Annotated in this window: 116 protein-coding genes, 1 tRNA gene and 3 pseudogenes (1 of these 120 only partly in view); 60 read left to right on the plus strand and 60 right to left on the minus strand. The window is 70.5% G+C overall.

Annotation, left to right across the window (positions count from 1 at the left end):
• The 5 genes from AB0I15_RS05825 to AB0I15_RS05845 form a co-directional block, all read right to left on the minus strand.
• On the minus strand, positions 1-129 hold a 129-nt coding region (locus tag AB0I15_RS05825; protein WP_358091565.1), incomplete at its 3' end, for a hypothetical protein.
• Positions 130-346: 217 nt separating this feature from the next.
• On the minus strand, positions 347-853 hold the full coding sequence (locus AB0I15_RS05830) for a hypothetical protein (protein ID WP_358090763.1): 507 nt from the start codon (positions 851-853) through the stop codon (positions 347-349).
• A gap of 117 nt (positions 854-970) precedes the next feature.
• On the minus strand, positions 971-1,105 hold the full coding sequence (locus AB0I15_RS05835; RefSeq protein ID WP_358090765.1) for a hypothetical protein: 135 nt from the start codon (positions 1,103-1,105) through the stop codon (positions 971-973).
• Between the two features lie 372 nt (positions 1,106-1,477).
• Positions 1,478-2,077, minus strand: coding sequence for a TetR/AcrR family transcriptional regulator (locus tag AB0I15_RS05840; protein WP_358090767.1), 600 nt, complete (start codon positions 2,075-2,077; stop codon positions 1,478-1,480).
• On the minus strand, positions 2,047-2,514 hold the full coding sequence (locus AB0I15_RS05845) for a hypothetical protein (RefSeq protein WP_358091567.1): 468 nt from the start codon (positions 2,512-2,514) through the stop codon (positions 2,047-2,049). The genes AB0I15_RS05840 and AB0I15_RS05845 overlap by 31 nt, the downstream gene beginning before the upstream one ends.
• On the opposite strand from AB0I15_RS05845, the gene AB0I15_RS05850 reads away from it, so the two are divergent.
• Complete coding sequence (locus AB0I15_RS05850) at positions 2,503-2,772, plus strand: hypothetical protein (RefSeq protein WP_358091592.1); 270 nt, start codon at positions 2,503-2,505, stop codon at positions 2,770-2,772. The genes AB0I15_RS05845 and AB0I15_RS05850 overlap by 12 nt on opposite strands.
• Before the next feature lie 168 nt (positions 2,773-2,940).
• Here the strand turns inward: AB0I15_RS05850 and AB0I15_RS05855 are convergent.
• Positions 2,941-3,585 (minus strand): annotated as a pseudogene (locus tag AB0I15_RS05855) (FAD-dependent monooxygenase); the annotation flags it as partial.
• Between the two features lie 108 nt (positions 3,586-3,693).
• On the opposite strand from AB0I15_RS05855, the gene AB0I15_RS05860 reads away from it, so the two are divergent.
• Positions 3,694-4,017: a hypothetical protein gene (locus AB0I15_RS05860; protein WP_358090770.1), complete on the plus strand. Its 324-nt coding sequence runs from the start codon at positions 3,694-3,696 to the stop codon at positions 4,015-4,017.
• A 137-nt stretch (positions 4,018-4,154) separates the two neighbouring features.
• On the opposite strand, the gene ppk2 is transcribed toward AB0I15_RS05860, so the two are convergent.
• The 4 genes from ppk2 to AB0I15_RS05880 all read right to left on the minus strand — a co-directional run bounded on the left by ppk2 (position 4,155) and on the right by AB0I15_RS05880 (position 7,528).
• Entirely contained in the window at positions 4,155-5,063 is a 909-nt protein-coding gene (gene ppk2 / locus AB0I15_RS05865; protein WP_358090773.1) for a polyphosphate kinase 2, read from the minus strand.
• A gap of 402 nt (positions 5,064-5,465) precedes the next feature.
• A complete protein-coding gene (locus AB0I15_RS05870; protein WP_358090776.1) occupies positions 5,466-5,849 on the minus strand; it encodes an STAS domain-containing protein in 384 nt (127 codons plus the stop codon).
• 136 nt (positions 5,850-5,985) lie between these two features.
• Entirely contained in the window at positions 5,986-6,396 is a 411-nt protein-coding gene (locus AB0I15_RS05875) for a hypothetical protein (protein WP_358090779.1), read from the minus strand.
• A 730-nt stretch (positions 6,397-7,126) separates the two neighbouring features.
• Positions 7,127-7,528 (minus strand): hypothetical protein, encoded by a 402-nt coding sequence (locus AB0I15_RS05880; RefSeq protein ID WP_358090782.1) that lies wholly within the window; start codon positions 7,526-7,528, stop codon positions 7,127-7,129.
• 489 nt (positions 7,529-8,017) lie between these two features.
• Between AB0I15_RS05880 and AB0I15_RS05885 the strand changes: the two genes are divergently transcribed.
• Together AB0I15_RS05885 and AB0I15_RS05890 are read left to right on the plus strand one after the other, a co-directional pair.
• Positions 8,018-10,810 (plus strand): AAA family ATPase, encoded by a 2,793-nt coding sequence (locus AB0I15_RS05885; protein ID WP_358090783.1) that lies wholly within the window; start codon positions 8,018-8,020, stop codon positions 10,808-10,810.
• Positions 10,811-10,994: 184 nt separating this feature from the next.
• The gene (locus tag AB0I15_RS05890) at positions 10,995-11,615 is read left to right on the plus strand and encodes a hypothetical protein (RefSeq protein ID WP_358090785.1); all 621 of its coding nucleotides are present in this window, start codon (positions 10,995-10,997) and stop codon (positions 11,613-11,615) included.
• Positions 11,616-11,675: 60 nt separating this feature from the next.
• Here the strand turns inward: AB0I15_RS05890 and AB0I15_RS05895 are convergent, their stop codons facing one another.
• Positions 11,676-12,611, minus strand: coding sequence for a helix-turn-helix domain-containing protein (locus AB0I15_RS05895; protein ID WP_358090787.1), 936 nt, complete (start codon positions 12,609-12,611; stop codon positions 11,676-11,678).
• Positions 12,612-12,796: 185 nt separating this feature from the next.
• Between AB0I15_RS05895 and AB0I15_RS05900 the strand changes: the two genes are divergently transcribed.
• The 3 genes from AB0I15_RS05900 (at position 12,797) to AB0I15_RS05910 (ending at position 15,462) form a co-directional block, all read left to right on the plus strand.
• Positions 12,797-13,486: a DJ-1/PfpI family protein gene (locus tag AB0I15_RS05900; RefSeq protein ID WP_358090789.1), complete on the plus strand. Its 690-nt coding sequence runs from the start codon at positions 12,797-12,799 to the stop codon at positions 13,484-13,486.
• Between the two features lie 30 nt (positions 13,487-13,516).
• Entirely contained in the window at positions 13,517-13,831 is a 315-nt protein-coding gene (locus AB0I15_RS05905) for a hypothetical protein (RefSeq protein ID WP_358090791.1), read from the plus strand.
• A 404-nt stretch (positions 13,832-14,235) separates the two neighbouring features.
• On the plus strand, positions 14,236-15,462 hold the full coding sequence (locus AB0I15_RS05910; protein ID WP_358090794.1) for an FAD-dependent monooxygenase: 1,227 nt from the start codon (positions 14,236-14,238) through the stop codon (positions 15,460-15,462).
• A gap of 154 nt (positions 15,463-15,616) precedes the next feature.
• On the opposite strand, the gene AB0I15_RS05915 is transcribed toward AB0I15_RS05910, so the two are convergent.
• From AB0I15_RS05915 to AB0I15_RS05925, 3 genes are all read right to left on the minus strand, one after another.
• Complete coding sequence (locus AB0I15_RS05915; protein ID WP_358090796.1) at positions 15,617-16,390, minus strand: MerR family transcriptional regulator; 774 nt, start codon at positions 16,388-16,390, stop codon at positions 15,617-15,619.
• 30 nt (positions 16,391-16,420) lie between these two features.
• Complete coding sequence (locus tag AB0I15_RS05920; protein WP_358090799.1) at positions 16,421-17,245, minus strand: CPBP family intramembrane glutamic endopeptidase; 825 nt, start codon at positions 17,243-17,245, stop codon at positions 16,421-16,423.
• A gap of 276 nt (positions 17,246-17,521) precedes the next feature.
• Positions 17,522-17,815, minus strand: coding sequence for a hypothetical protein (locus AB0I15_RS05925; protein ID WP_358090802.1), 294 nt, complete (start codon positions 17,813-17,815; stop codon positions 17,522-17,524).
• A gap of 226 nt (positions 17,816-18,041) precedes the next feature.
• On the opposite strand from AB0I15_RS05925, the gene AB0I15_RS05930 reads away from it, so the two are divergent.
• The 4 genes from AB0I15_RS05930 to AB0I15_RS05945 all read left to right on the plus strand — a co-directional run bounded on the left by AB0I15_RS05930 (position 18,042) and on the right by AB0I15_RS05945 (position 22,251).
• Positions 18,042-18,236: a hypothetical protein gene (locus AB0I15_RS05930; protein ID WP_358090805.1), complete on the plus strand. Its 195-nt coding sequence runs from the start codon at positions 18,042-18,044 to the stop codon at positions 18,234-18,236.
• 44 nt (positions 18,237-18,280) lie between these two features.
• The gene (locus tag AB0I15_RS05935; RefSeq protein ID WP_358090808.1) at positions 18,281-20,722 is read left to right on the plus strand and encodes a PEP/pyruvate-binding domain-containing protein; all 2,442 of its coding nucleotides are present in this window, start codon (positions 18,281-18,283) and stop codon (positions 20,720-20,722) included.
• A gap of 186 nt (positions 20,723-20,908) precedes the next feature.
• On the plus strand, positions 20,909-21,493 hold the full coding sequence (locus tag AB0I15_RS05940) for a TetR/AcrR family transcriptional regulator (RefSeq protein WP_358090810.1): 585 nt from the start codon (positions 20,909-20,911) through the stop codon (positions 21,491-21,493).
• Positions 21,490-22,251, plus strand: a complete 762-nt coding sequence (locus AB0I15_RS05945; RefSeq protein WP_358090813.1) for an alpha/beta hydrolase — start codon at positions 21,490-21,492, stop codon at positions 22,249-22,251. The genes AB0I15_RS05940 and AB0I15_RS05945 overlap by 4 nt, the downstream gene beginning before the upstream one ends.
• A gap of 304 nt (positions 22,252-22,555) precedes the next feature.
• Here AB0I15_RS05945 and AB0I15_RS05950 read toward each other — a convergent pair whose 3' ends face one another.
• From AB0I15_RS05950 to AB0I15_RS05960, 3 genes are all read right to left on the minus strand, one after another.
• The gene (locus AB0I15_RS05950; RefSeq protein ID WP_358090816.1) at positions 22,556-23,752 is read right to left on the minus strand and encodes a hypothetical protein; all 1,197 of its coding nucleotides are present in this window, start codon (positions 23,750-23,752) and stop codon (positions 22,556-22,558) included.
• The gene (locus AB0I15_RS05955) at positions 23,749-24,267 is read right to left on the minus strand and encodes a SigE family RNA polymerase sigma factor (RefSeq protein ID WP_358090819.1); all 519 of its coding nucleotides are present in this window, start codon (positions 24,265-24,267) and stop codon (positions 23,749-23,751) included. Before AB0I15_RS05955 ends, AB0I15_RS05950 begins: the two co-directional genes overlap by 4 nt.
• A 127-nt stretch (positions 24,268-24,394) precedes the next feature.
• Positions 24,395-24,823 carry an ATP-binding cassette domain-containing protein gene (locus tag AB0I15_RS05960; RefSeq protein ID WP_358090822.1) on the minus strand — a complete coding sequence of 143 codons (429 nt, stop codon included), beginning with the start codon at positions 24,821-24,823 and terminating at the stop codon, positions 24,395-24,397.
• A gap of 141 nt (positions 24,824-24,964) precedes the next feature.
• On the opposite strand from AB0I15_RS05960, the gene AB0I15_RS05965 reads away from it, so the two are divergent.
• Positions 24,965-26,440 carry a hypothetical protein gene (locus AB0I15_RS05965; RefSeq protein ID WP_358090825.1) on the plus strand — a complete coding sequence of 492 codons (1,476 nt, stop codon included), beginning with the start codon at positions 24,965-24,967 and terminating at the stop codon, positions 26,438-26,440.
• Positions 26,441-26,531: 91 nt separating this feature from the next.
• Here the strand turns inward: AB0I15_RS05965 and AB0I15_RS05970 are convergent, their stop codons facing one another.
• The 5 genes from AB0I15_RS05970 to AB0I15_RS05990 all read right to left on the minus strand — a co-directional run bounded on the left by AB0I15_RS05970 (position 26,532) and on the right by AB0I15_RS05990 (position 30,058).
• The gene (locus tag AB0I15_RS05970) at positions 26,532-26,930 is read right to left on the minus strand and encodes a carboxylesterase family protein (protein ID WP_358091569.1); all 399 of its coding nucleotides are present in this window, start codon (positions 26,928-26,930) and stop codon (positions 26,532-26,534) included.
• A gap of 33 nt (positions 26,931-26,963) precedes the next feature.
• Positions 26,964-27,986: a carboxylesterase family protein gene (locus AB0I15_RS05975; RefSeq protein ID WP_358090828.1), complete on the minus strand. Its 1,023-nt coding sequence runs from the start codon at positions 27,984-27,986 to the stop codon at positions 26,964-26,966.
• A gap of 43 nt (positions 27,987-28,029) precedes the next feature.
• Positions 28,030-28,848 (minus strand): GNAT family N-acetyltransferase, encoded by an 819-nt coding sequence (locus AB0I15_RS05980; RefSeq protein ID WP_358090830.1) that lies wholly within the window; start codon positions 28,846-28,848, stop codon positions 28,030-28,032.
• A 279-nt stretch (positions 28,849-29,127) separates the two neighbouring features.
• Complete coding sequence (locus tag AB0I15_RS05985; protein ID WP_358090833.1) at positions 29,128-29,394, minus strand: hypothetical protein; 267 nt, start codon at positions 29,392-29,394, stop codon at positions 29,128-29,130.
• 295 nt (positions 29,395-29,689) lie between these two features.
• Positions 29,690-30,058: a DoxX family protein gene (locus tag AB0I15_RS05990; protein WP_358090836.1), complete on the minus strand. Its 369-nt coding sequence runs from the start codon at positions 30,056-30,058 to the stop codon at positions 29,690-29,692.
• A gap of 97 nt (positions 30,059-30,155) precedes the next feature.
• Here AB0I15_RS05990 and AB0I15_RS05995 point away from each other — a divergent pair, with 97 nt between their 5' ends.
• From AB0I15_RS05995 to AB0I15_RS06005, 3 genes are all read left to right on the plus strand, one after another.
• Positions 30,156-30,770, plus strand: coding sequence for a TetR/AcrR family transcriptional regulator (locus AB0I15_RS05995; RefSeq protein ID WP_358090838.1), 615 nt, complete (start codon positions 30,156-30,158; stop codon positions 30,768-30,770).
• 76 nt (positions 30,771-30,846) lie between these two features.
• A complete protein-coding gene (locus AB0I15_RS06000; RefSeq protein WP_358090841.1) occupies positions 30,847-32,472 on the plus strand; it encodes an FAD-dependent monooxygenase in 1,626 nt (541 codons plus the stop codon).
• Between the two features lie 34 nt (positions 32,473-32,506).
• On the plus strand, positions 32,507-32,911 hold the full coding sequence (locus tag AB0I15_RS06005) for a hypothetical protein (RefSeq protein ID WP_358090844.1): 405 nt from the start codon (positions 32,507-32,509) through the stop codon (positions 32,909-32,911).
• A gap of 262 nt (positions 32,912-33,173) precedes the next feature.
• Here the strand turns inward: AB0I15_RS06005 and AB0I15_RS06010 are convergent, their stop codons facing one another.
• Positions 33,174-34,298 (minus strand): hypothetical protein, encoded by a 1,125-nt coding sequence (locus AB0I15_RS06010; RefSeq protein WP_358090847.1) that lies wholly within the window; start codon positions 34,296-34,298, stop codon positions 33,174-33,176.
• Positions 34,299-34,772: 474 nt separating this feature from the next.
• Positions 34,773-36,371 (minus strand): ATP-binding protein, encoded by a 1,599-nt coding sequence (locus AB0I15_RS06015; RefSeq protein WP_358091571.1) that lies wholly within the window; start codon positions 36,369-36,371, stop codon positions 34,773-34,775.
• A gap of 43 nt (positions 36,372-36,414) precedes the next feature.
• Between AB0I15_RS06015 and AB0I15_RS06020 the strand changes: the two genes are divergently transcribed.
• On the plus strand, positions 36,415-36,684 hold the full coding sequence (locus tag AB0I15_RS06020; RefSeq protein WP_358090850.1) for a hypothetical protein: 270 nt from the start codon (positions 36,415-36,417) through the stop codon (positions 36,682-36,684).
• A gap of 431 nt (positions 36,685-37,115) precedes the next feature.
• Positions 37,116-37,268 (plus strand): hypothetical protein, encoded by a 153-nt coding sequence (locus AB0I15_RS06025; RefSeq protein WP_358090853.1) that lies wholly within the window; start codon positions 37,116-37,118, stop codon positions 37,266-37,268.
• Positions 37,269-37,276: 8 nt separating this feature from the next.
• Here AB0I15_RS06025 and AB0I15_RS06030 read toward each other — a convergent pair whose 3' ends face one another.
• The 3 genes and pseudogenes from AB0I15_RS06030 to AB0I15_RS06040 form a co-directional block, all read right to left on the minus strand.
• Entirely contained in the window at positions 37,277-38,605 is a 1,329-nt protein-coding gene (locus tag AB0I15_RS06030; RefSeq protein WP_358090857.1) for a hypothetical protein, read from the minus strand.
• Between the two features lie 107 nt (positions 38,606-38,712).
• A pseudogene (locus AB0I15_RS06035) lies at positions 38,713-39,565 on the minus strand (IS5 family transposase).
• 87 nt (positions 39,566-39,652) lie between these two features.
• Positions 39,653-40,222: a TetR/AcrR family transcriptional regulator gene (locus tag AB0I15_RS06040; RefSeq protein WP_358090860.1), complete on the minus strand. Its 570-nt coding sequence runs from the start codon at positions 40,220-40,222 to the stop codon at positions 39,653-39,655.
• Positions 40,223-40,372: 150 nt separating this feature from the next.
• Here AB0I15_RS06040 and AB0I15_RS06045 point away from each other — a divergent pair, with 150 nt between their 5' ends.
• The 6 genes from AB0I15_RS06045 to AB0I15_RS06070 all read left to right on the plus strand — a co-directional run bounded on the left by AB0I15_RS06045 (position 40,373) and on the right by AB0I15_RS06070 (position 45,547).
• Positions 40,373-40,975 (plus strand): TIGR03086 family metal-binding protein, encoded by a 603-nt coding sequence (locus AB0I15_RS06045; RefSeq protein ID WP_358090863.1) that lies wholly within the window; start codon positions 40,373-40,375, stop codon positions 40,973-40,975.
• Complete coding sequence (locus AB0I15_RS06050; RefSeq protein WP_358090866.1) at positions 40,969-41,364, plus strand: hypothetical protein; 396 nt, start codon at positions 40,969-40,971, stop codon at positions 41,362-41,364. Before AB0I15_RS06045 ends, AB0I15_RS06050 begins: the two co-directional genes overlap by 7 nt.
• A 42-nt stretch (positions 41,365-41,406) precedes the next feature.
• Positions 41,407-42,549, plus strand: a complete 1,143-nt coding sequence (locus tag AB0I15_RS06055; RefSeq protein WP_358090869.1) for a patatin-like phospholipase family protein — start codon at positions 41,407-41,409, stop codon at positions 42,547-42,549.
• Positions 42,550-43,021: 472 nt separating this feature from the next.
• Positions 43,022-43,249 carry a hypothetical protein gene (locus AB0I15_RS06060; protein WP_358090872.1) on the plus strand — a complete coding sequence of 76 codons (228 nt, stop codon included), beginning with the start codon at positions 43,022-43,024 and terminating at the stop codon, positions 43,247-43,249.
• Positions 43,250-43,427: 178 nt separating this feature from the next.
• The gene (locus AB0I15_RS06065; RefSeq protein WP_358090874.1) at positions 43,428-44,111 is read left to right on the plus strand and encodes a response regulator transcription factor; all 684 of its coding nucleotides are present in this window, start codon (positions 43,428-43,430) and stop codon (positions 44,109-44,111) included.
• The gene (locus AB0I15_RS06070) at positions 44,108-45,547 is read left to right on the plus strand and encodes a HAMP domain-containing sensor histidine kinase (RefSeq protein WP_358090877.1); all 1,440 of its coding nucleotides are present in this window, start codon (positions 44,108-44,110) and stop codon (positions 45,545-45,547) included. Before AB0I15_RS06065 ends, AB0I15_RS06070 begins: the two co-directional genes overlap by 4 nt.
• Before the next feature lie 212 nt (positions 45,548-45,759).
• Here the strand turns inward: AB0I15_RS06070 and AB0I15_RS06075 are convergent, their stop codons facing one another.
• A complete protein-coding gene (locus AB0I15_RS06075) occupies positions 45,760-45,960 on the minus strand; it encodes a hypothetical protein (protein WP_358090879.1) in 201 nt (66 codons plus the stop codon).
• The gene (locus AB0I15_RS06080) at positions 45,957-46,232 is read right to left on the minus strand and encodes a transposase (protein ID WP_358090881.1); all 276 of its coding nucleotides are present in this window, start codon (positions 46,230-46,232) and stop codon (positions 45,957-45,959) included. Before AB0I15_RS06080 ends, AB0I15_RS06075 begins: the two co-directional genes overlap by 4 nt.
• 530 nt (positions 46,233-46,762) lie before the next feature.
• On the opposite strand from AB0I15_RS06080, the gene AB0I15_RS06085 reads away from it, so the two are divergent.
• Entirely contained in the window at positions 46,763-47,974 is a 1,212-nt protein-coding gene (locus tag AB0I15_RS06085; protein WP_358090884.1) for a monooxygenase, read from the plus strand.
• A gap of 242 nt (positions 47,975-48,216) precedes the next feature.
• On the opposite strand, the gene AB0I15_RS06090 is transcribed toward AB0I15_RS06085, so the two are convergent.
• From AB0I15_RS06090 to AB0I15_RS06100, 3 genes and pseudogenes are all read right to left on the minus strand, one after another.
• Entirely contained in the window at positions 48,217-48,882 is a 666-nt protein-coding gene (locus AB0I15_RS06090; protein ID WP_358091573.1) for a response regulator transcription factor, read from the minus strand.
• A complete protein-coding gene (locus AB0I15_RS06095) occupies positions 48,879-49,025 on the minus strand; it encodes a hypothetical protein (RefSeq protein ID WP_358091594.1) in 147 nt (48 codons plus the stop codon). The genes AB0I15_RS06090 and AB0I15_RS06095 overlap by 4 nt, the downstream gene beginning before the upstream one ends.
• A gap of 85 nt (positions 49,026-49,110) precedes the next feature.
• Positions 49,111-49,236: pseudogene (locus AB0I15_RS06100) on the minus strand (sensor histidine kinase); the annotation flags it as partial.
• A gap of 209 nt (positions 49,237-49,445) precedes the next feature.
• Here AB0I15_RS06100 and AB0I15_RS06105 point away from each other — a divergent pair.
• Together AB0I15_RS06105 and AB0I15_RS06110 are read left to right on the plus strand one after the other, a co-directional pair.
• The gene (locus AB0I15_RS06105) at positions 49,446-50,426 is read left to right on the plus strand and encodes an integrase core domain-containing protein (RefSeq protein ID WP_358090887.1); all 981 of its coding nucleotides are present in this window, start codon (positions 49,446-49,448) and stop codon (positions 50,424-50,426) included.
• Positions 50,427-50,573: 147 nt separating this feature from the next.
• Positions 50,574-51,005 carry a tyrosine-type recombinase/integrase gene (locus AB0I15_RS06110; protein WP_358090890.1) on the plus strand — a complete coding sequence of 144 codons (432 nt, stop codon included), beginning with the start codon at positions 50,574-50,576 and terminating at the stop codon, positions 51,003-51,005.
• Here AB0I15_RS06110 and AB0I15_RS06115 read toward each other — a convergent pair.
• The 3 genes from AB0I15_RS06115 to AB0I15_RS06125 form a co-directional block, all read right to left on the minus strand.
• Positions 51,003-51,076: transfer RNA gene (locus tag AB0I15_RS06115), tRNA-Ile, on the minus strand. The two genes, AB0I15_RS06110 and AB0I15_RS06115, sit on opposite strands and share 3 nt — an antisense overlap.
• A gap of 357 nt (positions 51,077-51,433) precedes the next feature.
• Positions 51,434-52,873, minus strand: a complete 1,440-nt coding sequence (locus tag AB0I15_RS06120) for a S1 family peptidase (RefSeq protein WP_358090893.1) — start codon at positions 52,871-52,873, stop codon at positions 51,434-51,436.
• A gap of 83 nt (positions 52,874-52,956) precedes the next feature.
• On the minus strand, positions 52,957-53,889 hold the full coding sequence (locus AB0I15_RS06125; RefSeq protein WP_358090896.1) for a LysR family transcriptional regulator: 933 nt from the start codon (positions 53,887-53,889) through the stop codon (positions 52,957-52,959).
• Between the two features lie 95 nt (positions 53,890-53,984).
• Between AB0I15_RS06125 and AB0I15_RS06130 the strand changes: the two genes are divergently transcribed.
• Positions 53,985-54,212 carry a DUF6158 family protein gene (locus AB0I15_RS06130; protein ID WP_358090899.1) on the plus strand — a complete coding sequence of 76 codons (228 nt, stop codon included), beginning with the start codon at positions 53,985-53,987 and terminating at the stop codon, positions 54,210-54,212.
• Positions 54,209-54,445, plus strand: a complete 237-nt coding sequence (locus tag AB0I15_RS06135; protein WP_358090902.1) for a hypothetical protein — start codon at positions 54,209-54,211, stop codon at positions 54,443-54,445. Before AB0I15_RS06130 ends, AB0I15_RS06135 begins: the two co-directional genes overlap by 4 nt.
• On the opposite strand, the gene AB0I15_RS06140 is transcribed toward AB0I15_RS06135, so the two are convergent.
• The 4 genes from AB0I15_RS06140 to AB0I15_RS06155 form a co-directional block, all read right to left on the minus strand.
• Positions 54,439-54,810, minus strand: coding sequence for a hypothetical protein (locus AB0I15_RS06140; protein WP_358090904.1), 372 nt, complete (start codon positions 54,808-54,810; stop codon positions 54,439-54,441). The genes AB0I15_RS06135 and AB0I15_RS06140 overlap by 7 nt on opposite strands.
• A gap of 343 nt (positions 54,811-55,153) precedes the next feature.
• The gene (locus AB0I15_RS06145; protein WP_358090907.1) at positions 55,154-56,410 is read right to left on the minus strand and encodes a VWA-like domain-containing protein; all 1,257 of its coding nucleotides are present in this window, start codon (positions 56,408-56,410) and stop codon (positions 55,154-55,156) included.
• Positions 56,407-57,468 (minus strand): MoxR family ATPase, encoded by a 1,062-nt coding sequence (locus AB0I15_RS06150; RefSeq protein ID WP_358090910.1) that lies wholly within the window; start codon positions 57,466-57,468, stop codon positions 56,407-56,409. The genes AB0I15_RS06145 and AB0I15_RS06150 overlap by 4 nt, the downstream gene beginning before the upstream one ends.
• A 158-nt stretch (positions 57,469-57,626) precedes the next feature.
• Positions 57,627-58,559 carry an NADP-dependent oxidoreductase gene (locus AB0I15_RS06155; protein ID WP_358090912.1) on the minus strand — a complete coding sequence of 311 codons (933 nt, stop codon included), beginning with the start codon at positions 58,557-58,559 and terminating at the stop codon, positions 57,627-57,629.
• A 67-nt stretch (positions 58,560-58,626) separates the two neighbouring features.
• On the opposite strand from AB0I15_RS06155, the gene AB0I15_RS06160 reads away from it, so the two are divergent.
• Positions 58,627-59,037 (plus strand): helix-turn-helix domain-containing protein, encoded by a 411-nt coding sequence (locus AB0I15_RS06160; protein ID WP_358090915.1) that lies wholly within the window; start codon positions 58,627-58,629, stop codon positions 59,035-59,037.
• On the opposite strand, the gene AB0I15_RS06165 is transcribed toward AB0I15_RS06160, so the two are convergent.
• Together AB0I15_RS06165 and AB0I15_RS06170 are read right to left on the minus strand one after the other, a co-directional pair.
• Positions 59,024-59,185, minus strand: a complete 162-nt coding sequence (locus tag AB0I15_RS06165; RefSeq protein ID WP_358090918.1) for a hypothetical protein — start codon at positions 59,183-59,185, stop codon at positions 59,024-59,026. The two genes, AB0I15_RS06160 and AB0I15_RS06165, sit on opposite strands and share 14 nt — an antisense overlap.
• Positions 59,182-60,813, minus strand: coding sequence for a sodium:solute symporter family protein (locus AB0I15_RS06170; RefSeq protein WP_358090920.1), 1,632 nt, complete (start codon positions 60,811-60,813; stop codon positions 59,182-59,184). The genes AB0I15_RS06165 and AB0I15_RS06170 overlap by 4 nt, the downstream gene beginning before the upstream one ends.
• Before the next feature lie 58 nt (positions 60,814-60,871).
• Here AB0I15_RS06170 and AB0I15_RS06175 point away from each other — a divergent pair, with 58 nt between their 5' ends.
• Entirely contained in the window at positions 60,872-61,651 is a 780-nt protein-coding gene (locus AB0I15_RS06175) for a putative hydro-lyase (protein WP_358090922.1), read from the plus strand.
• Here the strand turns inward: AB0I15_RS06175 and AB0I15_RS06180 are convergent.
• A complete protein-coding gene (locus tag AB0I15_RS06180) occupies positions 61,614-63,833 on the minus strand; it encodes an excinuclease ABC subunit UvrA (RefSeq protein ID WP_358090925.1) in 2,220 nt (739 codons plus the stop codon). The genes AB0I15_RS06175 and AB0I15_RS06180 overlap by 38 nt on opposite strands.
• A 51-nt stretch (positions 63,834-63,884) precedes the next feature.
• Here AB0I15_RS06180 and AB0I15_RS06185 point away from each other — a divergent pair, with 51 nt between their 5' ends.
• Entirely contained in the window at positions 63,885-64,484 is a 600-nt protein-coding gene (locus AB0I15_RS06185; protein WP_358090927.1) for a TetR/AcrR family transcriptional regulator, read from the plus strand.
• On the opposite strand, the gene AB0I15_RS06190 is transcribed toward AB0I15_RS06185, so the two are convergent.
• Positions 64,426-65,022 (minus strand): ATP-binding protein, encoded by a 597-nt coding sequence (locus AB0I15_RS06190; RefSeq protein WP_358090930.1) that lies wholly within the window; start codon positions 65,020-65,022, stop codon positions 64,426-64,428. The genes AB0I15_RS06185 and AB0I15_RS06190 overlap by 59 nt on opposite strands.
• 98 nt (positions 65,023-65,120) lie before the next feature.
• On the opposite strand from AB0I15_RS06190, the gene secY reads away from it, so the two are divergent.
• Entirely contained in the window at positions 65,121-66,410 is a 1,290-nt protein-coding gene (gene secY / locus AB0I15_RS06195; protein ID WP_358090933.1) for a preprotein translocase subunit SecY, read from the plus strand.
• Between the two features lie 37 nt (positions 66,411-66,447).
• On the opposite strand, the gene AB0I15_RS06200 is transcribed toward secY, so the two are convergent.
• The 4 genes from AB0I15_RS06200 to AB0I15_RS06215 all read right to left on the minus strand — a co-directional run bounded on the left by AB0I15_RS06200 (position 66,448) and on the right by AB0I15_RS06215 (position 69,939).
• Entirely contained in the window at positions 66,448-67,092 is a 645-nt protein-coding gene (locus AB0I15_RS06200) for a response regulator transcription factor (protein WP_358090936.1), read from the minus strand.
• Positions 67,093-67,292: 200 nt separating this feature from the next.
• On the minus strand, positions 67,293-68,561 hold the full coding sequence (locus AB0I15_RS06205) for a histidine kinase (RefSeq protein WP_358090939.1): 1,269 nt from the start codon (positions 68,559-68,561) through the stop codon (positions 67,293-67,295).
• Positions 68,562-68,606: 45 nt separating this feature from the next.
• A complete protein-coding gene (locus AB0I15_RS06210) occupies positions 68,607-68,996 on the minus strand; it encodes a PPOX class F420-dependent oxidoreductase (RefSeq protein ID WP_358090942.1) in 390 nt (129 codons plus the stop codon).
• Positions 68,997-69,030: 34 nt separating this feature from the next.
• Complete coding sequence (locus AB0I15_RS06215) at positions 69,031-69,939, minus strand: aryldialkylphosphatase (RefSeq protein ID WP_358090945.1); 909 nt, start codon at positions 69,937-69,939, stop codon at positions 69,031-69,033.
• A gap of 185 nt (positions 69,940-70,124) precedes the next feature.
• Between AB0I15_RS06215 and AB0I15_RS06220 the strand changes: the two genes are divergently transcribed.
• Both AB0I15_RS06220 and AB0I15_RS06225 read left to right on the plus strand, forming a co-directional pair.
• Positions 70,125-70,544: a TIGR02611 family protein gene (locus tag AB0I15_RS06220; RefSeq protein WP_358090948.1), complete on the plus strand. Its 420-nt coding sequence runs from the start codon at positions 70,125-70,127 to the stop codon at positions 70,542-70,544.
• A gap of 53 nt (positions 70,545-70,597) precedes the next feature.
• On the plus strand, positions 70,598-71,521 hold the full coding sequence (locus AB0I15_RS06225; RefSeq protein ID WP_358090951.1) for a hypothetical protein: 924 nt from the start codon (positions 70,598-70,600) through the stop codon (positions 71,519-71,521).
• A gap of 8 nt (positions 71,522-71,529) precedes the next feature.
• Here AB0I15_RS06225 and AB0I15_RS06230 read toward each other — a convergent pair whose 3' ends face one another.
• Entirely contained in the window at positions 71,530-71,850 is a 321-nt protein-coding gene (locus tag AB0I15_RS06230) for a co-chaperone GroES (protein WP_103957875.1), read from the minus strand.
• 60 nt (positions 71,851-71,910) lie between these two features.
• Positions 71,911-72,831: an endonuclease/exonuclease/phosphatase family protein gene (locus AB0I15_RS06235; protein WP_358090954.1), complete on the minus strand. Its 921-nt coding sequence runs from the start codon at positions 72,829-72,831 to the stop codon at positions 71,911-71,913.
• Positions 72,832-72,905: 74 nt separating this feature from the next.
• Between AB0I15_RS06235 and AB0I15_RS06240 the strand changes: the two genes are divergently transcribed.
• Positions 72,906-74,162, plus strand: a complete 1,257-nt coding sequence (locus AB0I15_RS06240; protein ID WP_358090957.1) for an ArgE/DapE family deacylase — start codon at positions 72,906-72,908, stop codon at positions 74,160-74,162.
• Here AB0I15_RS06240 and AB0I15_RS06245 read toward each other — a convergent pair.
• Positions 74,113-75,405 carry an FAD-binding monooxygenase gene (locus AB0I15_RS06245; RefSeq protein ID WP_358090959.1) on the minus strand — a complete coding sequence of 431 codons (1,293 nt, stop codon included), beginning with the start codon at positions 75,403-75,405 and terminating at the stop codon, positions 74,113-74,115. The two genes, AB0I15_RS06240 and AB0I15_RS06245, sit on opposite strands and share 50 nt — an antisense overlap.
• Positions 75,406-75,522: 117 nt before the next feature.
• Here AB0I15_RS06245 and AB0I15_RS06250 point away from each other — a divergent pair, with 117 nt between their 5' ends.
• Together AB0I15_RS06250 and AB0I15_RS06255 are read left to right on the plus strand one after the other, a co-directional pair.
• Positions 75,523-76,137, plus strand: coding sequence for a helix-turn-helix domain-containing protein (locus AB0I15_RS06250; protein ID WP_358090962.1), 615 nt, complete (start codon positions 75,523-75,525; stop codon positions 76,135-76,137).
• Positions 76,138-76,198: 61 nt separating this feature from the next.
• On the plus strand, positions 76,199-76,621 hold the full coding sequence (locus AB0I15_RS06255; protein WP_358090965.1) for a nuclear transport factor 2 family protein: 423 nt from the start codon (positions 76,199-76,201) through the stop codon (positions 76,619-76,621).
• Between the two features lie 18 nt (positions 76,622-76,639).
• Here AB0I15_RS06255 and AB0I15_RS06260 read toward each other — a convergent pair whose 3' ends face one another.
• Genes AB0I15_RS06260 through AB0I15_RS06270 form a run of 3 tightly spaced genes read right to left on the minus strand, consistent with a single transcriptional unit; the run spans position 76,640 to position 79,565 of the window.
• Positions 76,640-77,473, minus strand: a complete 834-nt coding sequence (locus AB0I15_RS06260; RefSeq protein WP_358090968.1) for an ABC transporter ATP-binding protein — start codon at positions 77,471-77,473, stop codon at positions 76,640-76,642.
• A complete protein-coding gene (locus AB0I15_RS06265) occupies positions 77,473-78,480 on the minus strand; it encodes an iron chelate uptake ABC transporter family permease subunit (RefSeq protein ID WP_358090970.1) in 1,008 nt (335 codons plus the stop codon). The genes AB0I15_RS06260 and AB0I15_RS06265 overlap by 1 nt, the downstream gene beginning before the upstream one ends.
• Positions 78,477-79,565 (minus strand): iron ABC transporter permease, encoded by a 1,089-nt coding sequence (locus AB0I15_RS06270; RefSeq protein WP_358090973.1) that lies wholly within the window; start codon positions 79,563-79,565, stop codon positions 78,477-78,479. Before AB0I15_RS06270 ends, AB0I15_RS06265 begins: the two co-directional genes overlap by 4 nt.
• Before the next feature lie 85 nt (positions 79,566-79,650).
• Here AB0I15_RS06270 and AB0I15_RS06275 point away from each other — a divergent pair, with 85 nt between their 5' ends.
• Complete coding sequence (locus AB0I15_RS06275; RefSeq protein WP_358090976.1) at positions 79,651-80,670, plus strand: ABC transporter substrate-binding protein; 1,020 nt, start codon at positions 79,651-79,653, stop codon at positions 80,668-80,670.
• A gap of 6 nt (positions 80,671-80,676) precedes the next feature.
• On the opposite strand, the gene AB0I15_RS06280 is transcribed toward AB0I15_RS06275, so the two are convergent.
• Together AB0I15_RS06280 and AB0I15_RS06285 are read right to left on the minus strand one after the other, a co-directional pair.
• The gene (locus AB0I15_RS06280) at positions 80,677-83,097 is read right to left on the minus strand and encodes a helicase-associated domain-containing protein (RefSeq protein WP_358090979.1); all 2,421 of its coding nucleotides are present in this window, start codon (positions 83,095-83,097) and stop codon (positions 80,677-80,679) included.
• Between the two features lie 78 nt (positions 83,098-83,175).
• A complete protein-coding gene (locus AB0I15_RS06285; RefSeq protein ID WP_358090982.1) occupies positions 83,176-83,679 on the minus strand; it encodes an ATP-binding protein in 504 nt (167 codons plus the stop codon).
• Positions 83,680-83,969: 290 nt separating this feature from the next.
• Between AB0I15_RS06285 and AB0I15_RS06290 the strand changes: the two genes are divergently transcribed.
• The 6 genes from AB0I15_RS06290 (at position 83,970) to AB0I15_RS06315 (ending at position 87,340) form a co-directional block, all read left to right on the plus strand.
• Entirely contained in the window at positions 83,970-84,791 is an 822-nt protein-coding gene (locus AB0I15_RS06290; RefSeq protein WP_358091574.1) for a helix-turn-helix transcriptional regulator, read from the plus strand.
• Entirely contained in the window at positions 84,792-85,028 is a 237-nt protein-coding gene (locus tag AB0I15_RS06295; protein ID WP_358090985.1) for a DUF397 domain-containing protein, read from the plus strand.
• Between the two features lie 99 nt (positions 85,029-85,127).
• Positions 85,128-85,373, plus strand: a complete 246-nt coding sequence (locus tag AB0I15_RS06300) for a hypothetical protein (protein WP_358090987.1) — start codon at positions 85,128-85,130, stop codon at positions 85,371-85,373.
• 43 nt (positions 85,374-85,416) lie between these two features.
• Positions 85,417-86,175, plus strand: coding sequence for a hypothetical protein (locus AB0I15_RS06305; protein WP_358090990.1), 759 nt, complete (start codon positions 85,417-85,419; stop codon positions 86,173-86,175).
• A 20-nt stretch (positions 86,176-86,195) separates the two neighbouring features.
• Positions 86,196-87,077 (plus strand): maleylpyruvate isomerase family mycothiol-dependent enzyme, encoded by an 882-nt coding sequence (locus tag AB0I15_RS06310; RefSeq protein WP_358090993.1) that lies wholly within the window; start codon positions 86,196-86,198, stop codon positions 87,075-87,077.
• On the plus strand, positions 87,077-87,340 hold the full coding sequence (locus tag AB0I15_RS06315; RefSeq protein ID WP_358090995.1) for a sigma factor: 264 nt from the start codon (positions 87,077-87,079) through the stop codon (positions 87,338-87,340). Before AB0I15_RS06310 ends, AB0I15_RS06315 begins: the two co-directional genes overlap by 1 nt.
• Before the next feature lie 17 nt (positions 87,341-87,357).
• On the opposite strand, the gene AB0I15_RS06320 is transcribed toward AB0I15_RS06315, so the two are convergent.
• Positions 87,358-88,011 (minus strand): histidine phosphatase family protein, encoded by a 654-nt coding sequence (locus tag AB0I15_RS06320; RefSeq protein WP_358090997.1) that lies wholly within the window; start codon positions 88,009-88,011, stop codon positions 87,358-87,360.
• 32 nt (positions 88,012-88,043) lie between these two features.
• Entirely contained in the window at positions 88,044-88,961 is a 918-nt protein-coding gene (locus tag AB0I15_RS06325; RefSeq protein ID WP_358091000.1) for a TIGR03621 family F420-dependent LLM class oxidoreductase, read from the minus strand.
• Positions 88,962-89,025: 64 nt separating this feature from the next.
• Between AB0I15_RS06325 and AB0I15_RS06330 the strand changes: the two genes are divergently transcribed.
• From AB0I15_RS06330 to AB0I15_RS06375, 10 genes are all read left to right on the plus strand, one after another.
• Positions 89,026-89,793 (plus strand): phytanoyl-CoA dioxygenase family protein, encoded by a 768-nt coding sequence (locus AB0I15_RS06330; RefSeq protein WP_358091003.1) that lies wholly within the window; start codon positions 89,026-89,028, stop codon positions 89,791-89,793.
• Positions 89,778-90,734: a phosphotriesterase-related protein gene (locus AB0I15_RS06335; RefSeq protein WP_358091006.1), complete on the plus strand. Its 957-nt coding sequence runs from the start codon at positions 89,778-89,780 to the stop codon at positions 90,732-90,734. The genes AB0I15_RS06330 and AB0I15_RS06335 overlap by 16 nt, the downstream gene beginning before the upstream one ends.
• On the plus strand, positions 90,731-91,924 hold the full coding sequence (locus tag AB0I15_RS06340; protein ID WP_358091008.1) for a cytochrome P450: 1,194 nt from the start codon (positions 90,731-90,733) through the stop codon (positions 91,922-91,924). Before AB0I15_RS06335 ends, AB0I15_RS06340 begins: the two co-directional genes overlap by 4 nt.
• Positions 91,921-92,757, plus strand: coding sequence for an SDR family oxidoreductase (locus tag AB0I15_RS06345; protein WP_358091013.1), 837 nt, complete (start codon positions 91,921-91,923; stop codon positions 92,755-92,757). Before AB0I15_RS06340 ends, AB0I15_RS06345 begins: the two co-directional genes overlap by 4 nt.
• Positions 92,758-92,788: 31 nt before the next feature.
• The gene (locus AB0I15_RS06350; protein ID WP_358091016.1) at positions 92,789-93,646 is read left to right on the plus strand and encodes a Gfo/Idh/MocA family oxidoreductase; all 858 of its coding nucleotides are present in this window, start codon (positions 92,789-92,791) and stop codon (positions 93,644-93,646) included.
• Between the two features lie 199 nt (positions 93,647-93,845).
• Positions 93,846-94,805 (plus strand): ABC transporter substrate-binding protein, encoded by a 960-nt coding sequence (locus tag AB0I15_RS06355; RefSeq protein ID WP_358091019.1) that lies wholly within the window; start codon positions 93,846-93,848, stop codon positions 94,803-94,805.
• A 2-nt stretch (positions 94,806-94,807) separates the two neighbouring features.
• Positions 94,808-95,842, plus strand: coding sequence for an iron ABC transporter permease (locus AB0I15_RS06360; RefSeq protein WP_358091021.1), 1,035 nt, complete (start codon positions 94,808-94,810; stop codon positions 95,840-95,842).
• Positions 95,839-96,612, plus strand: coding sequence for an ABC transporter ATP-binding protein (locus AB0I15_RS06365; RefSeq protein ID WP_358091023.1), 774 nt, complete (start codon positions 95,839-95,841; stop codon positions 96,610-96,612). Before AB0I15_RS06360 ends, AB0I15_RS06365 begins: the two co-directional genes overlap by 4 nt.
• Entirely contained in the window at positions 96,609-97,247 is a 639-nt protein-coding gene (locus AB0I15_RS06370; RefSeq protein WP_358091025.1) for an adenosylcobinamide amidohydrolase, read from the plus strand. The genes AB0I15_RS06365 and AB0I15_RS06370 overlap by 4 nt, the downstream gene beginning before the upstream one ends.
• Positions 97,248-97,310: 63 nt before the next feature.
• Positions 97,311-97,916 (plus strand): Uma2 family endonuclease, encoded by a 606-nt coding sequence (locus AB0I15_RS06375; RefSeq protein ID WP_358091026.1) that lies wholly within the window; start codon positions 97,311-97,313, stop codon positions 97,914-97,916.
• Here AB0I15_RS06375 and AB0I15_RS06380 read toward each other — a convergent pair.
• On the minus strand, positions 97,910-99,571 hold the full coding sequence (locus AB0I15_RS06380; protein WP_358091028.1) for a hydantoinase B/oxoprolinase family protein: 1,662 nt from the start codon (positions 99,569-99,571) through the stop codon (positions 97,910-97,912). The two genes, AB0I15_RS06375 and AB0I15_RS06380, sit on opposite strands and share 7 nt — an antisense overlap.
• Entirely contained in the window at positions 99,568-101,562 is a 1,995-nt protein-coding gene (locus tag AB0I15_RS06385; protein WP_358091030.1) for a hydantoinase/oxoprolinase family protein, read from the minus strand. Before AB0I15_RS06385 ends, AB0I15_RS06380 begins: the two co-directional genes overlap by 4 nt.
• 105 nt (positions 101,563-101,667) lie before the next feature.
• On the opposite strand from AB0I15_RS06385, the gene AB0I15_RS06390 reads away from it, so the two are divergent.
• From AB0I15_RS06390 to AB0I15_RS06415, 6 genes are all read left to right on the plus strand, one after another.
• Positions 101,668-103,146: a hypothetical protein gene (locus AB0I15_RS06390; protein ID WP_358091032.1), complete on the plus strand. Its 1,479-nt coding sequence runs from the start codon at positions 101,668-101,670 to the stop codon at positions 103,144-103,146.
• Positions 103,146-104,813 carry a protein kinase gene (locus tag AB0I15_RS06395; protein ID WP_358091034.1) on the plus strand — a complete coding sequence of 556 codons (1,668 nt, stop codon included), beginning with the start codon at positions 103,146-103,148 and terminating at the stop codon, positions 104,811-104,813. The genes AB0I15_RS06390 and AB0I15_RS06395 overlap by 1 nt, the downstream gene beginning before the upstream one ends.
• 70 nt (positions 104,814-104,883) lie before the next feature.
• Positions 104,884-105,540, plus strand: coding sequence for a response regulator transcription factor (locus tag AB0I15_RS06400; RefSeq protein WP_358091036.1), 657 nt, complete (start codon positions 104,884-104,886; stop codon positions 105,538-105,540).
• A gap of 89 nt (positions 105,541-105,629) precedes the next feature.
• Positions 105,630-107,693 carry a DUF6421 family protein gene (locus tag AB0I15_RS06405; protein WP_358091038.1) on the plus strand — a complete coding sequence of 688 codons (2,064 nt, stop codon included), beginning with the start codon at positions 105,630-105,632 and terminating at the stop codon, positions 107,691-107,693.
• On the plus strand, positions 107,690-108,319 hold the full coding sequence (locus AB0I15_RS06410; RefSeq protein WP_358091040.1) for an SDR family NAD(P)-dependent oxidoreductase: 630 nt from the start codon (positions 107,690-107,692) through the stop codon (positions 108,317-108,319). Before AB0I15_RS06405 ends, AB0I15_RS06410 begins: the two co-directional genes overlap by 4 nt.
• Positions 108,316-109,374 (plus strand): low specificity L-threonine aldolase, encoded by a 1,059-nt coding sequence (locus AB0I15_RS06415; RefSeq protein WP_358091042.1) that lies wholly within the window; start codon positions 108,316-108,318, stop codon positions 109,372-109,374. The genes AB0I15_RS06410 and AB0I15_RS06415 overlap by 4 nt, the downstream gene beginning before the upstream one ends.
• Positions 109,375-109,418: 44 nt before the next feature.
• On the opposite strand, the gene AB0I15_RS06420 is transcribed toward AB0I15_RS06415, so the two are convergent.
• Positions 109,419-109,677, minus strand: the end of a protein-coding gene (locus AB0I15_RS06420) for an NAD(P)/FAD-dependent oxidoreductase (protein WP_358091044.1). The gene runs 1,142 nt beyond the window's last position; 259 of the gene's 1,401 nt are visible here — the last part of the coding sequence; its start codon lies beyond the right edge, outside the window — the gene reads right to left on this strand; its stop codon occupies positions 109,419-109,421.

Here is a 109,677-nt window from a genome sequence, read left to right on the forward strand (position 1 = left end):
AGCGGCGGCGGTGGCGCGCGCGCCACCCGTGCCCAGCAGCGGCAGCGCCGCACCTGCGCCGGCGACCAGCCCCGCGCGCCGCAGGAACTGCCGCCGATTCTGTCCCGAGGAAGTCTCTTCTTCGTGCATGGCCGGCTCCTGAGGATCGTGGCGATTTCAGCGGCCATCTGCACGGCAATGATCTTCCCCGGCGGTCGGGGCGCAGGAAATCCCGGGCAGAGGCCCGCGTCAGGAAATCAGCTCTGCGGTTTCCTCCGCGTTACCGTCGGCCTTTGGCCGCATCGTGGAGACGGTCCATGCCACAGCGGTCTTGAGCAGGCTTGTCACCAGTACGCTGCCCGAACCGTCACGACAGGTGGAACTCCTCGCCGTCGACGGGACGGACGACGACCGCGACCGTCTCACCCGGATACCAGGTGGAGCAGCAGACACATACGCTCAGCTTGAGGCCATCGGCTGCCAGAGCGCTGCTCGCCTCGGCTACCTCGTGCGGTCCCACCTCGTGGTAGGGCTCCATGGTGAACGCGACCAACCGTCCCCGGGCGTACCAGCCGCGCATGTGGTCGGCCATGTTGCCGGCCAGGCCATAGCACAACGCCGGATCGTCACCCCAGCGGCTGCGGTGAAGCCCGCCGAGCGGATCCTTGACGTAGCACGCGCAAAACGCACCGCCTTTGACCGTGATGCCGTACGTCGCGTACAGAAGCTCAAGCCGCTGCCGGGACATGACGGCAGCGGCCACCACCCGGCAGTCTTCGGCACCGAGTTGGTCGAGGTGCTCAGCGACGCGACGCAGCCCCGACTTGCTCGGGGCGCCCAGGCCGAAGCGGCTGTCGAAGGCTTGAGGGGACACGGGCGTCACGGTAGTGGCTCGCATGCGCCCACGTCAGGCGATGGCCTGGTTGTCCCCATGTGTTCCAGGAGCGCGGCCGGGGCCGGCCCTGTTCGGCCCCGGCCGCGCTCGTGCGGGTCAGCCACGAGCGGCGAAGACCGCCGCCGCGTCGCCCGTGACGAAAACGCTTCCTGCATCAGGAGGTTTCATGAAGACACCGGCGAGACCGGCGATTGCGGCGGCGGCCGCGTCGATATTCGCCTTGCAGGCCATGGGGCGCCCATCCCGCTCGTTGGGCGTTCTACGTCTGAGTGCCGACAGGGGAGGTGGAGGCGGACTTCGCGGCACTGGCCGGAATGGCGGTCAACGTCATGGTGGCCGCCGTCGCGGCGATGAGAATGGCCAGGGTTTGTGCGGGATTGCGTACCACAACGGGTCCTCTCGTGAATGCTTTCCGGAGGCCGGCAGGAAAGGCGCCGGTTATCCTCCGCGCCGAGAACGTGACCCGGCGCGTGAATGGGCGCTCAGACGGTCGGCCGTTGGCGCATCGAAGACCCTATGGTGATCCCCGCCGCCAGATAATCGCCACACGGACGCTACAGGGCGCAAGCGAAGAAGATCGACCGCCGTTCCTGACCCAAGAGATCAAGGCTGGTATCCGATGTGGCGCAGCAGAGTCCGCAGCCGACTCTCGACCTGTGCCGCGGTCACGTCTTCCGCGTGCTGGAGAAGGACGGATCCGATCGAGCTTGCCAGGATGTCCTGGATGACGCTGGGATCGGTGTCCGGTGGGAGACGACCGGCGTCGATGGCCTGCTGCGCGATGTGCGCCAGGGCGTCCAGCCGTGGCTGCAGGTAGCGCTCGGTGTAGGCGGTCACCAGCTTCGGGTGGTCGACCGAGGCGCCGATGACGCGGGCCATCAGCGCGCGGAAGCGGGGGCGGCTGAGCAGCTCGGCGATGGACGAGACGAGTTCGTCGATCGACTGCGCGCCTGGGGCGGTGTCCATATCCGGGGCGCGGGCGTGCTCCAACGCGGCCATGAGGAGGTCGTCTTTGGCTCGCCAGCGCCGGTAGACGGTCAGTTTCGCCACGCCGGCGCGTTGGGCGACCGCTTCGATGCTGGTGCCCGCCGCGCCGCGTTCGATCAGCAGGTCCAATGCCGCGTCCAGGATGGCGGCGTCGTTTTCCGGATCGCGTGGGCGGCCGTGGCGTTCTATGCGGGCCACAGCACCTGGTTCAGCCATGCCGTCAGTTTGTCGGGTGCCGGACGGTCACGCCAACCGATGTGCCCGTCGGGGCGGATCAGCACCACATCGTGCGAGTGCGGCTCTACCGGTGTGAGTGCGAGGACCAGGTCGGCGCCCAGTTGCGCCGCGGCGGCCTCGGCGTGGCGGGCGGCGCCCCGCTGATCGCCGGCGAGCACCACCCAGCGTCCGGAGATCGCGGCGTGCAGCGTGGTCCGGCCGCCGTCGAGACGCCGGCAGTCGAGGTCGGGCATCCGGTCGCCGGGACGCGGGCCGCGCATCCACCGGTGCGGGGCGGGGGCCAGTGGTCCGCCCCGGTAGCTGATGCCGAGTTGGGAGGCGGCCAGCCAGAGTCGGCGTTGCACCGCGGGCAGGCGTACGAGCGGCAGGACGACCTTGTCGCGCAGCAGGCGTTTCCACTCCTCGTGCGGCAGCATGATGTCCACGGCGGTGCTGGTGGCGCGCAGGACCTTGCGGGCCAGCGGCCGTCGTTCGCCCTCGTAGGTGTCGAGCAGCCGCTGGTCGCCCAGCGGACCTCGCCGACCGTGTCGAGGCCGACGCCGCTGCGGCGGGAGAACTCGCTCAGCACCCGCTCGCTGATCTCGCTTTCGGACAGCCGGTCCGGCAGGTCCGGCGGTGGCTCGGTGAACACCCGCCAGGTGTCGTCGGGCAGCGCGGTGACCGACAGCATGTGACCGGCGTCCATCCAGGTCGTGCTGCCGTTCTTGTCCAGCGGCCACTGGGCCCGTACGTCGACCATGAGCAGGCGTTCGAGGAGCTTGCGGCCGGGAAAGCCGATTGCGGCGAGTTTTGCGTACGGTGCTGTGCGCGCCGTCGCAGCCGATCAGCCAGTGGGTCTCGATGTGGTGTTCGGCGCCGTCGGCCGTCTGGACGGTGGCGGCGACGCTCGTCTCGTCCTGTCGGGCCTCCACCAGCCCGGTGCCCCACTCCACGTGGCCGCCCAGTTCGGCCAGTCGTTGCCGCATCGTCCCCTCGACGTCGGCCTGCGAGATCAGCAGCGCCTGTTTCGGCTGGTCGGCGACGGCTTGGCCGATGTGGAGCCGCAGTACGGTGCGAGATCCCTCGTTGTAGGACATGTTGAGCGAGGACTGGGAACGTTGCGGCAGGTCGCCGAGCGCGCCGACGCGTTCCAGGACCTCGACGCCGCGTGGTTGCAGGCCGAGGGCTCGGGAGGTGGTGGCGGGGCCGGGAGCGGCGTCGATGACGCGGACGGGGATGTCGTGTAATGCCAGGTGAATGGCCAGGGCAGCCCGGTGGGGCCGGCGCCCGCGATGAGTACGGCGTCGTACGTTTCTTGCCCCGACACCGCCGGTCCCGTCCGGCCGCACGCCCTCGTACGGGTGCTCGGAGATCCTCACCAGCGGGTCGGTCGCCGGTGCGGCGGTGACGGGTGCTGTGGCCTGAGTATTTGCCCGTGGCTCCTTACGGCAATGGCTCAGGACGACAATGCCCGGCGAATGCCCGGCGGATGTCCTGGCTGTGTTCATTCTGGCGAGGCAGCATCGAACGGCATGGGCACCAAGAATCGCCGCAGGTGTTCCCAGTGCGAAACCACAGGATGAACCAGTGGTCCGCGCAAGATCGAGAGGAGAGAAATGATCCGCAAGGCGCTCATCACAATGTTCTTCATGACGTTACTGGCCCTTTTTGCCGGCACGCTCCCCGCCAGGGCCGGCGTCGGCGAGTCGTCCTTCGCCGGTTCTTCCCCGACAACGACGAGCACGTCGCAGAATGCTTTGCTCGCCAGTTGCTCCACGACGCCGCCGCCGTGGTGGTACAACTACAGCACGGCGTTCACCGGCACCAACAACTGCAACAAGTGCATCGAGATGGGAAAAGTCTGGAACGCTAGCGGCTACCAGTCATATTGCTGGGAAGTCTCCGACTACCGGGTCGAGCTCTGGCTCTACCATCCATAGAAACTCACCTGACCCGGCATTGCGGCAGCGCCCGGCCGTTGTGGAACTCCAGCAGCCGGCGCGCCTGCCTGGGATTCGCTTTCTGGCCGGCGGCGGCCGCGTCGTCGGGGGAGTGCGTCAACGTAGGTGGCTTGCTGTCAGTGGGAAGCTTCCGAGGCGGCCTCGGCTTCTGCCGGCCGCGCGGGCCGGGGGCGGGGGTAGGGATCGCGGTCTTCGTCCAGGACGTCGGCGGCCGTGCGGATGATGAGCGGATCGGGTACGCCGACCACCTCGTGGTCCTTGTTGTCGTAGTCGAATCGGGTCAGGACGTGCCGGATCGCCTCGATGCGGGCGCGTTTCTTGTCGTTGCTCTTGATGACCGTCCAGGGCGCGTGGTCGGTGTCGGTGTGCTGGAACATGTCCTCTTTGGCGTCGGTGTACTCGTCCCACTTCTGGCGGGAGGCCAGGTCCATCGGGGACAGCTTCCAGCGCCGTACCGGGTCGATGGTGCGGATGATGAAGCGGGTGAGCTGCTCGCTGCGCGACACCGAGAACCAGAACTTGATCAGGTGGATGCCGTCCTCGACCAGCATCTGCTCGAGCATCGGCGCCTGCCGCAGGAACTGCAGATACTCCGGTGCGGTGCAGAACCCCATCACCCGCTCGACGCCGGTCCGGTTGTACCAGGAACGGTCGAAGAAGACCATCTCGCCGGTTGCGGGAAGATGGGAGATGTAGCGCTGGAAGTACCACTGGGCGCTCTCTCGCTCACCGGGCTTGTCCAGGGCCACGACCGCCGAGCCGCGAGGGTTGAGATGTTCGCGGAAGCGTTTGATCGTCCCACCCTTGCCCGCCGCGTCGCGCCCTTCGAAGAGGATCACCAACCGAGCTCCGGTTTCCTTGATCCAATATTGCAGCTTCACCAGCTCGATCTGGAGCTGTCGCTTGGTCTGTTCGTATTCCTGCCGGTCCATCTTGGTCGCGTACGGATAGTGCTCACGCCAGGTGTCGATGGGGTGACCATGACGGTCCACCAGAACCGGGTCGTCATCGTCGTCGTCGATCACTCGGAGGTTGGGAAGATCGTTGAGGAGCTCGCTGGAGGCCACCGTGCTCTCCCCGCGCCGGTCAGTGGCCAGGAGGCGGTTTCCGAGGGTGACGCCTGTGTCGTTGCTCGCGTTGTCCACGCCGCGCGCCTACCCTGAGCCCTCCACCCGACACGCGGGAGACAAGGTCTTCCCGCACCGGTCATTACTTGCTGTGCATGGAAGACGTCGTACGGTTGCGGTCGTGGCGGCGGACATCGCGTGGGTCGGCGTGGCAGTCTTCGGCGGATGCGTCCTGGCAGGGGGCTTTCGATGCTTCTGCTCGCTCCCGGAACGCCACTCGGCCGGGGACAGTCGATCATGCTGGTGATCGCGTATGGTCTGCTGTTGCTCGTATCCATATGAGCACCAGACCGCGAGGGGTCAGTTCCGCGCGTGCTCGCCGGAGTCGTCCAAGCGGGTGAACGCCTCGGTCACGGTGGGTGCCAGGTCCAGGCCGGCTGCTGAGATGTTGAGCAGATGGTGCCCGCCCGTGACGACGAACCGGCCGCCCGCGTTGCGGGCCTGGCGGGTGGCGGAGCGCAAGATGTCGAGTCCGGCGTCGTCCATCATGGTCAGCGCGCTGACGTCCGCGACCGCCACAAGTGGGACCAGAGTGGCGAGTGTGCTGGTGACGTACGTGCGCACGATGTCGACGGGCGTGCCGACGAGGGCGCCTTCCAACTGGATCAGCAGGACGTGGCCGCGGGTGCGGATCCTGATGGAGAAGTCGTTCTCGATCGGATCGACGGGCTGGACATCGGGCATTGAGGCCGGCTTTCGGGCAGGTGCCAGGGTCGTGCCGACCAGACTTCCCGGCTCACCTGTGGCGACCCTACCGCTTGCGCGCCTTGAAGGGGTGCGAAGCCGTAACGGTCAGTGAGTCGGGAGTCGCTCCTGGCGGTCAGGCGCTTGGTTCCCTGGCCTCACGACCATGCACGATCAGGGCGTACAGGACCAGCACGTCCACCGCGATGACGGCCAGGGACCACCATGGGTTGACCCCGATCCAGGTGAGCTGGGTCATCGCGTTCAGCATGACCAGTACTGCGGCGACCACGCGCGCCCACGGCTGGCCGACGCTCACGGCGAGTCCGGTCAGGAAGAGCACCACTCCGAAGATCAGGTGCAGCCATCCCCAGGTCGACACGTCGAAGAACAGGAGCCTCAGCGGAGTGCGAACGTAGACGTCGCTGTTCATGACCGCGTACAGGCCGCCGATGATGTTGAAGACGCCTGCTATGACCATGAGCATCCCGGCGAACCAGATCCAGCCGACCCAGCCGGTGACGTGTGATGTGTGACGGTAGGTCATCGAAGAACCCTCCCCCTGAGCTGCCTCTCGTCGGGGCTTCGGTCCCCATCCGGCCTCGATCGAGACGTGGTTCTCTTGTGTTGCTATCTACCCCCAACAGGGTGCGCAAAAGCGATATATAGCATCATAATATTCGTAACTTGGACATAACTCCATGATGGGCCGGGCGCCCAGCCGATGTCGACGACGCCGAGCGCGTCTTGATCGCGAAAATCGACACCCGCGGTGGGCATTAGCGATCACCCACCAGCGCTCGCCGGCGAACGCCCGTACCCGTTGTGCCCAGCCCAACGGGGACGACCACGCGTACACCTCGATCTTCGCGGCATCGCCCAGCGCCCGCAGGAGAAAGGCCAGGCCGAGCGCCGTGGCGGCGATGGCGTTGGCGGTTCGCGCGTGCGTCGTGAGCTGGGCGGTCAGAGCCGCGACGCCGGTGAAGGCCCACGGGCACAGGCCGGTCACCATCCCCAAGCGCACCGGTTCCTCATCGAAACTCGCCGACGCCGTAGAAACGAGGAAGGCCCTGATTCCTGGAGGGATCAGGGCCTTCCTTTGTGTGAACAACCAACGACTGTGCTGATCAGGCTAGCCGATCGGCCTGGCGTGGGGTCGGCTCCGGGCCAACGGGGCGTCTCGTCCCGCGTGGATCTCGAACACGGCTAGGTGTCCGCCGCCGTTCTCGCCGACCACAGCGTTGCGCCCCCACTCGTATCCCGGAACGTGAGGACTTCTATGAAATCGGACTGTAAGTGCAAGGAAGTCCTCTGCGCGTATACGAGCCGTCAGAGTTCTTCTGGTAGGCCTCGACGCAGAAGGCGCTTCCATTGGAGTAATTGCGGCCGATATTCCTGTAGTGGATGAGGGTGTGGGAGTTGTCGCGGTCGGAAGTATTGTATGCGAAGTCGGGGCCGAAGATGCGGAAGTGGCCGTAGAAGCTGAGTACTTGCCACATGTTGGTATAGGCCTGAATTTGGTCCACCCGGCCACCGCTTCCTGTGATCTTGACACAGGCCCAGCCGTTGCAGCCACTGTTCTCGGCGGCGTAGGCCGGTGCGGCGAGCCCCAGTCCGGCCACAAGCACCGACAGACATATTGCGAGACTCGCCAGGATCCTACTCGATCGATTCTTCATCGCCATCTCCATTTCTTGCCCTAAGCGCCATTGATGTCGGTCAGGATGAGTTCGAGCAGGCGCCTCCAATCATCAGGACCATGTCTTGACGGACTGGCAGCCCAAAGTCTGCCCATGGAAACCCGCCCGACATGGCCCTTCGTCGATTCGTAGGTGTAAGTATCGATCGCGGCTGGATGCCGAACCAGGACATTGACCGGACATTAACGAACCCTGTCAATGTCCGGTCAGGCCGAGATCGGCCGATCTCTGCGTGCCTGGGACTGGCGGTCGGCTCGCGTCCAGCGGCCGCCGATCTCGTGAGCGGCGCTCGGTAGGCGTTGATCGAGCCGGCTATCGCGGCGTTCTCAGGTCTTCAAGGTCGCGACGGCACGCCTCTGCGCTGGAGGCGGAAGCCGTCCGCTGCTTGACGGGGGTGGTGCGTGGGATAGACATGGATCGTGCTCGGGGCGATCTTCCTGGGCGGGGCAGCGTCGTGGGAGGCAGCAGGTGTTCCAGACCCGGCGTCCACTGGTCGGCAGAACGGCCGAGCTGGCCCACCTGTCCGGCCTCCTGGAGGCACGCAGGCAGTGGATCTTCGTGTTGCTGACCGGCGAGCCGGGTATCGGCAAGACCCGGATGCTGGGCGCGTTCGCCGACCTCGCGCGCGAACGGGACATCATGGCCATCACCGGACGGGCCACCGAGTTCGAGCGCAGCGCCCCGTACGGGATCGTGCAGGACGCGCTCGCCGACGCCCAGCAGCATCCCGACCTCGTCGGACACCTCGATGGGTTGCGCGCGCTGCTGTCGCAGGAGACCGGAACGGGTGACCTGGCCGGATGGGACCGTCACCGTCGCTTCCGCGAGATGCGTCAGGGCGTGGAGCGGATGGGCGGGTCGAGCACGCTGCTGGTCCTGATGGACGACGTGCAGTGGGCCGACGACGCCTCGGTGGAGGTGATCGACTACCACATCAGGCACCCGCCGAACACGAGCGCCGTGGTCGTGCTCGCCTGCCGTAGCGGCGAGCTGCCGCGAGGGCTGGCCCGTTCGCTGAGCTCGGCGAACGTTGTCGATCTGCCGCTCGGCCCGCTGTCGGCCACCGAGGCCGACAGCATGCTCGCCGGGCGGCTGTCCCATCCGGCAAGGCGGCGGCTGTACGAGCGCAGCGGCGGCAACCCGCTGTTTCTGGAGATCCTGGCCACGCTGCCGGACGTCCCGACCGGCGACCTGGCGCGGATCACCGGGGCGGGCGCCATCGACCGGTTGATCGTTGCCGAACTCGCCGGGCTGGGGCCGGCCCAGCAACTGGTGGCCCAGGCGGCGGCCGTGGCCGGTGAGGACGTGGACGTGGCGTTCGCGGGGGCCGTGTCCGGGCTGGATCCCGGGGCCGTCGAGTCTGCGCTGGATGAGCTGGTGCGCCGCAGGGTGCTCGGCACGGCGGGGCGGGCGCTGGTGTTCAGGCACCCGCTGGTCCGCGCGGCCGCGTACCAGCTTGGTGGGCCCGCTTGGCGGAGGGCGGCGCATCGCCGGGCGGCGGAGCACCTGTTCGCGCGGGGCGCCTCGGACGTCGGCTGCGCGGTGCACATGGAGCACGCGATAGGCGTGGGCGACGCGGCCGGGGCCGCGCTGCTCGTCTCGGCGGCGCGAGCAGTGTCGGCCAACGCGCCCGCGACGGCGGCGCGATGGTTCCGTGCCGCACTGGAGGCGTCGCCCGCTGATGCGACGCCGGAGCTACGGATGTCGCTCGCGGTGGCGCTCGGCGTGTCGGGGCGGCTGGAGGAGGCTCGCGCGCTGCTGCACGAGCTCGTACGGGAAGGGTGCGGTAACAGAGATCAGGCGGTGGAGCTGCTGTCCGGCATGCAACGCCTGCTGGGACGGCTGGAAGAGGCCAGGGCACTGCTGAGCGGCGAGCTGGTCCGGGCGGCCGACTCCGCGGACAGGCCTCCGCTCCTGGTGGAGCTGGCAGCGATCGACCTCTTGCAGGGCCGGTGGGACTCGGCGGCCGCCAACGCCTCGCAGGCCCTGAACCAGGCAGGCCAGGCAGGCCAGGCAGACCAAGGGGTGCGGGCGGGCGCGCGGAGATCTGGCCGGCTGGGGGTATCGGCCTCGGCCGTCACGCTGCTCGCGGTCGCCGAGTTGTACCGCTGCCGCTTCCCGGACGGATATCGCCTGCTCGCCCGCGCCAAGACGCTCGTGGACACCCTGACCGACCGCGAGCTGTGCGACGACCTCGGTGTCGTGGCACCTTTGGCGTGGGGAGAGTTCATCGCCGACCACCACGGCGACGCGCTGCGGCACCTGGCCCGCGGGTTGCAGGTCGCCCGTGACCATGGCCGCAGTTATGCCGTCCCGCTGCTGCACGCGGCGCGGGCCATGGTCCGATCCGCGCTGGGCGAGATCGAGGCGGCGCTGGCCGATGCCGAGGAGGCGGAAGAGATCGCCCGCCATCTCGGCAGTGCCGAGTTGCTCGCGTTCGCGCACGTGGTCAAGGTGCGGCCGCTGCTGTGGCACGCAGGCCCCGAGGCCGCCCTGCCGCTGGTGGAGGAGGTGCTGCACGGGCCGGGAATGCGCTCGGCGTGGTGGCGGGGCATCGCCGACGACGTGGTGTCGGAGGTGCTGATGGCGGCCGGTCGTACGCAGGACTGCCGACGGTTCCTGGCCGCCCGCGTCGGCGGCGATCCGTCGGGGCTCGGGCCGGGCGCGGCGAGCGTCTTCGCCCGGCGCGCGCGGGCGGAGGCGGCCTGCGGCGACGTGGTGGCGGCCGGGCAGTGGTACGAGCGGGCCGCCGCCGTCGTGGCCCCGGGGGCGCCGCCCACCCAGTCGGCCGCCGTCGAGGTGGCCCGGGCGGTGCTGGCGATGGCCGCGAACCGTCCGCACGAGGCGGAAACGGCGGCTGGTGCGGCCGTGGCGTTCCTGACCACGGCCAGGCTGCCCGTCGGTGAAGGTTTCGCCCGGATGCTGCTGGCGCAGGTGAGCGCCGCCGCGAACGACGCCGGCACGGCGCAGGAGCAGATCGGCCAGGCCAAGGCCCTGTTCACGCGGGTCGGCGCGCCGTGGCTGGCGGCGCAGGCCGGGCACGCGCAACTCGGCGTCGCGGCCCAGGGAGCGGGCGGCCGGCTGTCGGAGCGCGAACGCGAGATCGTCGATCTGGTCGGCGAGGGCCTGACCAACCGGCAGATCGGCGAACGGCTGTACCTGAGTCCGCGCACGGTCGAGACGCACCTGGCCCGGGTCTTCCGCAAGCTCGGCGTCAACACCCGCGCGGCCCTGGTCCGCCGGTCGGCCGGCCTGGCGTGAGTTCACCCGGACATCGTGGACCGGCGCGCCAGCCCGCGGGATCCGTCGAACGACGTACCCCCTTACGGGAGCGTCCGTGACATGACGGACCTTCCCGATTACGGGTCGGAGCCCCTTCGCCGATGAATGACCACGTGGTGAGAATGCGGACGGATCAACCGATCACCACGAACGAAAGGCATCCATGGGCATCCCCAGAAGACTGCTCACCGGGCTCCTCACAGCCCTCGTCGCCTTGACCGGCCTCGTCGTCGCATCACCGCCGGCCGGCGCCGACGTACTGGTCGCCGAGGCGTCGCTGCACTCGTGGCACGCCAACAACCAGAACAAGACCATCGACACCATGGTCAAGGTCTACGCCAGCGGCAACGTCTACGGGACCTCGACGGTCGAGTCGGGCGTCTATCTCACCGGTGTCCGCCTGTGCGCCAAGGCGCTGCTCCTCAACGTCGATGGCGTGGTCATCGGCGAGGCCGGCGGCGACTGCTGGGGCGTCAACGGCACCGCCTTCGGCTACTCCAAGCGCACGGAGAACTGGACCGGACAGGTCTCCCCGGCCATCGCCCAGCAGACGTACGCGGTGTCGATCGTGCACTGGAACAACGGCATCAACTGGAGCCAGGTTCTCGGCTTCGCCACCTTCATCTGGAACGTGTACAAGACGCTCAAGAGCGACGGCTCCGACGCCTCGGCCAACACCATCGTCCTGCCCGCGTACCAGCCCATCGAGTTCAGCGGCAACAACGGCGGCGGGGGCGGCGGGGGCGGCGGCAGCCCGCACAACCCCAAGCCGAACGATCCCTGACCGGACCATGACCCCTGGGTGGCGCGACGGCACGCTCGCGCCACCCCTCGGGTCGAGGAGTCAGCTGAAGGAGCGGCGGTAGGCGTGCGGGGTGACGCCGGTGATGCGTTTGAAGCGGTCGCGGAAGGCCGTGGGCGAGCCGAAGCCGACCTGGGCGGCGATGCGCTCGACGGAGTGGTCCGTGGTCTCCAGGAGGTGCTGGGATCGGCGGACGCGTGCCCGGTGCAGCCATTGGAGCGGGGTGCTGCCGGTCTGCTCGCGGAAGCGGCGGATCAGGGTGCGGGTGCTGGTTCCGGAACGGGCGGCGATGTCGGCGAGGGTGAGGCCGCGGGCGAGGTTGTCCTGCAGCCAGGTGAGCAGGGGTTCGAGGGCGGAGCCGTGAGGGGCGGGCGGGTGGTCGGGGACGATGAACTGGGCCTGTCCGCCTTCGCGTTCGAGTGGCATGACGGACAGGCGGGCGGCGTCGGCGGCGACGGCTGAGCCGTAGTCGCGGCGGATCAGGTGCAGGCACAGGTCCAGGCCCGCGGCGGCGCCGGCCGAGGTGAGGATCTGCCCGTTGTCGACGTACAGGACGTCCGCGTCTACGTCGATGTCCGGGTACGTGGCGGCCAGGAGATCGGCGGCGGCCCAGTGGGTGGTGGCCCGCAGGCCGTCCAGGAGGCCGGTTTCGGCCAGCGGGAAGGTGCCCGAGCAGATGGAGGCGATGCGGGTGCCGTTCCGGGCGGCGGCGCGCAGCGCGTCGCGGACGGCCGGCGTGAGCGGGACCGGTGCGGCGGTGCCGGGCACGATGATCGTGTCCGCGCCCGTGAGTCCGTCGAGGCCCCAGGGGGCGCGCAGGGTGAAGGCGCCGGCGTCGATCTCCGGTCGTTCGGCGCACACACGGATCCGGTAGCCGGGGTGCCCGCCGGGGAGCCGGGTGCGGGTGAAGACCTCGATCGGCGTGGACAGGTCGAAGGGGATGACCTGATCCAGCGCGAGAACGGCGACGGTGTGCATGGCCAGAAGGTACCGCCTCGCCGGACGGCGGACCTGCTCTCGATCCACCATCACCGCCGGTCAGCGGCCACTTTCCGGCGTTGGCACTATCCCGTTGGAGGGTGTCGGTTTTGCCACTGGGAGGGCGGGTGGCGGCCCCGTTACGGTCGAGCGGACCGGACTTCCGACACGCGAAGGACTCCTTCATGCACGCCCAGATCGTCTTGTTCGACGGCTTCGATCCGCTCGATGCCGTCGCCCCCTTCGAGGTACTGTCCGCCGGCGGCACCGCGTCCCCTGGGGCGGTGACCGTGGAACTGGTCTCCGCCGAGGGGCCACGCGACGTGGTCAGCGGCACCGGCGGACTGGCGCTGCGGGCCACGGCCGCGCTCGACCCCGGGCGTGCCGGGCTGGTCCTGGTGCCCGGCGCGGCGGGGCGTATCGGGGACCCCGGCGACCTGCCTGATCACGACGCCGGGGACGGACCGGCTCAGCCGGACGATTCCATCCCCGTGCTGCTGGGCCGTACGCTGACGACCGAGTTGCCCGTGTTGCTGAAGGCCGCGATGGACAATCCCGAGGTGACGGTCAGCGCCGTGTGCGGCGGCTCGCTCGTCCTGGCCATGGCCGGCCTGCTGGAGGGACGCCATGCCACCACCCACCACCTGGGCCTGGACATGCTCGACGCCACCGGCGTCCACGCGGTGCGCGCCCGCGTCGTCGACGACGGTGACCTCGTCACCGGCGCCGGCGTCACGTCCGGGCTCGATCTGGGCCTGTACCTGCTGGAGCGCGAGGTGGGCCCGCGGATCGCGCACGCCGTCGAAGAGCTGTTCGCCTATGAGCGCCGCGGCACCGTCTGGCGGAACGCGGGCCCCGAGCCCGTCCGATTCTGACCCCTCCTCACCGTTAGGAAGTACAGCAGCATGTCCGTCGAAGGCACCTGGGACCTGTCCATGTCCACCCCGATCGGCAGGATCAAGGCCGTGGCCGAGTTCCGGCGCGAGGATGGCGCCCTCATCGGGACCGCCCGCGGGACCGGGGAAGAAGTAGCACTCAACGACGTCGTGCTCGACGGCAACCGGCTCACGTGGAAGCAGGCCATCACCAAGCCCATGCGGCTGAACCTGGACTTCGTCGTCACGATCGACGGCGACACCCTGGCGGGAACCTCCAGGGCGGGACGCCTTCCCGCGTCGAAGGTCACCGGCGAGCGCCGTCACGAGCCGAAAACACCCTGAGGTGACGCCCCGGCCGGCGAACAGCCGCAGGCCGACCAGGGACGGGTACGGCGGCCGCGCCGGACCGGCATGACATCGAGGGGCCGGGCCCGGGGAGCTCAGCGCCATGCTGATGACGTGGACGAAAGTGCCGGCCATGTCCGGCTCCCAGCGCCGCCCCACGTTCGCCGCCGACCACGCCGCGGCGTCCCAGCCCTCGGTCGACACACCTTGTCCGGTCAGCGATGAGACGAACTGCACCACAACAAGATCAGCGCCAGAGCCGGTTCTTGGCAGATGTCAGTGCGGGTGACACTCCGTCGGTACGGGTGCGGCGCTGAGCCGCGAGGACGCGCTGACAACGGTCGGCGAAGCTGTCAGCGGATGAGCAGTGAGCTGTCAGCGGGGTTTCTGAGAGTAGGGCCATGACGAACAAGCACCTTTCGGTCCTCATCTCCGGCGCCGGCATCGCAGGGCCCGCCCTCGCCTACTGGCTGGCCCGCTCCGGTGCCACGGTCACCGTGGTGGAGAAGGCCCCGGTCCTGCGCGCCGGTGGCCAGGCCATCGACTTCAAGGGCGAGACCCACCTGGAGCTTCTGCGCCGCATGGGCATCCTGGAGGAGGTCGAGCGTCGCCAGACCGGGGGCATCGACCAGACGGTCATCGACTCGTCCGGCAAGCGGATCGCGGTCATGCCGGGCTGGTTCACCGGCGGCACTCTGGAGATCGGCCGCGGCGACCTGGCGGAGATCCTCTACGCGCGCACTCGTGACACGTGCCGGTACGTCTTCGGCGGCTCGATCACCTCGCTGACCGAGACCGCCTCGGGCGTCCAGGTGACGTTCGAAGCGGATGCCCCGCGGACCTTCGACGTGGTCGTCGGCGCGGACGGCATCCACTCCAAGGTGCGCCGCCTGGCCATCGGCCCGGAGTCGGACTACGTCAGGCACATGGGTCACTACTACGCGCTGGTGGACATGGAGCGTGTCGTGGACGAGCCGGTGATGTACAACGAGCCGGGCAGGCTCGTGTCCATCGGCGGTCCCAAGTCACCCGCCTTCTTCTGCTTCGCCTCGCCTGAGCTGACCTACGACCGCTACTCGGCGGCGGAGCAGAAGCAGATCCTGATCGACGCCTACCGCGGTATGGGCTGGCGGACATCGGAGATCCTGGCCGAGTTGGCCCGGGCGAAGGACGTCTATGTCGACGCCATCGCTCAGGTCGCCCTCGAGCGGTTCTCGAAGGGCCGGATCGTGCTGCTCGGCGACGCCGCCGCGGCCAACACCCTCGGCGGTGTCGGCAGCGGCCTGGCCCTGGTCGCCGCCTATGTGCTGGCGGGCGAGCTGAGCCGGGCCGACTACGGTACGGCGTTCGAGCGCTACGAGGAGACCATCCGCCCGTTCATCAAGGCCGCCGCCGGCAACAACGCCGGCCCCTTCCTGGCACCGCGCACCCGCATGGGCATCTGGCTGCGTAACCAGCTGTTCAAGCGGCGCTTCCTGCTCGGCTCGATGGCCAAGATGGGGGACAAGATGGCCGGCGGCCACTTCGAACTGCCTGACTACACCTTCTTGAGCCGGCCGGCGTCCACCACGAAGGCGGCTCCCACCGTCCCCCTCGAGCGCGGCGACGCCAACAGCGCGACCACTTGAGCTCGGCCAAGCGGCCGGTGGCGAGCTTCATCATCTCCGGAGCGACGCCGTTCTGTCGGTTCCCGAAGTCGCGCGCACGAATGCTCGAAGCGGTGCGCCCACGACCTCAAGCTCGACCCCGTTGTTCAGGAGCAGGTGACCGAGCGGTAGTCCATTACTCATTCACGGCCGGGCCCACGTACGGAGCAGGATGACCAGCAGGGCGCAGTGCGAGACGCTCGTGGAGCAGGTGCGCTCGGCGGAGCACGTCGACCTGCGCGGGGTTGTAGAGCGCCCTGAGGGCGTGACCGACGGCGCGCCGGGCCGCCTCGGCCTGGCCTGGCGTGGTGGCCCGCGGCTCCAGCGTCACGCCGTGCTCGGTGGCGCCCGGGACGATGAAGGGCGCGAGCTGCTCGGCGAGGGCCTGCCGGGTGGCATCGTCGGCGTCTTCGGGCAGGTCGCGGAACGCCTCGTCGAGATCGTCGTTCGGGTGTGCCTCGAGCGTACGGCGCAGCACCTCCATCGACTCGTCCGAGAAGAGCTGGGCGTAGATCGTCAGCAGGGCGCGGTCGTTGTCGCGCAGGTCCTGGACGAGGCCGCTGAAGCTGGTCGGCACCTCCGGTGACGCACCCGGCTGCGCCAGGACGGCCAGCTCCCGCCGGATGCTCTCCAGCCGCCGGACCGTCGCCTCGAGCTCGGCGTCGACGCTCCGGAGGACCGAGGCCTGCCCTTCGCCCCTCGTGCCCATCTCGGCCACCTGCGCGAGCGGCACACCGAGCCCGGTCAGGCGCTTGATCTGCAGGAGCCGCGTCAGGTGGTGCACCTCGTAGCGCTTGTAGCCGTTGGGCTCGCGTTCGGGCTCGTCGAGCAGCCCGACCTGGTGGTAGTAGCGCACCGTCTTCACCGTGGTGCCCGCCAGGTCGGCGATCTGGCGTGTGCTCCAGGTCATGGGTCCTCACCTCGTCGTCCGGTGCCGGTTCTAGGTCGTGATCCGTGTACGTCGCTCGCGCACCCAGACGAGGACGACCATGGCGATGTTGACGGCGGCGAGGATCAGGAGGGCCGCGTCACCGGTGTCGGTGGACCGGTCGATGGTGTACGCCTCGCCGTCCGCCATCAGCGTGTTGACGCTCGAGAACAGGACGTTGTTGGCGATGTGGAACGCGGCCGGCGCCTCGATGCCGCGGCTGATGATCGCCATCAGTCCCGTCGCAACGCCGATGAAAGTGTAGTAGCCGAACAGCCAGGGGTCGCTGGAGCCGTGAACGACCGCGAAGGCCAGGCTGGAGACCACCAGACCGACGGCGAGGGCCGGGCGAACCGCGCGCACCCAGGACGCGGCGGCGGGCAGCACCGCGCCGCGGAACATCAGCTCCTCGCCGACGGACTGAAGCGGGGTGCTCAGCACGGTGATCACCAGCATGAGGATCGTCGTCCCGGAGACACCGAACGCGACCCAGCCTGGGGACTCGGGGGCGACCAGCGCCACCACGCCGATGCCGGCGCCCACCAGCAGGGCCGCGCCGAGCAGGTACTGCGCCAGGCGTCGAACGTCGAACGCCCGTGGCGAGCTGATCAGGCCGCGCCACGGCACCTTGGCCAGCCGTGCCAGCAGCAGGATCGCCACCACGCCCGAGATGCCCACGCTCAGGTTGACGGCCAGGAGCTTCAGCGGGGTGAAGGTGGCGGACATCGGGTCGTCGCTGCCCTCGATGACGCCCACGACCTGGTACAGCAGGATCTGCAGGAGCACCATCACGACCGGCGGCACGACGAGGACGACCAGCGGCCTCCACCGGCTCATGCGGACGTGGGCACCGAACGGCCGGGAGCCGTCGACACCCGGCCCGCGACGTCCGGATGCCGGGTCGCCGGCCTGGTGCGTTGGGCTCGGGTGCGCTGCCGTGGCCGGGGTCTGGCCGGGTCCTGGCACGGACATCGGGCGGTCCTCCTGGGTCGAGACGGTTGTTGCACGCACCAGCGAACACCGTGCCCTGGGGGCACACTCAAGCGGTGTCCTGTCTCCCCGCCGTCTCTCCGTCATGTGGTGATCTCGCGGCATCCGTTCGCCGCGCCCGCCTCAGGGCAGCACGGCGATGGCGTCGACCTCGACGAGGTAGCCCGGCGCGGCCAGCGAGGTGACCCCGATCCAGGTGCTCGGCTGCTGGAGCTCGACGCCCAGCGTCGCCGCCGCCCGCTCGCGCCCGACGACGAACTGCTCGGCCTTGGCCTCGTCGAGGCCCACGAGGTTGCCCTCGGTGTCCCAGGACACCTGCCCGGCCAGGTACACGGTGCGCGAGCCCTGGGTGTCGGCGACCTGGTGGTGGACGTCGACCCGGTTGACCCGCTCGGGATGGATCAGCTGCACGGTCATGGTCTTGCTCTTCTCTGGACAGACATCGTAAACATAACACAGCAATGTTATGCTATCAGGCCCGAGAGGCCACGCAGTGACGATCACCGCACCCACACCGCGCTGACGAGACGAGCGGTAAGGGTGCACGGACGGCGCGCCGCCGCGCTTTGACGGCGTCTTGACGCCGTCGGCTCTTGTCGCGCGGTGGTCGGCCATCGGACGATTGACTGCGGATGAACAACCAATGCGACATGGCAATGGAATCGATGACCCCTCCTGGAACCGCCTGCTCGAACTGATCCGTTCGACGCAGGGCACCCTGCTGCCCAGCCTGGTCCGGATGCACGAGGACGACGATCTGTCCCTGCTCGACGGCACGATGTTGTGGCTCCTCGACCGCGGTGAGGACCTCGCACGGTGCGGGAGCTCGCCGCGCTGATCCGGCCATGGAGATCTACGCGAAGGCAGCAAGGAGAATCAGGGATGAACGTGATCGGTCTGGCCGAGACAGACGCCGGCATGATCGAGCTCGTCGGAGGGAAGGCCGCCGGGCTGGGCGAGATGATCAGAGCGGGGGAGCGGGTGCCGGACGGCTTCTGCCTCACGACCGAGGCCTTCCGCGCGGGCGGCATCCCCGATCGCGAGGTCGCCGACGCCTACGAACGCCTCGGAGCGGGGCCCGTCGCGGTCCGTTCCAGCGCCACCGCCGAGGACCTGCCCGAGGCGAGCTTCGCCGGCCAGCAGGACACCTTCCTGGGGGTCACCGGGATCGGCGAACTCCTGGAAGCCATCCGCAGGTGCTGGGACTCCCTCAACACCGAACGGGCGGCCGCCTACCGCGGCGCGCACCACATCGACGAGTCGGCGATCGCCATGGCGGTCGTCGTCCAGCGCATGGTCGAGCCGCAGGCGGCCGGGGTCCTGTTCACCGCCAACCCGATCACTGGCAGGCGGGGCGAGGGCGTCGTCGACGCCACCCCCGGGCTGGGGACCGCCGTCGTCGACGGCTCCACCGACACCGATCACTACGTGCTCGACGGGACCCGCCACGACCACGGCTGCCTCAGCCAGGCGCAGCTCGACGAGCTCGGCGCGGCAGGGCGGCGGCTGGAGGAGCATTTCGGCTCGCCGCAGGACATCGAGTTCGCCTTCCACCAGGACGGCTCACTGTGGCTGCTGCAGTCCAGGGCGATCACGACGCTGTTCCCGCTGCCGCCCGGGCGCGGCCTGCCGCAGCCGCGGGTCTACCTGGAGATCGGGCACATGCAGGGGCTGCTCCACCCGGCCACGCCGATGGGGATGTCGGCTCTGTTCCTGGTCACCGGGCAGTGGATGGAGTCCATGAAGGTCCGGGACGTCGAGGACAAGGTCCGGCAGATGATGGTGGACGTCGACGGCCACTTCTACGTCGATCTCACCCCGTTCGCGCGCAACAAGAAGATCCGGCAACGGCTGCCGGCCGGCATGGAGATCTACGGCCCACGGGTCAGCACGGCGGTCACCAAGGTGCTGGACGATCCCCGTTTCGCGCCCGTCCCCGGCCGGCCGTACCGGCTCGGCACGATGGTGAAGCTGACCGCGCGCCTGGGGCCTCCCGTCATCGCCGGGATCGCCGGCGCCCTGATCAGGCCGAACGCGGCCCGCACGCGGACCTTCGGCCTCATCGGGCTGGCCCGGCGGGCGGGCAGGCCGCCGGCGGGTGACCTCACCCCCGCCCAGCGGTTGCGGTTCGCCGAGGAGGTCCAGCGCCCACTGGTCGCAAACGTCCTCAACCAGGCCATGGGGCCGCTTTTTGCCGGCTTCATGGCCCGCCAGATCCCGGTCGGCCTGCTCAAGGGTGTGGCCACGCAGGAGGAGGTGGAGTCGACCACGCGCGGTCTGCCGTACAACGTCACGACCGACATGGATCTGGAGCTGTGGCAGGTCGCCGTCAACGCGCGCCCGCACCGCGACCTGTTCCTGGACACCCCGCCCGAGGACCTGGCCGAACGCTACCGGGCCGGCACGCTCCCCGACATCGGCCTGGCCGCCTTCCTGGACACCTTCGGCCACCGCGGCGCGGCCGAGATCGACGTCGGTGTCCCGCGCTGGTCGGAGGATCCAGGGCCGCTCTTCTCGACGATCGCGAACTACCTGCGGGTCACCGACCCCGAGCAGGCCCCCGACCGCCGGTTCGAGCGCGCCGGGCGCGAGGCCGAGGCGAAGATCGACGAGCTGGTACGGAGGGCGCGCCGCCGCCGCCCGATCCGCGCGGCCCTGGCCGGGTTCTTCATGCGCCGCGCACGGCAGCTCGCCGGGCTGCGGGAGCTGCCGAAGTTCGTGTGGCTGATCCCGCTCATGGAGATGCGCCGCCAGCTCCTCCTCATCGGCGCCGCACTCGTCGAGCGCGAACTGCTGGACGAGGTCGGCGACATCATGTTTCTGCACGTGTCCGAGGTCCACCGAGCGCTGGACGGCAGCGACCTGCGCGGCCTTGTCGCCGAGCGCAGGCGGACATACCGTCGCGAGATGCGCCGCAGGAACGTCCCTGGGCTGCTGCTGTCCGACGGAACCGACATGGAGGCGGCCCTGCCCGCTCCGCCGGCCGCCGAGGGGACGCTCACCGGCGTGGCCGGCGCCCCGGGGCAGGTCACCGGCCGGGCCCGCGTCGTGCTCGACCCGGCGAACGCCCGCATCGAGCCGGGAGACATCCTCGTCGCGCCGACGACCGATCCCGGCTGGACCCCGCTGTTCATGACCGCCGGTGGGCTGGTCACCGAGACCGGCTCCCCGATGGCCCACGGGCCGACGGTCGCCCGAGAGTACGGCATACCCGCCGTCATCTGCGTCCGCGGCGCGACCCGGGAGATCAAGACGGGTCAGCTGATCACCGTCGACGGCGCGGCCGGCACGGTCACGCTGGAGGAGGTGCCCGCCACGCCCTGACGGCGAGCTGTCCCGAGATCCAGGTGGGGGAGCGGGCCCGGCGTGGTCTCGGCCGGCGCCGGCCCGGCGATCCGGCTGCCGAACTTCGTGACGCGCAAACCCGTTCCGATCCTGCCCGGACGATGCGGCCTGCCCATGAAGAGCTATGCTATGAACAATAAACCATTCCGTTCAAATGGAGATAGCATGCCGCCGGCGTTCTCCGAGGAAGAGCGGTCGCGGATCACCGAGCAGTTGCTCGACACCGCCACCCGCCTCTTCTCGACCCAAGGGCTGCGCAAGACGTCCCTGGAAGAGCTGACCGCTCCCGCGGGCATCGCCAAGTCCTCGCTGTACGCCTTCTTCGACTCCAAGGAGGACCTGTACTTCGAGGCGATGCTGCGCCAGAGCGAGCAGGTGCGGCGCCGGGTGATCGACGAAGGCCTCAACCGGGGCGCCGACACCCGCGACGCGCTGCGCCGCTTCCTGCGTGCCACGATCGCCGAACTCGACGGCAATCCGCTCTACCGGCGGCTGATGTCCCACCCCCAGGAGATGGCCGCGGTCGCCGCCAAGCTCACCCCGGAGCGCATGGCCGCCGCGACGGACGGCCCGATGGCCGACCTGCTCCGGTTCCTCGGCACCCATCTGAAAGGCGATCCGCAGGTCCTGCTCGGCGTGCTGCGCGCGGTCCTGCTGACCCCGCTGCACGCCGAACACCTGGGCGCCGAGATCTACCCGGCCGTGATGGACCGTCTGATCGACGCGGTCACCGAAGGGATCACCTCATGATGAACGGCCTGCCGTACCTGTCGGCCGGTACGGGACCAGCCCTGGTCGTCCTGCTCTACACCCCGCGAGCGGCCAACCCGACAGGCTTGGCACGGTGGTCCACGATGCGCATGGTGCGACCGTTCACCGAGCACTTCACCGTCCACGTCGTCAACCGGCCTCCCGGGCTGCCGTCGACCACGACGATGGCCGACCTGGCCGCCCTCTACGCGCAAGCGATCAAGACCACCTTCGAGGGCCCGGTGGACATGCTGGCCATCTCCACCGGCGGCTCCATCGCCCTGCAACTCGCCGCCGACCATCCCGACCTCGTCCACCGCCTGGTTCTAGGGGGTACGGCCTGCACTCTGGGCCCTGTCGGCAAGCGAGCCCAGCGCACCTACATCGAACGCGCACGCCGAGGCAGGCGGCCCAGCCCGGCACTGGCCGAGATCGTCACCGAATCAGCGATCGGCCAGAGACTGCTCCGATGCCTGCTGTGGCTGTCGGACAGCGGCCAGAAGGACCACACCGACGCCGTCACCGTGCTCAACGCCGAAGACGGCTTCGATCTGGGCGGACGGCTGCACGACATCAAGGCGGCCACGCTGCTGATCCAGGGCGGCAAGGACCTCGTCTACCCGCTGGACCTGGCCCGGCGCACGGTCGAGGGCATCCCCGGCGCCCGGCTCGTCGTCTATCCGGGCCGCAGCCACAGCGGCACCTTCACCGATAGGCGCTTCGCCCCCGACGCACTGGCCTTCCTGACAACCACGTGATCGAACTCGGCCGGGACCGGCCACGCCGTGCTCCACCTCTGCACGACCGCAACGGGTCCCGTGCGGTCCGAGAGGGCTCGGCCTCGTCCACTGGGCCGGCTTGGCCTGCCTGGCACGAGGTTGTCCCGAGCCTTCGCGAAGGCTGCCAGGTCCGTAGCCGCTTTCGGGTGGGTCTTGCGCATCTCGCCCAGCAGCTTGGCCGGTAGGAGCGTGCCCTGGTTGAGCGCGGAGAGTCGCCCGTGCCGATCCTCGACATACGGCGCACGATATGGGGACCACGGGGCCGTCGTAAGCTCCTCATGCGTCAGCTTGCCGCCCTGAAGCCGGGGAACACGAGCTCGGCCACCGTCTGCACGCTGTAGGTGCCGATCTTGCGAGTGCTGTCGGTCGTGATGTTCAGCGCGTAGGCCGTCATGGTCACGTAGGGCGGATCGGCTCGGGCGGGTTGGCCCCCAGGCCTGCACAGGTACGGCATGGTGACGACGACCACCTCATCGGAGCTGAGCCAGGTAGACCAATAGACCAGGTGATCTCGCATCGGGAGGTTGCGCGTGGCGATCGTCTTGCGCGTCTTGCCGGTTTCCGTATCTATGCTCACGACCTTCCCGATCTCCCCACAGGGAGTGGCCCGCGAGCGGAGATGTTCGGCCGCGACGATGGTTCTCCCGTCGGGGGCGAGCGGGCTGGCGTTGTAGCGCGGAGGGAGGTTGACGATCTTCCCGTCCGCTGTCGTGGATGTCGCCCAGAGGCGAGTCATCGTCCGCAGCCGCGACTTGGGGGCGAACTGCGCCAGCGTGATGGTGTTGCCGTCCATGGACAAGCCGATGGGGGTCCAGCCTCCCGGCAGTGGCCGGACCAACTGCTTGCGCAGGTCGAAGACCAGGGACGAATCCTTCAGCGCAGGCGTCCTGGTGAACGCCAGAAAGCGGCCATCCCCCGAGAGCAGCAGGGTGGAGTAGCTGCGCAGGACCTTTTCCGGCACCTTGACCGGGGCCGTCATCACCTGCCCAGAGGCGAGATCGCGCACTGCGAAGGTCCCGGCCTCGGCGCTGTAGTACGCGATCTTGCTGCCGTCCCGGCTGATCGCCAGCGGGCTGTCCAGCCGCGGCTCTCCCCGGTAGTGGCTGCGGCTGGGCAGTGCCTGCGGCACGTGGTACGTCCTGCCGTCCCGCAGGACCACCCGCCAGGCGCCGTCCCTGCAGTCCTGTGGCGCCGTGCCCGCCCTTGGACGGCAGAACGTCTTGTACGCGTGGCTCAGCGGCCCGACCCCGCGCGCCGGCAGATCGGTCACCTTGCCGGTCTCGGTGGCCGGATCCGGCCCGGCCCGCAGCAGCCGTACGGTGGTCGCCGCAGCGAGGGCGGTGACGACCACCGCCACTGTCGCCATGACCGAGGCGGCGGTGCGCCGCCTGCGCTGGCGAATCCTGATCGTCCGCGCCGCCAGGTCCACTCGTGGTGATTCGTCGGCCAGGTCGTCCAGCACGTCACGCAGCCAGGTCATCGCGGTGCCTCCCCGAGAAATTCCAGGTCCGAGAACTTCGGCGCCAGCTCCGGCGCGAGCGCGCGTAATCGCGCGAGCGCGTGGTGAGCCTGGCTCTTGACCGTGCCGAGCGAGCACTTGAGCAGCTTGGCGGTCTCCTGCTCGGTGAGATCTTCGTAGTAGCGCAGGATGATGACCGCCCGCTGCCGGGGTGGGAGCTGCGCGAGCGCCTGCCGGACGGCGAGCCTGACGACCGTGGACTCCTCGCTCGAATACGACCGCTCCGGCGGCTTCGCGCTGGGCAACTCGGACCGGGTGAGGCGCCGACGCCAGGAGATGTACTGGTTCACCAACGCCCTGCGCGCGTAGGCCTGCGGATTGTCCACATGCTTGGGCCAGCGCCCGAGCACCTTGAGCAGCACACTCTGCAGCAGGTCCTCGGCCTGGTGGGCGTCTCCCGTGAGCAGGTACGCGGTACGCATCAGCGACTGCTGGTGCGCGGCGACGAACTCACGGAAGCTGTCGTTGCGGTTCACGGCGACTCCTCTCGCCCGTTACCGACGCCTTCGGCGGACCAAAGGTTGGGTGACCAGAGTGAGACGCCGGACGAACCGGATCGCGGGATGCGTTCAAGGATGCCGCCGACCGCGAACTCGACGCCGATCAGGCCGGTCGCACCTCGCGATCCGAGCCTTCAGGGCAGTTCGTCTCTTCCGGCGAGCCGGCAATACAGTGGCGAGGTCGTGGCGAGGTCGTGGCGAGGTCGCCGTGTCGTCCTCGGGCGATGATCCTGCCACCGTCCAGGATCATGATGCGGGGACGGCGGATCAGTGCCCGTGCCAGGACGAGCCGCTGTTGCCGCCCACCCGACAACCCCGCGCCCCCGTCGCCTCGCGTCGGGAGACGCAGCCCGGCGAGCACCGTCGCCAGCGTGGACTTGCCGCTGCCCGAACGCCCCAGGACGGCCAGGAAGCCGCCGCCGGGCACGTGCAGATCGATCGCCTGCAGGGTTTTCCCGGCGCCGGCGTGGTGGCGAAAGTCGACGCCGCGCAACTCGATGCTTCCGGCCGCCTCCGCGAAGTCGAGGTGCACGCTGCCCTGGGGCTCGGCTTCGGCGTCCAGGATGTCGTCCAGCCGCCAGGGCCAGCACCGGCAGTGGCGCGGCGCGGTCTGGACGCGACGGCGACCGTCGCGGGATCCTTAAGACATCCCGCCCGCCCGGAAGGGATCATCATGAGGACCCCCATCCCTGACCTCATCGGGCCCCCCGCCGAGTCGTGGGCCAAGACCGTGCACGCCGTCGACGCCGACGCCGCCGGAGACGGCTCCGCGCTGCAAGGCGACTGGCTGGACCGCGGAGCCCTCTACGATCTGGCAGCCGGCGCGCTCGTCGTCGTGTTCGACAAGGCGCCAGGGGGCGCCGCGATCGTCACCCTTCACCAGGTGCCCGACGCTGAGGACGCCCAGCTCACCGAGCTGAGGACGTGGACCGGTTCGGCGGGCATCATCGATTCTCAGGTCCTGGCCGACATCTCCGGCCGCGTCGCTGCGCTCAAGCCCCCGGGCAACAGGCCGGTCATGCTCAGCTCCGGCCCGGCCCGGCCGAACACCCGCGCCGAGGACTGCCACCTGTGCCGCCTCGAAGTCCCGGCCGGTGAGGGCCGCCTGATGCAGGTCGAAGGCCGGACCCGCGTCCGCCACACCACATGCCCGCCTCGCCCACCTCTGCGCAACCATTATGAGCAGGCATGCGGCAACTGCCGCCACCCCGTCCCCGTGGGGAGAGGCATTCTCTACCGGACCCGCGGCCAGTACGGCACGTGGCTGGTCAAGCACGACGACGGTCAGTGCCGCGACACTCCCGTCCCGGCCGCGCCCGCCGCTCCAGGCGATGCCCGGCCCGGTGTGTGCGTCGAGTGCCTGCAAGAGGTCCCCTTCGGGAACGGCGAGGTGCATGGCGCCGGCGGCTACTGGCGCGTCACCCACGGCGAAGCGTGCCCGCCCCACCCGCTCAACCCTGACTGCGCCCCCACCTGGCGAATCCTCGCCGGAGACAGCCCCAGGATTCCGGACCTGCCGGCAGGTCCCGCCGCGGGAGAGGCGGCTCGCGTCAAAGTCTTTCTCGGCATGGACGAGCTCCGGCCGACCGACGCGATCGGCTACGAAGCAAGAGAGTTCCACGGCTACGCGACAGTCTCGTTCATCGCTGTCGGCCTGGCCACCCAGAGCCGCGGCGACTACGACCCCGACGACGAGATCTGGTACGAAATCCACGAGAGCATCGTCCGCGCCGCCACCCCCGACGAAGCCGCACCCGTCCTCGAACGTGAGGCGGCCACCGCAGCGCGCCGCCGCGCCCTGACCGAGCGCACCGAATCCCTGCTCCAGACGTGGCGGCGGCCGCGCCGTGAGGGCCCCGACGACTACCGCGACCCGACTCGCGAGGAGTGGGCGGACGTGTCCCTCACCAGCCTGCCGAAAATCCCGCTTCCGCCGGGGCTCGGCCCCTCCATGCCGTACGAACCGAGCGCCTACCTGGACGAGCCGAACGGCCTGATCTGGACGCTGTCCCACAACGGTGTGGAGGGTGACCACCGGGCGTCAGACCCCGGCAGGGTCTGGATACCTCGATCCCACCCGCTCACCCCCGAGCGCCGCCGGCTCATCGCGGACCTGCTCGCCGAGTACGGCCGGCCCTACCCCTGGTAGAACAGTTCTCGGCCCTGTCCCGGCTGATTCCCCGGGTCGGCTGGACAGCGGGACACGGTGCTCGCCTCGTCCGAGCCGGCCGAATCGGCGTCTATCGCCAGGCTGCCAGGCGGGGCCAGTAGACGTCCGGCTCCGCTCGAAGGCCGGTTGAGTCGATATGGACCAGGTGGGGCTCGGCAGGAGAGTGCGCGGGCCAGTTCGGCATCGCTGGTGTCTCCGGCGAACCGCTGGATATGAACGCTCCCCATGTCGCGTGTACCCGGTCGGCGAGTTTCGGGTCGCCGGGAACGAACCGGGCGGGCAGGTCCGGGGACGGCCCATCGGGGCTGCGCCAAACGTCGCCGACTTCCGCACCATGGCGTGCCCCGCCGCCATTCGCGTCGTCCTCGCCGTAAAGATATTTGAACACGCGGGCATGGCCGGACTGGGCGGCGGCGAAGCGCGAGGTCGGCATCTGGAACACGAGATCACCAGTGATGGCAGGCAGCAGACCCTTACCGGTGTACTCGGGAAAGAGCTCACGCTACGTCTCGACGAGGCGTTCGCCGTCGAGTCCCAGAGGAACGACCCGGGGATGGATGAGCCTGGCGGCCTCGGCGTGGGTCATCTCAGGATGGATCGAGGTGTGGGTCACAGCCTCGCCCGTCGTGGTGCCGATCATCAGATCGATCCCCGGGGCGGAGCCGCGAGCGACCGCCTCCTCGGGGGGCTCGAAGAGGGTCACGCCGTCGACGACAGGCTGGAACGGCAGGCCCAGTACGGCGGCCTCGCCGTAGATCTCCGGGCGGTGGTAGGTGTAGGCGTCGTCGCAGAGAGACTTCTGGACTCGGAGCATGTCCTCGGTCGAAACCTTGGGGATCTGCTCCGGTGTGACACCGAGTTGCCGGCAGAAGAGGGCGGTGATCGTTTCCGCGGCTTCCCTCGAGAGATAGGCGGGGCTCGCGCCGCTCTGGACCAGAGCCCGCCGGAAGAGCCCCTTCGCGGCGGGCATGGCCATGAGGGTCGCGACGGAGAATCCGCCCGCCGACCTTCCCGCGAGCGTTATCTGGTCGGGGTCCCCGCCGAACAGGGCAATGTTCTCGTGAACCCATTGGAGCGCGGTGATCTGGTCCAGGAGACCGCGATTCGCCGGTGCGTGTTCTCCCAGCCAGAGAAAGCCGAGCGCCCCGAGTCGGTAGTTGAGTGTGACCTCCACAATGCCGCTGCGGGCGAAGGCTCCGGACTGCGGCACCGGTTCCCCTCCCGAGCCGACCGCGTAGCCGCCACCGTGTATCCAGACCAGCACCGGGGCCCGGCCGTCCAGGTCGGGCGTGCGGACGTTGAGCGTCAGGCAATCCTCGTCCGACGGCCGCTGGGAGGTGGCGGCGGTGCCGACCGGCGCGTAGGTGGGCACCTGGGGGCACACCGGGCCGAGATGGTCCGCCACGCGGACACCTGTCCAGGGCCCCATGCCGCCTCCCAGCCGCCGACCAAGGCGGCGACGACCGAGCGGGATCCACTGTCCGGCGACCAGCTTCCGGTGCCACCGCGACAGTGTGACTGGCATTACCGGAACACCGTGGCCAGCCGGTGGACGAGCTGATGGCCGGTCAGCCCATCGAGATGAGGATGGGGGCGACGTATCGCCTGCGGTCGCCCGGGTGCTGGTGGGCGCCGTAGACCATGGTCGGCAGGGCCGCGGGTCCCTCGGTGGGTCCCAGCCCGGTGAGCCACGGGCGCAGGCCCGGGTAGGCGTCCAGCAGGTCGATCCGTACGTGGCGGTCGGCGCCGTGGGCGGCGGCCAGGATGAGTTCGCGGGCGGCTTCCTCCGAGGGCGCGACGACGGGGCCGATGACACGGTGGGGGCCGGCGTTCCAGGCCACGGCGAAGCCGCCGTCGGTGACGATCGTGCGCTCGGCCGTGGCCAGCAGGGCGGTCAGCGTCTTGCTCCGGTCGGCCCCGGTGACCTCGGCGTCCAGGTCGAGGATCGCGGTGTGGTCGCCCGGTGTCGCCACACGTACTCTGGACGACACCGCCGCCCCTTCCATCGGGCCCATGGTGATCGTCAGGTTGCCCGTGGGCCGGAAGCCCAGCCGCTCGTAGACGGGGCGCCCGAATCGGGTCGCGGTCAGCTCGACGACGCGGTCCCCGGCGGCCTCCAGGGCGTGCTCCATCAGCCGTGTGCCGAGCCCTTGCCTGCCGTACCTGGTGGCGACCAGCATCATGCCGACGTCGGCCAGCGAGTCGCCGTAGCGGGTCACCACGACGCACCCGGCCAGGCCGTCGCCGTCGGCCGCGTCGACGGCGTAGACCTCGCCCGTCTCGAACATCAGCCGCCATTTGGCCTCGTCGGTGGACCACTCGCGATCGCTTTCGAGCCGCTGGCACAGGGGCAGTTTCTCGGGACCGAGAAGTCGAATATCACTCACAGGCGAGAACCTATCTCTGTCGGCCACGCCGGCACAGCCCCAGAAGGTCCTAGAAGACTCCCGCTCTCCCATGGGCGCGTCTCGCCGACTGCCCGTGGGTCCCGCGACAATCTCCACCCCTGGGTTGAGGAGCGCCCTTACGGCCCACTTCTGCCGTACGCTGCACCCCCCAGGTGGACCACCTGAGCCCCGAACCTCGCCGCCATGAGAATGATCCTCGACCCCTCCGCGGGCTGCCCGCTGATGCCGAGAAGACCCAGAGCGGTGATCTCACTAAGATCACCTCACTGGCTGCCGGGACGATTCGTCCACAACCTCTTCGACGTGCCGTGTGTAGGCATTGTCGCGGCGTTTTGTGGTCTCGAAGATGAATTCGTTCGAGAACCCCCGTCCTTGCAGGACGGGGATCGCTTCGGCCATGTCATCGGCTTCAGCGGTCAGCGATCCGTCGGGATGGAGAGTCATGATCCTGAATCTTCCTCCCGTGGCTGCGATGACTGCGTGGTCGATGGTGGGCTGGTGGAAGCGCATGCGGGCGATGACCACGCGATGGAGCGCCGCGTTGAGCCGGCGGCGGATGTGTCGCCTCGGCCAGCGGACCGCTCAACCAGCTCCTGGATCGTGCCCTGGTCCTTCATGACCCGCACAGTTTGAAGGAGTGAACACAGCGCGAGTTGGCTCGCGGTTGCCCGCGGAAAGGGCGAAGGTGGCGTTGAACGGTGTGCGGGCTGCCGGTCCATCCTTGAGCTTTGATCTCGTGGTGGAGTCGGGCACCTCAAGAAGGCGCCGCCGCCCCAGGCGATGAAGCGGTGCTGTCACCGCGCTCTTCCGCTCAGGAAGTTCAGGCAGTCGCGAGCAACAAGGCCATGGTCGTTCCGGTGACCACGGCCAGCACCACGGGCGCCACGGCGTGGGAGCGGTGGCGGCGGTGCGTGAAGTCGCGGGCGCGGAGGTGGAATCCGACCGCGCCGATCAGCAGCAGCGTGAGGCCGGCCGCGGCCACGACGGCGAGCGGCTTGAGCCAGAGGCCGGCCACGAGCCCGAGCGCGCCGGCGATCTCCAGGGCGCCGATCGATCGGGTCATCGTGGAGCCGACGCCGAGCCTGAGCAGGTTGGCCGTCACGGGATCCCGTAACAGGACCTTCTGGGCGCCGGCGAGCAGGAAGACGAGAGCGACCAGAGTGCTCAGCGCGTTGGCGGCAAACGACATGGCAGGGCCCTTCGAAGTAAAGAGAACGAACATTCCTTTTCTAAGAGAGAGGCGGCGAAGTTGTCAAGTACGAATGTTCGTTCTACGTTGTGATCCCATGGCACGCATGCCCAAGGAGCACCTCGAAGCCCGCCGCCGCCAGATCCTGGACGCCGCCCGGCACTGCTTCATCCGCAACGGCTTCCATGCCACGTCCATGCAGGACGTGCTGGCCGAGGCCGAGTTGTCGGCCGGGGCCGTCTACCGCTACTTCAAGAGCAAGGACGACATCATCGCGGCGACCGCCGCCGAGGCTCTGGCCGAGGTCGCGGCGGCGTTCGAGGCGGATGACGGCGCGCGGCCGCCGGATCTGGACAACATCGTCGATCTCGTGCTGGGGGTCGAGCGCCCGCCGCTGTCCGGATCGCAGGAGTCGGCCCAACTGCTGGTCCAGGTCTGGTCGGAGGCGCTGCGATCGCCGTCGCTGTGCACGAAGCTGAAGGAGGTCATGGCGGAGGCCCGCGGCGTGGTCGGTGGCCTCGTGGCGCGGCATCAGCGGCGCGGGCTGCTTCCCGCCGATGTCCCTGCCGAGCATGTGGCCGATGTCCTGATGGCCCTGGTCGACGGGTTCCTGGTGCGCCGCGCGGTGTACGGCCACGCGGATTCGGCGGCCTTCAGGAACGGCATGCGGGCCCTGATGTCGGCGCCCGCGCAAGCTTCCCAGCAGAGCTGACATGCGCTCTTGACGACGATCGGAGAATCATGCTCTTCTAAAAAGAACGATCATTCGTTCTATGAGAGTGGGGCTCGTGACTACGAAACCGGACGTTCTCATCGTCGGTGCGGGGCCGACCGGCCTGGTGCTGGCCATCGACCTGGCGCGGCGGGGAGTGATCCCACGGATCATCGACGCCGGGCGCTCGGACCACCGGGAGAGCCGGGCGGTGTCGATCGTGGCGAGATCGCTGGAGATGCTGGATGATCTCGGGCTGGCCCAGGCCGCCATCGAACGAGGCGTCCCGCTGCACACGCTGAACTTCTACCACGGCACGACGGCCCTGGCCGAGATGGACGTGACAGCCGTGGACTCGCCGTTCCCGCTGGACCTGTGCATCCCGCAGTGGCAGACGGTCGCGCTGCTGCGCGAGCGCGCCGCCGAACTCGGAGTCACCATCGAATGGGGCACCCGCCTGGTCGGCCAGCAGGCCGGCGAGCACGGCGTCAGCGTGGAACTCGGCCACGAGGACGGTCGCGGCGAACGGTGCGAGACCGGGTGGCTGATCGGCGCCGACGGCGCCCACAGCACCGTACGCGAGACGGCGGGAATCACCCGGGAGAGAGCCGACCTGAAGCGGGGGTTCATCCTGGGTGACGTCGCCGTGGACTGGCCGCTCACGCGCGACCGCTTCCATGTCTACTTCGGCAGGTCCGGCCTCGTGGCCGTCTTCCCCATGATCGGGGGCTACTGGCGCATCCTGGCCAGCACACCGGACGACCGGCCGCCACAGACCCCAGGTCTGGACGACTTCGCCGCCTACGTCGCCGAACGCACGCCCCTGGACTCCCGCGTACGGGATCTGCAGTGGAGTTCGTCGTTCGTGGCCCGCGAGAGCCTGGCCGACCGGCTTCGCCAGGGCCGGATCCTCCTGGCCGGCGACGCCGCGCACAGCCACAGCCCGGTGGGCGGCCAGGGCATGAACACGGGCATGCAGGACGCCTACAACCTGGGCTGGAAACTCGCGCTCGTCGTCACCGGGCGCGCCGAGGAGTCCCTCCTGGACAGCTATCAGGCCGAACGCTGGCCCGTGGTCAAGGCCGTGGTCGAGGCGACCTCGGCCACCACGAAGGCCGCCACCGGCAGCACGCTGGTCGCCCGCAGAGCCAGGCGGCACGCGCTGCGCCTGTTCGGCCGGCTCAATCCAGTGCAGCAGCGGCTGTCGAACGCCTTCGGCGAACACCTCGTCCACTACCGCGACAGTGACCTCGTCTTCGAACGCTGGCACGAATCACAAGCCCGAGCGTGGAGTGACGTCGCCTGTACCGGACCGGAAGCCGGCGAGCTGATACGGGACGCCTACCTTGAGAACCGTGACGGGCCGGTGGCGCTCCGCCACATCCTCCGGACGCCGGGCCACCACCTCGTCCTGTTCGCGGCGGACACAACGGACTCCGCCACCCTGGCCGCCTGGCAGGCCTCCGCACACGAGGCGATGGCCGGGCACGGCGAGGTCCATGTCATCACCCGCGGCCACCTGCCGCACGACCCCATGGACGGAGTCTTCGCCGACCTGCGCAGCGAGGCGCACAACCGCTACGGCGTGCGCCGCCCCAGCCTGTACCTGATCCGCCCGGACAAGTACGTCGGCTTCCGCGGCGACAACGTCGACTTCGCACCCGTGAACGACTACTTCCGCGCCCTGGGCGCCCGTCCGTGACACCGCCTGTCCGTGACACCGCCCGCTGCGGGGGGTGGAGAGCGATGGGGGTGCCGTCTATCGGGCGCTGGCGGCTGTCGGCGTTGATCTGACGGTGCTGGCGGCGCTGACCGGAGTGTTTCTCGCTCTTGGGCTGGTGCATCGGTGGGGGATGGTCTTTCCGCGGTGGACCCTGCTTCTCGCCGGTCGGCGGGTGCCTGCTCTGCTGCCGTTGGTTCCGGCTTGGGGGGTGGGGTTGTGTCTGGGGATGTACGGGGTGGTCCTGCTGGTCATGGTGCCGCTCGGTCTTGTCGGGGTGATCGCGCCGTTCGCGCCGCCGGTGCCTTTCACCAGCAGTGGGGACGTGACGTGGATGGTCTTGTTCGGCGGGCTGGCCTTCGGCGGGTTTGGGGGCGCGCTCGTGGTGGGGGCGTGCTCCTACAGGCGGCGGCGCGTTTGAGGCGGCCAGTACGCAACGTGGAAGATCGCCTGTGATCCGCGTCGTCCTGGGCGGCGACGAGGCGCTGATCCGTTCGGGACGGGCCACCATGCTCTCCCTCTACGACGACATCGAGGTCGTGGGGGAGGCGGCCGACGGCCGCGGAGCAATCAGCGAGCAACCATGCGCTATTGGCCATAGGCAATATGTGCCGTCAAATCCCCTTTTGAGCGGCCATCGAGCAGCCGTTGCTCAGCGTCCAAGCCGGCATGCTTTCTGGGTGCTACAGCAGTCGTTCGTTTCGGGCGGCTGCTTCTTGTTGGGTCGCGGTGAGGAATGCTTGGCGGAGTTGTTGTTGGCGTGAGTTCTCGATGTTTGCGGGGGTGGTGCGTTGGGGGTCGGTGTGGTGCTGGTAGAGGTGCCAGCAGGTTTGGATGCCGTGGAGCAGGTTCTCGAGGAGATCGGGGGCGGGCCGGGCGGGGTCGAGTGAGGTGAGGGGCAGGTAGACGCTGTCGGGGCTGAGGTCGATGTCGGGGTGGTCGGCCTGGGCCTTCCCGATGAGGTGCTGGGCGGCCGTGATGCGCTGCTGGACCTCGAGGATGCCGCGTACGTGGCCGTCGGCGACGTGGAGGGCGTTGCGGATGAGGGGCATGACCACGTGCCGGGCGCGGGCGCCGGCGTGCATGGCTGTGGTGATGTCGGTGAGGCTTTCGATGGCGAGGGGTTTGTCGTACTGCTCGGCGCTGGCGACGACCTGGATCGGGTGGATGCCGGTGTGCTGGGCGGTGATGGTGACGGCGGCGTGGAACCAGTGGGCGGCGGCGATGGCGGCCGCGGTGGGATCTACCTGCGTGAGGAGGTCCTGGCTGCCGAAGGGATGGTCGCGCAGGAGGCGGTCGGCCTGGGAGATCTGCAGGGGTGAGGCGTCTTCGCGGCTGAGGGCGACGGCTTGCTGGGCGCGTTCGGACAGGTCGCCGCGTTCGGCCTGTTCGATGGCGGCCAGTTCGGCGGCGACATCGGTGCTGACGTGCGTGGTGAGCTGAGAGGTGTCGAGCACGCGCAGGGTACGGGCGACGGCGTGGGCGGCTTGCTCGACTTTGGTGCCGATCGGCTGGTCGGCGGGTCGTGCGGTGGCGATCAGGGGGAGGATCTTGATGAAGGCGTCGCGTTCCTGCTGCCGGTGCCGGCCGAGGCTGTGGGGGCCGTGCCGGTCGGCGGCGCTGGCGGGGTGGGTGTAGGAGCGCCAGCAGAGTTGCGACAGGCGAGTCAACTCCGCGGCGAGCCGGCGGGTGTTGTGGTGGAGCTGGTCGTGGGTCAGCCGGGCCACGATGGTGGCGGTGTCGCCGATGCCGGTGCGCCACTGGGCGAGAAGCGTGTTGTGGGCACGGTCGATGGCATACCGAGTCACGAAGACCTCTTCAAGGAAAGGGGGGACCAGAGAATGAGAGCTCTGCTCGGGGCAGTTTCTGGCCATGACCAGGATGCTGGATCTGCCGCTCACGTGAAGCTTTTTTGACGTTGTTGCGAATGCCTGATCAGCGCTTTTGCGCAGAGACGCGGCATAATTCCTTCCCTTGTGCCGGTTGCGATGCGGCGTGGCACGGCACCGTCGGCTTGGGCACCGCGATGGCATACCGCTTCGCAAAGACGGGTGCACCCCGCTGCAGATGTTGCGGGCAGGATTTTCCGTGCCGCTGTGCCGGCCGGTGATGCCGCGTTTCGTCCCGTGCCGTGGACGTGTGAGCAACCACCGAGCATCGTAGATCGTGTGTCTTTGAGATACATCGATTGCGCGGGCAATGAACGGGACGGCATGAAGGCGAACGAAACCACCCTGTAGCGCTTCGGCGGCACAGCCGGTGACGCTGTCGGTGAGCTTGCGTCACACACGCAGAACAGTGACCTGTCGGCCGGACGGTGTGGTCGCCTGCTCGAAAGCGCCTCGTTCCCTCCAGGCGGGGGCTTCGGGGCGGCGGTCGAAGATCACCAATACGCCGGTGGTGAGGGTGAGGCGGTCCAGGTATCGGTCGAGCTGGGCGAGGCCGCTGGGTGTCGGGTCGTTCTCGCTTGCTCGCCAGACTTTCAGTTCCATGGCTTCCCGTTGCATAAGCCGGTCGCCGGCGGGGCCGATGTAGGGCCAGCGGACCAGTACGTCCAGGCGTTTGGTGCCGGCGGCGTACTCGCGGTCGAGTTGGCCTCCACCGTTGACCAGCCGGTGCAGGAAGGCCATGAGGATGATCTGGCAGGCGGCCTCGTGGTAGCCCTCCTGCCGAATGAGCACCTCGCCGTGCTCCCGCCAGAACACGACGAACTCCTCCAGCAGCCGTGGCAGGTCGAAACGGCCGTCCGGGAGCACGAAGCTGTGCGGATCGGCCATCACGCGCTGCTCCGACGGGTCGCCCAGCACACGCAGGATGACCTCCCGGTAGATCGGGTTGGCCACCTTCAGTGGGGGCTTCTGCTCGACCAGGCCCAGATCGCGGACATAGGACAGGTCGTCGGAGAACGCGGGGTCGGCGTCGGGGTGGTTTCCAGCGACGATCGGTTCGATCACCCGCTTGACTCTGGGCTCGTGCAGTCGGGCCACGAGGGAGTCCAGGTGGGTGGCGCGGGCCCGGATGAGCCGCTCTTTGGCTTCATCCACCTGTGTGGTGGTGATGGTGCCGGTCGCCCCCATCTTGAAGGTGATCTCGTTGGCGAGAGCGTTGACCAGCCATGGTTGTCCCTGGGTCAGCTCGAAGACCCGGTTCACCGCGTCCTTGGTGAACTCCTGGCCGGTGGCCTGGGCGTGCTGGTCGTAGAGTTCGGTGATCTGGTCGGCGGTGAAGTCGCCCAGGCGCAGCGACTCGGCGATGATGTTGAAGGGGCTGGCCGGGTTGGACCGGCCCGGGTCACCGCCCGAGGCGACCTTGTAATCACGCACGTCGCGCAACCCGCACAACACCAACGACGTCGGAAACGGATGGTTTTCCGGCCGTACGTTGTGACCGTCGCGGAGCTGGCTGAGGATATTGACCATGCTGTTGCCTTGCAGGGCGTCGATCTCGTCGAGGAACAGCACTACCCGGCGCGGGCAGCGGCGGCACCACTCGCTCAGTGCCTTACCGAACCGTCTGCCCAGTGTGGCCTGCGGCCATGAAGCCGGAGGGAGCAGCGCGTCCGGCCATCCCGATCGTTCGGTGGCCTCGCGGAGGGAGTCCAGCAGAATCTGCTCCGTGAGGGCGAGGTCGTCACCGACCCCTTTGGCAGTCTCGCAGGAGAACGTCAGGGCGGCGATATCGCCTTCGGCGGTCAGCTCGGAGGCCAGGGTGCGCAGCGTGGTCGTCTTCCCGGTCTGCCGGGGCGCGTGCAGCACGAAGTAGCGGTCCATCTCGATGAGCGCCCGTGCTTCGGGGAGCCGTGGTGCGGGGGGCAGCATGTAGTGGCGCTGCGGGTCGCACGGGCCGGTGGTATTGAAGAATTTCGCTCGGGGTGGCCGCATGGTCACATTCTGCCATTGCCCGCTCTGTCGATGACGAGATTCCGTGCCGGCTGCGATCGCTGGCGGAGGGTTTGGTGAGCATCCATTCCACCCGTTCCCTCAGCACACGGCGGGTGACCTGGTCGAGCGGCAGGTGTCCGAAGCGGGGGAAGACGTGGCGTTCGGCTTCGGCGAGGTAGGTGGCGCGTTGGGTGGTGTGGTTATGACGGTCGTAGCAGGTCTCGAAGTCTTCCTCGGTATTCCTGCTGCCGCCGATGCGCCATTTGACCGGTCGGGACTTCGTGCCGTTCTTGGTCGTGCGTTCGATTGGTGATGTCGGTAGGGCGGGTGGGACTTGAATCCACGACCCACGGATTATGAGTCGGTTTGATTGGTGTCGGGCAGTGTTGCCTGCTGTCGTTTGTGTCGCGTGTTCGGGATTCCACCCATCGTCGTGTTGGCCTGTGCCGACGCGTGCCGCGCTATATCGCATACGCACGAGCAACCACCGAGCAACCCTGCGTTCTTGGCCATTGGCACTATGTGCCATTTGTTCCTATGTCGGGACTACTGTAGCCATCGGCCGGCGATTTCTGTTCGCGGGCCAAGACGACTCACAGTTGCGAAACCCGACCTGCGCTGCGTCTACCGCACGGCCGACCGGCCGGACTTATACGTCACCTGGGCGCTCGATGACACGCTCGCCACGCTGACGGCGCAGCGTTTTCCGCTCGGCTTGGCCGAGGCAGTCGCTCTCGGCCGCAGGTGGGACCTCACCCCGGCGGGCCCGTGGTCGCGACGGCCGGGTACGCGCTGCTCGGCTGGTTCGCCGGCCGCACAGCCGCCCCCGTCGAGAACCTGCCGCCCCCGCCGACCTGGCCGCAACCGCCCACCCTGCGTGACCTGACCTGCTCGTGATCGGGGTCTCAGCAGCTCAGATGTGGGCAGTTCAGTGCCAGCACCAGGCGGTCGCTCCCGTAGGCGCCGGCATAGTCCCCGCGGAATTCATTGACCAGCCACACTTCTCCGCTTGCGGGCCAGTACGCGACGTTTTGCGCGTTAGCGGGAAGAGTCGTCATGTAGTGGACGTCGAGCGTGCTGTGGTCGGCCGAGATCGCGACGCGGTGAAGACAGGACTTCCGGTAGTCGCCGTAGATGTTCGCCGTGCCGCCCGGCATATAGCTGACAGCGGGCGCGCCATTGGGGCATAACCCGACCAGGATGCCGTTGTCGCCGGTGAACACGCCGCCTTGAAGTTCCCAGACTGGACTGGTCCAGCCCTCGGTGGGGCGAACGAGCCCGTCGGAGCCGGTCTTGAGCAGGGCGGTGGACGAGTCCAGAGGCCAGCGGAGGATCTTGCCGCCGGAGGCGCCCCTCTTGTACTCGACGGTGGTGAGGTGGTCGGTGCCGCTGCGATCGAGCGAGACGCCGTTGAAACAGGGCCTCGCCAGGTCGAGGCTGACGCACACCGCCGGTGAGTTGAGCCGGTAGTAGCCGATCTGCGGCAGGGCGAAACCTGAGTACGCCGCCGAGCAGACACCGCCGACGCAGCCGACGTCCCCTGCCGTGGTGGAGTTCATCTTCCAGAAGTGGGTGAGGTCGAAGACCCGTACGAGCCGGTCGCCGCCGGACACGTCCGGGTCGCCGCCGGTGACGAGGAAGAGTTTGTTGCCGTACCACGAGATGCCGTCGGCGTGGGTGGCGATCTCGTGGAAGCCCTCGGCGGTGCTGTCGGGTTCGACCAGCACGACGTGCCGGTAGGGCGCCCCCGCCATGCCATCGGTGACGTCGACGAAGGTGACCCTGGCGAGCCGGTTGGCTCCGTACTCGTGGGAGGCGCCGCTGCGCCAGCTGACTGCCACGATCTTCCGGCCTGCGCAGCCGTCGCAGGGCGGGTAGAGCACCGAGCCGTTCATGCCGTCGCCGCTGCCGGTGATTCCCTGCGGGAACCAGTTCGCGGTCGTGTCGTCGGTGCTGTTCCAGCAGAATCCGCTGACCTGGGCCGAGAGGTGGAGGTCGGTGGGGTGGCAGATCGCGCGGGTGGAGTAGCCGCCGGCTATGACGGTGCCCATCCGCACCTTGGTCACCGGCAGCATGGCGGCCACCGCGTCACGCGCCGGCATGGTCGAGGTGAACGACAACGGCCGGACCTGGGCCAGTTGCGCGGCCGTCAACGCGGAGCCGGTGGCGGCGTCAGCGGGCAGGGGGACGATCAGGAAGGCGGCGAGGAGCGGGACCAGGGCGGCTAATCGCATGATCAAGTTCGTCCTCCCGGAGGGGCGCCGACGCCATCCTCTGTTATGAAGGTTTCCTTCATTACCTACATCAGGCGCCCGGGAAGATCAATGGAAAGCCGTGGAACTTAATGAGGGTTCCTGCGTATTGCCGCTGTCAGGCCTGGGCGTCGCCAGCAGATGATCGCGGCGGCGAGGGTCATGAAGGCTTCGTGGATGTTGTCGCGGATCTCCCGGCGGATGTGCAGGCGGCGGAACCAGTGCAGCAGAGCCATTGTGCGCTCGATGACGCGGCGATGAGCGCCGAGGCCGGAGCCGTGCGGGGTGCCGCGCCGGGCGAGGCGCGGCCGGATGCCGACGCGCCAGACCCGGCGGCGGTAGACGTCATGGTCGTAGCCGCGGTCAGCGTATAAGCAGGCAGGACGCTTGCGTGGCCGGCCCTGCCGGCCACGCACCGGCGGGACAGCCTTGATCGGCGGCATCAAGCCGGGTGACGTCGTTGCGGTTCCCGCCGATCAGTGACAACGCGAGCGGGATGCCGTGGCCTTCGGCGATGACATGGTGTTTCGAGCCCGGTTTCGCGCGGTCGACCGGGCTCGGCCCGGTTTGCGGCCGCCCTTCGGCGCCCGCACGTGCGAGCTGTCGATCACCGCCTTGGACCAGTCCAGACGGCCGGCGGCGTGCAACTCGGCAAGCAGCAGCCGGTGCAGCTTGTCCCACACGCCGGTGGCGTGCCGGTCCCGCAGCCGCCGCCGGCAGGTCATGCCGGAGCCGAAGCCCAACTCCTGTGGCAGGAACTCCCACGGGATCGCGGTGCAGAGCACGAACAAGTTCCCGCACAAAGCCTGGCGAGCACCAGCCGCTTGCGGCCCGGAGTCGCTGCACCTTCGGCACCAACGGCGCGATCCGCTCCCACAAGCCGTCCGAGACGATCCACGGCAACTGGTCACTCTTTCTCACACCCGACGCAACGACAATCATCACCGTGACCTCTTCAGTCATCTGGCATGCGTCTACGCTACAGATCACAAAACCTCGCCGTAGTACTGGCTGGTTGCGCAGGACCACTCACCTTGTTGGGCCGGATGCCGCGGTGTCCAGGTGGTTGTAGATGGCGGTTCTGGCCCGATCGTAGGCTTTCGGGTCGTCGTGCAGCACGGAGGTGGCGTTGGCGGCTTCAAGAAAGGCGATCAGCTCGAAGGCGAGCTGATCGGCGTCCGTGTTCCCGACGAGTTCGCCGAGCTGGCGGGCGTCGTCGATGGCACGCGCCACGAAACGGGTCCAGTCGAGGCCCGCCGCGGCGATGGCATTTCGGACGCGGCCCGGGCGGGCATCGAACTCCGCGGTGACGGCGAAGAAGAAGCAGCCGCCCGGAAAGACCCGCCGCTGCGAGTAGCTCAACCAGTTCTCGCACAGCCGGCGCACCCGCTCCAGGCCCGGTGGCACGGTCAATGCGGGCTGGACGACCTCATCGCGGTACACGCTCATCGCGATGCGGATCGTGGCGAGCTGAAGCTCCTCCTTGGACCCGAAGTAGCCGAACAGGCCGCTCTTGCTCACCCCGAGATCGGCGGCCAGCCGGCCGATCGACAACCCTTCCAGCCCGTCCTGCGAAGCGATGTCCGCCGCCCGGCGCAAGATCGCCGTGCGTGCTCGCTCGTCCCGTGGCCTTCCTGGCATCTCAACCCTCTCCGTGCACGAACGTTCGGTTTCAGAATAGCCGCTTGACGTCGCCTGATGTGCCGTCTTAATCTAAGCACGAACGTTCGTACTGAAAAGGAAGAAACGATGATCGTTATTCCAGCCGTTGATCTGCGGAATCTGGACCGGCGTGCCCTGGGCATGGCTGCGGAAGTGACCGCCCGGGTCACTGCCGCGGACCTTGATCGGCCGACACCGTGTGCGCCGTGGAGCCTGGGCGACCTGCTGCGACACATGGTCAGCGAAAACCACGGTTTCGCCGCCGCTGCGAGTACAGGGGCGCAGCGGTCCACCGAGGACTGTGGCGACCTCGGAGCAGACCCGCTCAGCGCCTTTCACGACTCCGCTGCCGTGGTCACCGAGGCGTTCGCCGCCCCGGACATCTATGACCGTCAGATCGAGGTCGGCGAGTTCGGTTCCTTTGCCGGTCGGATCGCCATCAGCATGCACTGCGTTGACGTTCTCGTGCATGGATGGGACCTCGCCGTGAGCATCGGCGTGCCCTTCCGGCCCGAGCCCGAGCTGGCCGGATCCGCCCTGGCGATAGCCTCCCGGTGGCCGGACACGTCGAAGACCCGCGGTCCAGGCGCCGCATTCGGCGCTCGTGTCCCGGTGCCCGGCGACGCGCCGGACTTCGAGCGGCTGCTCGCTCTGCTGGGCCGTCACCCGTCATGGCAGGCGCCATGCTGAGATCGCACTGGACGCCCGGACCGGCGGCCGGAGTCACCGGCTCGGTGCTCGTCAGCGTCACCGACTTCAAGGCCAACCAGCTGTATGACCTGCCCGGTGTCTACCAGGCCGGGTTCAGCCTGCGCCGCGCCTGGCCCCGTCTGTCCGGAGCGGTCGGCGTGTGGCTGTGGACGGAGCCGCTGCGGGGCAGGTGCGGGTCGGTGTCGATCTGGCAGGACGAACAGGCCCTGCGCGACTTCGTCGCCTGGCCGGATCACGTCACCATCATGCGCCGCTACCGAGGGCGGGGACGGCTCAGGTCCACGACCTGGACGACCGGCCATTCCGACCGGGACGTCTGGGCCCAAGCCCGGTCCTACCTGTCCGATGACGCGACGACGACACCATGACCGGCGCTCCGGAGCCGCAGTGCCACGAAACGAGAGACACCTGTGCGAGATGAATCGGCGACCGCGCCCGGTCGGCATGAGGTGCTGCGGGTGCTGGCCGACCGGGTCCGCCACGCCAGCCGCCCAGGCCGGCGACGGGATGGCCACCGGGTCGCGCTGGCCATCGAAGGCGGCGGCATGCGCGGCACGGTCTCCGCGGGCATGGCCCTGGCCCTGTACGAGAACGGGGTGACGCCGGCCTTCGACGCGGTCTACGGAGCATCGGCGGGGGCCATCACGGCGGCCTGGCTGCTCAGCGGAACCCCCGAGCACCTGACGGGCTGGGCCGAACCCGCCTACGCCAGAGCGCTGATCCGCCCGTCCAACCTGCTGCGCGGCCGGCCGATCGTCGAGGTGCGCGACCTCATCGAGCGCCTGTACCGCGAGGTGGTCCGGATGGACTTCGACGCCGTCCTGAGCAACCCCATCGAATACCACCCGCTGGCCACCGATGCCCGCACCGGGCGATCCACCGATCTGCGCCCGCACCTGACCGGCCCCGCCGAACTACGACTGGCGCTACGGGCCAGTGCCGCACTGCCGTTCCTCGCCGGTCCGCCGATCGAACTGGCGGGGCGGCTCTACTACGACGCGGGACTCGCCGAGTCCATTCCGTACCGCACCGCGCTGGCACAGGGCGCCAGCCACGTCCTCGTCCTGCGCTCCCGCCCAGCGCCTCCGGCTGGTATCGGAGCGCCGGCCGCCGGACCCGAGCCACGACCGTCCTACGTGGCACGCCTGATCGCCGCGACCGTGCTACGCCACCATCCGCAGGCACTGCACCGAAGTCTCCTCAGCCGCGCCCACCGCCTGCTGCACGACGAGGCGCTGCTCGCCCAGTACGACCAGGCCACGCCACCGGCCCCCGGCCGCCAGGCGCCGGCGGTGATGTCCGTGTGTCCCGGGCCTGACACCCCGCGCGTCGGCCGCCTCACCCGCGACGGCGAATCCCTCAAAGCCGCACTCGACGCCGGCCGCGCGGCGGCCGACCGCCACCTGCGACCGCTCCACCGGCTGACCGCCCTGCCGCGGGAGGGGTCGGCGGCGGGCGTTCACGACCCACTTCCCGCCCGTCCACGTCTACCGGCAGCCGGCCCAGGATCGGACCTGGCCGTGATCTCGACCACTGCCGGCCCGCACCGCTGAGGAGCCGCCATGACCATGCTCGACCGCCACGACAACGTCTTCGTCCTAGACCTCGGCGATGACGAAACCCGCATGCATCCCGCTTGGATCGCCGGAACAGATTGCGTGGATCGTATGTCGCCTTGATGATGGCCAGCCTGCGATGGTCCGTCGCCGAATAGCACGCCCGCACCTCGGCTGGATCCGCTCGGCCGGCGAGGAAGTTGACGTACTTGCCTCCTGTCGCCCACGGCTGTCCTTCCGGATGAAACAGGCACGAACCCGGACAAGCCGACGACTCACCAAGAAGTAGTCAACTACGAAGCCGTGGGGACCTCGACCTGGCCACCAGCGGCGACACGTACTCGACCGTTGACACGGCCGCCGACCACGGGGCCGGCTTCCATGTCGTGCCCCAGGGATCGTGCTGGCTGCTGCCTCCGGACGGCGCCACCCAACTCGGTGCGAGCTTCTATGCCTGCTGTATCTACTGATGATCCAGTTGTTCGGCTGGTTGACGTTACATGCGTGGGACGACACCTCCAAGGAGGTGGAGATCCTGGTGCTGCGTCATGAGGTCGCTGTCCTGCGTCGTCAGGTCTCCCAGCCACGAACAGACCGGGCTGACCGGGCGCTGCTGGCCGCACCCCGGTTCACCGGCACCCCGCAAGGGGCCCTGAACCTGGTCTGCGACCTGTATGTCACCGGCATCGACACCTGAACGCCCGCGCACGGCCGGCCCCAGCCCGTCAACCCCCGAGAGACTTCCGGGCCGGACCACTTGGGCATCCGTAAGAGCACGGCCCGCGGGGACCACAGCGGCGACGCTCTAATCCTGGCCTCAGGTTGATCGGGGACAATGAGCGGCAAAAGCATCGACTGGAGGGGGGCGGGCCGGCGTGCGGATCATGATCGCGGATGACGAGGCGGCCATCCGTGAGTCCCTGGAGCGGGTGCTCCAGGTCGAGGGATACGACACCAGCACTGTCGCCAACGGTCTCGCTGTGCTCGACGGGGTCGGTGGCGACGCGCCGGATCTGCTGATCCTCGACGTGATGATGCCCCGCCTCGGCGGGTTGGAGACCTGCCGGCGGTTGCGGGCGGCGGGTCGGGACCTGCCGGTGCTGATGCTGACCGCCCGGGATCAGGTCTCCGACCGGGTCGCGGGGCTGGACGCGGGCGCCGACGACTATCTGCCCAAGCCGTTCGCCACGGAGGAGTTGCTGGCCCGGGTCCGGGCCCTGCTGCGCCGCCGCGCGCCGGGCGACGGTGAGTCGCAGATCCTGACGTTCGCCAACGTCCGGGTCGATCCCGACAGGTTCGAGGCGTGGCGGGGCGGGCGGCCGCTCCGCCTGACCCGGACCGAGTTCTCCCTGTTGGAGATCCTCGTGCGCAACGCGACCCGGGTATTGACCCGAGATGCGCTGTTCGAGGCGATCTGGGGCTTCGACATGAGCGTCACCTCCAACAACCTCCAGGTGTACGTGAGCTACCTGCGCCGCAAGATGGAGGCCGAGGGTGAGCCGCGATTGATCTACACGCTGCGCGGCTTGGGGTACACGTTGCGGGAGACTCCTCCGTGAGCAGGCCCGCCGGCCGGGGCTCGCGCCGGCTGACCCGTTGGTGGCGCCGGCGGTCCCTGCGGACCAGGCTGACGGTGATCGCGGCGACGGCCATCGCGGTCAGCGTGTTCATGGCCTTCCAGGTGGCCAGCGAGCTACTGGCCTGGGAACTGCAGGACACCGCGGAGGATCAGCTACGCGCCGACTCCCGCGTCCTGGCGACGAACGCGGAGCGCGTCGGTCTGGCGCAGGTCCAGCTACTGCCGTATCCCGGATCCGGTCGGCTGGTGCGGGTCATCCTGCCCGACGGCTCGATCCGGACGCCGGCCGGCCAACCCGCGCTGCCCCCGGTCAGCGAGCACGCCGGGCGCGTAGCGCAGGGCGCGTCGGCCGACCTGATGGAGTCGGGCGACAGCGACGACGACGGCTACCTCATCTACACGCTGCGGGCGGGCGAGGGCGCGGTCCAGGTGGCCCGCGTCGCCGACGACGCCCCGATCAACCGGTTCGGGTTGGGCATGCTGCTGATCGGGCTGCTCTGCGTGGTCAGCGGCGCCCTTGTCGGGCGGACCGTGGCGCGGACCGGGCTGGCGCCGATCGACCGGCTGACCGCCGCCGCAGTCCGTGTCGCGCACACCCGGGATCTCGACGCCGACATCCCGGATGAGGGCGGTGGGGAGATCCGGCGGCTGATCCAGTCGATCAACGACATGCTCGCCGCGCTTCGGGACTCCCGGCGGGCCCAGCGGCTGCTCGCCGAGGACGCCGCCCACGAGCTCAAGACCCCGCTCACCAGCCTGCGCCTCAACATCGAGCTGCTGATCCGGCTCCATCGGCGCGGCACCCTGGACAGCGCATTGCCGGCGGAGAGCCGGACCCGGCTGCTCAACGATCTCGGCGTCCAGGTGGCCGAGTTGAGCACCCTTGTCGCCGAGCTGACCGACCTGGCGCGCGGTGACGTCAGCGACGAGAGCACCGAACTGCTCGACCTCGCCGACGTAGTGGTGGCCGCCGCGACCCAGGCGCGATCCCGGGTGCCCGACATCGAGGTCGCGCTCGACGTGACCTCCGTGTGGGTGAGCGGGCGTCCCGCTGCGCTCCAACGGGCGGTGCTCAACCTCATCGACAACGCCGGCAAATGGTCCCCCGTGGACCAGCCGGTCCAGGTCCGGCTCCGTGCCCAGGGCGCGTCGGCGGTGCTCGAGGTCGACGACGCCGGGCCGGGCATCGATGCCGCCGACGTACCGCGGGTGTTCGACCGGTTCTACCGTGCCGACAGCGCCCGGGCGTTGCCGGGATCCGGTCTGGGGCTGTCGATCGTGCAGCGGGTCGTCGACGCCCACGGCGGCCGGGCCACCGTCGCCCGCTCCCCACGCGGTGGCGCGCTGCTTCGGGTCGACCTTCCGGCCGCCCCGATCGCGCGGCTCACCGCCGGGGAGGACACCGCGGTGCGCTGACCCGCCCCGGCGGCGCGGCGCAGGACCAGAGGGCGGCGACCGTCGGGCCCATGAAAGATCCGGGACGGCCTGGGTCCCCGTCCCGGATCTCGTCCGTGCCGCCGCACTCACCGTTGCAGCGTGGGCTCCTCATCGTCCACGAGCGGCCGTTGACCGTCCGGCAGCTCCACCGGTCGGGACAAGCCGGCTCGGCCACCACATCCGCCGACCGATCAGCAGGGTGAGGGCTGGGTGTGCGCGGTGATCACGAGCCACGTCCACCGGTCGGGTGCGGCGCCGGTGCGTGACGACCACGGCCAGACCGGTTTCGGGTCGCGGTCACCGGGCAGATGCTCGACCTGCAGGCAGATCAGGGTGCCGGGTAGTACGGGCAGGTCCCCGTCGTGGTCGGTCCAGGCCGCGCGGCGGGTCAACCTTGGGTGAACGTGGTCCAGGCGCTGGCGTTCGCGGTGCCGTACCGGCTGGTGGCGGTGCTCGTGGTGACTGCCGGGGTCGGCCAGGTCGTCGGGTCGGCGAGGCGGAACTCGGCGCCGTGTTTCGATGAGCGGCCGATCGTGGCACGCGATCGGGGTGGGGACGGCAGGCGCAGGATCCGGTCGGTGCGTAGCCAGCCGAGTACTTCGACGGGTAGGTCCGCGAGTAGGAACGCCGGCCGGGCCGCACGGCGTCGAGGATCGCGGTCCATGAGGCCCGGCCCGGTTCCAGGGCGGCGATGAACGAGTACGGCCAGCCCGGGATCAGCTGGGCCTGTTTCTTGCCGCGGCCGTAGACGTGACCGAATAACCCGTCGGGGCTGGTGGCGGCGTCCGGGCGCTGACGTCCACGGCCAGGACCAGCCGCCCTTGTTCAGCGCACCGTGCCCGTGCCCGTGCCCGTGCCCGTGCCCGTGCCCGCGCCGGTGCTCGGGCGGCAACGACAACCCGACCAGGGTTCGTACCGGCCCATCAGTACAGAGCACCGCGTCGGTGAGCTAAAACAGCGCGTCGACCCGCGCGGTCAGGCAGGCGTAGAAGTCGGTTTGAGCCTAGTTTGGCTCCCGTCCATCGCCGACGGACTTTCGTGGGCGTGACTTCGGGCCCAGTTGCGACGGGCCTTGATTCTCGTGCGGGTGTCGAACGGCGCTCCGGAGAGAAGTACCGTGGTACTACCTCCCTCCCGAAGATGACGACCGCAGTACGACGAAACGGGACGGAATCGGGCCTAGCGTTCAGGGCTATGACGAAACCTGAGAGTCCACTGCGGAGGTTCGGGGCGGCCACCATGGCGCTGGCGACGGCGTTCGCTGTCGTCGCCGCCTGCGGGTCGGACGCCGACAAGAGAGCGGCGCCCGCCGCGGCCGGCTCGCACAGCGCGCACGCGGGCGGGCCATCGGCTCCACCGCAGCCGCTGCGGGCCGGCGAGCGGTTCGTCAACCTGAAGATGGCCGAGGCCTACACGCCCGCGCCGCCGGAGGGCGGCGGCACGGACGAGTACCGGTGCCAGGTGATCGATCCGGGCCTGACCAGGGCGGCGTTCCTGACCGGGACCCAGGTCATGCCGGAGAACGTCGCCATCGCACACCACGCCATCGTGTACGCGGTGCCGCCGGGCGGCGCTGCCGCGGTGCGCGAGCAGGACGCGAAGACCCCCGGCCTCGGCTGGCAGTGTTTCGGCGGGACCGGCGTGGCCGGCGCCGAGGTGGAAGAGGGGGACGCGGCGTGGGTGGACACCTGGGCGCCGGGCGCCACGGAGACGCTGCTCGACCAGGACGCCGGCTTCAAGCTGGAGCCGCGCAGCCTGATCGTCCTCCAGATCCACTACAACCTGCTCGCGACCGACGGCAAGCCGGCCGGGTCGGATCGCTCGGCGGTGCGGCTGCGGCTGACGGACGGCACGCCGCAGACCCAGGAACTCGAGACGTGGTCGCTCGACGCGCCGACCGACCTGCCCTGCGCCGCCGACGAGTCGGGTCCGCTCTGTGACCGGGCGGCCTCGATCGCGGACGTGACGAAGCGGTTCGGGCCGGATGTCGGCGAGATGGCGGACCGTCAGGTGGAGGAGTGCAACCAGGGCGGCGCGCCGAAGCCCGGTGACACCCAGACCTGCGACCACAAGGTGGAGGCGCCGATGACGCTGTTCGCTGGTTTCGGCCACATGCACCTGCTCGGGCGGGCCATCAAGGTCGAACTCAACCCGGGCACGCCGAAGGCCAAGGTCGTGCTGGACGTGCCGCAGTTCGACTTCGACAACCAGCGGCTGATGAAGCTGCCGTCGCCGGTGGAGATCGGCCCGGGGGACACGCTGCGGGTGACGTGTACGCACGACGCGGGGCTGCGCAAACTGCTGCCGCAGCTGAGCAAGCTGCCACCGCGCTACGTGGTGTGGGGCGACGGCACCAGCGACGAGATGTGCACGGGCATCATGTCGGTCTCCCCCCGCAAGTCCTGACGAAGCGTCGAACGTGTGTGAGCTCGCTGAGGTCAACAAGCCGAAAAACAGCTCTGAGCTCACACACGTCCGCACTGAACTCACACCCACCCCATGCGGCGTCGCGGCGGTCGGACGGGCGGTGACGTGGGCGGCTGCAGGCGGACCGGCAGCGGAGCGGCCGATCACGCGGAGTGGATCGGCCCGGAGCGGTGCGGCTGGGAACCACGGTCGCGCCCCCGACGGACGCGCGAGATGAAGCGCTAAATCGGCCGGGTGAGTCTCAGGTCGTAGGCGAGGATGACGGCCTGGATCCGGTCCCGTGCGCCGATCTTGGCGAGGACCCGCCCGACGTGGGTCTTCACCGTCGACTCCGACAGCGTGAACCGTTGCGCGATCTCGCCGTTGGTGAGGCCGTGGCCTATGGCGACGAGGATCTCGCGCTCGCGGGCGGTCAGGGAGTCCAGCCGGGGATCCTCCCGCACGGGCCCGCAGAGGTCATCGCTGAGCCGGTCGGCGAACGCGTCGAGCAGCCGCCGAGTCAGCGCCGGCGCGATCACCGCGTCCCCGGCGGCGACGGCCCGGATGCCGGCGAGCAGCTCCTCCGGGTGGATGTCCTTCAGCAGGAAACCGCTCGCCCCGGCCCGCAGCGCGGCGAGCGCGTACCGGTCCACGTCGAACGTCGTCAACACCAGGATCCGCGAACGCCCACCGGCGGCGACGATGCGCCGGGTGGCCTCGATCCCATCGACGCCCGGCATGCGGATGTCAATCAGCACCACGTCGGGATGCAGCTCGGTGGTCCGCCGAACGGCCTCGGCGCCGTTCTCGGCCTCGCCGACGATCTCGGTGTCGGGGGTGCTCTCCAGCAGCATGCGAAACCCGAAGCGCTGCAGCGGCTGGGCGTCCACCACGAGCACAGAGATCATGAATGGCTGCCTTTCAGGGTCGCGTAGACGGTCCAGCCGTCGTCCGATGCGGGGCCGGCGCTGACCGTGCCGTCGTAGAGCGCGGCGCGTCCGGCCATGCCGGCAAGGCCGAGACCCGCGTCGCCCGGCGATGCCTCCTTCATACTGAGCGAACCTGAGACGACTGTTAGAACGGTGCTCAGGCCGGTTGGCCGCCGAAGCGGGTTCGGCGTCGGGCGGGCCGCTGTCGTGCACGACGATGTGGACCTGGCAGGAGTCGGCCGCCAGGCTCAGGTCGACGGTGGTGCACGGGCCGGCGTACTTGAGGGCGTTGGTCAGGGCCTCCTGCACGATGCGGAAGGCGGCCAGTTGCACGCCGAGGTCCAGCCGGTCGGGGCTGCCGGATCGCGATCATCGCAACAGCCGATTTCGCAGCGCTCGGATCTCGTGCTCCAGGGCGACGTTCGACTCTGCGCATGCCGATGATTACATCCGCCCAGGTCATGGCTCTGAGAGGGCTTCGGGTGCCGTACGCGGGTTCCGGTCGCCCAGAGGCGGAAACGCGTACGGCAGGATGATCCGCTGTGCTTCTTCGCCTGACGTACCTGACCGTCACGAACGCTTTCGCCGCGCTGCGATTGCCACCCATGGGCGATCGGGACAAGGACGTGAAGATTCTCGTCCTGCGTCACCAGATCACCGTCCTTGAACGCCAGCTCGGCGCTGACATCAAAGTGAGATTCGCACCCGAGGATCGGGCCTTTCTCGCCGCTCTCCTGACCTCGCTGCCCCGCAAGGTCCTGCGCCGGCTGCGGCTCCTCGTCCGGCCGGACACCGTCCTGCGCCGACACCGCGATCTGATGGAACGACGTCACGCCCGTACCTGCAGGCCGAAGCGGGTCGGTCGCCCGCCCACGCTCCGCTCCATCCGCACTCTCATCCTGCGCCTTGTTCGGGAGAACCCGAGCTGGGGCTATCGGCGGGTCCACGGCGAGCTCACCACCCTGCTGGCCTGCGACTTTATCGAGATCATCACCCTGAACGGCCAGTGCCAGTACATCCTGGCCGTCATCGAGCACGCCACCAGGCGCATCCGTGTGCTCAGCACCACCGCGCACCCCACCGCAAATTGGGTCGTTCAGGCGATAAGGAACCTGGTGGTGGACCTGGACGATGCGGGTTGTCGGGCGCACTTTCTGCTCCGAGATCGGGATGGACAGTTCCCCGCCCTCATAGACGAGATCCTCGCCGAGGCCGGCATCAAGACGGTGCTCACCGGCATCCGGATACCGCGGATGAACTCGATCATGGAGCGATGGGTGCAGTCCTGCCGCCGTGAACTCCTCGACCGCTGCCTCGTATGGAACGAACACCACCTGAGGCATGCCCTACGCGAGTACGAACGACTCTACAACCAGCACCGCGCCCATCAAGCCCTGGACCAAGCCGCGCCGCTGCGTTCCGTACCGGACCCGATTGCGGATCCCAGGCGGATCATCAACCTGAACGTACGCCGACGAGACCAGCTCGGCGGCGTCCTCTACGAGTACTCACATGCTGCTTGACCTGTATGGATGTGATTTCCGGCAGGCGCAGTGTGGAAGGTGAAGGAAGGAGCGCCGAAAACCGATTCGTCGGACGCGGTGGTCGCGCTGGACAAGGGCACGATCGCTGCCCTTCGGGCGCACAAGACGCGACAGAACGAGTAACGGTTGGCGTGGGGAGCGGCGTGGACGGACAGTGGCCGCATCTTCACGAAGGAGGATGGCAATGAGTTGACGCCTGACTGGGTCAGTGAACATTTCGAGCGGTTGGCTTTCGCGGCCGGCCTGCCGCCGATCCGGCTGCATGACCTTCGCCATGGCGCGGCCACGCTGTCGCTGGCGGGCAATGACATGAAGACGACGTCGGCGACGCTGCGGCACTCCAGCCTGTCGATCACGGCCGACTTGTACACGACGGTGCTGCCGGAAGTGGCGCGGGAAGCGGCCGAGGCGAGTGCCCTTCTGGTGCCCCGGGCGGTGATTGTGGGGGAGGCGTCCGAAACTGGCGGTCTCCCTTCGGTCTCCCAGATGGACGACCGGCGACCCACGGACTCGACAGGATCAAGGAACTCGCAGGTAAAGGCTAGAGTTAAGGAGTAGGGCGGGTGGGACTTGAACCCACGACCCACGGATTATGAGTCCGATGCTCTGACCGGCTGAGCTACCGCCCCTGGATGAAGTTGTACGGCCTGGCGCAAGCTGACGAAACGATCATGCCGAGCCCGTGCGCATGCTAAGGCTAGAGCATTCGACCCCATCGTGCTGCCCGGCCGGTGGAGACGCGTCTCCGCGGACATCATTCCATGCCCGGCGGCGTTGGTGGAGACCATGTCGATCATTTCGCCCCTTGTCGCCTCGGTGTTCTCGGATGGCGGAATTGGGCGAGCGCTTGGTTCAAGGGCATGGGGGCCGCGGGTGTTCGGGGAAGGGGAGGGTGAAGGTGGAGAGGGAGGAGGAGGGGAGGGCTGAGAGTGAGGGGAGGGGCGGCGAGCGAGGGGTGTTCGCCGGCCCCTCCGGTTGGCAGGTTGTTATGGGCGGTTCAGGCCCAGTGTGTACGAGCCCGCCCCGCCGTAAGCGTGCACCCGGTACCGGTAGTAGCCGGACGTGCCGTTGTAGGTGATCGTTTCGTCAGGGTTCGGGCTGTCGCCGCTGGCCACCACGGACCAGGTGGAGCCGTTCCACTTCTGCAGGTAGACGTCGAAGTCCACCCCGTTGGGCCCGTCCAGGCAGGCCGTGTGGCTGCCCGACACCGTCGCCTGGTAGTACGAGCCGTTCGGCTGGTACTGGCTCTGGTTCGAGGTCAGTGACCCGCTGTACGTCTCCTCGTACCCCTGGCAGCCCGTTGGCGGCGGGTCGGTGCCGCCGGCCGTGACCAGGGTCAGGCCGCCGGCCGAGATGATCTCCGCGATCGGCTGGAAGTACGTGGTCCCGCCGACGCTGCAGTTGCCCGAGCCGCCCGACGTCATGCCCTGGGCCTGGTCGCCCGAGATGAACGAGCCGCCCGAGTCCCCGCCCTCCGCGCACACCGTGGTACGCGTCAGGCCGGACACCGTGCCCTCCGGGTAGTTGACGGTGGAGTTCAGGGCGGTGACCGTGCCGCAGTGCCACTGGGTGGTGGAGCCCGAGCGGCAGACCGAGCCCTGGGGCTGGGTGACGGTCGCCCCGCGTACGGGGAGGATGCCGGCGCTGTAGCCGTTCACGACGCCGGCGGCGGTCCAGTTGGAGTTCGTGGCCACCCAGGCGTAGTCGTTGCCGGGGAAGGACGAGATCTGGACCGTGCCCTGCGCCACCCGGTTGAAGCCGGTCGTGGTCACGCCGTTGGGGCCGCAGTGGCCGGCGGTCGTGAAGCCCAGTTGGGTGCCGCGCCGGACGGCGAAGCCGATCGAGCAGCGGTAGCCCTGCGAGGTGTAGTACGCGTCTCCGCCCCGGATCTCGTAGAAGAGGCGAGGCCGTTCCGCCGACGGCTCGAACGTGACGGCGGAGGCGTCCAGGCCGCCGGCGGCGACCCACGCGCGGGCCGCCCGTTCGTCGCTGGTCTGGACGACGACCGCGTTGTGCTGCGGGGAGATGCCCCAGCTGTGCACCGCCGCCGGTGGCGCGGTCCGGTCCAGGCCCTCCTTGACGGCGGTGAGCTGGGCGAACGAGCGTGGCACGATGCGGGCTTTGGCGCCGGCCCGGGTGATCTCGGCCGTGTCGGAGGCGGCCACGCTCGCCACGACGAGGGTGCCTGCCGGACCTTCGTACCAGGTGCCGGCATAGCGGTCGCCGAGCCTCTTGCTCAGGCCCGGGGTGACGGCGTTGCCACGGGTCTCGTTCGCCAGGCGGTCGACCGCCTGCTCCTTGGTGATCCCTAGGTCGCGCTGCAGGGCGTCGACCACGCCTGACGGTGGTTTCGCGGCGACGGCCGGGGTGGCCGTCACGACTAACGCGCCGATCGCGATCGCGATCAGCGCCGGGGTTCGGAGCATGGGTGTCTCCTCGCTGCTGGGGTGCCGTCACGGTAACGGGGGGTCCCGGAGCGGAGGAGTATTACTTTGCCCCTATTACGGTGTTATGGAGCGGTGCCGTAACCCGGATTGCGGACCAGCCAGTCGTAGTAGACCGGGCTGCGGCGTACGGCCTCCATGTGGGCCTGTTTCGCCTGGCCCACCACCCACGCGGCTTCGGGTGCGGTGGGATGGCGGCCGAGCAGTTGCCGCCAGCGCAGGGGCGCGCCGGCCAGCGGGACCATGATCAGTCCTTGCGCGGGCTGGTGGGTGGCCTGACAGAGGACGACGGCCCGGCCCACCTGGGCGAGGTGCGTACAGGTCGGTACGTCGGTCTCGTAGATCGTTCCGGGCGTGAACCCGGCCCGCGCGCAGGCCATCGCGAAGCAGTCCGCGAAGCAGCCGTCACCCGGAGTCACCGCCCATTGCTCTCCGGCCAGGTCGGCCAGTTCCACCTCCTTCTCCTTGGCGACGGGATGGTCCTCTCCGACCAGGCAGAAGACGGGATCGAGGCTGATCGTCTCCCACAGGAGCGTGCCGGTGGGCGTGCCCGAGTCGCCGCACGCGCCGGTCAGCACGTAGTCGAGGCGGCCGAGCTCGACCATGCTGGTCAGCTCGTGCGTGGACCAGGACGTGTACGTGCTGACCGTCCGCTCCGCGGCGAGACGGTCGACCAGGCCGCCGAGTATCGGCCCGTTCGTGGCGCCGATGCGGAAGCCGGGGGAGGGGGCGTGAGCGAAACGTACGGCTTCGTCCTGCAGTTCTTTGGCTGCGGGGAGGAGTACCCGTGCCCTGGCGAGCACGAGTTCGCCGAGGCGGGTAGGCCTGGCGCCGTGGCGGTCACGCTCGAAGAGGGCGCCGCCGAGCACCCTTTCGATGCGCTTCAGCTGTGCGGTCAGGGCCGGTTGTGCCAGCCCGAGGAGGGACGCGGCTTTGCTCACACTTCCCGCGTCCGCGACCGCGCGGACGATCCTGAGGTGCCTGAGCTCGAGGTCCATAACGGGAAGGTAAGGCGGCGCTCTCTTACAAACAATGCCTATATGTCAGGAATTGTGACAGATAATGTCGGGGCTCTCCGGGGTAGAGGGAACCCATGACGACCATGGGAATAGACCCGGCCCAGCTCAGCGACGATGATCTGCTACGCGAACTGCGCCAGCTCCACACGACCCGCAGCGATACTTTCTTCCACGGATCCGACGACGCCCTCGAACGGCACACGTCGCGCACCGACGAGCTCGAGGCCGAATACCTCCGCCGCAACCCGGACCGCGAGGTCGATCCGCAGCGGCTGAGAGAGGGAGCGAGGCAGCGCTCATGACCGGAGCCCACGATGTGCAGGCCCTGTCCGACCAGGACATCCACGTGTACGAGGCGGTGGCCGCCCAGGCCATCGAGTCGGGCGGCGCGGGGCTCGCCGGGGTGGTACGAGCCTCGGGCCTGACGGAGGAGCAGGTGAGCGCCAGCCTGTCCAGGCTGGTCGAGCACGGCTACGTGGTGCCGCGAGGCGAGAACTACGTCCTGGGGCCCCACACGTTCGAAGTCGACTACTGAGGCCACTGAGACGGCCAAGGGGTCGAAGGATCGGCGGACGAGCCGCCGAACAGGGCGCGGAGCACACCCGCGCGCTCCGCCGGCACGCCCGCCGCGCGCTGCCCGGCCGCCTCCCCAGGCGTGAACCCCGCCGCGCACCAGACCGCCACCTCCTCCAAGGGGACGGCGCCCCACCAGGCGGCCATGACCTCCACCGCGGGCGACCCCGTCCGCGCAGCCTCCGCCGCCGTGAACCCCAGCGCCCGGAACACCCGCGCGTCCCCCTGGTCCACCCGCCGCCGCGCCCACTGCTCGGCCTCGGCCGCGTCCCAGCCCGCGTCGGCGTAGGCACGCGCCACGTCGGCGGGCACGTCCGCGCGGAGCAACGTCCGCAGGGTCTCGACGACCGGGCCGGGAGGGCCGCGTCCGGGCTGGGCGCGGCCGGCCGGGCGTACCAGGGGACGCGGCGTGGCCGTTCACCGGCCAGATGCCTGCGGGCCGCGTCGTGCGGGGCCACGCCGAGCTCGTGCCAGCGCACCGCGTCCTGGGGAGTCATGCCGGCGCGCTGCCAGACGGCGACCGTAGCCGGGGCGGCGGACGCGGTACGCCACAGCCGGGCCTCGGCGGGCCTCGTGACCCCCGCCTCCCGCCAGGCCGCGGCCTCCTCGGGACCGAAACCGGCACCACGCCACCGCCGGACCTCACCTTGCGTGAAGTCCTTCCAGTCCGTCACGCCACCTCCACCGTGTTCGCCCAGGCAGGCGCTGTGTGGCGGGCGCCGAACAGGCAGATCACGACCTGCGGACGGGGGCGCCGCTCCGGCCACGGGGTGTCGCCGTCGGTCAGCACGATCAGCAGGTCGGCCCCGGCGGCCGCCGCGAAGGCCGGTCGCAGGTCCGTGCCCCCGCCGCCCACCAGCTCCACCCGCCCCGCCTCCCGTACGCGCTGGGCCGGATGCGCCTCGGCGTCGCAGCAGATCACGTCGATCCAGGGTCGCCCGGCCGCCCGGAGCACGCCGTCCAGCTCCCCGAGCGCTCGCTCCAAGTCGGTACGGGCGACGCTCCCCGAGGTGTCGATCACGACCGCGATCCGGGGGAGCGGGCGTACCAGGGCGGGCAGCACGATCCCCGGCACCGCGCCGGCCCGCCTGGACGGGCGGCGGTAGCTGTAGTCCACCCGGCCGGCCGCCTGCGCCGAACCTCTTCTGACCAGCGCCGCCAGCCGGGCCCGCCAGTCCACCTCGGGGCGGCGCGCGGCCTCGGCCCAGCGCCGCCACCCGCCGGGAACCGTCCCCCTGGCCTCGATCCCGGCGGCGACGGCCCGGGTGAGGAGCTCGCGTTCCACGGCGGTCATGGCGCTCGGGCCGGTGAACGGCGGGCGGGCGCAGGGGTTCAGGCCGGGCGGGACGTCGATGAGGTCGAGCAGTTCGGCGTACCGCTCGGCGAGCAGGCCGTCGGGCAGGCCCAGGGTCTCGGGGGAGACGGCGCCGGCGGGGCCGCCGGCTTCGAGGTCGTCGTTGATCTCGGCGTCGGCGGCCAGGCGCCAGTCCGGGCCCGGGTGTGACCTGCCGCGGGCGTGGTGGTCTCTGAGCAGGTGCCCGACCTGGTGGATCAGCCACCAGCCGAGCTCGGGGACGGGGGTGGAGGTGGTGGCGGGCGGGCTGAGGTGCACGTTCCAGTGCTCGTCGGCGGGCAGGCCGGGTGGGGCGTCGTCGTGCACGAGCGGGTTGAGCGCGAAGAGCGCCGAGGTCAGGTACGGCGCCCGCCCGGCGGCCCAAAGCCGAGCAGCCCGAAACCTCTCGATGGCTGCCCGCTCAACCGCTGCCCGCTCGACCGCTGCCCGCTCGACCGCTGCCCGCTCGACCGCTGCCCGCTCGACCGCTGCCCGCTCGACCGCTGCCCGCTCGACCGCTGCCCGCTCAACCGCCGCGCGCTCTTCGGCCGCGCGTTCCGTCGTGGTCCGGTCGTCTTCGGAGGGTGGGTTCATGGCATGAGCCCCGCGGCGCGCAGGATCGGGGCCAGTTCCAGCACCGTCGTCGGCAGGGTCGCGCCATGCGGCCGGCGGGCCGCCAGCGAGCGGGCCGCGGTCGCCGCCACGTCGGGGGTCCGCCTGGCCACCCGCCCGATCAGCGCCCAAGCCCGCTGCCACGAATCCGCGCCCCCATCCGCCGTCACGTGCGCCACCACCGACCCGAGCACCGCGTGCACCCGGTCCACCCGGTCGGGCAGCGGCGCGGCCGGGTCGGTGAGCAGGGTCTCGGGGTCGGGCAGGTCCAGGTCGCGCACCCAGGACAGCAGCTCGAACCCGGCCGCCTCCCCGACGGCGCCGACCACGAGCTCCGCCCGCACCGCCTCACCGGCCGCCTCACCGCTCATCCCGTCGGTGGCGCAGAGGGCGGTGGCGGCCAGCTCCCACGTACGGGGGCTCGGCCAGGCGCGCGCGGGCCCGTCCGGCACCGCCAGCACCAGCTCGGGCCGCACCCGCAGGAACGCCCCCACCAGCGCCCGAGCCCGGCCCACCCCGCTCAGGTCCACACCGGAAGCCGGGGGCGGCGCGGCGAACCCGTTCGTGAACCCCTCCGCCACCGACGCCGCGCTGATCTTCCAGTCGAGGTGGATCAGCCGGTTCGCCAGCGGCGCCGACAGGTCCCATCCGTCCGCCGCCTGCTCCGGCGGGTTGGCCGCCGCCACGATGCGCACGGCCGGCGGCAGCGCCAGGTCCCCGACCGTCCGCTCCAGCACCACCCGCAACATCGCGGCCTGTACGGCGGGCGGCGCCGTGGTCAGCTCGTCCAGGAACAGGATCCCCGTCCCGGCCGCCGCCAGCCGCTCGGCCCAGCGCGGCGGCGCGAACCAGGTGCCCCCGTCGCGCAGCACCGGCAGCCCGGCGAAGTCGCTCGGCTCCCTGATCGAGCCCACCACCACCTCCACCGGCAGCCCGAGCCGCTCCCCGAGCGCCAGCACGGCCGACGTCTTCCCGGTGCCCGGCGACCCCCACAGGATCACCGGCAGGTTCGCCGCCACCGCCACGGACAACGCGTCCACACATCCTCCTCACGTCAACTTTGATTGACCCCAGCAAGGTCAACGTAGGTTGACGCAGGGGAGAATGTCAAACGGCAGACGGGGGGCACGAGAGCGCGAAGGCTCGCGAGGGGCGCAGGGGCCCAGGAGCGCAGGGGGGCGGGGGCAGGGGCGGGGGGTCAGATCTCCAGGACGAGCTTGCCGACGAAGTCGCCGCTCTCGATGAGCGTGTGCGCCTTGGCCGCCCCGGCCAGCGGGAACACCCGGTCCACGTGCGGGTTCAGCCTCCCGTCCGCCACCAGCGCGCCCAGCTCCGCCAGCGCGGCGTGGTCGGGCTCCACGACGAACACGCCGTGCCGCAGCCCGGCCCGCTCGTACGCCGCCACGTCCGCGTCGGACATCCCCGCCGCCCCGATGAACGCGCCCCCGTCCCGGAGCACCGGCAGCGACCGGGCCGGATAGTCCTTGCCCACCAGGTCGAACACGACGTCCACCCCGGACACGGCCGCCGCGAAGTCCACGCCGGTGTAGTCGATCACCTCGTCCGCCCCGAGCCCCCGGACGAAGTCGTGCTTGGCGGCCCGCGCCGTGCCGATCACGTACGCGCCGCGCAGCTTGGCGAGTTGCACGGCCAGATGCCCGACCCCGCCCGCGGCCGCGTGCACCAGCACCCGCTGCCCCGGCGCGACGCCGGCGACGTCGGAGAACGCCTGCCAGGCCGTCAGCCCCGGCATGGGCAGCGCCGCGGCCCGCACGTGATCCACCCCGGCGGGCTTGCGGGCGAACTGACGCGGCCTGGCCACCACGTACTCGGCGTAGGCCCCGCCGTAGAGCGGAAAGTTGACCATGCCGAACACCTCGTCGCCCGGTTTGAACCGGCCGACGTAGACCCCGACCTCCTCGACGACGCCGGACACGTCCCACCCGGGGACCAGCGGCGGCTCGGTGTAGTCCGGCGGGTACGGCGTGCGCCGCAGCTTCCAGTCGGGCGGGTTGACGCCCGCCGCCCTGACCCGGATCAGCATCTCGTGCGCCTGGGGCTCAGGGCGCGGCAGCTCGGCGAGCTCCAGCACGTCGGGCTCGCCGAATGAACGGTAAACGATTGCCTGCATGCCGCCCATGCTGGTCAACCCCGGTACCTCTTGTGAAGAAGGCACCTGAATGGTATTCAGGTACCTGATGGATACCACGTTTCCCGACCTTCGCCAGTATGGCGGAGCAGACGCGTTCCTCCAGGCGTGCAAGCCCCGCACCGTGCTCGACCTGTTCACCGGCAAGTGGACGGGGCTGGTCATGGGCGCGCTGCTCGACGGCCCCCGGCGCTTCAACGAGCTGCGCAGGATGCTCGACGGCATCACCCAGAAGATGCTGTCGCAGACCCTGCGCACGCTCGAGCGCGACGGCCTGATCACCCGCACCGTCTACCCGACGATCCCGCCCCGCGTCGACTACGAGCTCACCCGCCTCGGCCGCAGCGCCATGGGCGTGCTGCAGGCGATCGGCGCGTGGGCCGGCGAGCACGCCGACGAGGTGCTCGCCTCCAGGCAGTCCTACGACGAGCGGGCCAAGGAGCCGGTCAGATCCGTCTGACCCTGGCCCACACCACGAACGCGCCGCCGAAGACCGCCATGGCCAGCCCGGTCCACAGGTTGATGGCGCTGCCCAGGACTCCGGCGACGATCAGGATCACGCCGTAGAGCAGGAACAGGCCGCCGATCACCATTCTGATGTCACTCACAGGATCACCCCGTACGCCAGGGCCGCCAGGACGACCGCGCCGATACCGAGCAGCAGGGGCGAGCGGTACCACCGCGCGTCCCCGGCCAGTGCGTCGTCCTCCAGGTTCACGGCGCTGAGCCCGTACACGAGCCCGCGCAACTCCTCTTCCGGCTTGCGCGTGGTGAACAGCGTCACCACCACGGACACCACCACGTCCACCACGAACGCCACGCCCGCGCCCCAGAAGCTGGCGTTCAGCTCCGTGCCGAAGTCCAGCAGCCCCGCCTTGTACGAGAAGTACGACACGAAGGCGGCCAGCGTCCCCGCGAGGAGGCCCCAGAACCCGGCCCACGGCGTCATCCGCCGCCAGAAGAGCCCGACGATGAACGTCGCGAACAGCGGCGCGTTGAAGAATGAGAACAGCGCCTGCAAATAGTTCATGATGTTGGAGTAGCCGGCCGCGATGAACGCCGTGCCGACCCCCATCGCCACGCCCGCCACGGTCGCGACCCGGCCCACCAGCAGGTAGTGCCGGTCCTCCCGGTCGGGCCGCAGGTGGGCCTGCCAGATGTCGTTGGTGAACACCGTGTTGAACCCGCTGATGTTGGCCGCCATCCCCGCCATGAACGAGGCCAGCAGCCCGGTCACCGCGATCCCCAGCACCCCGTTCGGCAGCAGGTCGCGCATCAGCAGCGGGATCGCGTTGTTGTAGTCCTGCCCCTGGCCCCACCCGTCGAACAGGACGAGCGCGATCAGCCCCGGCAGCACCGTCACCAGCGGAATGAAGATCTTCGGGTACGCGGCGATGATCGGCGTCATCCGGGCCGCGTTCGTGTTCCTGGCCGACAGGGCCCGCTGCACCTCGGCGAAGTTCGTGGTCCAGTAGCCGAACGACAGCACGAACCCGAGACCGAACACGATCCCGACCCAGTGCGCCTGCATGGGGTTGTCGCCGGTGACGTTCGCCCAGGTGTGCAGGCCGGCCTCGCCGAGCGAGCTCTGCCGTACCTTCTCGAACAGGCCGGAGATGCCGCCCACCTTGATGAGGCCCAGCACGGTGAGCGGGATCAGCCCGGCGAGGATCACGAAGAACTGCAGGACCTCGTTGTAGATCGCCGACGAGAGGCCGCCGAGCGTGATGTACGACAGCACGATGACCGCCGACACCACCACCGAGACCACCAGCGGCCAGCCCAGCAGCGCCTCGATGACCAGGGCCAGGGCGTAGAGGTTGACCCCGGCGATGAGGATCTGCGCGACCGCGAACATGATCGCGTTCAGGAGCTGGGTGGCCCCGTTGAAGCGCCTGCGCAGGAACTCCGGCACGCTGCGCACCTTGGAGCGGTAGTAGAAGGGCATCATCACGATGCCGAGGAACACCATCGCCGGGACGGCGCCGATCCAGTAGTAGTGCACGGTCATCGCGCCGTACTGGACGCCCTGGGCCGCCATGCCGAGGATCTCGATCGCGCCCAGGTTCGCCGACACGAACGCCAGGCCGGTGATCCACGCCGGTAACCCGCGTCCGGCCAGGAAGAAGTCCAGGCTGGAGCTGATGCGTTTGCGTGCGGCGAAGCCGATGGCGAGCACGGTGGCGAAGTAGATCGCGATGAGCACGTAGTCGAGGAGGTTCACATCGAGACGCACGGGAAACCCGCTACCCAAGAGGTGGACCATTGAACGCGGCCCGCCCTACTGTCAAGGGGTGGACGTCGCCGACCTGAGCCCCGCGCAGGCGCGGGAGCGCTTCCGAAGCGGCGAGCGGGTGCCCACCGCGGGCTGGTGCCGGGGCTGGACGCAGGCCAACCTGATCGCCGTACCCGCCCGGCTGAGGTACGAGCTGCTGCTGTTCGCCCATCGCAACCCCCAGGCGTGTCCCGTGCTCGACGTGGGGGAGCCGGGGTCGTGGTCCACCTCGCTCTTCGCCGGCGACCTGCGGACGGACCTGCCCGCGTACCGGCTCTACCGCGACGGGGAGGCGGTCGCCGACCTCGGGGACGTGGTGGCGGAGTGGCGCGAGGACCTGGTGCCGTTCCTCATCGGCTGCAGCTTCACCTTCGAGCGGGCGCTGCTGGCCGCCGGTGTGCCGGTGCGGCACCTGGAGCTGGGGACGAATGTGCCGATGTACGTCACCGACGTCCCCTGCGAGGCCACCGGCAGCCTGTCGGGGCCGCTGGTCGTGTCGATGCGGCCGGTGCCCGAGGCGCTGGTGGAGATCGCGGTCGAGGTGAGCGGCCGCTACCCGATGGTGCATGGCGCGCCGGTGCAGGTGGGCGACCCCGCCGCGATCGGCATCGACGACCTGGCCCGGCCCGACTACGGCGACCCGGTGGAGGTGCGGGCGGGGGAGGTGCCGCTGTTCTGGGCCTGCGGGGTGACGCCGCAGGCGGCGATCATGGCCAGCGGCGTCGAGTACGCGATCGGCCACCTGCCGGGCCACATGGCGATCATGGACGCCCGTGACGACGACTATCGAGTGACTTAACGAGATATTTCGCCGTATAGGTGGATGCTTCGGTCATGTCGGTCGGCGTGCCCTCGAACACCACCCGGCCCCCGTGCTGCCCGGCCTCCGGGCCGAGGTCGATCACCCAGTCGGCGTGCTTGACCACGTCGAGGTCGTGCTCCACCACGACGGCCGTGTTGCCCTCGTCGACGAGCCGGTCGAGCAGCGCCAGCAGCGTGTCCACGTCCGCCATGTGCAGCCCGGTGGTCGGCTCGTCGAAGACGTACAGCCGGCCGCGCTCGCGTAGCCGGTGCGCCAGCTTCAGCCGCTGGCGCTCCCCGCCCGACAGCGTGGTCAGCGGCTGCCCGAGCGTCAGGTAGCCCAGCCCCAGCTCGCCCAGCCGGGCCACGCCCGGCAACTCGAACGCCCGCGCCGCCTCGTTCGCCGTCATCGCCAGCACGTCCGCGACCGTCCGCCCCGCCACCGTGTACGACAGCGCCTCGTCGTTGTACCGGCTGCCCCCGCACGCGTCGCACACCCGCGTCACCGGGTCCATGAACGCCAGGTCCGTCTTGATCTCGCCCCGCCCCTTGCACACCGGGCACGCGCCGGCCGAGTTGAAGCTGAACAGCCCCGGCGACCTGCCGCCGGCCTCGGCGAACATCCTGCGCAGCGGGTTCATGGCGTTCAGGTAGGTGGCCGGCGTCGATCGGGGCGAGGCGGCGATGGCCGACTGGTCGACGAGGATCGCGCCGGGATGCCGCGCGACGAGCTCGCGCCGCATCAGCGTGCTCTTGCCCGACCCGGCCACCCCGGTGACGGCGGTGAGCACGCCGAGCGGGACGCCCACCGTGACGTCCTTGAGGTTGTGGGCGTTCGCGCCCGCCACGGTCAGCCAGCCGGCCGGCTCGCGTACGCGTTCCTTGAGCCCGGTCGTGCGCCGCAGCATCCGGCCGGTCAGCGTGGGGCCGCCGGTCAGCCCCGCCACCGTGCCCTCGAACACCACGCGCCCGCCCTCGGCGCCCGCGCCGGGGCCCATGTCCACGACGTGGTCGGCCAGCGCGATCAGGTCGCGGTCGTGCTCGACCACCAGCACCGTGTTGCCCTTGTCGCGCAGCTCGACCAGCAGGTCGGCGAGGCGGTGCACGTCGCGCGGGTGCAGGCCGACGCTGGGCTCGTCGAAGATGTAGGTCATGCCGGTCAGGCTGCTGCCCAGGTTGCGCACGGTCTTGAGCCGCTGCGCCTCGCCGCCCGACAGCGTCGGCGTCTCACGGCCGAGACTCAGGTAGCCCAGCCCGATGGTGTCGATCCTGCGCAGCGACTCGACGGCCGCCTCCGCGACCGGGTCGTGCAGCCGCTCGAGCACCTCGATGAGGTCGGTGACCTCCATCGCGCAGTGGTCGGCCAGGTTGCGGCCGTCGATCCGCGAGGCCAGGGCGGCGGCGTTGAGCCTGGCCCCGCCGCAGGTCGCGCAGGTGCGCTCGCGGACGTACGGGCGGGCCTCCTCGTCCACCTGCTCGCGGGCGCGCTTGAGGTAGAGCCGGTCGAAGCGGACGGCCACGCCCTCGTAGGTGCTGCGGTAGTCGCCGCGCCTGACCTTGAAGCCGCTGCCGTACAGCAGCAGCTCGCGCTCCTTCGCGGTGAAGTCGCCCAGCGGCTTGTCGGGGTCGAACAGGCCCGAGGTGGCGTAGATCTGCCAGGGCGCCGTGCCCACCGGGTGCAGGGCCAGCGCGCCCTGGTTGAGCGACAGGCCGGGGTCGATGAGCGCGTCGAGGTCCAGCTCCACCCTCCTGCCCAGGCCGTCGCATCCCGGGCACATGCCCTGCGGGTCGTTGAAGCTGTAGGCCGTGGCGGGGCCGGCCGACGGCTCGCCGCGCCGCGAGAACAGCACCCGCAGCAGGGCGTGCACCTCGGTCATCGTCCCCACGGTCGAACGGGCTCCGCCGCCGACCGGCTTCTGGTCCACGACGACGGCGGCCGTGAGGTTGCTCATGCGCTCGGCCCTGGGACGCTCGTGCTTGGGCAGCCGGTGCCGGACGAACGCGCTGAACGTCTCGTTGAGCTGCCGCTGCGACTCCGTCGCGATGGTGCCGAACACGATCGACGACTTGCCCGAGCCCGACACGCCGGTGAACACCGTGAGCCGCTCCTTGGGCAGGCGCAGTGACACGTCCTTGAGGTTGTTCTGCCGCAGTCCGGTCAGCTCGATGTCGCGCGACATGTCCCTCACTCCCATAGCTCTGGCTACGAGCATTAGCTTAAGCTATACATCATGGATCGCAGAACGCGCCGCAGAGCCGAGACGCAGGCCGAGATCCTCGGCATCGCGCTCGAGGTCATGGCGGAGGAGGGGGTCGGCGGGCTGAGCCTGGCCACCGTGGCCAGGAGGCTGGGCGTCCGGCCGCCGTCGCTGTACAAATACTTCCCGTCCCGGCACGCGGTCTACGACGCGCTGTTCAAGGTGGGGCAGGAGGGCTACCTGGCCGCCGTGCGCGGGCCGGGCGAGCCGGGGCTGCGCGGCATGGGGGCCTCACTGGAGGCCGGCGCCCGGTGGATCATGGACAACCAGGTGCTGGCGCAGTTGCTGTTCTGGCGGCCGGTGCCCGGGTTCACGCCCTCGCCGGAGTCGTACGCGCCCGCTCTGGCCATCCACGAGCACTTCGCCACGCTGATCGGCGACGCCGTCGAGCGCGGCGAGCTGCACCCTGACGCGGCGGGGGAGGAGGGCCTGGCCCTGGCCGCCAGCCTGATCGCCGGAGTGATCTCCCAGCAGCTCGCCAACCAGCCCGGTGCCACCTACGAGGAGGGCGCCTTCACCCGGCTCGTTCCCCGGCTGGCCGCCGTGTTCGCGGCGGTATACCCGCCGCCGTGAGCTGCCCGCCCACCGGCGGCGCGCCGCGCCGGTTGTCGATCTCCACATGCGGTACGACCGGCGGCTCGTCCACCCGGATGTTCCTGAGATAGTCCTCGAACGCCGCCAGCTTGCCCGCGTCCTTGGCGAACCCCCTGGCCAGAAGGCGCTCGCGCAGGGTCGGCCCGTCGGAGCGCAGCCACACCAGGCGCACCGGCGGGCCGCCCAGCTCCGCCACCCACCGCGCCCACACGGCCGCGTCGTGCACCTGCGTGGTGAACGGGCCGTCGAGCAGCACCGGGCAGCCGTGCCCGCGGATCTGCCTGGCCAGCCTGGTCAGGCCCGCGTACTCGTGGCGTTTGACATGCTCGTCGTACCAGGGGCCCTCGCGCTCGCCGTCCGGCCGGCCGTGGCCGCGCAGCACCTCGGCCACGAAGCCGCCGTACACGGTGTCCTTGTCGAGCAGGGCGGGCACGGGGGACAGGCGGGCGAGCAGCTCGGCCGCCACCGTGGACTTGCCCGCGCCCGGCGGCCCGCTGATCACCCAGACAGTGCTCATGCGGACCACCCTAGGCACCGGCGTACGCGGATTTGCGTACACCGGTGCCTCTTCCGCGCGGACGACCTCCCGGGCTCCCGCGACCAGACTTCATGCTCATGCTGACCGTCTTCGCCAGGGCGTTCCGGATACCGGAACTGCGCGGGAAACTGCTGTTCACCCTTGGGCTCATCGCGTTGTTCCGGCTGGGGCAGGTCATGCCCGCGCCCGGGGTGGACGTGGTGACCGTGCGGGAGTGCGTGGGGTCCGCCAAGGGCGGCGTGTTCGACATGGTGCAGATGCTCAGCGGGGGCGCGATGCTGCAGCTCTCGGTGTTCGCCCTTGGCGTCATGCCGTACATCACGGCCAGCATCATCATGCAGCTCTTCGCCGTCATGGTGCCCCGCCTGGAGCTGCTCAGGAAGGAGGGCAACCGCGGTCAGGCCAAGATCACCCAGTACACCCGCTACCTGACCGTCGGCCTCGCCGTCCTGAACGCGGGCACGATCGTCACGCTCGCCCGCGCCGGCCAGTTGCTCCCCGGCTGCCCGCGCCCGCTGCTGCGCGACGAGGGGCTGCTCGCCGTGCTGGTGCTCGTGGTGACCATGGTCGCGGGCGCCTGCGTGGTCATGTGGTTGGGCGAGCTGATCACCGACCGGGGGATCGGGAACGGCATGTCGATCCTGATGTTCACGCAGGTCGTCGCCGTCTTCCCGGCGTACATGTCCAAGATCTTCGTGCTGAGCCCGGTGAGCTTCGTGGTGATGCTCGTCTCCGGGCTGTTCCTGGTGGCGGCCGTGGTGTTCGTGGAGCAGGCACAGCGGCGCATCCCCGTGCAGTACGCCAAGCGGCTGGTGGGGCGGCGCATGTACGGGGGGAGCAGCACGTACATCCCGCTCAAGGTGAACCAGGCGGGGATCGTGCCGGTCATCTTCACCACGTCGCTGCTCTACCTGCCGACGCTGGCCGCGCCGCTGCTGGGCGAGTCGGCCAGGACGTGGGTGGAGCTCAACCTCACCTCGGGGGCCCATCCGCTCTACATGGCCGTGTACGTGCTGCTCATCGCCGGGTTCGCCTACTTCTACGTGTCGATCACCTTCAACCCGGTGGAGGTGGCGGACAACATGCGCAGGTACGGGGGGTTCGTACCCGGGATCCGGCCCGGGCGGCCCACGGCGGAGTATCTGGCGTACGTGCTGTCCCGGCTGACCGCCTCTGGGGCGGTGTACCTGGGGGTGCTGGCGCTGCTGCCCTTGGTGGCGTTCGCGATACTCAAGGATCCGGGCACGCAGCAGAACTTCCCGTTCGGGGGGACCAGCGTGCTGATCATGGTGGGCGTCGGCCTGGAGACCGTCAAGCAGATCGAGTCCCAGCTCCAGCAGCGCAACTACGAGGGCTTCCTCAGATAGCCGGCTCCTGGCGGCCGGGTTCGGCCGGTCGGTGGCTCTAGACGGTCAGGCCCGCCCGCATCGCGAACACCACGAGCTGGGCCCGATCCCTGGCGTGCAGCTTGACCATGGCCCGGCTGACGTGGGTGCGCACGGTGTCGGGGCTGATCGTCAGCTCCTTGGCGATCTCCTCGTTCGACATGCCGGTGGCCACCCAGGCCGCCAGCTCCCGCTCGCGGCGGGTGAGCGTCTCCAGCCCTTCGACCGGCTCCATGCCGTGCCGGCCGAACATGCCGATGACCTTCCTGGTGATCGCCGGTGACAGCAACGCCTCACCGGCGGCCACCACGCGCACGGCGTTGACCAGCTCGTCGGGGGCGCTGTCCTTGAGCACGAAGCCGCTGGCCCCGGCCTGGAGGGCGGCGAAGACGTACTCGTTCACGGCGAACGTCGTCACCACCACGATCCTGGTGCCGCGCAGCCCGGGGTCCGCGGCGATGGCCCGCAAGGTGGCCAGGCCGTCCATGCCGGGCATGCGGATGTCGAGCAGCAGCACGTCGGGCCGGGTGCGCAGGATCAACGCCAGCGCCGCCCGCCCATCACCCGCCTCACCCACACACTCCATCCCGGGCTCGCGCTCCAGCAGCGCCCGCAACCCCATCCGCACAACCGCCTGATCATCCGCAATGGCCACCCTGATCACCCCACCGGGCTCACCGTCGCCCGCGTCCGGTGCGCGGCTGGGCTCTGCGGCGGGATGCTCCGACGCTTCGCGGTGGTCTCGGGCGGGCGCCCTTTGGGGCCGACCGAGGTCTTGGCGGGGTGTCTGCGGTGTTCCGTCGCGGTCGTTGTCGGGGTCGGAGGCGCTGGAACCCGCCCGGCGTGTCTCGCCCGGGCGGCCGGTCACGCCGAGACCTGCGGAGGCCAGGCGGCCACGTGCGCGCCGCCATCCGGGACCTGTGAGAACCCGGCGGTCACGTGTGCGCCGGCGTTCGGGACCTGTGGGAACGTGGCGATCACGTGGAAGCCGCCGCCCTCCCGAGGCCCGGCGGTGAGGTGGCCGCCCGCCTCCGTCACCTTGGCGCGCATTCCGGCCAGCCCACGCCCCTCGGCACCACCCGACACATCCGCCGCGCCGGCCGCACCCACCGTGCCGGTCGCGTCCGACGGGCCCGCGCCTCGGTCTGCCACCTCCAGGACGAACTCCTGGCCGTTCTGGGTCAGGCGCACCAGTGCTCTGGTCGGGCCCGCGTGCCGCAGCACGTTGGTGAGCGACTCGCGCACCACCCGGTAGACGGTGTCCCGCAGGTGGGCGGGCACGGTGAGCTCGGCCGGCTCGACGTCCACCGGGAGCCCGGCCGCCCGGATGCCGTCGAGGAGGCTCGGCAGGCCGCCGCCCGGCGGGTCGATGCCGTCGAGTGCCGCCCGCAACTGCGCCAGCGCGGCCGTGCTGGTCTCCTTGATCGCCTGGAGGGAGGCCCGTGCCTGCTCGGGATCGTCGTCGAGCGTGACGAGCGCGATCCCGGCCTGCAGCGCGATGGCCGCCAGCCCATGCCCGGCCACGTCATGCACCTCCCCGGCGATCCTGGCCCGCTCTCTCGCCACGGCCTCCACCGCGCTGTCGAAGCGGGCAGGGTCGAAGCGGGCAGGGTCGAAGCGGGCAGGGTCGAAGCGGGCGGGGTCGAAGCGGGCAGGGTCGCAGGGGGCAGGCGCGTTGGAGGCAGGCTCGTTGGGGGTGGGTTCGCAGGGGCGCAGGGTTTTGAACGGGATGGCCTGGGTGGCGGGGATGCCCCAGGCCGCCGTGCCGTGCCGCCCGCCGGCCGTCGCCTGAGTCTGGGCGGGCACGCGATGCGGCTCGGCAGGGCCGACCCCGGGGCCGGACCCGGTGAGGAGTTGCACGCCCGAGTCGGTCAGGGGCGGTTGGGTGTCGGCGGGGATCTGCAGGCGGGGCGGCTCGGCGTCCGCGGCGGCCGCCGCGGCGGCGGCGCGGGCCTGGGCGAGGCCGCTGAAGGACCAGGGCACCGCCAGCCATCCGGCCCACGCCAGCATGATCACGACCGGCACGTCGCCCAGCCGGCTCATGCGCGACAGCGCGTCGAGCGGTCTGCGGCGTGACAGGGCGGCGAGCGGCCTGCGCAGGCGCCCGCTTCGGCCCGTGTGCTCCGTCGCCATCCCCCACCCGCTCAGGCTTCGTGTAGCCCCGATCCTAGCGAGCTTTCACACTGTCCGGCTCTCGCGCGACCCATCCAGCCCCCACGAGATGATCTTGGTGGGCGTGATCCGGATGACCTCCCGGGAGAGGTACGGCACGGGCGGGTCGGTGTCGGTCAAGGCCACCGCCGTGCCGCGTACCTCGATGCCCCGCGCCACCCACGGATCCACCGAGGCCAGGTCGTCGACCACGAACGACACCGTGCTCCCCGCCTGGACGTTCCTGAACTTCTTGGACGCCCCCAGCGCGCCCCCGCCGATCGTGATGGTGCCGCTGCCGGCGTCCACGAAGAAGCCGACCGGGTTGTTCTGGACCTGGCCGTCAGGTGCGGCCGTGGCCAGCCGCCCGAGACGTTGCGTGGCCAGATAGTCGAGTTCCGCTTGTGTGAAGATCATGCCGAGGAGTATGCAACCTTGACATCGGTGGAGGTCAAACCAGGCCGTCGGTCAGCCACCGCAGTGGGTTGTCGTGCGTGACCAGGCGGATCACGTCCTCGCCCACGCCCGCCTCGCGCAGGCGCGGCAGCAGCGCGTGGAACAGGTGGGCGTAGCCGGGCCCGGCGTACCGCTGCGCCTGGGAGACCCGGCTCAGGCCCGTGCTGAGCAGCACGCGTCCGGCGTGGCCGTCCTCGATGAGGCCGAGCGCGATCCTGGCCGCCTGGTCCGGGCCGAGGCCCAGGCTTCCGAGGCTCACGTACGCGCCCGCCTCGGCGATCTTCCTGGCCGCGCCGAGGTCGCCGCCCGCGTACCCGACGGCCACACGTGAGGCCGGCAGGGTCTGGCCGAGCAGGATCTCCAGCAGCGCCGGGCCGTTCTTGCCGTGCGTGGCGACGGGCAGGCGCGAGCGCAGGGACGCGCGGGCGGCGGCGACCAGGCAGCGCTCCTCGCGCGGCGTGGGCTCGGCGCCCCAGGAGCCGACCTCGCCGATCACGCCGGGGAACACCCCGGTCCCGTCCAGCCCGTTGGAGATCTCCTCCATCAGCCGGCGGGTGAGCGCGTCCGCGTCCTCGTCGCCGACGTTGGCGAAGGGTTCGGCGAACAGTCCGGTCGACGCGATCACCGGCACCCGGCTGCCGGCCGCGATGCGGGCCAGGGTGGCGGCGTCGCGGCCCATGCCCAGGCAGCTCAGCTCCACGACCAGGCCGAGCTCGTCCGACTGGCGGAGTTCGCGGAGTTCGGCGGTGACCGTGGCCTCCTCGTCCAGCCAGCGGTGCGGGTCGGAGTCGATGCCGACCGCCCAGCGCATGTCGGTGCGCAGGTGCTCGTGGGGCAGGACGGCGCCGTTGACGGCGGCCACACGTACGGGGCCGGTCACGGTGCGCAGCAGAACATCGGGCATAGCAGACATTAACCGATTTTTGCCGGAAGAAGCTTAGCGGGGCAGGAAATTTTACGCTTTAACGCGTTTGCCGTTTTGCTAGTCGTCTGCAAGTGGCCACGTAGCGCCGGGCCGTATCCTGGGTGGCATACCGACTGCCGGGGGGAATTGTGCAGATTCAGAGCTCTGACACCGGCGATGCCGACGTGATCAAAGACGAGGCCGCCGGGCGCTCCGACATGCCCGGGCGCCGCGGCGGCATCCATGGCTGGCTCGACGGCATCCGCTCCACCCGCACGGGGGCGCTCACGCTGAAGATCGTGGTCGGTGTGATCGGCACTCTCATGGTGGTGGGCGGCCTGATCATGGTGCCGTTCCCGGGGCCGGGCTGGCTGGTCGTGTTCGCGGGGCTCGCGGTGCTGGCCACGGAGTTCCACTGGGCCCACAAGGTGCTGGAGTTCGGCAAGCGGACACTGCACGCCTGGACCGAGTGGTACAAACGGCAGGGCTGGACCGTCCGGATCATCGTGCTCGTCGTGACCCTGGCCGTCGCCGGCGTGATCGTCTACTTCGGCCTGCGCACGCTCGGCTTCGACCTCATCGAGATCGCCCGGCGTTACGTCTAGACCCGGTCGGTATCAGACCCGGAATTTCGCGATTCCGTGTCTATTCTGCGGGCGTGATCGCCTCTATCGCCATCGCGCTGTCCTTGACGCTCGCCGCCCCCGCCACAGCGCGGGCGGACCTGGTGCTGCCCGGCACCGGCGGGGTGAAATACCGCGAGAACACCAGCGATCCGGTACGCCTCACCGCCTACGGTCTCGGCACCGGCCGCACCACGCTCAGATCCCCGACCGGCGACACCTTCACGTGGGGCAAGACCCTGGCCGAGGTGTCCGTGGCGCCCGGTGGCCGGCTGGCGGCGGGCGTGCCCAAGACGTACCGATCGGGCTATGACGCCCTCATCCTCACCGACCGCGCCACCGGCACCGCCACGCGCATCCCCACGGTCAGAAAGCCCATGACCGCCTCCTACGTGTCATGGTCGCGCGACGCCAAGCGAGTCGCACTCACCGTCGAGCGCAAGGGGAGCGTGCTCGGCTTCACGATCGTGGACGTGGTGGCCAAGAGGGCGCGCACGGTCAGGCTCTCCGGCCTGCACCGTGATGCCGGCTTCTGGTGGAGCCCCGACGGCAACCTGATCGCCAGGCACGGGACCGGCCTGCGGGTCCACCGCGCCTCCGACGGCGCGGTCGTGCGAACGTATCGCGACGCGGGCCGGCCCACCGGCCCCGAGGACGCGTTCTCCCCGTCGGGCACGCGGCTGGCCACGTGGTGCCCGGCGCGCTTCAAGGAGCGGCTCTGCCTGGTGAACCCGGTCACCGGCACGATCACGCGGCGCGTGAACGTCCGGCCGCAGGCGCTGTTCGGCTGGTGGGACGAGTCTCACGTCATCGCCGTGACGGCGCACGGGACCGCCTACCGCCTGTCGGTGCTCGACGTTCGCGGCGGCGGGATCACCCGCGTGCTCGCGACCCTGCCCGCCAAGACGTGGGCCGCGGACCTGTGGTTCTCGTTCACCCGGAACGCCCGGGGGTCATAGCCGGGGGGTCAGAGATAGAGGCCGGTGCCGTGGTCGGTCTCCTGGGTGGCCACCGCGTGCAGGTCGCGCTCGCGCATCACGAGATAGACCTTCGCGTGCACCTCGACCTCGAACTGCTCCTCGGGATTGAACAGCACCTTGTCGCCCACCTTGACCGAGCGCACGTTCGTGCCGACGCCGCAGACCTCACCCCAGGCCAGCCGGTTGGCCATCTTGACCGTCGCGGGGATGACGATCCCGGAGCCGCTGCGCCGCTCCTCGGCCTCCTGCTCCAACCTGATCATGACCCGGTCGTGCAGCATCTGAATCTCGAACTTGGGCTCTACCACAGGGCCAAGTTTACGAGCCGGCGCGTGCGCGACGGCCCCGTACCGAGCCAGACGTGGCGGTCACGGCAGCCTGAGCTCGGCGAACACCGGATGGTGGTCGGTCCTCTTCAGTGACAGCACCTGGAACTCCCGCACCGCCATCCGCGAATCCGCCAGCACGTGGTCGATCGTCACGCGGGGCGTCGAGTTCGTGGAGCCGGGCTGCGGCCAGGTCGCCTGGAAGCCGCGCCCCATCACGTCGGCCGCGTCCCGGTAGCCGGCCGCCAGCAGATCACGCATCGGCAGATGGTCGAGCGTGGCGTTGAAGTCGCCCGCCAGCACCCGCAGCGCGCCGCCGCCGCGCGGCAGCGCCTCCAGACCGGCCAGCCAGCAGGGCTGCCGCCCGATCCGCTTGGGCGCGCACGGATGCACCGAGACGATCTCGACGCGGGCCCCATCGGGATGCGTCAACCAGGCTCTGGCCTGACCGAACGGGCCGAACTTGATCATCTTCTCGGCCTTCAGCGGATGCCGCGCGTACACGGCGGAGCCGCCCACCCCGTTCAGCGGATGGGCCACGGCGTGCGGCAGCGCGCGGAGCAGCCCCGCCGCCTCCAGCCGCCGCCTGGCGTCCGGAGTGAACTCCTGCAGCGTGAGCACGTCCGGCCGCAGCCTGGTGACCAGGGCCATCAGCTCCTCCGTGTCCGCCAGGCCAATGAGCAGATTGGCCGCCAGCACCCGCAGCACCGGCCCCTTGGCGTCGGGATTGCCGTCGGTCAGCGCCCGGGGCAGCACCGCGGGCGTCATCGCCAGCACCGACACGAGCGCGACCGTCCCGGCCGCCCACCGCCGCAGTACGCAGGCCAGCACCAGCCCGAGCGCCGCCGCGCACACCGCGTACGGCGTGTACGCCACCATTGGCACCCACGGCCAGTCCGGCTCGAACCCGCTCAGCCGCACGGCCGCCCACGCCGCGAACGGCGCCACCACGATCCAGCTCATCCATGTCCTCACCCATGTCCGCACGACCTGTATCGCCACAGGGGCCCCTTCGGGTTCATGAGAAGGTGTGCACCATGCACGACGTGGAAGCCCGGGTCCTCGACGCCATCGACGCGGAAGAGACCGTGAGCCTGCTGGCCGAGACCGTCAGGGTCCCCAGCGTGACCGGCACCGATGCCGAGTCCGACCTGCAGCACCGTTACGCCCGCCTGCTCACCGAGGCCGGCATGGACGTGGACGTCTGGAAGCTGGATCTCGCCGCCCTGGCGGCCGGCCCCGGCTTCCCCGGCACCGAGGCACCGAGGACCGAGGGATACGGCGTCGCCGCCGTCACCCCCGGCGGCGAGGGCCCGCCCGCGCTGGCACTCCAAGGCCACGTGGACGTCGTGCCCACCGGCGACCTGGCCAAGTGGGAGGGCAGCGACCCGTTCGCGGCCCGGATCAGCGGCGGCGTCCTGTTCGGGAGAGGCGCCTGCGACATGAAGGCCGGCCTCGTCGCGAACGTGGCCGTGGCGCGGGCGATCAAGAAATCGGGCGTCAGGCTGGCCAGGCCGCTGGCCGTGCACTGCGTGATCAGCGAGGAGGACGGCGGGCTGGGCGCGTACGCCACGCTGGCCAGGGGGCACACCGCGGAAGCGGCGGTCATCACCGAGCCCACCAGCGGCTCGGTCATCACGGCCAACGCGGGGGCGCTGACGTTCCGGCTGGAGATCGCCGGGCGGGCCGCCCACGGCGCCACCCGCGTCGAGGGCGTCAACGCGATCGAGGTGTTCTGGCCGGTGTTCGAGGCGATCAGGCGCCTGGAGGCCGAGCGCAACCGCGACGTCCCCGAGCTGTTCCGCGACTACGCGCTGCCGTACCCGATCGAGGTCGGGACCGTGCGCGCGGGCGACTGGGCCAGCACGGTGCCCGACCTGCTCATCGCCGAAGGGCGGCTCGGGGTGCGGCTGGATGAGGACCCGGCGGTGGCGCGGGCCGCGTTCGAGGAGGCGGTGGCGGGGGTCGCGCATCCCTGGCTGCGGGCCAACCCGCCGGTGGTGACGTGGCCGGGCGGGCAGTTCGCCAGCGGCCGGCTGCCCGCGGGGCACGAGCTGCTCGATCAGGTCGGCCGGGCCGTCGCCGACACGGCGGGCCGGCGCCCGGCGGAGTCGGCGGCTCCCTACGGGAGCGACCTGCGGCTCTACGCGGCAGGAGGGATCCCGACCCTGCACTACGGCCCCGGGGACGTGCGTTTCGCCCACGCCCCCAGGGAGCAGGTCGAGCTGCGGGAGCTGCACGAGGTCACGCGGGCACTGGCACTGCTCGCGGTGCGCCGTTGCGCAGCACTCTGAGCAGCGCGACGGGGCTCATCAGCGACGTCGGCGCGTCGTAGAGATTCGTCACCCGCAGGAAGCGCCGCGCCAGCTCGGGGTCGTGAGCGGCGGCCGCGTGGAAGCGGTCGAGATAGGCGTGCACCATGCGCATCTTCGGCGTCAGGCCGCCCTCCACCCCCGGCAGCCGCAGGTCGCCGCCGACCGTGATCTCCCACGGCGCGTCCACCACCGCGGCGATCCGCCGGAAGTACGGCAGTGGCCGCAGGTCCAGGTCGAGCAGCGCCTTGGCCTGCAGGGCGGCGACCGTCATGCCCTGGCCGTACAGGGGGTTGAAGGCGCAGACCGCGTCCCCGGTGACGAGCAGCCCGTCGGGGAAGCGGCTCAGCCGCTCGTAACGCCGCCTGACCGCGGTCGGGTTGCGATACGTGCGCGGCTCCCCGATCGGCTCGGCGCTCCTGATCAGGTGGCCCAGGTCGGGGGCCGGCAGGGTGGCCGCGTACCCGGCGAAGCCGGCCAGGTCCAGCGGCGGGCCCTCGCCGTACCCGGCCAGGGTGACGATCCACCGGTCGTCCTCCAGCGCCAGGGCCACCCCGCCCCGCGGCGAGTCCGGTGTGGGGCCGATGACGACGACCAGGTCCCCGCCGAGATGGTCGTGGGCGCGGCGGAACTCGCGGGTGCCGTAGCGCAGGTCGATCGTGACCCGGTCCTCCTGCGGCGGCTGATGGCCCAGCTCACCCAGCCAGTACGGCGTGCGCGACCCTCGACCGGCCGCGTCCACGACGAGGTCGGCCGGGATCGGCTCACCGTCGGCGAGCCGGACCCCCGTGACCCGGCCCTCCTGGGAGAGCAGGCCGGTGACGGTCCTGTTCGGCAGGACCCGCACTCCGGACAGGCCGCTCACCCGGCGCCGAACCTGGCCCTCGAGCAGCGGCCGGCTGACGAGCAGCCCGGTCAGGCCGCTGTCGCCGCGGGCGAGGCGCTTGCCGGCGTGGATGTGGCGGGCCTGGCGCTGCAGGTCTCCTGTGCTGGCCCCCTGTGCGACGAGTTCGGCCGTGACGCCCGGCAGCAGCGCGTCCATCACCTCCCGGCCCTTGGCCAGCAGGCCGTGCGCGTGGCGGCTCTGTGCGACGCCCCTCCGGTGGGCGTCGGCGGCGGGCAGCGTGTCACGGTCGAGCACCGTGACAAGGGCGAAGCGCCGGTGCAGGGCCGCCGCGGAGAGCAACCCCGCCATGCTCGCGCCGATGACGACGGCGTGGTCCATGGAATTCCCCCTGAGAATGGTGTTCTGAGCATTCGGGAGAGGGTCACCCGCGGATGTGCCGCCGTCCAGGTCTTTTGGCACGGTCCACACGGCGGGAAATGGACTAGAGTCCGGATGGTGCCGGAGATCTCACTGGAATCGCTGCTGAGCCGCCCCGCCCAGGAGCGCGCCGACGCCGCCCGCAACAGGGAGAAGGTGCTGGCCGCGGCCGCCCGCCTGTTCGCGGACCAGGGCGTGGACGCGGTCTCCATGGACGCCGTGGCGACCGCGGCCGGGGTGGGCAAGGGCACGCTCTTCCGCAGGTTCGGCGACAAGTCGGGGCTGGCCGCGGCGCTGCTGGACGCGCGCGAGCGGGACCTCCAGCAGCTCATCCTGTCCGGCCCGCCGCCCCTCGGCCCCGGCGCCCCGGCGGCCGATCGGCTGGGCGCGTTCGTGGCGGCGTACCTGGACTATCTGTTCGGCCACCTCGACCTGGTGCGCATGTCGGAGACGGCCAGCCCCGGTGCCCGCTACCGGATCGGCGCCTACCGGTTCTGGCACCGTCATGTGGCGATCCTGCTGGCCGAGGCCCGGCCGCGGGGCGACGCCGACGCGTTGTCGCACGCGCTGCTGGCCGCCGTGGGGGCGGAGGCGGCGGGCGCGCTGGCGGACGCGTACGGCAGGGACCGCGCGACGCGGGCCGTCACCACCCTGGCCGCGTCGCTGACGGGGCGAGGCGACCTGCCCGCGTAGGCTCCGCGCCTACCTCGGAGGTAATCGACACCCCGCACCGCGGACCGGAAGAGTGTGCGACATGAGCACTGACACCCGTGACGTCGTGGAAGAACTGCTGCGCAGGATGGCCGAGGGCGATCACCAGCGCACCGCGGACATGTTCGCCGAGCCGATCGACTGGCGGCTCGACTGGCCCGCCGAGGGGCATCCGGCGGTGCCGTGGATCCGGCCCCGGTCCAGCCGCGCCGATGTGGCCGACCATTTCCGGTCGCTGGAGGCCCATCACGTGTCCGAGCTGAACGGCACGTCGGTGACGCGCATCCTCGTCGACGGGGCGCACGCCGTCGTGTTCGGCGAGATCGCGCAGACGGTACGGGCCGGCGGCACGGCGTACACCTCACCGTTCGCGCTGCATCTCACCGTCGAGGACGGGCTGATCGTCCGCTACCACATCTACGAGGACAGCCTCACGGTCGCGCGGGCCCTCAGCGCGCGCAACTGATCGGCGCGGAACTGATCGTCAGGCGAGCACCCGGCGGCGCGCCTCGGGAACGATGAGCGGCGTGCCCGACTGCGGGTCCTGGATGATCTCGCAGCGCAGCTCGAACACCTCGTGCACCAGGTCCGGGGTGACGATCTCGGTCGGGTCCCCTTCGGCGACGATCTCGCCGGCCCGCATCACGATGAGGTGGGTGGCGTACCGGCACGCCTGGTTCAGGTCGTGCAGCACGGCCACCATGGTCCGCCCGGCCTCGTGCAGGTCGGCGCAGAGGTCCAGCACCTCGATCTGGTGGGAGATGTCGAGGAACGTGGTCGGCTCGTCCAGCAGCAGGATCGGCGTCTCCTGCGCCAGCGCCATGGCCAGCCACACCCGCTGCCGCTGCCCTCCCGACAGCTCGTCCACGATCCGGTCGGACAGCTCGGACACGTCGGTGGCGCGCATGGCCTCGGACACGGCCGCCTCGTCGGCCTTCGACCACTGCCGCATGAGCCGCTGGTGCGGGTAGCGGCCCCGGGCCACCAGGTCGGCCACGGTGATGCCGTCGGGCACGATCGAGCTCTGCGGCAGCAGGCCCAGCCGCCGCGCCACCTCCTTCGACGGCAGCGAGGTGATCACGCTGCCGTCGAGGTGCACGGCGCCCGTCTTCGGCTTGAGCATCCTGGCCAGGGCCCGCAGCAGGGTGGACTTGCCGCACGCGTTCGGGCCGATGATCACGGTGAAGGACTCGTCCGGGATCGCCACGGTCAGGTCCGTGGCCACGACCCGCTGGTCGTAGGCGAGGGTGAGGCCGGTGCCGGACAGGCGGTTCCCCGCCGGGCCGGTCTCGGGGGTCGGACCAGTGACAGGGCTCATCAGTGACGGTCCTTTCGCAGGAGCAGAACGAGGTAGGTGCCGCCGATCGCGGCGGTCAGCACGCCGACGGGAAGCTGGGTGGGCGCGAGCACCCGCTGCGCGGCCAGGTCGGCCCCGGTCAGCAGGACGGCGCCCATCAGGGCGGAGGCGCCCATGGTGACGCCGGGGGAGCGGGTGAGCCGCCGGGCGAGCTGCGGGGCGGCCAGGGCGACGAAGATGACCGGCCCGGCGGCGGCGGTGGCCACCCCGGCCAGCAGCACGCCCGCCGTGATGGCCGCCGCGCGTACGGGCTCGACCCTGATCCCCATCGCCTTGGCGGCGTCGTCGCCCATCTCGAGCATCCGCATCGGCCGGGCGATGTACGCGCACAGCGGCAGCAGCACGGCCAGCGCCAGCGCGACGGGGACGGCGTGGTCCCAGCCGCGCCCGCTGAGGCTGCCGGTGAGCCAGGCGCCCGCGGTGGCGGCGTCGTTGATGTTGGCCCGGGTCAGCAGGTACGAGTTGACGGCCAGCAGCAGCGCGTTCGCCCCGATGCCGACCAGGACGAGCCGGTAGCCCTGCACGCCGCCCCGGTAGGCCAGCGCGTACACCAGCACCGCCGCCGCGACGCAGCCCGCCAGCGCGCCGCCCGCGATCATCATGGCGGAGCCGCCGGTGACGACGGCGACGATGCCGCCCGTGGAGGCGCCGGCGGTGAAGCCGATGAAGTCGGGGCTGCCCAGGGGGTTCCTGGTGAGGCTCTGGAAGATGGCCCCGCTCAGCCCGAAGGCGGCGCCGACCAGCAGCCCGGTCACCACGCGGGGCGCCCTGAGCTTGCCGACGATCAGCTCGGCCACGGGAGTGCCCTGGCCGAAGAGCGCGTCGAGGATGTCGGGGACGGGCACGGTGAACTCGCCCGTCGAGAGCGCCGCCACGGTGACCCCGAAGCCGGCCACGACGAGGATCGCGGTGACGAGCAGGGCGCGGGGCGCGAGCCGTACGGACCAGGCTCCGACGCGGACGTTCACAGCGCCGCCACCCGCTTCCGCCTGGCCAGCAGGATGAAGATCGGCGCGCCGACCACGGCCCACACGATCCCCACCTGCACCTCGCCCGGCCGGGCGATGAGCCGGCCCACCACGTCGGCCCCGAGCAGCAGCACCGGCGCGGCCAGCGCCGAGTACGGCAGCACCCACCGCTGGTCGGGCCCCACCAGGGCGCGCACGGCGTGCGGCACGATCAGCCCGACGAACCACAGCGGCCCGGCGGCGGCGGTGGCCGCGCCGCACAGCAGCGTGACGGCCACGCCGGTGAGGATCCTCGTGCGGTTCACGGCCACGCCGAGCGCCTTGCCCGCGTCGTCGCCGAGCGCCAGCATGTTGAGCGGCCTGGCCAGCAGCAGACCCAGCACCAGCCCCGCCACCATGAACGGCGCCAGCCGCACCAGCGTGTCGGCCGTCTGCCCGGCCAGCGAGCCGGTCAGCCAGAACCGCATGCGGTCGAAGGTCTGCGCGTCCATGCGCAGGATGGCCGAGGCCACGGCGGTGCAGACCATGCCGAAGGCGACGCCGGCGAGCGCGAGGCGTACCGGGCTCGAGCCCGAGCGGCCCGCGGAGGCCAGGGCGTAGACCGCGACGGAGGCCAGCGCGGCGCCGCCGAAGGCGAACCACACGTACACGGTGGGGTCGCTCAGCCCGAACAGCCCGAGCGCGAGCGTGACGCCCAGCGCGGCGCCCTCGTTGATGCCCAGCAGCCCCGGGTCGGCCAGCGGGTTGCGGGTCAGGCTCTGCATGAGCGCACCGGCCAGCCCCAGCGTGGCGCCCACGCCGATGCCGAGCAGCGTACGGGGGACGCGCAGCTCGCGGATGACCGTGTGGTCGCTGGAGCCGTTCGGGGCCAGGAAGGCGTCGATCACCGTGGCGAACGACACCGACCGCGCGCCCAGGGCCACGCTGGCCATCGCGACCAGCGCCAGCAGCCCCACCGTGACGACCAGTCCGGTCACGAGCACCGAGGGGCGCCCCTTGGCCCGCCCCTCGGCCTTGCCTCCGGTCTGCTCGGTGCTCACCACCTGGCCGTCGTCGGCCGCGGCCGTGTCCTCAGCCGGGCGCACCCGACCCCCTCTCATAGCGGTCAAACTTAGGCAAGGCTAATCTAATGGCCCATTGACAAGGCAAGCCTAACCTTAGGAGATCCACATGTCGGGACCGGTACTCGCTCGCAGGGGCTTCCTGTCGGGCGCCGCGGGACTCGCGGCGGCCCTGACACTCGCGGCCTGCGGCGGCGGCACGGACACGACGGCCCCCGCGGCCTCCGCCGGCGGCGCCTCCTCCGCCCCCGCGGCCCGGGCCTGGACGTTCACCGACGACCGTGACAAGAAGCTCGAGCAGCCCAAGATCCCCAGCCGCATCGTCGCCCAGGTCGGCTCGGCCGCCGCCCTCTGGGACTTCGGCGTGCGCCCGATCGCGGTGTTCGGCCCGCACAAGCTCAAGGACGGCAGCAAGGACCCGCAGGTCGGCAACGTCGACATCGCCAAGGTCACGGGCCTGGGCAACGTCTGGGACGAGTTCAACGTCGAGCAGTACATCGCGCTCCAGCCCGACCTCCTGGTCAGCAGCATGTACATCAAGGGCACCCTCTGGTACGTGCCCGAGAAGTCCAAGGACACCATCGAGCAGGTCGCCCCGACCGCGGGCGTCATGCTCACCGGCAAGAGCGCCACCGAGGTGATCGGCACGTACGAGGAGCTGGCCAAGTCCCTCGGCGCCGACATGCAGGGCGTGCCCGAGGCCAAGGCCCGCATGGAGGCCGCCACCAAGGAGCTGGCCCAGTTCAAGGACCTCAAGATCCTCATGGTGTCGGGCGGCGCGGACGCGTTCTGGATCGTCAACCCGCCGGAGTACCCGGACATCGTGCACCTCACGGGCGCCGGCCTCGACGTCGTCACGCCCTCCAAGGTGGACGAGGGCGGCTTCTTCCAGACCCTGAGCTGGGAGAACGCCGACGAGTACGACGCCGACGTGATCCTCTACGACACGCGCACCCAGGCGCTCAAGCCCGAGGAGATGATGAAGAAGCCCACCTTCGCCAAGCTCCCCGCGGTCAAGGCCGGCCAGCTCTACCCGTGGAACGCCGAGGCGCCCTACAGCTATCAGGGCTACGCCGCCTTCCTCGAGGGCCTGGTGGCGAACCTGAAGAAGGCCCAGCCCCTCAAGTAAGGCTCTTCAGTAGGCGCCCCGCACCTCGACGATCTCGGCGAGGGGGAACTCCAGATAGTCGCCTGCCTCCTCGCACCAGGCGTCCAGCGCGCCGCCCTTGAGCTCGCCGTGGCTGATCGTGGCGGTCAGCCCGTCGTTGAGGGTGATCCCGGCGCGCACGCCCCGGTCCACGACGAACCCGAGCAGCGACTGCTGCGCCGTCGGCAGCCGGGTCGCCATCCTGCCGATGACGGCCCACGTGCGCCCGATCTTGCCGTCGTCGGCACGGTTGGCGGTGATCAGGCGGCGGGCGTGCTCGTAGGGGTCGGGCACCGGCTCGGCCAGCATGTAGGGGGGCGCCCCCAGCTCGGCCAGCCCGGGGAACTCCGACAGCTCGGCCACCTGGCCGCCGGGCAGCAGGATGAGCTTGCCGTTGTGCGGCTCCTCGGCCCTGGCCCGGTGAATGGTGATCTCCCCGGTGTCGGAGACGGGCACCGGCGAGTAGCCGACCTCGCGCAACGCGGTCAGCGTGCGCTCGGCGGGGGCCGCGCTCACCAGCACGGTGGGCGCCAGCAGCCGCAGGCCAAGCCGGCCCAGCCGCCGGTGCGCGGCGATCTCGGCCAGCAGCGCCGGGTCGGCGGCCTGCACGACGCAGCCCACGGTGATGACGGTCACCTCGCCGTGCCTGCGCGCGGTGTCGCGGACGAAGTATTCGAGCGGCTGCGGGATCGTGCCGACCGCGGCCAGCTCGTCGAGCAGCTCGTCGGCCTCGTAGCCGTGGTCGAGCGCCCGGCGCACGCTCTCGGTCGTGAAGCGCCACACCGAGGCGGCGCCCCGGGACTCGCGCTCGGCGACCCGGTCGAGGAGCGCGGCCAGCTCGGCCGACGGCGGCCCGGTGACGACCGCGGTCAGGTCGGGCCCGAACAGCGCGCTCCTGCGCACGCTGGCCAGCGCCCGCGTGGCCGCCTCGGCCAGCATGGGGTCGTGCTCGACCATGGGGACGGCGTCGTCGTTCTCGCTGCCGGGCTTGGCGGTGAGGCCGGCCAGGGCCCGGCCGAGGTCGGTGAGCGCGTTGTTGGCCAGCAGGCCCAGCAGCCTGGCCTCGTCGAGCACGGGGGGCGCGCACTCGCGCAGCAGCGGCAGGTCGATCAGCGGGGCGTGCCAGCGTACGTGGGCGATGAGACTGTCGCGGTCGGCGAACGCCGTGCCGGCGGGCAGGTGGGCCAGCACCGACAGCACGACCCTGCGCACCTGGGCGACCGCGCTGCCGCCCGGCTCGTCGCCGAGGACGGTGGCGTATTTGCCGTCGACCTTGCGCAGCGAGGACCGCTCCATCCGCCACCACGCCGCCAGGAGCACCCGAAGCCGGGCCGAGCCCTCGTCGAGCCGCCACCGGTCGAACCGGTCGGTCGGGATCATGCCGCCCGACGGCTCGTCCCAGGCCAGCAGCCTGGCCACGGCGCACACCTCCAGCAGCAGGCGCGTCTCGTCCTCGTCGCAGCCGGTCTCCTTGGCCACCCTGCGCACCTCGCGCACGCCCACGCCGCCGGTCTTGAGCAGCGGCAGCGGCGTCTTGGAGGTGTTGTCGAGCAGGGCCGCGCACCGCTCGACCACGTGCGGCGCGGCCAGCGTCATCAGGTGGTCGACCTCTTCCGGGTCGACCGGGAGCGTGGCCACCTCGGGCGCCACGGGGCGGAAGGGCGGCTGGTAGCCGGGGCCGCGCCGGCAGATCGCCACCTCGCGGGGGATCTCTGCGACGTGCCAGCTCGGCCGGAAGAGCAGACCGTGGTCGGCGCACCACTTCTCCGGTGTGCCGGGGGTGACGAACCTGCCGCCGTCGACGTCGAGCGTGGGGCCTTCCCAGGCGAAGCGGTCGAGCAGCGGGACGGTGCCGTCGGGGGCGGTGCGCACCAGGGCCTCGACGCGGCCGAAGTCGCTGAGCGACTCGATGACCCGGCCGATCGTGCGGCGTTTGTTGCCCGGGGCGGGCAGGCCCAGGTTGCGGGCCAGCAGGTGCAGCGCGTCGTTGCTGATCGACCAGGAGTTGAGGTAGTGCTCGAGCGGCTCGCCCAGGCTGAGCGGCGCGGTCCACCAGCGCGCGACCCCTTCGGCCAGGTGGATCACGCCATTGTCGTCGGGCCAGGCCAGCGCGTGGTCACAGAGGTGCTCGAGCCAGGGCGCCACGTCGTCGGTCCGCATGCCCACGAAGGCGGCCAGGGTCTCGGCGGTCGGGCGGGTCATGGCCAGGGCGGCCTCGGCGACCTGGAGGCAGGGCAGCGGCAGCTCCCGCAGGGTCTCCATCACCGCGAACCCGTTGCCGAGCCGCTGGGCCAGCGTGTCGAGCCGCCGGGGCCAGGGCGCGGCGATGGCGTCAGGCCTGTTCGCCAGGATGCGGCCAAGCCTGTCTTCGTCTAGTGTTCGCAGCCAGCCGAGCAGGTGATCTTCCATCTGTCAGCACTCTCATGGGGTCGCGCGCGGGACTAACCGTGAGCCATGAGCATCCACGGTAATGCAGATCACCCCCGGTCAGGAGAGGACTGCCCAGACGATCTTTCCGTGTGGCGCGAGCGCGGACCAGCCCCAGCGGAGACTGAGCGATTCGACGATGTGGAGGCCGAGGCCGCCGGTGTCGAGGGGGCCAGGGTATCGCAGCACCGGCACCGAGGCCCCGGGATCGGTGAAGGCGCTGGTGACGAGTGGGCCGCGGCGGACGAGGGACATGTGGACCGTGCGCTCGCGCCGTGGGTCGTCCAGGCACAGGCCGTGGCGCAGCGCGTTGGTCGCGAGCTCGGAGACCACCAGCTCCATGTTCTCGGCCAGGTCGCCGAGACCCCAGCCCGTCAGGGCGCCCTGGGAGAAGCTGCGGGCCGAGTGAACCGAGGACGCGGTGGGAGGGAGCACGAACGTGGCGCTCGCGGACGGACCTGGGACCAGGAGATCGCGCGCCGCCTCCGGCCACCAGCCGATCGGCGGCCACCAATCGAACGTGGTCCACTGGCCAGGCACCGTGGTGGATTGCACGTAGATCATTCTGCGCCAAACTCTCGTGCAGGTGCAAGGGCGAATGCACGTGCAGACAACCCGTGCACACGCTACGGTTTCCCTCAAATGGTCAATATGGGGGAAAGGGGATCTTGGCCGCGGCCCATGATCTTTCGGCCGTGAAGTGACAGACTGTCAGGTGCATACTCCGCTACCTGCGGTGGCCCGCGCCGAGTGCGCACCGCCGGGGGTGCATACAAGCGTGTCGCAAGGAAACGACCAAGGAGCAGCACGTGTCCATTGATCCGCCCGGTTCCGGTTCGACGGTTCGGCGCATCATGCTGGGGGCGAGTCTCAGGCGCCTGCGTGAAGCCAGCGGCCTCGACCGGGCTCAGGCCGGATTCCACATCCGGGCGTCCGAGTCCAAGATCAGCCGTATGGAGCTCGGCCGCGTCGGCTTCAAGACACGTGACGTGGAAGATCTGCTCACCCTGTACGGCGTCGTCGACGATGCCGAGCGCCGTGCCCTGTTGGAGATGGTTCGCGAGGCCAACACCCCCGGGTGGTGGCACAAGTACTCGGCCGAACTGCCGTCGTGGTTCACGACGTACATCGGCCTGGAGGAGGCCGCCAGCGTGATCCGCACCTATGAGGTGCAGTTCGTGCCCGGCCTGCTGCAGACGGCCTCGTACGCGCGTGCGGTCTTCCAGCTCGGCAACCCCGATGCGAGCCCCGAGAAGATCGAGCGCCGCGTGCACTTGCGCATGCAGCGACAGGAGCGCTTCACCCAGAAGGACGGGCCCCGGTTGTGGGCCGTCATCGATGAGGCGGCGCTCAAGCGGACCATCGGCGGGCGGGAGGTCATGTCCGAGCAGCTCCAGCATCTGCTGGAAGTCGCCGCTCTTCCCAACATCACCATCCAGGTGATGCCCTTCAGGTTCGGCAAGCACGCCGCCGAAGGGGGCGCGTTCAGCATCTTGCGGTTTCCCGAGTCCGACTTGTCGGACGTTGTCTACGTCGAGCAGCTCTGGGGTGCCCTATACCTGGACAAACGTGAGGACATCGACCCGTACCTCACGGCGATGGAGCAGTTGTGCGTGGAGAGCACCACGCCAGGGGGCACCGTCGAGCTCATCGGCGGTCTTCTCAGAAAGATGTAGATGAACCAGACCTACAACGGCATGCCCGCGGCCGACCTCACGCAGGTCGCCTGGCGCAAGAGCCGCTACAGCAACTCGCAGGGCAACTGCGTGGAGCTCGCGGAGCTTCCGGACGGAGGCATCGCGGTGCGTAATTCCCGCTTCCCCGAAGGCCCCGCGCTCATCTATACCCGCGACGAGATCCGGGCCCTGGTGCTCGGGGTGAAGGACGGAGAGTTCGACGGCCTGGTCGTGTAACAGCGTGTTTACCTCCGGCGCGCCCGCTTAACGGGGGCGCGCCGGAGGCGTAACCGCCCGGCCTCGTCGTGCCGCGAGTATCGGGTCATGCTCGACCAGATGACCCTGTATCCGATCGCCGACGACGTGCTGTTCGCGCCGGGCGGCAAGGTCGTGATCCGCACATACGGCGTGGCGCCCGCCACCACCGGGGCCTCCGTCTCCTACCGGACCTGGGTGACCGGCATCCGGGACCAGCCTCGATACTGGCACTGGGGCCACTTCGAAGACGCCACCTCCGGGCACCGCAGGGTCCTGGAGTGGCTCACGGGGCGGGGGCCGCAACCTTCCCAAGCGCTGACCTGATCGCTATCCTCAAGCCAAGCAATCGCTTGGTAGAGGAGGCACGGTGCGGCGCGCGATCCACCTGCTCGAGGAGGTCGACTTCCGGCCGATGAACTCCAGGAAGCCCCTGGAGTACCTCACCTGGCTGACCCGCTACAAACGCGAGGACGAGAGCCGCGCCGCGCCCTCGCTCACCTCCGGCATGTCCATCAGGTCCCGCGAGATCGACCTCGTGGGCGCCTTCTACGCGGTCGGCATCACCGGCCACCCCCAGTTCAAGGCCGTCACGCTCTGGGACTGCCACGGCGGCTGGGACGGCGGCTGGCGGCAGATGATGGAGATCTACCAGGGGGTCGACGAGCGGCTGTTCCTGTCCGACATCGACGACCTGCGCTTCTCCGCGTTCTCCCGGCCGCTCGGCGCCGTGCCGGGCTGCCCGCCGCTGTCCGAGGCGCCCCCCGCCGAGCTCTACCTCTTCGAAAGCGCACAGGTACGCCCCGGAGCCGCCCTCGACTACCTACAGGCCGTCCGCACCGAACGCGCCCCGCTGCTGGCCGAGCACGGCCACACCCTCGTCGGCCTGTACGAGGTGCTGTTCTGCGACACCGAGGCGGTCACCATCTGGGCCGTCTCGCTCGACGACCACCTGGCCACCCAGCGCGCCCGCGACGCCGCGCTGGGCCTCGACGACGAGGTGGCGCCCGATTCCCGGCTGCTGGACTGGGGAAAACGAGCTCGCGACTACCTAGAAGGCCGCTGGCGTGAGACGCTTCTGGCACCGTTCCCCGGCTGCCGCCTGGCGCCAGGGGGTCCGCCGGGTTGACGCCGGCTGCGGAGGTGGCCATGACGGACTCATACCTCTACAACGGGCAGTGCCCCGACGATCACGTCGCCTCGTGTCCGCACTGCAGCGCGGCCGTCGCACTGCTCGACCAGCCCGAGACGGCCCTCGCGCCGCCGCCCCGCCTGCGCGAGGCCGTGCTGTCCATGGCACGCCGCCGCCGCGCGCCGGCCGTGATGAGCGTGGTCTCCGTGGCGGTGCCGTACGCCGAGCAGGTCGCGATCATGGACGACCTGCTCGCCGAGCTGAGCGCGCCGCAGTGGGAGGCCCCCATCGCCAAGCACGGCACGATCAGGGGCCTGGTGGAGCATCTGGCGGCCAACGACGCCACCGTGGCGAGGTTCCTGGGCGTGCCCGGTTCGGCGCCGGGGCCGCTGCACCGGCGCTGGCGCGACCAGGCCGGATCCCTGCTCGAACGGGTGTCGAGAAGCAGCGAGGTGCTGCTCGGCGTCGAGGTGACGCTGTCGGGGGCCCGCCCGGCCCGCGCGCCGCTGCGCCAGGCCATGATCCAGCGCACGTTCGAGACCTGGACGCACGCCGACGACATCAGGGCCGCCACCGAGCGGTCCAAGGAGCCGCCGCGTCCCGAGCACGTGCACATGATCGCCGAATTCGGCCTCGCGCTGCTGCCCCGCGCGATGAAGGGGCCGCGCCGCGACGTCTCCGCCACCATGGTCCTCACCGGGCCCGGCGGCGGCACCTGGACGATCCCGCTCTCGCCCGCCTCCGACCACGTCGCCGTGCTCATCTCGGCCGACGCGGTGGACTTCTGCCGGCTGCTGGCCAACCGGTGCCCGCCCGACTCCTTCCCGTACGCCGCCGAGGGCGATCCGTCCCTCGCCCGCGACCTGATCCGCGCCGCCGCCACGCTGGGATGCGACTGATGAGCGACATGGAACTGTGCGCGCGACTGACCGCCGGCGACCTCGACGCACTGGCCGACGCCTACGACCAGCACGGTTCGTACGTGTACGGCGTCGCCGTCAAGGTCACCGGCAGCCAGACGTACGCCGAGGAGGTCACCCAGAGCGTCTTCGTCGCGCTCTGGGAGCGCCCCCTGTCCTACGACCCGAGCCTCGGCTCGTTGCGGGGCTGGCTGGTGAGCCGGGCCCTGCACGAGTCGGCCCTGCGCTCCAAGGTCGGCTAAGCCACTCGACCCGTCGGTCAGTTCACCGGTCCGTTCGCGGGTCTGTTCGCGGGTCTGTTCGCGGGTCTGTTCGCGGGTCTGTTCACTGGGGCGTTCCAGGTCGTCAGCACCGGCTCGGCGTGCTCGAAGCCGAGCCGTGAGTACGTGCCGGTGTCGAGCCTGAACAACCTCCCCTCCTCGGGCGCCAGGCGCAGCCACCGGGCGGCCAGGACGCGCAGGAAGTGCCCGTGCGCCACCACCGCCACCCGCCCCTCGACGGCCCCCTCGAAGGACAGGGCCCGGCGGATCACCCGGTCGGCGCGCACGGCCACCTCGGAGGCGCCCTCGCCCGGATGCTCGGCGTCGCCGGGGGGCACGCCGTCGCGCCACAGGTACCAGCCGGGGCGCGTCTCACGGATCTCCGGCGTGGTCAGCCCCTCATAGCCGCCGTAGTCCCACTCCCACAGGTCGGGGTCCACCTCGTAGCCGGTCAGCCCGGCCAGCTCCGCCGTCCGCCGCGCGCGCCGGGCCGGGGAGACCAGCACCAGGCCGAACGGCTCCTTGGTCAGCGGAGCCAGCGCCCTGGCCTGCTCCTCGCCGTGCTCCGTCAAAGGCAGGTCGGTGCGGCCGGTGTGCTTGCCCGCCTTGCTCCACTCGGTCTCTCCGTGCCGGAGCAGCAGCATCTCGTTCATGGTGTCCATCATCGGGCACGGCCCGCCCCGGGCTATCGGGAGGTGGCGAGCTCCTCGACGACGGGGGTGAAGGCGGCGAGGTCGCGCTCGTGATGCACCACGAAATACGAAATGTCATGCTCATCCCGCCAATGCCGGAGTTTGTCGGCTATGTCGCGCCGGGTGCCCAGCAGCACCTGCGGCGTCTCGTCCAGCGCCGAGCTGTCGGCGGCGCTCCACGCCTCCTCCGCCTTGCGCTCACCCACCTGGACGACGCTCGTGCCCAGCTCCAGCCGCGCGTACCGCTCGCCGGCCGCCGCCCGTACCGCGGCGATCTTGGCCAGGAACGCCGCGAGCCCGCCGTCCGCCGGATCCGGCCCGCTGCCGTCGCTCTTGACCCGCATCCCGAGGTTCACCACGTCCGCCTCCTCGGCCGCCAGTCGCAGCATCCGCGCGCCGCCCCCGCCGATCACCAGCGGCGGCCGTGGCCGCTGCACCGGCTTCGGCCGCTGGTCGAGCCCTTCGATCCGGTAGTGCTCGCCCCGGAAGCTGAACGGCCCCTCGCCCCACAGCCCCTTGAGCACGGCGATCGCCTCCCGCAGCCGCCCGACCCGCACCCCGGGAGCCTCCAGCGCCAGCCCGGCGCCCGCGTAATCGCCCGCCATCCACCCGGTCCCGATCCCGGCCTCGAGCCGCCCGTCGGAGAGCACGTCGAGCGTGGCGGCCTCCTTGGCGAGCACGGCCGGATGCCGGAAGTCGTTGGCGAACACGAGGGTGCCGACCCGCAGCCGCGTGGTGGCGCAGGCGGCCGCGGTGAGCGCGGCGATGGGAGCGAACCGGGGCCCGACGAGATGATCGGGCACCAGCAGCACGTCGAACCCGGCCCCTTCCAGCCGCCTGGCCTTCTCGGCCCACGCCTTCCCCGATCCGGCCTCCCGCACCACAGCCCCGAACCTGAACCGCCGCACCATGCCTCCCGGTCATCGATCGAGCAGAGGGTTTACCAAGCGCTTGCTTAGGTGCCAGACTAGGCGCATGGAGATCCCGGTGCGCCAGGTGACGGACGATGAGGTGGCGTTCTTCGGGGAGCACGGCTGGGTGCGGCTCGGCCGGCTGATCGAGCCCGGCGCCGCCGCGGCCCTGCGTGAGCGGGCCCTCGGGTTCCTGGCCGAGCGGTCCAGGCACCATCAGAGCCTGGTCGACCAGGCGTTCGGGCAGTCCAGGGACATCGGCGACGGCGACGAGCTGTTCGGCGCGCTGACCATGAGCCCCGCGATGGGGCGCAACGCCGTACGGCTGCTGCGCGGGGTGCGGGCCGTACGGGTGCAGGTCACCAATCTGCTCGTGAAAGAGGCGGGCGAGCACGGCGCCACCGAGTTCCACCAGGACTTCCCCTGGATGCCGATGGACCGGTCGGCCATGCTGACCGTGTGGCTGGCCCTGGCCGACGTGCCGGCCGACATGGGGTCGCTGCGCTTCTACGACGGCTCCCACCGCCACGGCCTGCTCGGCCGCAGCTTCACCCGGCCCGGCGACGACCAGCTCAGCCAGCACCCCTGGCTCAAGGAGCTGGAGCTGTCGCCGCCGCTCGACCTCGAGGCCGGGGACGCGACCGTGCACCACGCCCTGACCGTGCACGGCGCGCCCGCCAACCGCCGGGACAGCCCGCGCCTGTCGTTCACCGTCACGTACTTCGACGCCGACGCCCTCTACACCGGCCTGCCCTACAAGCAGACCGACGGGCTCGGGCTCGACGTGAACCGGCCCTTCGAGCACGAGAGGTTCCCGTGCCTGAGACCGTGAGAGGCCCGGTCGCCGACCTCGGGGCGACGCTCATGCACGAGCACGTCTTCGGGCTGAGCCCCGAGATCCTCTGGAACTGGCCGGACATCCCCGAAGGGTGGGATCTGGAGGCGCGGGCGCGCGAGGCGGCGGGCAAGCTGGACGCGGTGAAGGCCGAGGGCATCGACACGATCGTGGACCTCACCGTGGTGGGGCTGGGCCGCTACGTCCCGGCGGTGTGCCGGGTGGCCGAACTGACCGGTGTGAACATCGTGGCCGCGACCGGGCTCTACACCTACGACGCGCTGCCGCCGTACTTCGGTAACCGGGGGCCCGGATCGTTGTTCGGGGGCCCGGACCGGCTGGCCGAGTTCTTCGTACGGGACATCGCCGAGGGCATCGGGCGGACCGGCGTCAAGGCGGGCATGCTCAAGTGCGCCTCCGACCACCTGGGGATGACCAAGGGCTGCGAGCGCGTGTTCAGGGCGGTCGCCGAGGCGCATCTGGAGACCGGCACGCCCATCACGACGCACTCCCACAGCGCCTCCAAGGGCGGGCTGGAGCAGCAGGAGCTGCTGGGCTCGCTGGGCGTGGACCTGGGCAAGGTGGTCATCGGGCACGCCGGGGACTCGACGGACGTGGCCTACCTGGAGGAGCTGGTCGCGAACGGCTCGTACCTGGGGATGGACCGGTTCGGGATCGAGACGATCAGCTCGTTCGAGGACCGGGTGGCGGTGGTGGCGGCGATGTGCGAGCGCGGGCACGCCGGACGAATGGTGCTGGGTCACGACTCGTACTGCTTCAACGATCGTTTCGACGCCGACGTCGTACGGCGGCGCCATCCCAACTACCACCTCCTCCACGTCTCCCGTGACGTGCTGCCCGAGCTGCGCAAACGGGGCGTCACGGACGACCAGATCCAGCAGATGCTCGTCGACAACCCGCGGAGGATCTTCCAATGAGCGAGGACTTCGACGTCACCGCGGACTGGCACGTCGCCGCCCCGTACGGGTTCCTCGCCCGGCTGCGCGAGCGGGCGCCGGTGTTCCACAGCGAGCACCTGGGCGCGTACGTGCTGACCCGCTACGCCGACGTCCGCGCCGCGTACGGCGACCCGCGCCGCTTCTCCTCCAAGGGCTCGCTGACGATCTCGCGCAGCCTGACCCGCGAGACCAGGGAGAAGCTGGGCGAGCACGGCTCGTTCCTGTCCAGCTTCGTGGCGAACGTGGACCCGCCCGACCACACCCGCCTGCGCCGGTCGGTGTCGAAGGCGTTCACGCCGCGCGCGGTCGCCGCCATGGAGCAGGAGTTCCGGCGGCTCAACGAGGACCTCCTCGACCGGCTCGCCCCGCGCGGGCACGCCGACTTCGTCACCGAGATCGGCCACGAGCCGTCGGTCAAGCTCACCGCCCGCTTCATCGGGGTGCCCGAGTCCGACGAGGCGTTCGTGCAGTCGCACGTCAAGGACTGGTTCCAGCTCTTCCTGTCGCCGCAGCCGCCGGAGCGCCAGCTCGAGCTCGCCGAGAGCTTCCTGACCTACCTCGACTACGTGGACCGCCTGGTGGCCGCCCGGGCCGAGGATCCCAAGGACGACTTCACCTCGCTGATGACGTCCCTGATCGGGGCGGAGCTGAGCCACCGCGAGGTGGTCGAGCTGATCTCCACGATCCTGCTCGGCGGCAACGACACCGTCCCGAACCAGCTCGGCAACACCGTCCTGCGCCTGCTCAGGGAGGAGGCGTGGCCGGTGCCGCCGACACTGGTCGCGGGCGCGTCCGAGGAGTGCATGCGCATAGACGGCGCGTCGCTGGGCTCGTTCCGGTACGCCGTGGCCGACGTCGAGCTCCATGGCGTGACGATCCCGCAGGGGTCCCTGGTCCTGCTCTCCACCGACTCCGCCGCCCACGACGAGAGTGTCTTCCCCGATCCCGACCGCTTCCTGATCGACCGCCCGAACGCCGCCGAGCACATGGTCTTCGGCTACGGCATCCACTTCTGCGTCGGGGCCGCGCTCGGACGCCTGCAACTGCGCACCGCGCTGGAGGTGCTCGGCCGGCGCCTGCCCGGCCTGCGGCTCGCCCCCGGCCGGCGGATCGCCTACCGCAGGTCCATCGTCGGCCGCGGGCTGCCCTCCCTGCTGGTGGAGTGGTGAGCGGGCGCTTCGACGGCCGCGTCGCGCTGGTGACGGGGGCCGGGTCCGGCATCGGCGCGGCCTGCGCCGCCCGGCTGGCCGCCGAGGGGGCCTGCGTGGGCGTGCTCGACCTGCGGGCCGCGAGCGCCAGGGGCACCGCCGCCGCCATCCGCTCCCACGGTGGCACCGCCATGGCCCTGACCTGCGACGTCTCGGACGAGAAGCAGGTGGAGGAGGCGGTCTCGACCCTGGTGGCGTCGTTCGGGCGGGTGGACGTGCTGCACTCCAACGCCGCCGCGCTCGACCCCGCCGTGTACGGCCGCGACCGCGACCTCGACGACCTCGACGTCGCCGTCTGGGACCGCACCATGGAGGTCAACCTGCGCGGCGCCATGCTCATGGTCAAGCACACGGTCCCCGCCATGCCCGACGGGGGCGCCATCGTGCTGACGTCGTCGGTGTCCGCGCTGGTCGGGGATACGATGCACGCCGCGTACGGAGCCTCCAAGGCGGCCCTCATCGGCTTCACCCGCTACGTCGCCACGACGTACGGCGCCCGCGGCGTCCGCTGCAACGCCGTCGCCCCCGCCCTCGTCCTCACCCCCGCCGCCCAGCGCGCCCTGAGCCCCGCCCAGCTCGCCGACAAGGCCGCCGAACGCCTCCTGCCCTGGCCGTGCACGGTCGAAGATGTCGCCAACCTCGTCGCCTTCCTGGCCTGCGACGAGTCCCGCTGCGTCACCGGCCAGACCCTCGTCATCGACTCCGGCACGCTCGCCCACCGCCCCCAGCACGCCGTCCAGCAGTGGCGGAACCAGGATTCCTTTTCGAGCGATCAGGGGAGGGATGCCCAATAAGGTGGGTTTTGGATGGAACCTGGGAGGGTGCATGGAGCCGGTGGCGGTCGGGCTGATCGGGGCGGGGCCGTGGGCCCGGATGGCGCACGCGCCGATGCTGGCCAAGGGCCCGCACACGCGGCTGGCCGGGGTGTGGGCGCGCAGACCCGAGAACGCCGCGCTGCTCGGCGCACCCGTGTACACCCGGGTGGAGGAGCTGTTCGACGCCTGTGAGGCGGTGGCGTTCTGCGTGCCGCCGTCCGTGCAGGCCGAGTTCGCCGTCCGCGCCGCCCGCGCCGGCAAGGCCCTGCTGCTGGAGAAGCCCCTCGCCGACTCACTCGAAGGCGCGCGGCGGGTCGCCGACGCCATCGCCGAGGCCGGCGTGGCCTCCCAGATGGTGCTCACCCTGCGGTACGCCACCCAGACCCGTACCTTCCTGGCCCGCTGCGGCCAGATCGAGGCGTTCGGCGGCCACGCCGCCAACATCTCCGGCTCCCTGCTCGGCGACCACCCCTTCGCCACCCCCTGGCGGCTCGAACGCGGCGCGCTGCTCGACGTCGGCCCGCACGTGATCGACCTGCTGGACGCCGCGCTCGGCCCGATCACCGGCGTGCGCGCGCACGGCAACCCGCTCGGCTGGACCGGGCTGCTCCTGGAGCACGAGGGCGGCGCCGTCAGCGAGGCGTCCCTGTGCATGGCCGCCGTCGGCGACCTGCCACCCGCCACCGTCGCCGTCTACGGCCGCACCGGCAACGCCGTCCTCCTGCCCGTGGTCGAGGACCCCCTGGAGACGATCGCCGAGGAGTTCGCCCAGACCGTCCGCGACGGCGGCGGGCACCCCCTCGACGCCGCCCACGGCCTGCGGATCCAGCGGATCATCGCCGAGGCGGAATCCCAACTCGCCCCTTGACGAGGCCGCCGTCCGGGGCATTGATAGCGTGTGTCCGACGCGCAGTGCTGCAGCGAAGTCCGGTGCGAGTCCGGCGCTGTCCCGCAACTGTCATAGCCAGGTCGCCTGCCGCTGCGCGACGTCATCAACCCTCGTGGAAAAGGGTGATCCGTCGCTCTCAGCGGGTCTCTCGGTTCCGAACAGTGTGAAAGGACTACTCGTGAGGCCCGTACGCACGGCTCTCGCGGGCGCGCTGCTGGGAACGCTCGTCCTGACCGGTTGTGGTCAGACCGGAACGACAGCCTCCCCCTCAGCGGCCCCCGCCGCCTCCAGTGCCGCCCCCAGCGCCGCCCCCGGTGCATTCCCCGTCACCATCGAAGCGGGCAACGGCAAGGTCACGCTCACCAAGAAGCCGGAACGCATCGTCTCGCTCTCGGCCACCCACACCGAGACGTTGTTCGCCATCGGCGCCGGCCCCCAGGTCGTGGCCGTCGACGACCAGTCGAACCACCCGCCCGAGGCCCCCAAGACCGACCTGTCCGGCTTCAAGCCGAACGTCGAGGCCATCATCGCCCACAAGCCCGACCTCGTCATCGTCTCCGACGACCTCGACAAGGTCGTGGCCGAGCTGGGCAAGGTGAACGTGCCCGTGCTGCTCCAGCCGGCCGCGACCAGGCTCGACGAGGCGTACGAGGAGATCGCCGAGATCGGCGCCGCCACCGGCAACAAGGCCAAGGCCGACGAGGTCGTCTCCGGCATGAAGAGCGCCATGGAGAAACTGGCCGCCGAGGCGCCCAAGGACACGAAGCTCACCTACTACCACGAGCTCGACCAGACCCCCTACGCCGCCACGTCGAAGACCTTCATCGGCCAGATCTACGGCATGTTCGGCCTGACCAACGTGGCCGACGAGGCCCCCGACGCGGCGGGCGGCTATCCCAAGCTGTCGGCCGAGTTCGTGGCCCAGGCCGACCCCGACCTGATCTTCCTGGCCGACGTCAAGTGCTGCCGGCAGAGCAGGGACACCCTGGCCAAGCGGCCGGGCTGGAAGAACCTGTCCGCCATCAAGAACGACCAGGTCGTCCAGCTCGACGACGACCTCGCCTCCCGGTGGGGGCCGCGCGTGGTGCAGCTCGCCGAGTCCATCGGCGCCGCCGTCGCCAAGGCCGGCGCGAGCTGAGCGTGATCACGCGGGCCGGCCCGTCCAGGGCCAGACCTCTCTGGGTGGTGTCCGCCCTGGGCGTGCTGGCCGCCTGCATGATCGCCGGGCTCCTCGACGGCGCCGCCGACATCTCGCCCTGGCAGGTCGTGCTCCAGGCGGTGGACTGGCTGCCGCTCGTGCACGTGGACTCCGGGCTCGCGCCCGTCGAGCAGGGGCTGCTGTTCGAGCTGCGGCTGCCCCGGGTGCTGGTCGCGGCCGTGGTGGGCGGGCTGCTCGCCATGGCGGGGGCGGCCTACCAAGGGGTGTTCCGCAATCCGCTGGCCGACCCGTACCTGCTGGGCGCCGCGGCCGGGGCCGGGCTGGCGACGACCGCGGCCATCGTGCTGCTGCCCGCCGCGGAGGGGTCCATCCCCATCGCGGCCTTCGTGGGGGCCGTGGGCGGGGTGTTCCTGGCGTACACGCTGGGCAACACCGCCGGGCGCGCGGGCGGCACCGCCACGCTCGTGCTGGCCGGGGTGGCGGTCACGTCGTTCCTGACCGCGATCCAGACGTTCATCCAGCAGTTCAAGGTCGAGGAACTGCAGCGCATCTACTCGTGGATCCTCGGCGACGTCGGCGGCGGGTGGGACCAGCTCTGGCTCGTCCTGCCGTACGCCGCCGTCTCCGCCGTCCTGCTCCTGCTGCACGGACGCATGCTCGACGTGCTGTCCGTGGGCGACGAGGAGGCCACGAGCCTGGGCGTGCGGGCGGCCAGGGTGCGCTTCACCGTGCTGCTGGCGGCCTCGCTGGCCACCGCGGCGGCCGTGGCGGTGAGCGGGCTGATCGGGTTCGTGGGCATCGTCGTCCCGCACGTCGTGCGGCGGCTGGCGGGGGGCTCGTACCGGATCGTGCTGCCGCTCTCGCTGATCGGCGGGGCGGCGTTCCTGGTGTTGGCCGACCTCGTCGCCCGTACGGTGATCGCGCCGGCCGAGCTGCCGATCGGGGTGGTGACGATGTTCGTGGGGGCGCCGTTCTTCGTGGGCGTGCTGCGCATGACCAGGCGGGCGGTCACGTGATCCGGGCCACCGGCCTGTCCGTACGGCTCGGCGACCGCGACGTCCTCGACGGCGTCGACCTGGAGGTGCGCCGCGGCGAGTGGCTGGCCATCATCGGGCCGAACGGGGCGGGCAAGTCCACGCTGCTCAAGGCCGTCATGGGGCTGGTCGCGCACCGGGGCGAGGTCTCGCTCGACTCCCGGCCGGCCGGGGCGCTGAAGCCGCGTGCGCGGGCCCGGCTGGTGGCGTACGCGCCGCAGGCGCCCGCGCTGCCGCCGGACATGTCGGTCTTCGACTACGCGTTGCTGGGGCGGACGCCGTACATCCCGTATCTGGGGCGGGAGAGCGGGCACGACCGGGCCGTCACGGAGTCCGTGCTCGAGCGGCTCGACCTGACCGCGCTCGCCACCCGGCCGGTCGGGGAGCTGAGCGGCGGCGAACGGCAGCGCGTGGTGCTGGCCAGGGCGCTCGCCCAGGAGGCCCCCGTGCTGCTGCTGGACGAGCCCACCACCGCGCTCGACCTCGGGCACCAGCAGCAGGTGCTGGAGCTGGTCGACCGGCTGCGGCGGGCCGACGGGCTGACCGTCGTCACCACCCTGCACGACCTGACCGTCGCCGGGCTCTACGCCGACGCCCTCCTGCTGCTGGCCGAGGGCCGGGTGGCCGCCGCCGGCACGCCCGCCCAGGTGCTGACCGAGTCGTTGGTGGGACGGCACTTCGACGCGCATGTGAAGATCGAGCCGGGACCCGACGGGCGGCCCGTCGTGCACCTGGTCAGGGGAGGCCCGTGAAGCTGACGTACCGCGTGGAGGAGGGGGCCAGGCTCGGGTCGCTGCTGTGGGAGTTCGGGCCCGGCCGGCGGATGATCTCCTCGGCGATGCTCGGCGGCGGGATCGGGGTCCGGGAGTGGGTGCTGAACGCGCAGGTGGTGGCGGGCTACTCGCGGATGGACCCGGTCGATCACCTGACGTCGCTGGGGCCGGGCGGGGACGGGGTCGGGATGATGACCGCCGCCTCGGTCGACCGGTACGTCCGGGCCACGGACGGCGGCGTCGAGGCGTACGCCACGGTGGGGCTGCGCGTGCCCACCTGGGCCGCCGCCCCCGAGGGGTGGGAGGATCCCGAGCTGGCCCCCATCCGGGTGGGGACGATCAACATCGTGGTGGTCGTGCCGGTCGCCATGACGGACGCGGCGCTGGTCAACACCGTGATGACGGTGACGGAGGCCAAGTCGCAGGCACTGATCGAGGCGGGGTTCGCGGGCACGGGGACGGCCTCGGACGCGGTGTGCGTGGTGGTGCCGGTGGACGGGCTCGAAGAGTTGTTCGGCGGGCCACGGTCTGTCTACGGCGCCCGGATCGCACGGGCGGTGCACACGGCCGTGCGGCGCGGAGCCGAGGCGTGGCGGCCTCGTCACTTAAAGTGAGGAAAATCGGGGAAGTAGCATGTGCGCGAGGGCTTGACTCCCGATACTGAGCAGGTGACCGCAATGGCGACGATCGAACCGACAACTGGATCGGCCGTGAACGAGCCGGCCCCGAGGCGCACGGTTCTCCCCGGCGTGCCGCCGTTCACTGTCGACGACCTGCTCAAGTTCCCGGACGACGGGAACCGATATGAGCTCTTCAACGGGAGCCTACTAGTGAGCCCCGCCCCCACCCCCCGGCATCAGATCGCCATCTTCCGCTTGCAGATGGCCTTGCATCAGGAGATGCCACCGCACTTGACGGTCCTGTCGACCGTCAACGTGCGGGCATCGGACAGGGATTACTACATTCCCGACCTCGTGGTGGTGCCGAAGGAGAGGGCCGAGGCCGTCAGGCTCATGTTCGCTCCCGACGACCTGCTCCTCGCCGTGGAGGTGGTGAGCCCCAACACGAAGATTCGTGACAGGGCGACCAAGGCGGCCGCATATGCCGAGGTGGGCATACCCACTTATTGGCGCCTCGAGATCGAAGAAGGGCCGACACTCTACGTTCATGAACTCGACGAGGGGTGCTACAGGGGGCCCGTCGCCCACCAGCCGGGCGCGACAGTGAAGCTTTCCGAGCCCTATCCCGTCAGCTTCGACCCCGGTGAGCTGACCGACTACTGAGTGTCCGGCCCGTAGTCCTCCGCCGCTCCTCGCACCGTCACGCGCCCGGCGTCGAGGTCGGCGAGGATCGCCTCCCGGTCGCGTTCCCTCGGCGGGCCGAGGCCGCCGCCGCCCGTCGTCTCGACGATGAACGCCTCCCCGGCCGCGAACCGGACATTGTTCACCTTGGACGCCAGCCGCTCCACCACCCCGTCCAGGTGCCGCTTGTAGAACCCGCCCAGCCGCCCCGGCAGCCCTCCGTCGCGCCCCGGTGGGGCCAGGCGCAGCCGGTCGCCGCGGGTGGTGACGTGGCAGTCCGCCAGGAACCGGTACACCGTCCGTGACCCCAGCCCGCCCCGGTGCCGGCCGGGCCCGCCCGAGTCCGGGATGGTCTCGATCGACTCCACGATCAGCGGGCAGCGGCTCTCCACCGGCTCCGTCTGCGGCACCGAGTTCCGGCCGATGCCGAAGTGCACGCCGGTCGCGTCCGGCCCGTCCAGGCCGCGCCGGGCGCCCACGCCGCCGAAGTCGTACGACAGATGGATCCAGTACGGCGCCCCGACCGCCGCGATCGAGAACGGCTGCAGGATCCCGCTGGCGGCGATCGCCCGTTCGGGCACCGCGTCCGACAGGGCCTGGAAGACGGCCTCCATGGCGGCGTAGATGGGGACGTACCGGCCGCCGCAGGGGTAGGGGGAGCGGGCGTTGAGCAGGGAGCCCTCCGGCAGGTGCACGTCGATGGCCCGCAGGCAGCCCTCGTTCATGGGGATCGTGGGGTCGAGGAAGCAGCGCAGCGCGAAGACGGCGGCGGCCAGCGACTGCGAGGCAGAGGCGTTGACGGCCGCCGGGACCTGCGGGCCGGTGCCCGAGAAGTCCAGCACCGCCCGCTCGCCCAGGGTGACGGCCACCCGGACGTGGTGCGGCCTTTCGAGGTCGATGCCGTCGTCGTCGATCGGGTACGCCGCCTCGAACCGGCCCCTCGGCAGCTCTTCCAGCGCCGCGAGGGTCCTGGCCTCCGTGTAGTCCAGGTAGTCGTCGATGCCCTCGGCCAGGCCGCTCACGCCGTACTCCTCCGTGAGGGCCTGGAGGCGGGCGGCGGCCACGGCCGTACCGGCCACGAGGGCCCGTACGTCGCCCATGACCTTGTCCGGGGTGCGGCTGTTGGCCTTCAGGACGGCCTCGATGGCGGGTTCGATGCCGGCGGCGGTGGCCAGGCGCACCGGGGGGAGTTGCAGGCCCTCCAGGAAGATGTCCGTGGCCAGCGGGGCCATGCCGCCCGCCGAGAGGCCGCCCAGGTCGGAGACGTGGATCATGGTGGCCGTGAAGTAGGCGGGGGCCGCGCCGACGAAGACCGGGCGGTAGACGAGCAGGTCGTTGGTGTGGACGCCGCCTCGGTAGGCGTCGTTGAGGACGTACACGTCGCCGGGGCGCATGGTGGCGAGGGGGATGTCGGCGATCAGCTCGGGCAGCGCCACCTTGAGCGCCATGCTGTTCATGAGCGTGGTGGCCATGGAGTGCGCGATCAACCGGCCCCGCGTGTCGAGGATGGCGGCCGAGGCGTCGGAGCCCTCGACGATGAACGTCGAGTACGCCGAGCGCACCACCACGATGCTGGCCTCCTCGGCGGCCACGACCAGGGCGTTCCTGAGCACCTCGGCGGTGAGGGCGTCGGTCATGCGGCGCTCCTGGTGAGGTGCACGGCGCCGGTGGGGGCGACGGTGGCGGTCCAGCCCGGGGGGACGACGATCGTGGACTCGGCGTCCTCGATCACCGCCGGGCCCGGGAGCCCGGTCCGCTCGACGGTGCCCCGGGTGTGCACGGGCACCTCGGTGAATCCGCCGGCCTCCGGGAAGTACGCCGTCCGCGCCGACGCCGTGCCGCCCTCCGGTGCCCGGCCCGCCTCGGGGGGGCCGCCGCCCGGCGGGGTGGTGAGGCGGACGCGGTAGCTGACGAGTTCGATCTCGCCGCGTTGCGTGATGCCGTAGACCTCGGCGTACCTCTGGAAGAAGCGGGACTCCAGGGTCGCCCGGTCGGGAGACCAGTCGACGGTCAGGTCGTGGGACTGGCCCTTGAAACGGACGTCCACCGACCGCAGGACCGTCGCCTCCGCGACCGGGACGTCCAGGTCGGCGGCCGCGTCGGCGGCCAGGGCGGTGAAGACGGCCTCCGGGTCCGGGGCGTCGAGGCGGGACCGGACGCGGTCTGTGGACAGGGCACCGGACAGGAGACCGGCGGCCGAGGCCACGCCGCAGTACGCGGGCACCACCACCGTCCCGATCCCGAACCGCGCCGCCACCCGCGCCGCGTGCATGGGCCCCGCGCCCCCGAAGGCGACCAGGGCGAAGCCGCGCGGGTCGATGCCCCGTTGCACCGTCACCACGTGCACCGCCGACGCCATCGCGGCGCTGACGATCTCGTGCACCGCGTACGCCGCCTCCGCCCGCGACACCCCCAGCGGCCCGGCCAGCCGGTCGAGGGCCTTGTCGGCCGGCACGGGCGAGAGCGGGATCGACGCCGAGGACAGGTAGCCGAGGACGAGGTTCGCGTCCGTCACGGTCGGCTCCGAGCCGCCCAGGCCGTAACACGCGGGGCCGGGGGAGGAGCCGGCCGAGTGTGGGCCGACGCGGAGGGCGCCCGCCGGGTCCAGCCAGGCCACGCTGCCGCCGCCCGCCCCCACCTCCGCCAGGTCGATGGCCGGGGTCTTGATGGGCACGCCGGTGCCCGCCCGCCGCCCGCCGAAGCTGCCCTTGCCGCCCACGTGGAACTCGTGCGTGATCGACGGCCGGCCCCCGCGCACCACGCACGTCTTGGCCGTGGTCCCGCCCATGTCGAACGAGATCACGTCCGCGAACCCCGCGCCCGCCGCCGCCAGCACCCCGGCCGCCGGGCCCGACTCGATCGTGGCCACCGCCCGCCGGGCGGCCAGCTCGGCGGAGATCACGCCGCCGCTCGACTCCATGACGTGGATGGGCGCGTCGATCCCGATCCCGGCCAGCCGCGCGCGCAAGCGGGAGAGGTAGGAGGCCATCAGGGGGCCGATGTAGGCGGAGATGATCGTGGTGGTGGCGCGTTCGTACTCGCGGATCTCGGGCCAGATCTCCGAGGACGCGACGACGTTCGTGATCGACTCCCGCAGGATCTCGGCCGCCCGCCGTTCGTGGGCCGGGTTGGCGTAGGAGTGCAGGAGGCAGAGCGCCGCCGACTCGATGCCGCGGGCCGTGATGGCGGCGGCGGCGCGGCGTACCGAGCCCTCGTCCAGGGGCGTCAGCACGGCGCCGCGGGCCGAGACGCGCTCGGCCACCTCGAAGCAGTCGCCGGGCGCGACGGGGGGCGGGGGCGGGGTGAAGCGGAGGTCGTATCGGTCCTCCTCGACCCGGGCGTAGCGGCCCAGGGGGATGGCCGCGCGGAAGCCCTGAGTCGTGACATAGGCGACACGTACGCCCTTACGTTCGAGCACCGCGTTGGTGGCCAGCGTCGTGGCGTGCACGACCCGCGTGACCTGCGACGGGTCGCGGTCGCCCAGCGCGCGCGTAACGCCGGCGACGATACCGGCGATGGGGTCGTAGTGGGTGCTCAAACATTTGGCCACGGAAATCGCGCCCGACGTGCCTTGAACGACCACGTCGGTGAAGGTACCGCCGACATCGACGCCGATCGTGTAACCCATTCAGGTACGTTATGTCCCCGAGCAAGCGCTTGTCTACGTAGTGGTCTATTGACTTACGGCAGGTGATTGGGACTCTGGTTCTAGACCTGCGTTTGGAGCGGAGAGATGGCGCGCCTCACAGCTCTTGCCGTTGGCGTCGCGGTGGCACTGACGCTGACCGCGATGCCGGTCGCGGCCCATGAGCACCCGAGCGGGATCACCGACCTGGTGAGCCCGGCCGTGGTGCGGGTGGAGTCCGTGTCCCACGTGGAGATCACCCTGCTCGATCATGTCAGCGAGCTCAAACATGTGGAGCGGTCCTACGACGTCCCGTTCGCCGCGGGCACGGGGACCGTCGTCAGCCCCGACGGCACGATGGTGGCGCTCAGACGCCTGGCCGTGAACCCCAACGACGCGGCCGTCTACGCGGCCAACAAGATCTTCGCCGAGCACCACAAGGTCAAGATCCCGGCCGACTACAAGAAGCACAAGCTCTCCGACGACCTGCTCAACCGTCACCTGCAGGCGTGCTACCCGCCCAAGACCAGCACCGCCACCTGCATCATCAACGTGACCACCGAGATCACCGCCTTCCCCAACGTCTCACCGCCCAGCGCCGACGGCTTCAAGGTCAAGTGCATCAAGGCCGGCCCCGACCCCGACAGCCCCGCCGTGCTGGTGCCGCTGGCCCCGGCGGCGGGCAGCGTCGGCATGCCGACCGCGCCGCTCGCCGACAAGGTGCCCGAGCAGGAGGGCGCGCCCACCAACGTGGCCGGCTTCCTGGGCCGGCCGGGCCCGAACGTCGCCCACACGGTCGAGATCGCCCACCTGGCCAAGGGCGGCGGGGCGGGCGCGGGCGGCCGGCCGTTCGCCGACCCGGAGAAGGACCCCAAGAAGCGTATCGACGAGCCGGTCAAGCTGGGCGGCCTGGCCGACAAGGGCCTGGTCGGCGCGCCGGTGATCGGCGACAAGGACGGCCACGTCATCGGCCTGCTGGTCGGAGGCGGCAAGGAAGGCAAGATGATCGGGGTCAGGGAGATCACCGGCATCCTGGCCGCCGCCAAGGTGGTGCCGCGCAGAGGCGCGATCGACACGGCGTTCGAGGCGGCGCTGACCCGCTACCACACGAAGTACTACACCGAGTCCGCCCCCGGTTTCCAGCGCGTGCTGGAGCTCTATCCGGGCAACGTGGTGGCCGCGGCGCTGCTGAAGACCTCGCTCGCCAAACGGGGCGGGCCGGAGGACCAGGGCACGAAGAAGGTGGCGAGCGAGCCGGCCGGATCGTCCACGCCGCTGTGGCCGTTCGTCCTGGCGGCGGTGGCGCTTTTCATGGCGGCCGGCGGTGGAGCGTATCTGTTGTGGCGTCGCCGCACTCCTGAAAAACCGACGGAGCCGCCACAGCCACTGGCGGCCGGCCCACCGATCGACGACGGCGCCAACCAGACCGTGGTCGTACGGCGATCCCAGTCGTTCCAAGTGGTCCCGCAACAGCAACAGGTGATGACGGCGCCGGATCCGGCGATCAAATACTGCACCTCGTGCGGCATGAGGCTCGGACCGGCGCACCGCTTCTGCGGCTACTGCGGCCACCCCAGCGAGACGTGATGCCATTGAACGAAAGATCCCTCATCGGCCAGGAGGTGGCCGGTTACTACATCGAGGACATCGTCGGCAAGGGCGGCATGGCCGTCGTCTACCTGGCGCTCGACCCCCGGCTGAGCCGCCGGGTGGCGCTGAAGATCCTCAACCCGGTGCTCAGCGTCGACGACCGGTTCAGGCAGCGGTTCATCCTCGAGTCCAGGACCGTCGCCAGCATCGAGCACCCCAACATCATCCCGATCTACGAGGCGAACGCCGACGCCGACGGCGTGCTCTACATCGCGATGCGCTACGTCGACGGCCTCGACCTGCGCCGCCTCATCTACGACCGCGGGCCGCTGCCGATCGCCCAGGCGAACCAGATCTTCGCCCAGGTGGCCGCCGCGCTCGACGCCGCCCACGCCCACGACCTGATCCACCGGGACGTCAAGCCGGCCAACATCCTGCTGGCCGACGGCCACGTCTACCTCACCGACTTCGGCATCACCAAGCACCGCTCGTCGATCTCCGGGCTGACGCAGACCGACCAGTTCATCGGCACCCCCCGCTACATGTCGCCCGAGCAGATCAACAAGGAGCACATCGACGGCCGCTGCGACCAGTACGCGCTGGCCTGCGTCGTCTACGAGGCGCTGTCGGCGCGCCTGCCCTTCCAGCGGGAGAACGACATCGCGCTGCTCTGGGCGCACCTGGCCGAGCAGCCCACGCCCCTGTCGCAGATCAGGCCCGAACTGCCGCCCCAGATCGACGCCGTGATGATGCGCGCGCTGGCCAAGACCCCCGAGCAGCGCTACGCGACCTGCACCGAGTTCGTGACCGCGCTGCGCGACGCGATCAGCGGGCCCCAGCCCGACCTGTACGGCGGCCCGAGCTCAGGTCCCCACCCGGCCCCGAACCTGGGCGTGCGCTCCTCGGGGCCGCACCTGGTCCCGCGCCCGACCACCAGCCCCCACTCGGGCCCGCACCAGGTGCCGCAGCTCGCCGGCCCCCACACGCAGCCGCCCAGCGCCTTCGCTGCGGCGCCCACGGGCCCCGGTCAGCCGCCGCGGGCCTCCGCCCAGCGGGCCCGGCCGGGGCGGATCCCGATCGTGGCCGCCACGCTCGTCGCCGCCGTCGCGGCGCTCGCGCTGGTCGCGTTCATCGTCATGAACCACCGCGACGACACCTGGGCCCGCTACAAGACCAGCGCCGCCGCGCCGCTCACGTTCGACCATCCGGGCGACTGGACCGTACGCACCCACCAGGACCTGTTCGCGGTGGTCTCGCCGCACGCCACCGAGTTCGAGTCCCTGTTCGTCGCCGGGCCGGGCGCCGACTGGTCGGCGATCTCGCAGATCGTCGCCGACGACCCCGAAGCCGCCTCCGGCGTGTACGTCCAGGTCTCCGACACCCTCGAGGCCGGCGGCACCTCCGAGCAGATGAAGGGCAAGATGGAGGTCCTGCTGCCCGGCCAGGTCGACCTCGGCAAACCCGTGCAGGACCAGGCGGGCAACAGCCCCGCCACCCGGTTCGACGGCGCCCTGCACGACCCCGCCAGCGGCACCAGGCTGGGCTTCGTCAGCTACGTGATCGAACGCCGGCCCAAGACCATGCTGATCATGTACTTCTGCGCCAAGGCCACCTGCGACGACGCCACCCAGACCCGCATCAGGCAGAGCGTCCATGTCTCGTGACTTGTGACTCACTTGTGCCCGGCTTGACCTGGGTGTTCAAGGCGGGGGCGGGCGGTCTACCCTCCGCGGTGTGGGCATTCGAATCGTCATCGCCGACGACCAGGCGATGGTCAGGGCCGGGCTGCGCATGGTCGTCGACAGCGACCCCGGCATGGAAGTGGTCGGCGAGGCGGCCGACGGGCGTGAGGCCATCGCCGTGGCCAGGCGTACCCGGCCGGACATCGTCCTGATGGACATCTCGATGCCCCGGCTCGACGGCCTGTCCGCGGCCAGGGAACTGCTCGACACCCCGTCGCCGCCCAAGGTCATCACGCTCACGACGTTCGACACCGACGAGAACCTCTACGCCGCGCTGCGCGCCGGCACCAGCGGGTTCCTGCTGAAGGTGTCGCCGCCCGAGCAGCTCCTCGAGGCGATCAGGGTGGTGCACTCCGGCGACGCGCTGCTCGACCCGGCCGTGACCAGCCGGGTGATCGCCACGTTCGCCGGCCGCGCCGAGCCCAGGCCGGCGCCCGCGCTCGCCGAGCTGACGCCGCGCGAGCTGGAGGTGCTGCGCCTGCTGGCGCGCGGTCTCACCAACGCGGAGATCGCCAAGGACCTGTACGTCGGGGAGGCCACGGTCAAGACGCACGTGGCGCGGGTGCTGATGAAGCTGTCGCTGCGCGACCGGGCGCAGGCCGTGGTCTTCGCGTACGAGACCGGTGTCGTCCGGCCCGGCGCCGGCTGAGTGTCTCACCATGCGGAAGGGTTTGGTGAGGCACGCCGTACTCATGTGTATATTTTCCGTTATAAGGCGGTAGATACAGGAGATTCTTCATGCAATCCTTCCCTCGGGTGCTGTTCGACGAGGCCCACAGCGAGTCGTGGACCGTCCGGCGTGAGGTGGCCGAGGCCATCAACCCGGCCCACCCCGACGACAACAGCTACGCCCGCGCGGCCGGGCTGCTGCGGCACCTGGGGCACACGGTCACCGTCCACACGACGGGCCCCCTTGACGCCGGGACGCTGGCGGAGCAGGACGTCCTGGTGATCGCGCACCCGTCGGGGGAGCGGTGGGAGCGCACGACCGGGCAGGGCAGCCCGGTCTTCGCCGCCGCCGAGCTGGACGCGATCCAGGGCTTCGTGGCCGGCGGCGGCGGGCTCGTGGTGCTGGCCGAGGAGGAGCAGGACAAGTACGGCAACAACCTGGCCGACCTGCTCGGCCGGTTCGGGGTGCGGGTCGTCCACGGCACCGTGCGCGACCCGGGGCACGCGCACCGGGGCGTGGCCACCTGGGTCCTGGGGGAACGTTCCACCGACTCCGGGGTGCTGGCCGGGGTGCGGGCGGCCTGCTTCTACCGCTCCGGGACCCTTGCGGCGGAAGGCGCGGAGGTGCTGTTCAGGACGTCGGCGGCGGCCGACCCGGCGGGCGCGCCGCTGGCCGTCACGGTCCGGCACGGCCGGGGGCGCGTGGCCGTGTTCGCCGACTCCGACCTGTTCGGCGACGACTCCATCGAGGACTACGACCACCGCGCCCTCTGGGGCAACGTGATCACCTGGGCGGCCCGCGTCCCCGAGGCCGGCGACGGCGCCGGAACCCGTGATGCGGCCAAGGCGGAGCTGTTCGGCCGGTTGAAGGCGGCGGTGGAGGAGCTCAGGCCGCTGCAGGTCAAGGACGGCTCGGTGCCGGAAGAGGGCAAGGAGCTGGCCAAGGGGCTGGTCGGGGAGATCGCGGCGCGGGTGGGCGACATTTCGGGATATTTCCCGCATGACGCCGCCTACCTCCAGGCCGTTCAGGACGACCTCGCCACGTGGGCCGGCCAGGACCTCGGCGTGCCCGACTTCCTCGGCTCCCTGGAGCTGTTCCACCCCGACACCCAGCGCCAGGACGGCCTGGAGCACGTCGTGGTGTTCCCCATGTACACGCAGAACGGCAACCCGAACCGCAACCTGGAAGCCGTCTGGATCCGGACGATCTGGCCGGACTGGCTGGCCCGGCTCGAGGCGGGCGGCTACGACAACCCGATGTTCGTGCCGATCGCGTTCGAGGACTTCACCTCCGGCTACGACACGCACTCGGCTGTGCTGTTCCCCGAGACCGTCGCGGTGCGCCGGGCGCCCGAGCGCTTCACCTGGGGTGGGATCTTCGCCGACCGCGAGGCCGCCAGGTTCAGGCGGGTGTCCAGGGCGGCCGTCGAGACGCTGAAGCTGGTCCTGCCGCCGGACGCCGACCGGCTGCTGGAGTCGCAGCGGCTGGCGCAGGACACGTTCGTGCTGTGGGACCTGGTGCACGACCGCACGCACAGCCATGGCGACCTGCCGTTCGACCCGTTCATGATCAAGCAGCGGATGCCGTACTGGCTGTACTCGCTGGAGGAGCTGCGCTGTGACCTGACCGCGTTCGGCGAGGCGGTGAAGCTGGAGGCGCAGGGGGTGCCGCACGCCCGCTACGTGCAGCACGCGATCCTGTTCGACCGGCTGTTCAGGTTCCCGATCACCGGTGAGCGGGTGCGGAACTACGACGGGCTCGGCGGGCAACTGCTCTTCGCCTACCTGCACCGCAACGACATCGTCCGGTGGACCGACAACCGGCTCATGATCGACTGGGAGCGGGTCGCGGACGGGGTGGCCGATCTGCGCGGCGCGGTCGAGAAGCTGTACCGCGACAGCATCGACAGGTCCAAGCTGGCGCACTGGCTGGCGGCGCACGAGCTGGTGGGTTCGTACGTGGCCCCGCACCCGGCCTCGGTCTGGGCCAAGGGGGTCCAGGCGCTGCCGGAGGAGCAGAAGGCCAAGGTGGACGCGGTGCTGCCGGACGAGTTCCCGCTGAGCATGTTCTACGAGGCACTGCGCCGTAAGCTGACCGATGTGGTCGAATCGACTAAGGGACTCCGAGCATGATCATTCTGGTTACCGGGGCCGGCGGGCCCACGGGTGAGGCTGTGTCCGGATATTTTCGGAAAAACGGTCACACTGTGATCGGTGTCGACAAGGAAGACGTCGACCTGCTCGACCGCGCCGCCGTACAGGGCCTGGCGGACCGGATCGAGCGCGAGCACGGCCGTGTGGACGGCGTGGTGCACCTGGTCGGCGGCTGGCGGGGGTCCGACTCGTTCGCCGAGACCAGCCTCGAGGACTGGGACCTCCTGCACGACCTGCTGATCCGCACCCTCCAGCACGTGTCGCTGGCGTTCGAGCCGCTCTTGCGGCGCAGCGCCGACGGCCGCTTCGTCATCGTCTCGGCCAAGGCCGCCGGGCAGCCCACCGCCGGGGGCGCCGTCTACGCGGCGGCCAAGGCGGCGGCGGAGGCGTGGACGCTCGCGCTCGCCGACGCCCTCAAGGACACCGGCAGCGCGGCGACCATCCTCGTGGTCAAGGCCCTGGTGAACGACGCCATGCGGGCCGGCAGGCCCGAGGCGCGCTTCCCCGGCTTCACCGACGTCAACGACCTGGCGGCGGCCATCGGCGGCCTCTACGACCGCCCGGCGGCAGAGATCAACGGCACCAGATTGGACCTCACTTCTTGATTCCCCGGCACGACCCCCTCCTCAAGGCGTTCGCCAGCGACAACTACGCCGGTGTGCACCCCGAGATCCTCCAGGCCATCGCCACGGCGAACGGCGGCCACCAGACCTCCTACGGCGACGACGTCTACACCGAGGCTCTGCGGGAGGTCTTCCAGCGGCACTTCGGCGAGTCCGCACGCGCGTGGCCGGTGTTCAACGGCACCGCCGCGAACGTCGTCTCCCTGCGCGCCATGACCGCCCCGTGGGAGGCGGTCATCTGCGCCGAGAGCGCCCACATCCACACCGACGAGGGCGGCGCGCCCGAGGTGGCCGGCGGCATCAAGCTGCTGACCGTGCCCACCCCCGACGGCAAGCTCACGCCCGCGCTGATCGACCGGCAGGCGTGGGGCTTCGGCGACGTGCACCGGGCCCAGCCGAAGGTGGTGTCCATCTCCAACACCACCGAGCTGGGCACCCTCTACACGCCCGCCGAGATCGCCGCGATCTGCGCGCACGCCCACGACCTGGGCCTGCTCGTCCACCTCGACGGCTCCCGCCTGACCAACGCCGCCGCCGCGCTGGACGTGCCGCTGCGGGCACTGACCACCGACGCGGGCGTGGACGTCCTCTCCTTCGGCGGCACCAAGATCGGCCTGCTGTACGGCGAGGCGGTCGTCGTGCTCAACCCGGACGCCGCCCACGGGATCGACTACCTCCGCAAGACGTTCATGCAGCTCTCGTCGAAGATGCGGTTCGTGTCGGTGCAGTTCGAGGCGCTGCTGTCGGGCGACCTGTGGCTGCGCAACGCGCGGCAGGCCAACGCCATGGGACGGCGGCTGGCCGAGGCCGTGCGCGGCATCCCCGGCGTGGAGCTGCCCCGGCCGGTCGAGGCCAACGCCGTGTTCGCCGTCCTGCCCGCCGACGTGACCGAGCGGCTGCGCAAGCGGTTCCGGTTCTACACCTGGAACGAGGCCACGGGGGAGGTGCGGTGGATGTGCGCGTTCGACACGACCGAGGAGGACGTGGACGCCTTCGCCGCCGCCCTCGCCGAGGAGATGGCCGCGGCGCGCTCCTGACGCCTCAACCGGAGCCGCTTGAACAGGAGCGCGGTGGCTGGGGTTCAGCGGGAGCGCAGGGCCAGGCGGGCGGCCTGCCGGCCGCCCATCCCATGTGCTCCCGGCCCCGGCGGCGTCGCGGCCGAGCACAGGAACACCCCCGGCAGCGGGGTGCGCCACGGCGCCGGGGACCAGACCGGGCGGCGGACGAACTGGCCCAGGCTCGCCAGCCCGCCCCCGATGTCGCCGCCCACCAGGTTGGGGTTGCCCGCCTCCAGCTCCGCCGGGCCCATCGCGTGCCTGGCCAGCACGCGGTCGCGGAAG

Source organism: Nonomuraea sp. NPDC050643 (assembly GCF_040654715.1).
Taxonomy (GTDB): domain Bacteria; phylum Actinomycetota; class Actinomycetes; order Streptosporangiales; family Streptosporangiaceae; genus Nonomuraea.

What these genes read in the sequence shown, in the direction of transcription:
- AB0I15_RS05835 (WP_358090765.1), bottom strand. Translation starts at nt 1,105, where the DNA reads ATGGCCTGCAAGGCGAATATCGACGCGGCCGCCGCCGCAATCGCCGGT.
- AB0I15_RS05840 (WP_358090767.1), bottom strand. Translation starts at nt 2,077, where the DNA reads ATGGCTGAACCAGGTGCTGTGGCCCGCATAGAACGCCACGGCCGCCCA.
- AB0I15_RS05845 (WP_358091567.1), bottom strand. Translation starts at nt 2,514, where the DNA reads ATGCTGCCGCACGAGGAGTGGAAACGCCTGCTGCGCGACAAGGTCGTC.
- AB0I15_RS05860 (WP_358090770.1), top strand. Translation starts at nt 3,694, where the DNA reads ATGATCCGCAAGGCGCTCATCACAATGTTCTTCATGACGTTACTGGCC.
- AB0I15_RS05870 (WP_358090776.1), bottom strand. Translation starts at nt 5,849, where the DNA reads ATGCCCGATGTCCAGCCCGTCGATCCGATCGAGAACGACTTCTCCATC.
- AB0I15_RS05875 (WP_358090779.1), bottom strand. Translation starts at nt 6,396, where the DNA reads ATGACCTACCGTCACACATCACACGTCACCGGCTGGGTCGGCTGGATC.
- AB0I15_RS05880 (WP_358090782.1), bottom strand. Translation starts at nt 7,528, where the DNA reads ATGAAGAATCGATCGAGTAGGATCCTGGCGAGTCTCGCAATATGTCTG.
- AB0I15_RS05890 (WP_358090785.1), top strand. Translation starts at nt 10,995, where the DNA reads ATGGGCATCCCCAGAAGACTGCTCACCGGGCTCCTCACAGCCCTCGTC.
- AB0I15_RS05895 (WP_358090787.1), bottom strand. Translation starts at nt 12,611, where the DNA reads ATGCACACCGTCGCCGTTCTCGCGCTGGATCAGGTCATCCCCTTCGAC.
- AB0I15_RS05900 (WP_358090789.1), top strand. Translation starts at nt 12,797, where the DNA reads ATGCACGCCCAGATCGTCTTGTTCGACGGCTTCGATCCGCTCGATGCC.
- AB0I15_RS05905 (WP_358090791.1), top strand. Translation starts at nt 13,517, where the DNA reads ATGTCCGTCGAAGGCACCTGGGACCTGTCCATGTCCACCCCGATCGGC.
- AB0I15_RS05910 (WP_358090794.1), top strand. Translation starts at nt 14,236, where the DNA reads ATGACGAACAAGCACCTTTCGGTCCTCATCTCCGGCGCCGGCATCGCA.
- AB0I15_RS05915 (WP_358090796.1), bottom strand. Translation starts at nt 16,390, where the DNA reads ATGACCTGGAGCACACGCCAGATCGCCGACCTGGCGGGCACCACGGTG.
- AB0I15_RS05920 (WP_358090799.1), bottom strand. Translation starts at nt 17,245, where the DNA reads ATGAGCCGGTGGAGGCCGCTGGTCGTCCTCGTCGTGCCGCCGGTCGTG.
- AB0I15_RS05925 (WP_358090802.1), bottom strand. Translation starts at nt 17,815, where the DNA reads ATGACCGTGCAGCTGATCCATCCCGAGCGGGTCAACCGGGTCGACGTC.
- AB0I15_RS05930 (WP_358090805.1), top strand. Translation starts at nt 18,042, where the DNA reads ATGCGACATGGCAATGGAATCGATGACCCCTCCTGGAACCGCCTGCTC.
- AB0I15_RS05935 (WP_358090808.1), top strand. Translation starts at nt 18,281, where the DNA reads ATGAACGTGATCGGTCTGGCCGAGACAGACGCCGGCATGATCGAGCTC.
- AB0I15_RS05940 (WP_358090810.1), top strand. Translation starts at nt 20,909, where the DNA reads ATGCCGCCGGCGTTCTCCGAGGAAGAGCGGTCGCGGATCACCGAGCAG.
- AB0I15_RS05945 (WP_358090813.1), top strand. Translation starts at nt 21,490, where the DNA reads ATGATGAACGGCCTGCCGTACCTGTCGGCCGGTACGGGACCAGCCCTG.
- AB0I15_RS05950 (WP_358090816.1), bottom strand. Translation starts at nt 23,752, where the DNA reads ATGACCTGGCTGCGTGACGTGCTGGACGACCTGGCCGACGAATCACCA.
- AB0I15_RS05965 (WP_358090825.1), top strand. Translation starts at nt 24,965, where the DNA reads ATGAGGACCCCCATCCCTGACCTCATCGGGCCCCCCGCCGAGTCGTGG.
- AB0I15_RS05975 (WP_358090828.1), bottom strand. Translation starts at nt 27,986, where the DNA reads ATGCCAGTCACACTGTCGCGGTGGCACCGGAAGCTGGTCGCCGGACAG.
- AB0I15_RS05990 (WP_358090836.1), bottom strand. Translation starts at nt 30,058, where the DNA reads ATGTCGTTTGCCGCCAACGCGCTGAGCACTCTGGTCGCTCTCGTCTTC.
- AB0I15_RS05995 (WP_358090838.1), top strand. Translation starts at nt 30,156, where the DNA reads ATGGCACGCATGCCCAAGGAGCACCTCGAAGCCCGCCGCCGCCAGATC.
- AB0I15_RS06015 (WP_358091571.1), bottom strand. Translation starts at nt 36,371, where the DNA reads ATGCGGCCACCCCGAGCGAAATTCTTCAATACCACCGGCCCGTGCGAC.
- AB0I15_RS06030 (WP_358090857.1), bottom strand. Translation starts at nt 38,605, where the DNA reads ATGCGATTAGCCGCCCTGGTCCCGCTCCTCGCCGCCTTCCTGATCGTC.
- AB0I15_RS06045 (WP_358090863.1), top strand. Translation starts at nt 40,373, where the DNA reads ATGATCGTTATTCCAGCCGTTGATCTGCGGAATCTGGACCGGCGTGCC.
- AB0I15_RS06050 (WP_358090866.1), top strand. Translation starts at nt 40,969, where the DNA reads ATGCTGAGATCGCACTGGACGCCCGGACCGGCGGCCGGAGTCACCGGC.
- AB0I15_RS06060 (WP_358090872.1), top strand. Translation starts at nt 43,022, where the DNA reads ATGATCCAGTTGTTCGGCTGGTTGACGTTACATGCGTGGGACGACACC.
- AB0I15_RS06080 (WP_358090881.1), bottom strand. Translation starts at nt 46,232, where the DNA reads ATGGACCGCGATCCTCGACGCCGTGCGGCCCGGCCGGCGTTCCTACTC.
- AB0I15_RS06085 (WP_358090884.1), top strand. Translation starts at nt 46,763, where the DNA reads ATGACGAAACCTGAGAGTCCACTGCGGAGGTTCGGGGCGGCCACCATG.
- AB0I15_RS06090 (WP_358091573.1), bottom strand. Translation starts at nt 48,882, where the DNA reads ATGATCTCTGTGCTCGTGGTGGACGCCCAGCCGCTGCAGCGCTTCGGG.
- AB0I15_RS06095 (WP_358091594.1), bottom strand. Translation starts at nt 49,025, where the DNA reads ATGAAGGAGGCATCGCCGGGCGACGCGGGTCTCGGCCTTGCCGGCATG.
- AB0I15_RS06120 (WP_358090893.1), bottom strand. Translation starts at nt 52,873, where the DNA reads ATGCTCCGAACCCCGGCGCTGATCGCGATCGCGATCGGCGCGTTAGTC.
- AB0I15_RS06125 (WP_358090896.1), bottom strand. Translation starts at nt 53,889, where the DNA reads ATGGACCTCGAGCTCAGGCACCTCAGGATCGTCCGCGCGGTCGCGGAC.
- AB0I15_RS06130 (WP_358090899.1), top strand. Translation starts at nt 53,985, where the DNA reads ATGACGACCATGGGAATAGACCCGGCCCAGCTCAGCGACGATGATCTG.
- AB0I15_RS06135 (WP_358090902.1), top strand. Translation starts at nt 54,209, where the DNA reads ATGACCGGAGCCCACGATGTGCAGGCCCTGTCCGACCAGGACATCCAC.
- AB0I15_RS06145 (WP_358090907.1), bottom strand. Translation starts at nt 56,410, where the DNA reads ATGAACCCACCCTCCGAAGACGACCGGACCACGACGGAACGCGCGGCC.
- AB0I15_RS06155 (WP_358090912.1), bottom strand. Translation starts at nt 58,559, where the DNA reads ATGCAGGCAATCGTTTACCGTTCATTCGGCGAGCCCGACGTGCTGGAG.
- AB0I15_RS06160 (WP_358090915.1), top strand. Translation starts at nt 58,627, where the DNA reads ATGGATACCACGTTTCCCGACCTTCGCCAGTATGGCGGAGCAGACGCG.
- AB0I15_RS06180 (WP_358090925.1), bottom strand. Translation starts at nt 63,833, where the DNA reads ATGTCGCGCGACATCGAGCTGACCGGACTGCGGCAGAACAACCTCAAG.
- AB0I15_RS06185 (WP_358090927.1), top strand. Translation starts at nt 63,885, where the DNA reads ATGGATCGCAGAACGCGCCGCAGAGCCGAGACGCAGGCCGAGATCCTC.
- AB0I15_RS06190 (WP_358090930.1), bottom strand. Translation starts at nt 65,022, where the DNA reads ATGAGCACTGTCTGGGTGATCAGCGGGCCGCCGGGCGCGGGCAAGTCC.
- secY (WP_358090933.1), top strand. Translation starts at nt 65,121, where the DNA reads ATGCTGACCGTCTTCGCCAGGGCGTTCCGGATACCGGAACTGCGCGGG.
- AB0I15_RS06205 (WP_358090939.1), bottom strand. Translation starts at nt 68,561, where the DNA reads ATGGCGACGGAGCACACGGGCCGAAGCGGGCGCCTGCGCAGGCCGCTC.
- AB0I15_RS06210 (WP_358090942.1), bottom strand. Translation starts at nt 68,996, where the DNA reads ATGATCTTCACACAAGCGGAACTCGACTATCTGGCCACGCAACGTCTC.
- AB0I15_RS06215 (WP_358090945.1), bottom strand. Translation starts at nt 69,939, where the DNA reads ATGCCCGATGTTCTGCTGCGCACCGTGACCGGCCCCGTACGTGTGGCC.
- AB0I15_RS06235 (WP_358090954.1), bottom strand. Translation starts at nt 72,831, where the DNA reads ATGAGCTGGATCGTGGTGGCGCCGTTCGCGGCGTGGGCGGCCGTGCGG.
- AB0I15_RS06240 (WP_358090957.1), top strand. Translation starts at nt 72,906, where the DNA reads ATGCACGACGTGGAAGCCCGGGTCCTCGACGCCATCGACGCGGAAGAG.
- AB0I15_RS06245 (WP_358090959.1), bottom strand. Translation starts at nt 75,405, where the DNA reads ATGGACCACGCCGTCGTCATCGGCGCGAGCATGGCGGGGTTGCTCTCC.
- AB0I15_RS06255 (WP_358090965.1), top strand. Translation starts at nt 76,199, where the DNA reads ATGAGCACTGACACCCGTGACGTCGTGGAAGAACTGCTGCGCAGGATG.
- AB0I15_RS06260 (WP_358090968.1), bottom strand. Translation starts at nt 77,473, where the DNA reads ATGAGCCCTGTCACTGGTCCGACCCCCGAGACCGGCCCGGCGGGGAAC.
- AB0I15_RS06275 (WP_358090976.1), top strand. Translation starts at nt 79,651, where the DNA reads ATGTCGGGACCGGTACTCGCTCGCAGGGGCTTCCTGTCGGGCGCCGCG.
- AB0I15_RS06280 (WP_358090979.1), bottom strand. Translation starts at nt 83,097, where the DNA reads ATGGAAGATCACCTGCTCGGCTGGCTGCGAACACTAGACGAAGACAGG.
- AB0I15_RS06285 (WP_358090982.1), bottom strand. Translation starts at nt 83,679, where the DNA reads ATGATCTACGTGCAATCCACCACGGTGCCTGGCCAGTGGACCACGTTC.
- AB0I15_RS06290 (WP_358091574.1), top strand. Translation starts at nt 83,970, where the DNA reads ATGCTGGGGGCGAGTCTCAGGCGCCTGCGTGAAGCCAGCGGCCTCGAC.
- AB0I15_RS06295 (WP_358090985.1), top strand. Translation starts at nt 84,792, where the DNA reads ATGAACCAGACCTACAACGGCATGCCCGCGGCCGACCTCACGCAGGTC.
- AB0I15_RS06300 (WP_358090987.1), top strand. Translation starts at nt 85,128, where the DNA reads ATGACCCTGTATCCGATCGCCGACGACGTGCTGTTCGCGCCGGGCGGC.
- AB0I15_RS06310 (WP_358090993.1), top strand. Translation starts at nt 86,196, where the DNA reads ATGACGGACTCATACCTCTACAACGGGCAGTGCCCCGACGATCACGTC.
- AB0I15_RS06315 (WP_358090995.1), top strand. Translation starts at nt 87,077, where the DNA reads ATGAGCGACATGGAACTGTGCGCGCGACTGACCGCCGGCGACCTCGAC.
- AB0I15_RS06320 (WP_358090997.1), bottom strand. Translation starts at nt 88,011, where the DNA reads ATGAACGAGATGCTGCTGCTCCGGCACGGAGAGACCGAGTGGAGCAAG.
- AB0I15_RS06325 (WP_358091000.1), bottom strand. Translation starts at nt 88,961, where the DNA reads ATGGTGCGGCGGTTCAGGTTCGGGGCTGTGGTGCGGGAGGCCGGATCG.
- AB0I15_RS06330 (WP_358091003.1), top strand. Translation starts at nt 89,026, where the DNA reads ATGGAGATCCCGGTGCGCCAGGTGACGGACGATGAGGTGGCGTTCTTC.
- AB0I15_RS06340 (WP_358091008.1), top strand. Translation starts at nt 90,731, where the DNA reads ATGAGCGAGGACTTCGACGTCACCGCGGACTGGCACGTCGCCGCCCCG.
- AB0I15_RS06350 (WP_358091016.1), top strand. Translation starts at nt 92,789, where the DNA reads ATGGAGCCGGTGGCGGTCGGGCTGATCGGGGCGGGGCCGTGGGCCCGG.
- AB0I15_RS06375 (WP_358091026.1), top strand. Translation starts at nt 97,311, where the DNA reads ATGGCGACGATCGAACCGACAACTGGATCGGCCGTGAACGAGCCGGCC.
- AB0I15_RS06380 (WP_358091028.1), bottom strand. Translation starts at nt 99,571, where the DNA reads ATGACCGACGCCCTCACCGCCGAGGTGCTCAGGAACGCCCTGGTCGTG.
- AB0I15_RS06385 (WP_358091030.1), bottom strand. Translation starts at nt 101,562, where the DNA reads ATGGGTTACACGATCGGCGTCGATGTCGGCGGTACCTTCACCGACGTG.
- AB0I15_RS06390 (WP_358091032.1), top strand. Translation starts at nt 101,668, where the DNA reads ATGGCGCGCCTCACAGCTCTTGCCGTTGGCGTCGCGGTGGCACTGACG.
- AB0I15_RS06395 (WP_358091034.1), top strand. Translation starts at nt 103,146, where the DNA reads ATGCCATTGAACGAAAGATCCCTCATCGGCCAGGAGGTGGCCGGTTAC.
- AB0I15_RS06405 (WP_358091038.1), top strand. Translation starts at nt 105,630, where the DNA reads ATGCAATCCTTCCCTCGGGTGCTGTTCGACGAGGCCCACAGCGAGTCG.
- AB0I15_RS06410 (WP_358091040.1), top strand. Translation starts at nt 107,690, where the DNA reads ATGATCATTCTGGTTACCGGGGCCGGCGGGCCCACGGGTGAGGCTGTG.